This is a genomic window from Brevibacillus choshinensis (genome assembly GCF_001420695.1).
Classification (GTDB): Bacteria; Bacillota; Bacilli; order Brevibacillales; family Brevibacillaceae; genus Brevibacillus; species Brevibacillus choshinensis.
In genome coordinates this window covers 1,166,471-1,281,813 of record NZ_LJJB01000007.1, presented here as the reverse complement: position 1 = coordinate 1,281,813, position 115,343 = coordinate 1,166,471, and the positions used below count along the sequence as shown (strand labels likewise).

Sequence of the window (115,343 nt, the reverse complement as noted above, 5' to 3'; positions counted from 1 at the left end):
CCTTGGTACCTTGAACGATCGCCTCCGCCAAATTCATACCGCGACCGCGTAGTAGGTTGATTCGGTCGATCAGCAGGATAGCGTTTGATACCACGATACCGACCAGCATAATGATCCCGATCATCGCCATCTCACCAAACACACGCTGCGTTAGGACAAAACCAATCACTACCCCGACGAGGGCCATCGGAATCGTCAGCAAGATGATAAATGGCTGAGAGAGACGTCCGAACTGGGCAACCATCACCACGTAGATCAGGGCGAGCACTCCGGCAAAGACAAAGACTCCCTGAGTCATGTTCGCACTCTGTTCTTTCAGCTTCCCAGCAATATCAATGGAGTATCCCGCTGGAACTGCAAGCGTAGGCAGCTTCTCTGTGATTTGTCGTCCTACTGCTCCCAAATCACTTCCCTGCAATTCAGCTGAAACTGTAACGATGCGTTCCCCTTTCTCATGGGTGATGACGACAGGAGATTTACTGTACGTCCATTCTACCAATTCTGACAGCGGCACTTGTGCCCCACTCTTGCTGCTGATCATCATGCTATGCAGCTGATCTGGATGCTTCAGCCAGTTGTCCGGTAGCTTGGCGACGACATCTACCTCGATCCCGTCTTTTGTAACCGACGTAATCGGTTGATCTCCAATCATCGAACTGAGCTGCTGCAGCAAGGAACGCGGATCTACATTCAGACGCGACATGGCTTCCTGCTTCGGAACGAGGGTGACTTTTTCCTTTCCTTCCTTAAAATCATTACGGATGTTCTCGACGCCCGGAATGGTTGCAAGCATGCCTTCCACATCTGTGGCGATCAAACGCATTTGTTCCAAGTCGTCACCCACGATATCCAGTTGGATTGGGGCGTCTGTTCCTTGCCCACCGAAGTTTGTCGTGATCGATTCAATGCCCGGTATGGCTTTCAGGCGTTCATTGATATCTGCCGTCAACGCTTCCTTGTCACGCTGGCGTTCACTCTTAGGTCGCAAGGAGATAAATATTTCCGAGTTTTCTTTGGAAGAGAAGAAGAAAACATCTTTTACCTCGTGAATCTCACGTAATGTGGTTTCTCCTGCCAACGCGGCCTTTTGGGTTTTTTCCAGTGTCGACCCGGTAGGCATCTCAATCGAGGCAAACACCAGATTTTCGTTGGCATCGATCCCTTGCCCCATCTTCATGAGTGGCGTCATCACCCCAGCTACGACGAACGTAGCGACGGCAACGAGCAACGTTTTCACGCGATGACGCAAAGCCAATTGCAGAAGCTTGCTAAACCCACGAACAATCACATGTTCCTTTGCTTCACCTTCCAGTGACACCTTCTTATCTTTTTGCAGAAAGCGATCGGAGAACACAGGGACGAAGAAAAAAGCGGCAATCGTAGAAGCAACGATCGCGGAGGAAACGGTAAAGGCAATCGTTGCCAAAATCGGTTTCAGCCAGTCTTCGAAATCCGCGAAGATCAACGGTAAAAATACGATGATAATCGTCAATTGCGAGGTAAAAACAGGCGTCAATACTTCGCGTGTCCCTTTGACAATCGCATGTGTCAAAGGCTCTCCCTTTTCCCTGAAATGATAGATGCTCTCCAATACAACAATGGCTGCATCTACAATCAGACCGACAGACAAACTGAGAGAAAGCAAGCTCACCATGTCAATGTTGTAGCCACCCAGCTTCATCGCAATAAAAGTCATGAGTGCGGATAAAGGTAGGGTGGTAGCAATAACCAGCGTGACCCGCCAATTTCTCAGGAACACGAACAGAATGATGATAGCTAGTGCGCCCCCGATCATGACGTCACGGCTCAGGTTAGTTACCGCGTGCTGGATATAGGAGACCGCTTCTATCATGACTTTCAATTGGTACTGTCCGTTCGCCTCTGTATTAATCTCGCGGACGATCTGCTCTACCTTACCTTGCGTAGTGATTAAATCACTGCCATCTGCCCGTTTTACGCTCAAGTGTACAAAAACACTTCCATTCGTCAGCGCAACCGAGTCTTTGACTTTCCCTCTCAGATCTTCTATCGTCGCAAGCTGGCTCAACGGAACAGTTCCATTTGGCGTCTCTATGGGGAGTACCGTCATTTCCTGAACAGTACTGTACGTATCGTCCACCATGACAACCGTATCAAATCCGGAGTTTTCCAACGTTCCCACAGCTTGCTTCCAGTTGGTATCCTGCAGCTGTGCGATCACATCGGCTGGCGTCGTTCGGTAAGCATTGAGCTGATCCGGTCGCAAGGTCACGGCTATCTGATTTTCAAAGCTGCGATCGGAAATTTCTACTTCCTTCACGCCTGGCACTGCTTCAATTCGGTCTTTGATCGTTGTCTTTGCCAAGCTCAGCATTGATTGTGGATCCGCTCCGACCAACGCATAGTCGATCAGGGCATCATCCCCAAAACTCATCTGATTCACTTCCACTCGATCTACTGCTTTTGGGAAGCCGTTGCGGAGTCTGTTAACAGCGTTCTGCACGTCCTGTTTGACTTTTTCACCAGTGCCTTCTTTGGCAGTAATCGAGATTCGGACTGAGCCTGAACCTGTGGTGGACGTGTACTCTTTGATTTCGGTAATCGACTTTAGTTCTTGTTCAATCTTTTTGGTGACCTTGTCTTCCATCTCTTCCGGTGGTATGGAGCCTCCTGAAATGTTGACGGAAAGGACTGGGAAATCCGTTTTCGGTACCAGCTCCACATTGAAGCTCAACAAGGAGCCGATTCCCGCGATCACGAGCAAGAATGTAAAGAGGTAGACGATCAGTCGGCGTTTCAGCAAAAAGAGAATCATCTTATTCATGCAGCTATTCTCCCTTCGCCTCTACTTTTTGCCCCTCAACATAAAACGTAATGCCGGAACGCAGGAGCTGGTCTCCTTCTTTAATCCCAGATAAGATTTCAATCTGGTCGCCAGTCATTTGACCTACCTTGACTTCCTTGCGTACCGTCAAGCCGTTCTCCACGGCCATAACATAATGCTGAGATTGACTCACCCCTACACTCTCCAGCGGTACGAGAAAGCCATTTATTTTACGTGGCACTTCCACTGTCGCTGTCATACCACCACGCCAGTAGCTATCCGGGTTCGGGACCGTTACCTCGACACGATATTTGCCCGTCTGCTTGTCGACAACAGGAGAGACGAATGTAACTGTTCCATTGCTTTTCTTGCCATCACTGGAAACGATCTGTACCTTTGCTTTCTCGTGGAACTGACCGATTCCCTCATTCGTGATGTCCAACGTCACTTTTACCTCGGACAGATCGACTAAGTGAATGATTTGTTCACCGGGTGAAGCCTGTTCGCCCGATTGCTTGAAGACATCCACAATCGTACCTGCAAAAGGAGCTTCGATTTTGGCATCGTCTAGGCTCTTTTTCGCTCGGTCTACCTGTCCAGATGCTTGTTTGATTGAAGCATTGGCTACTGCTACATCCTCTGGCTGTGCTCCACGCTGAAGTTCATCTAATGCCAGTTGTGCGTCTCTTACAGAAATTTCTGCTTGGGACAGCACTCGCTTGCGATCATTTATTTCGCTTTGCGAAATAGCCCCGCCAGCTAACAGCTTTTCACCCACCGTGACATCCTGCCGAGCTTTTTCCAGCTGGTTCTGCGCGCTTTTTACTTGCAAGCGTTGCTGTTCGATCGCTTGTGCAGTCGCACCTTTGAGTGTCTGCGTCTTGCGAGCGGCTGCCTCAGCGACCTGACTCGCTGCCACTTCCACTTCTTTTTGATAGTACCGGGTGTCCAACGTTGCCAAGAGCTGACCTTGACCGATCTTGGCACCTTTGCTTACTTGTATGGCCGAGATCGTTCCGCCTGTTCCGAAAGGCAGTACGGCATCCCGTTTTGCCTCGACCATTCCCGTCACGCTCAGCACCACGGGATTTGCCGCCTTCGTCACTTTGACGACTTCAACTACTTTTGCCTTCGCTTCTGCTTGCTGTGGAGCTTCAGGAGCAGGCCCGCATCCAGTCGCAACAAGCAACAGGGAAGCCAGAATTATTGACGCTCGTTTTTTCACCTTGATTCCTCCAAGTAATTAGCAATCATTTCCTTGCATCATTGTGCCAGTTTTTCCCTCCTGTGCAAAACAGCCACCGGGTGGAATTTCTTCTCCGTCCGAGGTCGGAGGGACAATATTCCAGCAAGACATAAGTATATACGAATCGAATATGATCGGGTTACCTTTTTTTATCTTTTTTTACAAAAAGTACACAAAAAAAGCAGCCCAGGCATTCACCCTGGCTGCTTGATCTATCCTTCGCGTGCTTATGTGTACACTAGTTTTTTGATACCAGCTGCTCCATTTCCTCCAGCAGTTCTTTAAAGACTGCCAAGCCTTCGCGAATCGGCTCAGGAGACGTCATATCCACGCCTGCATTTTTCAGCAGATTCAGTGGATAGTCGGAGCTGCCGCCTTTCAGGAAATTGAGGTATCGATCGACAGCAGGTTGACCTTCCTCCAAAATCTGCTTGGAAAGAGAAGTCGCCGCTGAGAAACCGGTCGCGTACTTGTAGACGTAGAAATTACGATAGAAATGAGGAATTCGGGCCCATTCTAAATCGACTTGACTGTCTACAACCATATCTGGACCATGGTAAGCCACATTCAGTTCGCGATAGATTTCGCTGAGTGAATCTGCCGTTAGCGGCTCGCCCTTCTCTTCCTTATCGTGTACGATCTTTTCAAATTCAGCAAACATCGTCTGACGGAATACAGTTCCTCTAAACTGCTCTAGATAGTAATTGATCAGGAACATTCGTTGCTGTTTGTCGGTCGTGGTCTCGAGCAGATGGTCCATGAGTAGAGCTTCGTTGAGCGTGGAAGCCACTTCTGCTACGAAAATTTTGTAGTCCGCGTACGTATAAGGCTGAGCATGGTTCGAATGGTAGCTATGCAGAGCATGCCCCATTTCATGTGCCAGCGTAAACATGTTGTTCACGTTGTCCTGGTAGTTCATCAGCACATAAGGATGCGTCGAATACGCTCCCCATGAATACGCGCCGCTCGTCTTGCCTTCATTCTCGTGGACGTCGATCCATCCGTTGGAGAAGCCCTCCTCAAGCACACGGCCGTACTCTTCTCCCAGTGGATGAAGAGCTTCTTTGATCGTGGAAACAGCCTGATCATACGGGATTTTCATATCCACTTCTGGAACAATCGGGACGTACAAATCGTACATATGGAGCTCGTCGACCCCAAGCAATTTTTTCCGCAGAGCGATATAGCGATGCATCAACGGCAGATGCTCATGAATCGTTGCAATCAGGTTGTCATAGACCGACAGATCCACGTTGTCCGCGAACAAAGCAGCGTAGAGCGCAGACGGGTACTTCCGGGTGCGGGCGTAGAAGACATCACCTTTGATGGCAGACGTCAACGATGCCGCGATCGTATTGCGGAATTTGCCGTAGGTCTCATAGAGAGCCTCGAAGGCTTCTTTCCGTACACGTCTGTCCTTGCTTTCCATGAACTGCGTGTAGCGTCCTTTCGTCAGCTCCACCTCTTCCCCATTTTCATCCGTAATCATCGGGAATTTCATATCTGCATTGGCCAGCATGCCGTAGATTTTACTTGGGGCAGAAGCCAATTCACTCATATTCGCCAGTAGCGCTTCTTCATCGGAGGAGAGAGTATGCGGCTTGAATCGCATGATTTCCTCGAGCAAAATACGATAGTGCTCTAACCCTGAGACTTCTTTTAGCCATTTTTCCATTTCTTCGGTGGAAATGTCCAAAATCTCTGGCTGTATGTATGAAATCGCTCCATAGACTTGCGTACTCAAGCTAGTCGCTCGGTCGGTCAATCCTTGATAGGTGCTGTTTGCGTTGTCTTCATCACGCCGCATTCTTGCGTAGACATAGACTTGGTCGAGCGTCTGAAGTAATTCATCTTGCAGCGTCAGCGCAGCTAGCAATTCTTCTCCAGACTGTCCGAGCTTGCCTTTCATCCCTGCGATTTGATCCGCGAGCTGCTTTGCTTTCTGCACGTCTTTTTCCCAATCGGAATCGCTCGGGTAAATATCTTCGAGACGCCACTTGTATTCAGCAGGGACGTCATTGCGTTTAGGCAGTGTTTTGCTTTTGTTCACCGTGATCACTCCCTCGTAGTTTGCTGGTTGGTGAAATCATCCATATGATTATCCTATCTTATTATGCCTCTTGGTTCAAATTGTAAAAAAAAAGCTGACCGCTCCTGCTTGGAATAGTCAGCTTCTACCCACACCTGTATAATGAAAACCTGCATCCTTCAATTGCTTGGCTGGCCAAGCGTTGCGACCGTCAAACAACAATGGAGCTGCCATACTCGCCTTGATTTCTTCCCAATCCAGCTGCACGCATTCCTTCCACTCCGTGATCAGGAGTGCGGCGTCTGCTCCTATAAAAGCCTCTACCGGATTGTCTGTGTACTCGACCTTTGGAAATAGCGGACGGACGATGTCTACTGCGATCGGATCATAGGCAACAATGGATGCTCCGTCCTTTTGCAGAGCCTCCAATACTTTGAGAGAAGGAGCTTCTCGTATATCATCGGTTTCAGGCTTGAAGGCGAGTCCCAGCACCGCGATTCTCTTACCAGCCACATCATCCATCTGTTTTCGCAGCTGCTCCAAAAACCAGGTCGGCTGCTTGGTATTTACTTCGCGGACTTTATCAAGGATCGTCAGTGATATTCCATGCTGATTGGCGAGCTGGAGCAAGGCAATCGTGTCTTTGGGAAAGCACGAACCGCCATAACCCACACCGGCCCGCAAAAACTCTGGGCCGATTCGGCTGTCTAGCCCCATCCCGTGCGCAACCGTCACGATATCCGTCCCGAGCTCTCCACTCAATCTCGCCAACTCATTCATGAACGAAATTCGTGTAGCGAGAAAGGCGTTGGAAGCGTATTTGATCAATTCTGCGTTTGCCCTGGTCGTTGACACACGCGTCGCAGAGACTCCCTGATAGAGCTTTTCCATGGCGTCAGCTGCGTCCTGATGATCGGTCCCAATCACAATCCTAGTGGGCTGCAATGCATCCTTCAGGGCATTCCCCTCACGTAAAAACTCGGGATTAGAGACAACGTGCAGTCCGTCGATCTCACGCAATAGCTCAGCGATTCGGTCTCCAGTTCCTACGGGAACAGTACTTTTCATTACTACGGCACGATCCCGGGGAGCCTTGCGGTGCAACGATTCCACTGCGGAAACCGCAGCAAATACGTACCTCAGATCCGCTGTTCCGTCTGCAGATTCCGGCGTACCAACACAAATAAACAGGATCTCTGCTTCCCAAGCGTCAGCTATTTGGGTTGTAAATTTCAATGTGCCGCTCTTTAGCAGCTCCCCTAGTGCTTCTTCTAACCCCGGTTCGTAGATTGGTGATTTCCCTTGTTGTAACTGAACAATTTTGGCCTCAACGAGATCGATTCCAAGAACGTCATGACCTTTCATCGCTAGTGAGACCGCCGTCGTCAACCCAACATATCCGGTACCGATAACGGCAACCTTCATTCTTTCACCTCATCATTTTTTCATCACGCGCAAGTAGAGTTCTTCCAGCTTGGCGCGTTGTTTTTCGATGTTATGATTCCGTTCTACTTTCGCTCGTGCTCGCGCAACGACCTCTGCCCATTCTTCTCGAGAGTCCAGTACGTGGTTGATCATTCGTCCCATTTTCGTTGGCGAACGCTCTGGCACTAAGTACCCTGTCTCTTTGTGTTCGACTAACTCGGGAATACCCGAATGGTACGTGGAAATGACCGGACGGCCTGTCGCCATCGCTTCCATCAGTACGTTTGGAATGCCCTCCTGATCGCCATTTCGCGCCGTCTTACAGGCAATAGCAAACAAATGGCACCTTGCCAGCTCACGTTGTACTTCGTGATGGGTCAGCGCACCTTTTAGAACGACCTGACCCCCTAGCTTGTATTTTTTAATCAGGCGTCGCAGCTTGCGTTTTTCCTCCCCTTCCCCGACGATAATGAGCTTGGCACGAGGGTGGCTTTTCCGCACGCTTGCAAACGCCTTGACCAAGGTGTCCATGCCCTTTTTTTCTGTCAAGCGACCGACACTGAGTATACGATACTCCCCATTCGAAACGGGCAGGGCAGGTTGCATGGGGAATTTGCGCAAGTCGATGCCTGAACGGACGAGAGTTATCTTTTTCGAAGGACAGCCTAGCCGCACCAATCTTTTTTTCATGTGAGTACTAACTACTGTAAATGCCTTTCCCCTGCGGAATAGTCGCTTCAACGCCCGCCGATAGCCTAGATTTCCTTTGACACGTTTGGTCGCGTCAAAGCCATGAAAAGACGTAATAAGCGGCAGTTTCGTTTTCTTGGCATATGGGAGCAGCTCCAGGCCGGCAGGTCCGAAGCGAGCGTGCAAGCATTTGACCTTTTTTCTTCTCAACCATGTGGAGAGGCCGGCCATATGCTTGCGCACATAGACCGGCGAATAAGGAAACTGTTTGCGATTAAATGGACGCTGTCTCGTCAATACGATCGGTTTCACATGGGTGTGTCCATGCAACTGCTCGTAAATGAATGTTTCGCTTCTAGGAAGGAATTTTCTTCGATAGACGAGGACCCGATGCATGCAACTAGCCTCCAGTTTTTTGAAAGTTATCCCTTGGCTTGTGCGCGCATATCAACGAATTGCAGGCGTAGACCTTCTTCTAGAGGGACTTGCGGGCGGAATCCCAACCGATTCTGAGCCAGCTGAATATCCGCACAAGTGCGCAAAGAATCACCTGCTGGACCACTCTGGAAGGATAGATTCGGTGTGACATTCAACAGGCCACCCATGATGTTCAACACGTCGAGCAGCTTGATTTCCCGGTCTCCGCCTACATTAAAGATTTCTCCTGGTAAAGCGTGGCGCGCTGCAAGCAGATTCGCCTGAACGGCGTCAGCCACGTACGTAAAGTCTCGCGATTGCTGTCCATCGCCGTAGATCACAACCGGTTCGCCTTTCATCATCTGTCGAAAAAACCGATGAAACGCCATGTCCGGGCGTTGCCTAGGGCCGTAGACCGTAAAATACCGCAGCATGGTGACTGGCAATCCGTACGCTTTTACATAGACCTGGCAGATTTGCTCCATTGCCTCTTTTGTCACCCCATAGGGGGAAACCGGCCGTAATGGTGACGACTCATCTGTAAACGTACCTTGCATCGTCCCGTAGACTGATGAAGAGGAGGAAACGACGACGACCGGTGGTTTCGGAAGTTGCAAGCACGCTTCCAGTAGCATCTGCGTCGCCAGGATGTTATGGTTCACGTAATCGGTAAAGGCTTTGCCCCAGCTGTTTCGGACACCTGGAAGTGCAGCCAGATGGTAGACCACGTCTACACCATCCAGCCACTCCTTCCACCGCTGCGTCTGCAGCATCGTCGAATGAAAGGTAAAGGCGGGATGATTCCCGATTTCTGCTAAATTACGAAGCTTTGCTGCCACATCGTAATTATCGAGGAAACCATCTACTCCAATGACTGTCACTCCTTCATTCAACAGTCGTTGAGTCAAATGGGACCCTATAAAACCGGCACACCCGGTGACAAGCGCTTTTGTCATCGCCGTCGCCGCCTCACTTTCTTCAGTCGTTTGATGATCAAGTATCCATTTTTGTACGAAAAGACAGGCTTGTATTTATTACCCCACCGTTTTAAATAGTATTTAAACGTCTTTCTTCGAAGGTGATTGCGCCTTCGCTTCATCTTGCCGTCCGTGAGCTGTCCGCGATGCTTGGTACGGTTATACAGCTTTTTATTGATGAATCGGACTCGATAGCGCTCGATCAAGCGCAAGATGATACGGCGGTCTTCCATGATCCGTCCATCGTACTTGTCAGACGTATCCCATCCTCCTACCTCCCGAAGTGCAGCTACTCGATAGCAGCGTGGAGCCACCATCCAGCGGTTGTATTTCAGGAACTGATATTTGTTGCGGAAATGCTTGTGCTTGACGAGAAACGGGTTGTAGTACTTACCTCGTTTTACCCGCCAGATCTTTACATTCCCGTAATACAAGGCAGTACTCGGCTTGCTTTTGTGAATATACCTTTTCAGTACAGCTAACGTCCTTCTGGGCAACCAATCGTCCGAATCCAATTGTACGAGGTACGGTGTATCCACCATTGTCAGCGCTTGGTTCATCACTTTGGATATGCCTGAATTTTTCTCCATCCGGTAGTAGGCAATATTCGGATGGAACAAATATTTATCCACCTTGCCTCTCGTTTTGTCCGTAGACGCATCGTCCATAATCAGCAGCTTCCAATCTTTACAGGACTGCTTGATAACGCTATTGATCGCTTTTTGGATAAAATTAGCTCGATTGTACGTAGGGATCACAACGGTAAAGGTCGGATTCATGGCTCCTCCCTCTTAATGGCTGGAATGCGGATCGAGGATTTGTCACTCAAAATTATGACGCCACTGCTCTCCGTTGAATGTCCGGTTAACTGCGACGAGCGACCAAATACGCTATCTGACACCTTCCACGCGACATCTGACAAAGAGCTATTTTCTAAGAGAATGCTGTTTTCAATATGTGCACAATTTTCTAATTGGACGCCGTTCTGTATGGATACAAAGGGTCCCAGTCGGCTGTTCTTGATCTGACAACCGTCGCCGATCAAGACAGGTCCCACGATATCACAGTTTTCAACAATAGAGTCTTTTCCAATCTGATGCTGATCACCCAAATCGTTCGTCAACATCCACCGATTCGCCTCCAGCCAGCGATCAATCGTCCCCACATCCGAGTACTTCCCAGTCGTAACGGCATGGGAAATATGAAAACCACGATCTATCAAAGACTGGATCGCGTCCGTGATCTCGAGCTCACCACGGGCGGATGGCTGAAGTGTAGCAATCGACTCAAAAATGGGTTTGGTAAACAGGTAGGCGCCAATTACCGCCAGATTACTCTTCGGCTCGCGGGGTTTTTCCTCAACTGAGACCAGGCGCCCTTCCTGTACTTCGGCGATCCCATAATCCTGTGGTCTCTCCACTTCACTTAGCATCACAACGCCGTCGGATGTTGTACCTGAAAACGCACGCGTAAGCCCGTGCAGCGAATCCATCAACAAGTTGTCACCGAGTAACAAAATAAACGGTTCGTCAAGCAGGAACGGTTGCGCGAGTTGGACGGCATGGGCGATTCCCAAAGGGTCCTTCTGCTCAATAAACGTAATGGTAGCCCCGAATTGACTACCATCGCCTACGAGAGGTGGAATTTGCACTTGGGAAGGGTGAATGACGATCCCGATGTCATGGACACCCACTTCACGCAGTTTGCGGATGCAATAGTGTAAAACCGGATGATTGGCCACAGGGAGGAGGGTTTTTGGCTGCGAGTAGGAGAACGGGTGCAGTCGCGTACCCCGTCCAGCACACAAGATTAACCCTTTCACAAGTATCACTCCCCAAAGGTGCTCTGCGATACTTATAAAGTATGCGTCTCGTGCTTTCTGGACAGGGCAAACGTCTAAGGCGAGGAAAGAAAGGGCAGGCACCTATGCGAAATGGCGCCTGATTAGCCGGTTTTACGCAGAGTTTGTTTGGAGGGAGAAGGAGTCTTTTGTTTCTTGCAAACTTTCTCGAAAACATTCAAATAACCTTGAGCTGTCGCGTACCACGAAAACTGCTTGGCTCTCATCAATGCGTTTTTCCCCATTTCCGTCCGGATCGCAGGGACACCCCAGAGAAGATTCCATACAGCTGGAAGCTCTTTTTTCCACTTCTCTGGCGGGAGTAAAAATCCGCTACCTTGATGCGTGACCACCTCTCCTATTCCTCCCCGAGGGGTCGTAATGACGGGCTTCCCGGAAGCCATTGCCTCCAGATTGACGCGACAAAATGCTTCCTGCCAAACCGATGGGGTCGCCACGACATCGCCTAGCTGATAGTAAAGTGGCATTTGCGCACTGGGGACAAAATTGACAAACTTGACCTTGTCACCCAGCGGCTTTGCCAGCTTTTTCAGCTCTCGCACATACGGATTCAGACGGTTGCTGCCATAGCCCGTACCTCCAACGATGACGAGCCGAGCCAGTGGATCCTGCTCGCTAACCTCTCGAAATGCCTTTAACAAGACGTGTACACCCTTTGCCCGCATCAATCGACCCGCATAGAAAAGGACGCGATCTTCGGGTTGAAGACCGATTTGTTTTCTAATTTTTCGGATCGAAAAATGAATTTTCGCCACCTGATACGGACTGACGTCTACTCCCAAATGAACCGCGTGAATCTTATGGGCAGGAATTCGACAGGCCTTCATAAAATGACGCCGCAGGTATTCACTATTGGTGAAGAAACCGGCCGTAAGACGCACTACTTTTTTCATTTTTTCTTTACTGATCATGCCTTTGGAAGCATACACATGGGAGTGCATATTGACGAACATCGGGATCTTTGGAAAATGGCGCTTTAAGGCGAGAACGTAGATCGGCCTGTTCTCCACCATGATGACATCTGGCTTTCGTTTGCGAATGTGTCGAATAATTCGCTGTAAGTAAAGCTTCGGACCCTGATTATAGGAAAAGCGGATAAACTCTCGATTCTCCTCCACCGCTGATCGGGGATAGGTATCACAAGTTCTTGTATAAATCGTAACCTGATGCTCTGGATCGATCATCTTGGTCACTTCATCGATATCATGTTCAACAGAGCTGCCTTTGACGGGTGGAACGGAGAAAGGGCCAGGGCTAATGATGGCTATCTTCATTACGCTCGTTCTCCCACTCCTTTTTCAAGGCAAGAACCACCTGATACAAGTACTGAATCTCTTTGGTTTGCGTCTCCTCCAGCTCACGAAATCGTTTTTCCCACGAAGTCAGCTGTTCCTTCAAAGAGGTAATTTCCAGATCCAGCTTTTCCACTTGATCATGAATGACGGACTCTTTGTGCGTAAGAATGATTTCAATCGGTTGTTCGGGCAGCGGTGGCGATGCTTGTTCTACAGCTGTCTCGATGATCGTCTCCGCCGAATATCCGTTCGCTGGCTCCAATTCCTTTTCCGTAGGTTTTACGATGGATATACGCTCAACCGCTTCATCTACCACGTAGTTGCCAGAGAATACGCCTGGCATTACCCAATGAGGCAGATCCCATTTTTTCTTTTTTTCCACAAGCCATTCCCTCCAACTTTGTTGCCCCTGCAGAAAGAAGATCATGTATACAGGTGTAGCAACACGCATTTATGGTATAGGTTATGATGAAGTCGCAAAATGGGTACGTATACCGTGCCGAAGCAAAGAAAAAACCGCTTTGATTGTTGAACAATCAAAGCGGTTGACGATGGTCTTTAGAGGTGGATTGTCTGCGAAAATTCATGCTGTAGTGCCGAGCTTGCTCCACACTCGTAATTTGCTGCTTCTGCCATTCGAGCAAAATTCGGTCGATATAGCGAATGTGCAGCTTGCCTACGGTGGCTGCTTCGCGCAAGGCGGTCAAAACCAATTCTTCCGAGTAGCCGTCTTGTCCGGTCCACATGTGGATGCTTTCCAGTTCAAACGGGGAGAGCGGACGTCCAAATGCCTGTTCAAATCGTCCATATATCGCAACAGGCTCGTCATCCAGTGAGGCTGCAGCTTGTCGAAACGGTTCGTTGATTGATTCTATCAAATGCGGGTCCGTTTGCTGCTCTCGCCAGGTTTGGTATAGCTTCCGATACAAAGGCGTCAAATTGTATTGCTCATGCCGCATCCCGGTTTGTGGGTCGATAAATTCGTCAATGCTAATCCATTCTTCCTTCAGAAGCTTTTGCAGCGATTGTATCAGTCTCATATTCGACAAGGACATTCGCTCCTCCAGCTCGGTTAAAGTAGGGAAGCGATTCCCCTCTTGTTGAAAGGAAAGCAGATGGATGAGCAGCATCATCTCGTCATCAGCCAAAGACATGCGTTTGTACATTTTCAAGAGCAGGTTGGAGACGGATGTTGCACCTTCTTGCAACAGTTGCAATATTTGGGAATCCATAAAGCTTTTTTCACCTCTGTGTTGGAATGACAAGGGAGTGCAGAAACACGAAAATCGTGTCAAAACAATAGGAACACCCTGCTGCCCTTCAGCAACAGGGTGTACACTTGGCTACAAGAAATTAAGGGTAGAGACGGTACAGCATACGTGGGAATGGAATAGTCTCGCGTACGTGATCCAATCCGCAGATCCAGGCGATGGTACGCTCCAGACCCAGGCCAAAACCAGAGTGAGGGACGGTACCGTACTTGCGCAGATCCAGATACCAGCGATAAGCGTCTTCCGATAGCTCATGCTCAGCAAAGCGTTTTTCCAACAGCTCTGGATCGTCGATACGTTGACTTCCTCCGATGATCTCCCCATATCCTTCTGGGGCGATCAAGTCGGCACATAGCACCACTTCTGGACGCTCAGGATCTGGCTTCATATAGAACGCCTTGATCTCAGTAGGATAGTTTGTGATGAAGACAGGCTTGTCGAAGTGCTCGGCAATAGTCGTCTCATCTGGAGCACCAAAATCGTCGCCCCACTTGATTTCACTACCTTTTTCCTGGAGCAATTTGATCGCATCATCATAGCTGATACGAGGGAATGAACCAGTCACACCTTGGAGCTTGGTTGTGTCGCGTTCCAACGTTTTCAGTTCCATCTGACAGTTTTTCAGAACGGATTGAACGACATGAGACACGAACGCTTCCTGAATGCGCAGGTTTTCTTCTTGATCCACGAACGCCATCTCCGGCTCGATCATCCAAAACTCAATCAAATGGCGACGAGTCTTTGATTTTTCTGCCCGGAAAGTCGGTCCAAACGAGTAAACCCGACCCAATGCCATTGCAGCTGCTTCCATATACAGCTGACCCGATTGAGACAGGTAAGCATCTTCATCAAAGTACTTGGTGTGGAACAGATTTGTCGTCCCTTCCGCAGAAGTAGGAGTCAAAATCGGTGGATCGACTTTGAAGAATCCATTTTGCTGGAAGAACTCGTACATCGCACGAATCACTTCAGAACGAACAGCCATCACTGCACGCTGACGTGGGGTACGCAACCACAAATGACGGTGATCCATCAGGAAATCAACGCCATGCTCTTTTAAGGAAATCGGATAATTTTCTGCGATCTGGATAATCTCCACACCAGTCACATTCAATTCGTATCCACTTGGTGCGCGGTCATCTGCCCGAACAACACCCGTTATGTAAAGAGAGCTTTCTTGTGTCAGTTTAGACGCTTTTTCCCAAACGTCTTCAGCTACTTCTGCTTTTACCACGACCCCTTGGATAAAGCCGGAGCCATCACGCAATTGCAGAAATTGAATTTTTCCGCTGCCTCGCTTGTTATACAGCCAGCAACCCATACGTACTTCTTGTCCAACATGCTGCCCCACCTGGGCAATCGTCGTCAACATCGGATCATTTCCCTCCATTTACCGTCCCAGACAAATAGCAGACTGAGTATACCTAACAATTATACTATTGGGGTCTGGCAAATTCAATGAAAGACTCCTAACAATAAGTTTACCATAATATAATTATGAAAACAAAAAACCTCCCTGCAAATCACAGGAAGGTGTAACCATTTCACTGTTCTTCTGCTAATTCCTCTGGCAAATCAAGCGCTTCTTCCTCTAATTCCTCTAGCAAATCAAGCGTTTCTTCCTCTAATTCCTCTGGCAAATCAATCGTTTCTTCCTCGCTCGTCATCTCCAAAATGTCGAAATCGTCTTTGTCCTCTAGAGATCCCTTTTCTCCGATCGCGATCCATTGGAGAACTCCCCCCTTTTCCTCCAGGCCCACAAGGCGGAAAACAGTGAGAACTGCTGCCCATTTCGTTACCTTCTTGAGGGAAACAGACGTGCCGGACTGATTGGTCATGCCGACTATACAATAATTCGTATTTGCAAACGGCTGTTGCAGCGGCACCTTGACATCAACCGTCTTTTGTCCTGTTTCCATCCGAAACGGTGTAAATCCAAACAGCTGTAGAGTCGTCCCTGGTGTTCTGCTGGTTTCAACTGGATGAAAGGCTAGCTTTTCAGCTGGAATGGAGTGATCCTCAAGATGAGCGGGACTGATCGCACCGGGTACAATTTTTTGACTGGTCACGCTTCCATCAGCAAGTTGCTCTTCCATGATGATCGACTTATTCAGGTGTTTGGTTTCGATCACGTTTGCTTTGATTTTTTCACCCGTAATGCTTCCTTCCGCGAGATGCCGCCCTGTCAGGCTGTCAAATACAATATGCTCCCCCGTCACTGTTTTCAGCTCTAGCTTTGTGCCATCCACGACTCGATCAACCAGCTTCTCGCGTGTGACACTGCCTTCCTGCAATTTTTCCTTGGTGATAGATTTTGGCTGGATATGCTCATTTTGCACCGAAAGACTGGCGAGATGCACTGCTGTTACGCTTTTTTCAGCTAACTTTTCTCCTGTCACGGAGGCTTTGCCCAAATGACGGGTTTTAACTGCCTCGCTGCTCATTTTTTGCGCAGTTACAGCCGAATCCGCCAGTTTATTCGTGGTGACGCTCAATTCCGTAATTTTATCCGTTGAGACTGACTCTGGAGCCAGCTTGGATGTCGTGACGAGATGATCCAACAGGTGTTGGGTTTGCACGGAGTATTCACGCAGGTGTGATGGTCCAATCAATCGTTCGGTCAAATGCTGTTCTTCAATGACCTTTTTTGCCAGCTTTTCCGGGATGATTGCTCCATCAGCAAGATGCTTTGCTTCCACACTATCTTCGAGCAGGTGATGGCTCCACACGCTTCGATTCCCCAGTTTTTCGTGTGTGATCGACTTATCCGCGAGTTTCGACGTCGTCACTTGCGAATCTCCAAGCTTTTTCGTTGTGACCACCTGATCTTGCAAATGGGATGTTTGAATGCTTGCCGCTTGCAAGTGGACACTGCTAATGGATTCTTTGGCTACTTTTTCGGAGGTGACGCTGGAATGATCCAAATGCTCTGTCAACACGGCGTACGGGCTGATTTTATCACTCGTGACAGCTTCTGGATGCAAGTGCTGTGAATAGATTGTCTGGAACGCTATGTGCACATCATTGACCGCTCCTGGTGCTATATTGCTACCATCGATCGCTAACTCCGCCACGTGGTGATGAAGAATGGCACCTTCCCGAATGTGCTGGGATTCGATTGCGTCTTCGTCGAGTTTGACTGCAGTAACAGCCCCATCGCGGACCTTGTCGGTCGTAACAGCCCCATCCTCCAGTTTGACCGAATTGACGGCGTAATTGGCCAAATGTCTTGTTTGGACACCGCCTGTTTTGAGTTTATCTCCCGTAATGGCTTGGTCCTGGATCAATTCAGTGGTGATGGCTTGATCTTGAATATGCTTGCTCTGAATTGTTCCTTCGGCAAACTTCATAGAATCAATAACTTTATCCGCCAATTTTTCTGAAGTGATGCTGTTATTGATTAGCTTTTGACCCGAAATGGAACGATCCTGTATCATCTCACTATAGATGATCCCTCTGCCTAGATGCTCACTGTGAATGGCTTGAGGGGCAATTTTGTTTGAAGTCACGCTGGAATCCGCCAGCTTGCTGCTATCCACCGCGTAGTCCTTCAATAAGGAGTTGTCTATGCTCCCTGGCTTTACTTTGGACGTGTCAATAGCACGATTAGCGATCTTTTCATTCGTAACGGACTGATCTGTCAGATCGTCTGTGTATACAAACGATCTCACTCGGTCATCATTACGATCTTTTATCACTTTGGTAAAAGTTGTTTGATTAGAGGAAATACCCTGCTTGGGCATTCTGGGCATTGGTGGCGGAGTTTGGCTGCTCCTGGATACGATCGGGGCAGGCTGGGGCGGAGCATTGAGTTCCGCATCCAATAGATCTGCCTCCAAAGCGCTGAGCCAATCCACGTCTGTAGAGGTCTGCATGAGTGGTATCTCATTTTCCGGGCGGCTTTGTTTAAACGTTTTCCCCAAATTTTTGTTTAGCTTTCGCCGATTTACATTTGCCATAGAGTCTCCTTGCCTCCTGATGTCTATCCCGTATCTTATGTAGGTTATTCATCCACATAGGCGTTTGGTACCTAGGAGAAAAAAAGTTTCCACAGCAAACAACACTAACCGGAGCTCATGCTGCTACAACAGCGAGGGAAGCAGGTCTTCATCTTCAACTAGTGGGGTTCTTCTTGTATGTTCTCCTGTACCTAGGTTAATGAGTACATTCTATGTATGGGGCTATGCTCAGCATCGGATATGGATGTAGGTGCGCTTTGGAATTCCTGCGCCTAACAAAAACCCGCCGGCCAACAGGAACTCGAGTGGCTAGCGGGTTTCGTATTATACAGCGACATGTTCTTTCGATTGGTTTTTCTCTAGCAATGCGCGGAACTCGTCTCCTTGCAGCACTTCTGAGTCTAGCAAGGTTTGGAGACTGTTCTTGAATACGACATCACATTTGCTTAACATTTCACGCGTTTTCTCCAGCAGGTTTTCCAGCAAGTGTTCCACTTCATCGTGGATACGCGTTTTATCGACAAACTGCAAATGGACGATTCCTAGACGAGACATCCCACTCTGCACGATTTCCTGTGCCATTCCCAACGCTTGCTCGAAATCGTTCTTGGAGCCCGTACTGCGACCACCGTAGTAAATTTCTTCTGCGACGGCACCACCCAGGCTTACCATGATCTGCTTTTCCATCGAATCTTTCGTATACAAATAGCGGTCTTCTAGAGGATTTTGACGCACGTAGCCCAAAGCTTGACCACGTGGACTCAACGTGACCTGGGATACCGAGCCCGGACGTACCATTTCGCTCACAATCGCATGGCCCAATTCATGCAAGGCCACCCGTCTTTTTTCTTCCTCAGAGGCTTCCCGGTCCACTTTCTCACCGAGCATGACTTTATCTACGGCATAGGCAAAATGTCGAGATTCGATCTTACTGCTGCTGTCACGCATGGCGTAAATCGCTGCCTCATTGGCGACGCTTTCCAGCTGTGCTCCGGAAAAACCAAATGTCTCTTGCGCCACTTTTTCCAGAACAACATCAGAGCCCAACGGCTTGTTTGCCGTATGAATCGTCAAGATTTGCTCACGTGCAGGCTTGTCTGGCAAGTCGACATTGATGTGTCGGTCAAAACGCCCCGGACGCAACAGAGCCGAATCCAGCATGTCCTTCCGGTTGGTAGCTGCCATGACGAGAACACGTGGCTTGTCACTCGTAGCCACCCCATCCATTTCCGTCAGCAGCTGGTTCAAGGTCTGATCATACTCTTTTTGCTGCTGGCCATCCCGTTTTCCACCGATGACGTCAATCTCATCGATGAAGATGATCGCACTGTCTTGACCGTTTTTCTCAGCCATTGCTTTCACTTCTTTAAACATTTCGCGAACGCGCTGGGCACCTACACCCACGTACATCTCTACAAACTGGGAGCCAGAGGCAGCCACAAATGCCGAGTTGGTGTAATTCGCGGCGGCTTTTGCCATTAACGTCTTACCAGTTCCCGGAGGACCTGTCAGCAGTACCCCTTTAATCGGGCGAATGCCATATTGCTCAATCTTGTCCTTGTACACCAAAAAGTCCAATGCTTCTTTGAGCTCCTTCTTGGCACGTTCCTGACCACCGATGTCAGCAAATTGAATATCGCTTTTTGGAATGACGTGCTTGCTCTGTTTTCGCTTGCTGCCAAGCGCAAAGTTACCACCCTGCCCGCTTTGCTGACGATTAACCATAAATAAAATCGCCCCGATAACTACGGCAAACAGCACAAACGGCACGATGTTTACACCTAAAAACAACAGAAAGATCAAGACTCCGGGAATGACACCGATCAGTAGTTCTTTACCCACGAGCCGTCACCTCTTCTTCCATGGTACGGGGAACAATCGTGTAGAAATCCTCCGTTCCCTTTTTTAGATACACGTAGATGTTGTTGTCGTCCATCAAAGCGGATGCATCGTCGAGCTTATGCTCTGTTTTCCACTGCTCCACCAGCTGTGGAATACGGCTGTATTGATGAAGGTCAATCGCTTCCGTGAATACAAACTGACCGTTTTTCCAAATATCGTTCAAATCCTGCGATTGATTGTCCACAGAGATCACGACTTGCTTATTGGCAGAAAGCTTCGAGGTCATCTCCAGCAGATTGCGGTACTCTTGTGGAAACGCTTCAGGCTTTGTTACTTTCAAATCTATTTCAATCTTGTCTTTGCCTACATCGAGATGCGCCAACGACGCGGATTGTAGCTGTCCGATTTCTGTACGGATCGGTTCCTCGATCTCAATCTTTTGATACAAGAACCATCCACCGAACAGGAGAGCGAGTGTCGCTACCAAGGACATCCCAATCGTACCTTTTTTCATTTGCACAGCTTCTCCCCCCTGCAAATACGTTCTATTCTCTCTCTTCAACGCAATCAGTATATCACATGAGTATATCAAATTGTTATACAGTTCTTGGCTGGAGTGCCAAATCGGGTGAAAAAGAACCAAAAAAAGACCTTTCCAAATAGGAAAAGGTCTTTTCGTTACTTCTTTGTTCAGGAAGTCGGTGACAATACATACGAAGCTAACAAAGTGCCGTTAAACAAATCGTAATGAAGATAATGGAACCGACCGTCCTTATCTGTCAGTGTTACTTCCCAAAAACGTTTCTCATTTTCCAAGCCAGGAACAATGTGCGTGATCGTTGCTTGAGGAAATCCTTTTAACACGGCAGCCTCTACGTTTTTACGCGGTACGGCTAGATCCATGCGATCAAATGCTGCAGTCTTGTCCGTCAACCACGCAACGACAGGTGTCCCCGCATTGTTTTTCCCCAATACGACCGCGTAACTTTGTTTCCCTCTGTACTCATCAATTGAATCAACCTGGCTGATCGTCGTGCGTTCTTGAACCCACTGCATTACCTGGTCATCAAAGCTATTTCTTTCCCCTACGACGGAAGAGGTCAAATGGTAAGTAAATCCTGCTCCAATCAAAAGCAGAGCGGCGATTACCACCACGGTTATTCTTACAGCCACAGTCTAATAACTCCTTTTTCCTCATGACGTCACAGGCGGAATCGGAGTTCATCGCGTTTCTCACCTGCACTCGTCTTCATTTGCAACTCAATATCCATTTGCCGAATACTCCCTGAGGCAGGCTCGTACCACAGCTGATAGGTGACTTCAATCCCTTTTGCCAGTTCTGGTGTGATCTCGTCTATCGGAAAAGAAGGCCCTAACCAAAGTGTGAGCAGGGAAGTCACTTCTCGTGCCGGCATAGACAGTCGAAATCCCCTCCAGCCTTGACCGCTCGGGTCTTGTACAGACTGAGGAGTCACGGACTGCAGGACACTTTTAATCAATGCCGCATGTTCATGCGGGGTGTAGAGAGCGTAAGGCAACGAGGTATGCTCCTGAGTCTGCCCATCTATTACTACGTTTACTTTCTGTTCGGCGTTACGGGAAATTTCTAGCGTATGCCCAGCAATCTCACCGGATAGCTCAAAGCTATCGTGCTGATATCGGCCATTCAAGGCTTGATCTTGCATGTACACAACAAACGTTCGCTCTTCCTCTCTCGTCAGTTGATCCAAAAGCATAGACAGCGTCACTGAGTCATATCCTGCTCCTGCTCCCTGCTCCATGACTCGTCCACCTTTCATGTCGCTCTGGTTTCCGATTGTCCCTAAAGCGATGCCTACGAAGAAGAGACTCAGAAAGATGGGTACGAGCCACCAAAGCAGTTTGGGCCGGACATACATGTCCACACCCCCCTGTCCCGTTTTTGTCTAAGCCTATGCTATACGGGAAGGTTTTAGAACAGGACGGAAATGTTGCTAATCATAGCATGAGTCTCATCGGTCATACTACATGTACACCCCGAGGAGGTGAGCGCGTGAAGAGCTCTGGGCAAACGACATCTCCTGACGTACTAGGGTTTTTGTTACAGGAATACCGCGTCTCCTGGGCAGCCTTGTCTTCACCACTGCGTAACTCGTCACACACACCCAATCTTCATTTTCGCCATCATCCCCTGACCGAGTTGTGGCGAAAATGAACACGGCATGCTGATGTTGTTGTATCCAATTTCCCCTACCTACACCTAAACATCTCTTTACTCCTGTCCACACCTGACAGGAGCCTTTTATCGTTGTAAGGTCTGGAAGATGCGGTTGGCTTCAAAAATCGCACGCTCTTCATCCAGGGTCAACAACTGATGATTGCGCATCAAATACTTACCCGCTACGATCGTATCTTTCACATCACGACCATTAGCAGCGTAGACAACGTGTGAGATTGGCTCATGCGCCGGATGGAAATGCGCTTGATGACTGTCCAGTACTACAAGGTCAGCCTTTTTCCCTACTTCAATCGTACCCAGACTATCAGCCTGGAACACACCTTCTGCACCATAGCGAGTCGCCATACGCAATGCTTCCTCAGCAGGTACAGCCACAGGGTCGTTGTTAACCCCTTTATGAAGGATCGCTGCTAGCTTCAACTCTTCAAACAAGTTTAGGTTGTTGTTGCTTGCAGAGCTGTCTGTACCAAGCGAGACGCTCACACCTTTTGCCAGCATTTTCGGCACTGGTGCGACACCGCTCGCCAGTTTCAGGTTACTCACCACGTTATGGGAAACTTTCACTTGGTATTTTGCCAAAATGTCAATCTCTTCATCCGTCAGATGTACGGCATGAGCGACGAGCGTCGGGCGCGCAAACATTCCTAATTTTTCTAGGTGAGCTACTGGACGCAGACCGTAATCCCGTTCGTTTTGTCCCACTTCCCATGCAGTCTCTGACATGTGGATGTGCAGTGGCAGCGACAGCTCGTCCGCTTTTTCGATGATCTGAGTAATGAACTGCGGATCGCATGTGTATGGCGCATGAGGAGCCATCATGACAGTGATACGACCGTCGGCTTGATTGTGCCATTCCTTCGCAAATGCGGTCGCATCTTTTAATTTTACTTGGCGCTCTTCTTCCGAGCACAGGCCGATCATCCCACGGCATAGACGTGCACGCATGCCAGCTGCATCGACCGCTTTTGCCACTTCATCCATGTGGTCGTACATATCTACGAACGTAGTCGTACCAGTACGAATCATCTCGATTAAGGAAAGCTGTGTGCCCCATTTCACGTGATTGCCCGTAAATTGAGCTTCCAACGGCCACATTTTATCTTCCAGCCATTGCTGCAATGGCAAGTCATCCGCATATCCACGCAAGAGGGACATCCCTGCATGACCGTGTGTATTGATCAAACCAGGCAGGATGTAATCCCCTTTCTGATCGATTACTTCGTCGTAGCCAGCTTCAGAGAGATCTTCAGGTGTAGGTCCTACATACGTAATCGTGTCGCCTTCAAAAGCTACGGCGCCATCGTGGATGACTTCGTTGCTATCGTTTACGGTAATAACAGTTGCGTGGATCAGGATCGTTTTCTTCATGAATACACTCCGTTCTTTACGTTAAGTAATAAGCCAAGCTTTGCAGATTGGATGTCACATCCGCATAGTGGATTCGCACATCTTTGCCAGCACGAATGGTGGTTGGCGCAAAGTTCAAAATCCCTTTTATTCCCGCTTCAGTCAATTGATCACATACGGATTGCGCTGCTGGTGCAGGAACCGTGATAATCGCCAACTTGATCTGCTGATCAGCGATTGTCTGAGCCAGCTCTTCCAAAGGCTGAATCGGAATACCTGCCACATGTTTTCCCAGCTTATCGGGATCACAGTCAAAAATAGCTGCAATCCGCATGTTATCCTTCAAATAAGCGTTGTAATTACTGATCGCATGGCCCAAGTGTCCTGCCCCAACCAATGCAACCCGAATTTCATCGGTCAGTTTGAGGATCTGGCGAATTTTTTCCACCAGGTAATTGACATCATAGCCAATCCCTTTTTTGCCAAAATCCCCGAACGTGGCGAGATCTTTTCGGATTTGCGCTGGGTTGACGTCCAGATTCTTGCCCATTTGTTGGGAGGAGACAGTTGCCACCCCCACTTGTTGCAAATAACTGAGGTAGCGTAGATAAATCGGCAAACGGCGGACGACCGCTTCCGAAATCTTTTCGTGTTTGGCCACGTTCGGTCTCCCCTCTTTATTTCTTTTGCTTCAGTATCCGGTAGTCCTTTCCATTCGACAAGATCGTGATGCTCCCATCGTGACTGGTCATGTACGTCTCTGCCCATGATTCGCCCAATCGTTCCAGTACTTCGGAATGGCTTTCTTTCATATCGTCACGGAGCTTACCCGTTTGGATAATGGCCACCTGTGGGTCTACCTGAGTGAGAAAAGGCTGGGAAGAACCTTGATTGCTTCCCTGGTCCCCGACCTGCAGCACCTCGGCTTTTAACTGATCTGCATGACGTTCCAGCAACCGTTCTTCCGCTTTCTCATTGATTCCACTGGTAAACAAAAAACGCAAATGACCATGCTGCAAGCGAAAAACCAGCGAATTATTTTGAGGAGATAAAAACAGCGGCTCCTCCGGTAGCAACACCTGCATGCTCACTACGTCTCCCAGCTTCAGTTCAGACTGATTAATGAGTGCCATCCGCTTTTGGGGAGGATGCATGGGAAGAGCTTTGGTGATCGTTTGCAGGGTTAGTTTGGGGAGAATCACGGTGTCAATCAAAAACTGCTCTGTAAGCTGCGGATAGCCACCCACATACTCCGGTTGATCGTTCGTAATGACTACGTAATCCAACCTCGTCAATTTTCGCTCTGACAATCGTTCAAACAAAACAGGCCAATCCTCTGCACTTCCCGTATCGATCAGCATCGTCTTGCCACCGGGCAATCGGATGAGCGTGCTTTCGCCATGAGGAAGTGCAAAATAGGTAATGACAAGACCGAGGAAGTCTTGCTCATTCTCACTGGCATACGGATCTTCCACCTTCACAGCACTCTGCGACCTGCTATCGAGTGAGTATGCCAAGAAGAACGCCGCGCAAAACCCCAGCAGTAACCAGCGCCATTTTGTTTTCCATCCCATCTATTTTATCACCTAAATCCCTGGGAGACTATTGCTTCATTTTATGAGTCAAGCAGGGAGGGCAGACCGAGGAAAGTCGCAATTCTCTCGCGCAGCGTTGGCCACGGACCACTCTCTACCTGGTATGGCGGTAAGGATTGCAAGAAGGAGCGACCGTATCTGGCTTCCACCACTCGCGTATCCAAAACAATGACGACGCCGCGATCCAGATGATGGCGAATCAATCTCCCTACACCTTGCTTGAACATGATGACAGCCTGTGGCAGAGCCATCGACATGAAAGCATTTTTCCCTTCAGTCTTTAGCAATTCCGCACGCCCCTGGTAGACCGGATGATTCGGAGGAGTAAATGGCAGCCTGACAATCACCAGAGCGCTCAAGGCTTCCCCTGGGATATCCACTCCTTCCCAGAAGCTGCTCGTTCCAAGTAGCACGCTTTTCTCGACGGTTTGAAATAAACCTACCAGCTTGCTTCGGTTGTTGCTGTCGATGCCGTGTCCCAAAAGCGTATACGATTCTTCAGCATTCGCGAACCGTTCCTTCATCGCGTAATACACGAGGCGCAGCATAGAGTGTGAGGTGAACAAAATCATTGTCCTGCCTTTCGAAGCTTTCACGACATCTATACAGCCCTGCACCACAGCGTCCAGATACGTTTGATCGTTTTCCTTGGCCGGTGCCGGAAAATCTGCCGGTATAAGCAGCAACCCCTGTTGATCGTATGCGAAAGGAGAAGGTAGCGATAGCGTACGGACACGCGACTCCGGCAACTGATCTAGACCGAAACGGCTCATCACGTACGAAAAGCTGTTCTTCACCGTCAATGTCGCCGACGTGAGAATCAGACTCTGCTTTTGGGCAAACAGCGGTTCTGACAAGGAATCGGACACTTTCAACAGCGCTGCCCAGAGATGCACCTGCTTACGTGCTGTCCGAGACTCTACTTCCATCCAGTACACGTACCCTGGATCTTGCTCCAGCAGAAAGAAATGCAACAGCTCCACGACTTTTTGCCACTCATTCAATAACCCCAAGAGGTCCGTTCGCAAGCTTCTTAACGCAAATGGCGGTTTTTCTTCGCTCGGAATACCCTGAACAAGCCGCTCCAGAACTTCAGCAAAAGCCGTCATGCTCTCGATGAGCTTGCTCGTCGATTTTTTAATCCTCTCGTGTTTGCCAGAAAAGGATTCCATACGATAGCGGACCGTTTCTCGTCCTGCATCAGTCGTTTCTTCTGCCCGATCCGATGCCCATGCGTACAAGAGCTGTGTCCAATGCTGCGCCTTGTCTCGTAATTGGGAAGACAACTGCCTGAGCTCTGCCAACTGCTCCGAAACAAAAGGCTGCGGCGCTCCTAGCCAGCTCTCCCATTCTTCCGCTAAGCGGGACAATACGCCACCTTCTTCCACAGAAGCTCGATCGAACAAAAAGAGCAGCTGTGTCGTGGTAAATTGCTTGCCCATATGCTGAGTCGCAGCGTCTTCCAGATGATGTGCCTCATCGATAATCGCTACTTCATAGGGAGGGAGGATCCTGTTTTCTGCTTTCAAGTCACTGATCAGTAACGCATGGTTGACGATCAGAACATCTGCGTCTTTTGCACGATCCTTTGCCTGAAAGTAGTAGCATCGACTAAACCATGGACAAGCTCTGTTCAAGCAAGAACCGGTATCGCTTTTGACCTGCTGCCAAAACATCTGTCCAGTCGGAGGCATGCTCAGTTCTTCCACATCACCTGTCTGCGTCTGAGTCAGCCAGGTCAGCATTTGTCCTTTGACCAGACGCATTTCCTGACTGCTACCTTCGACTGGTTCCTCCAATGCCTGCTCGAATTTACGCAGACACAAGTAATTCCCTCTTCCCTTTAACGTCGAGGCTGTAAATTCGAAAGGGAGAGTCTGCTGCAAGGTCAAGATTTCTTTAGTAAACAACTGTTCTTGAAGTTGGATGGTATTCGTACTGACCACCAGTTGCTGTTGATTCTGCTTGGCCCAAATGATACCCGGTAGCAGATAGCCTAGCGACTTGCCCGTTCCAGTTCCCGCTTCTATGAGGAGATGAGAGCCATCCTCCATCGACTCGAATACAGCGTGCATCATGGCTTCTTGAGCGTTTCTACGCTGATAGCCTGGCACATGTACGGGCATGGTTCCCTGCTCGCCAATGACACCTTCTAACATCTCTGCAAAAGGTATCTCCGGCACTTCTTCGTGCTCGGGACGCTGGAAGGAAGCAGTCAGTTTTTCCTCCCGCTTGCGCAGAGCCAATTGCCGATAAATATCCCACATCCCTGAAGGTTCGTTCGGGCTAGTTTCTGCATCTAGTTGAGGGATCGTCGCCATCTTTTCCATTTCCACATATCTCAGAAGCGCGTCGATATCCGAACGAAAGGAAGAGACCAGCATTTGTAACCGCTGAATTGTCACTAATGGCATATTTTCCAAAATGTCCATCAGATGCAGAAACAGCTGGGCGGTTGCCATCGCGTCACTGTCTGCCTGATGGGGGTTTTCGTGCTCGATGTCCAATTCTGACGCCAATTCACCGAGACGATAGCTATTTTGCGTAGGCATCAATACTCGCGATAGCTCCACCGTATCCAGTACGTAGCCATCAAATGCATAATAGCCCTGACTCAGCAGGGCTTCTTGCAAAAATTGGAGATCAAAACTTGCATTATGGGCGACAAAGGCCCGTCCATCCAGCATTCGGAGTAACCGTGGAAAGACTTCTTCGAGGGACGGAGCGTCTGCTACCATTTCCTCCGTAATCCCCGTTAATTGCGTAATAAAAGGCGGGATAGGCTGTCCGGGATTCACCAAAGTGGAGAAGCTATCTGTCACTTGCCCATCATCGATCGCTACCGCTCCGATCTGAATGATGCTGTCCCCTTGGCGCGGATGGCTTCCCGTTGTTTCAAAGTCTACAACTAATAATCGATTCAAACGTTTGTCACCTCGTAACCTGGGCGGATCCTTGCATCCGCTCCCCTCCTCATTCTTCGGCAACGGCGGGGGTTTTTCCTGCTTTTTTGCACAGTTATGGCTGGAGCAGTTCTGTAATGGAAACTCGCTCTCCTAATTTGCTCGCGCATAGCTGCATATAAATCGGTACTTCCCGAAACTGATTGGCATGCGGGAGTGTCCTTTGAAAATACTGTTCCGCTATTCGCCAGTTCTCTTCGACCACTGCCAACCGTCCCAGATGAAAATATCCGAGTGAGCGAACATATGGCTCCTGATCTTCAGTGAACTCTTTGGCCAAACGTTTCGCAGCCTGTAGTTCCCCGATCTTTTCATAAGCGGAGATCATCCCGGACTGCCCCAGCCGATTGTCTTTGTCTTTCTCGAGCATATGACGGAATGTCCCCATCGCTTCGTCCACCTTACCATCGAACAGGAGCATCCAGCCGTAGCTAAAGGTAAAATCGTCATGAAGCGGTGCGAGACTAATTGCCTTTTTGAGTAAAGTCAATGCCCGCTTGGTCCCTGCGATCAGCCACGTGTTCCAGGCTAATCCATGCCAAGTCCAACCTTCTCTTGGCAGTCTTTCCGTCAAAAAGTGATAGCAAATTTGGGCACGATGATAATTCCCGACGGACTCGTACAAAGAAGCCATTTCCTGCAATGTATCGTTATCCAGATCGCGAGTCGGCAATTGCAACGAAGCGGGAGGCGAAAGCTCTGTGGATTCATCCATCGTTTGAAGCAGTTGAGCTGCACGCAACCAAAGCATTTGCGCTTCCCAATCGTCTTCGTCCTTTTGCAAGTACTTCTCGATCTCATCCATTGCTTCTTGGGCATCCCCGTCCTTGAGGTAGCAGAGCGCCAGATTATAGCGAGCTTCTTCTTGTTCGGACTTCACTTCGAGGGATGATTTAAAAGCTTGTACGGCTTCCAGCCAATGCTTTTCTTCAGCAAGAATGCAGCCCATCGCATTGAAACTGCTCGATACCACAGTAGGTGAACTGGCTGACCTACTCAGTAAGCGGAACTCACGAAAAGCATGCTCCTGCTCCTCGCAAAATAACAGGCTGTAGGCATAGTACAATCTGCCACTCTCCCAATCAGGAGATAGCTGGATCAATTCCTCAAAGCACTTTTTTGCATCCTGAAACATGCGCAGATGATAAAAGCCTTCTCCACGTCGAAACATGGGCTCGTACGGATTGGTATCTTTTGACGGACTCACGCTTTCATTCCCGCTTTTTTGCATAGCTGAACCGGGCTCTTTTTTCAGCGTATTCTTATTGGATGCTTCGTTGGCCACAGCTACTTGTGTATGGTTGTCCTCGGCAGGTAGCTGTCCTTCCATTTGCTTGATCTTCCGAATGGCATTGGACAAGCGCTCCTCAAACTGCAGCCACAAGTCGACGACGGTATCGCTTACTTGACGCAAATAAAACAATTGATCGGCAAACTGCAGCCTTTCCTGCTCAGATGCATCCGACCATTTCTCTTCGATCGTTTCCGCTTTTGATCGCAGCGTTTGGAACCAGTCTTCTATTTTCACGCAAAAGCCACCCCCTATGAGGCGTGAGTACTCTCATTGTCTCACAAGGTGGGTGGCTCTATGCAGATCAAAGACTACTTAGAGGATGGTCGCGTGGATTTCTTCTCCGAGCAATTCTTTGATTTGATTCTTTTCGTCCATGATGGCAACACGTGGTTTGTACGTGCGTGCTTCTTCGTCAGTCATCATAGCATAGGCGATGATAATGACAATGTCCCCCTCTTGTACGAGACGGGCAGCGGCACCGTTCAAGCAAATAACTCCACTTCCTGGTGCTCCTTCGATTACGTACGTCTCTAGTCTTGCGCCATTGTTGTTATTGACGATTTGTACTTTTTCATTTGGCAATATATCCAACGCATCCATCAGATTTTTATCAATCGTAATGCTACCGACGTAATTCAAATTCGCTTCGGTAACCGTTGCACGGTGGATTTTAGCCTTCATCATTGTGCGGAACACAGGTAATCCCTCCCCTTGTCTCTTGTACGTCTCAGACGTAGGTAATCAAGTTGTCAATCAGACGTGTCTTCCCGAAACGGACAGCCAACGCCACGATGATCGATTCTCCCGGAATGGGCTGCTCTACTGGCACTAGGTCAGGGTAACGCAGCACCTCCACGTATTCAATGGAAGCAAGCGGCATGGCTGAAATCATCTCAATCATGCGCTTTTGAATTTCAGGCAGCGCAACGCCTTCTGCTAGCCAAGCCTCCGCTTGCTTCAGACTACGGGAGAGAACGAGTGCTTCACTGCGCTCCTCCTGCGACAAGTACACATTGCGTGAACTCATTGCCAAGCCGTCCGCTTCACGAATAATTGGGCATGGTACGATCTGAACAGGCATCGACAAGTCAAATACCATTTGCGTAACCACTGCGACCTGTTGCGCGTCCTTTTGTCCAAAGAACGCAAAATCAGGCTGAACGATCTGGAAAAGCTTTGTCACTACAGTCGCGACACCATCAAAATGTCCAGGGCGCGATTTCCCGCAGAGCAGCTCCGTTACATTGGATACCGAAATATTGGTCAAGATCGGTTTTGGATACATCTCAGTTACTTCAGGCGTGAACAACAGATCGACGCCACCTGATTGGGCCAACTCCCGATCGCGCTCAATGTCGCGCGGATACCGTTCAAAGTCCTCATTTGGACCAAATTGCAGCGGATTGACAAAAATACTCATGACGACCAGATCGCATTTTTCTCTTGCTGCCTTCGCGAGGCTCATATGACCATCATGCAAGAATCCCATAGTCGGTACGATGCCGATTTTCTTCCCTTGACGTCGTGCTTCCTGTATATGAACGCGCATGTCTGCGATGGTTGAAATCTGCTGCAAGGTCTGTATCATGATTGGGCAACTCCTTCACCGTACAACTGTTTGATCGTATCTTCCGAAGCGTGGAACACGTGCTCAGGGGCAGGGAAACGCCGCTCCTCGACTTCCTTCACGTAACCGGCTACTGCTTCACGGATTGTGTCCCCGATTTCTGCATACCGTTTCACAAACTTAGGTGTAATTTGGGAAGCATAGCCTACCACGTCATGAAAGACGAGAACTTGTCCATCGCAAGTCACGCCCGCACCGATGCCGATTATCGGGATGTCCAATTTTTGGGAGATCATTCCCGTCACTTCCTCTGGTACGCACTCCAGCACGATCGCAAATGCTCCCGCTTCCTGCAAAGCGATGGCGTCTTCCAGCAGCCGCTGAGCTTGTGCCAGGTCACGCCCTTGCACTTTGTAGCCTCCGAGCTGGTGAACGGATTGTGGTGTCAAGCCGATATGTCCGACAACCGGAATTCCTGCCTGTACACAACGTGTAACGAGCTGGGCAAGTTCTCGACCACCTTCCATTTTGACGGCTTTTGCAAAGCCTTCCTGCATGAGTCGACCTGCATTTTTCACCGCTTCCTCCACCGTTCCGTGATAGCTCAAAAACGGTAGATCCGTTACGACGAAAGCTCGTTTTGCTGCGCGCGTCACTGCTTTTGTGTGATGTATCATGTCGTCCATCGTCACGGGGATCGTAGAATCATAACCGAGTACGACCATCCCCAACGAGTCCCCTACCAATATCATGTCCACTCCCGCTTCTTCAACCAATTTGGCAGATGGGAAGTCGTAAGCTGTCATCATCGTAATGGGAATGCTCGCTTCTTTCTTTTTTCGAATGTCGGAAGTTGTAATCTGTTTGCCATTTGCCATTCTTTTCACCTCTGTACGCACCTAACCTGTGGGCAAATGGAATCAAAAAACCTTCTCGCCGAATACGGGAGAAGGTTGTCCATGCCAAAGAGACATCATACGTCTTTACGGATTCCTTCTGTCTCGGTCCTCACAGGCTCTGAGCAGATTCTTGTCCATACATCATTCATTTATCTATACGCAATAAGACCAAAAAATACTCCGGGAGTACCGTTCACGTCGTGATACAGCCTCCACTTTATGGAGTATAGCAGAAGATTTATGGATTTGCACGATAATTGACGTCAGCAGAATACACTTTATGGATAGCTCCAGCCTGATCTTGCACCATCAATACACCTTCATCATCCAAAGCAATGGCTCGTCCTTCGAGCTTTTGTGAGATAGTCTGAACATTTACCCAACGTCCGATCGTATACGAATTCGCTTCCCATTCTGCTTTTACCCGTTCGAAGCCATTCTGCAAGAAGTAATCGTACTCTTCCTCGAAGAACCGGCAAAATTGCTGAATGAAGCGGACCCGTTTCACCTGCTCTCCAGATTCGATTCGCAGCGAAGTCGCAATCTCGGCTAATTCCTGTGGAAAGTCTTCCGCGACACTGTTTGCGTTCACGCCAATTCCAATGACCAAATAGTTGACCCGATCCGATTCCGCATTCAGCTCAGTTAAAATCCCACACACTTTTTTATCACCGATGAAAATGTCGTTCGGCCACTTGATCTTGACAGGCAGTCCGGTTTCTTCACGAATGGTACGGGCAACACTGACAGCTGTCAAGAGAGTCATTTGAGGCGTCTTTGGCAACGGAATGGCAGGACGAATGATCAGACTCATCCATATTCCCGTTCCTTTTGGAGAGTGCCACTGACGGCCTAGACGACCCTTCCCGCCTGTCTGCTGTTCAGCTAGGACCAATGTCCCTTCTTCCGCGCCTCTGGCTGCAGCTTCGTGGGCAAGTGGCTGCGTAGACTGTACTTCATCATGAGCCATCACCTGCTGACCGATACGCTGGGTATTCAAGCCTGCCGTAATTTCGGCCGCAGATAGTCGATCTGGAGCAACAAGGAGTCGATAGCCCGATTTACGGACGGCTTCAAATTCGTATCCGTCCTTTCGCAACTCCTCAATATGCTTCCAAACCGCTGTACGCGAGCAACCGCATGTCTGGCTTAATTCTTCTCCAGAAATGAATTGACCCGGATGATCGTGAAACGCTTGTAAAATGACCTGCTTAATGTTCATCTCTTGCAACCTCTTTCTTCGCTACCTCGATCAAGGCTTCCTGAGTATTCGGTAATCCATGCAGGGCCGTTTGAGACAACAAGCTATTCAACACTCGCCAAATCCATTCTCCTGGTTTTTTCTGCAGGGCTACCTGTAAATCTAAGCCGGTCACCGCAAGCTCTTTCACAGACTTGACCGGCATTTTTTCATACTCCATTTGGAGACTCTCGAAGAACTGTTCGTCATGTTTGGTCCACCAGCACGCCTGTATGATTTGAGCCAGCTCTCGACATGTATCCCAGCCCACTTCCAGCAGAATCGGTCCCCACTCCAATTCGTGAGGAGCATCCCATTCCGGATTGATTCTCTCCAAGATACCGACGAATGTGGAGATTGCTTCTGTCTCCCGTTTGGACATGCGCAGCTGAGCACACACCTGACGAGTAGCTTCTTCGTCAAAATCAGCCGCGTAAAACAGCATGGACCATTTCTGCGATAACGAACCCAGCTGGACTAGTCTCCACGCTTGAGCACCAGCTTGTTCAAACAGTCGCTCCAAAAGTGGTGAATAAGCGAAAAGCTTCGTTTCGATCAACAAGCGGCAGCCTGTTTGTGGCGCTTGACTGTCCAGAGTCTTGTTCAGCTCTTCTCTTACCCTTTCAACGGCAATGTGCGACAGGTACGGTGCTGTTACTTTCATCGCAGCCAGCGTCTTAGGCTCGATTGCAAAGCCGAGCTGCGCGGCAAAGCGGACTGCCCGAAGCAATCGCAAGGCATCCTCCTGAAACCTCTCAGCTGGGACGCCTACCGCACGTACGAGACGCTCTGACAAATCCCCTCGCCCATTAAATGGATCCTCTAGCTCATTTTGGAGGTCCATTGCCATCGCATTCATGGTAAAGTCTCGTCGTTCCAGGTCAAGCCTCAATTCGTTGACAAACTGGACATCGCTCGGACGGCGATAATCCTCATACTTTCCTTCCGTCCGATACGTCGTCACTTCGAATAAATAACCGTCTTTTTTCACAGAAACCGTCCCGTGTTTGATCCCTGTCGGAACATGGTCGGGAAAGAGACGAATCACGTCGCCAGGATGGGCATTCGTACATATATCTATATCGTGCACGGGTCTTCCGAGCAGCCAATCGCGGACGCAACCACCGACAAAATAGGCTTCAAAGCCATTTGTCTCCAATGTTTGCAGCACGGTGATCGCCAATTCTTTTCGCATGTTCTCTCCCTCCATTTCCGCCCCGTCCGCCTACTAAAGGAGGAATTTCTGATGAAATTTTTATACGGGTTGTTTATCTTACTTTCAAAATTGCATCAGATGGCAAAAAGCAGCTTGCATCGACCGTAAGAGGCTACCTGCGCTCTCCGTCTACTTTGAGAAGTTGTTCATAGAGTGCTTCGTATTGGGAAGCAATCGTTTCATGGCAAAATGTTTCGCAAGATCGTTCAATGCTGTTTTTGGAGAGTTTCTCGTACAGCGCTTTGTTTTGCAATAAACAAATGGTTTCCTCCGCCATTCCCTCTACATCACCAATGGGACGCAAATAGCCGGTAACACCATCCAGGACGACTTCCGGAATTCCACCCGCAACAGAAGCAACCACGGGGACTCCACAAGCCATTGCTTCCAGAGCTACCAGGCCAAAGCTTTCCTTTTCGGAAGGCAACAGCATGACATCTGCCAAAGATAGCACTTCCGCCACGTCCTCTTGCTTACCTAAGAAACAGACATCATCCGTCAATTCTTTCTCTGCGATCATCTTGCGTACGACACCCATCTCCGGTCCTTCTCCAATTAGAATCAATCGAGACGGAACCGCTTCGCGTACCTTGGCAAAGATCTCGATCACATCTGGCACTCGTTTGACTGGTCGGAAGTTGGAAATGTGCATGAGGATTTTTTCGCCGTTCGGAGCAAACTTTTTCTTCAACTCTCGTACATCTTTAGGATAATAACGTCTTTTATCTACAAAGTTGTATACCGGCACAATTTCTTTTTCCACATGGAGCAATTCTTTTGTTTGGCGAATCAAATCTTTGGATACGGCAGTCACGAGATCACTACGCTCAATGCCAAAGCGAATCATATCACTCAGATTGGAGTCATACCCCAGTACCGTGATGTCTGTTCCGTGCAGGGTCGTCATAATCTTGAGATGATCACCGACCATCTGCTTTGCCAGGAAGGCGCACAGCGCGTGTGGTACAGCATAATGGACGTGTAACAAATCCAGTTTTTCATTTTGAGCGACCTGAGCCATTCGGTTTGCCAGCGTCAGATCGTACGGTGCGTATTTAAATACATCATAGTTATTCACTTCTACTTCATGATAAAAGATGTTTGGATGAAATGCGCCTAGGCGAAACGGCATCCCTGAGGTGATAAAATGCACCTGGTGGCCTCGCTCCGCCAACAATTTGCCTAATTCAGTGGCAACGACGCCCGATCCTCCTAATGACGGGTAGCAGGTGATCCCGATGTTCATTCTCGGTGTCACTCCTTCTTACAGGTTGGCCAATACATAAGGCGTAGCACTCATAAAACCTTCTGCATAGGTGACTCCAGCTTGCTGGCCAAATAGACGCTCGCGATACTCGACACTTTCCAAATACCCGTTTGTAAGCGGCGTCGTTACACTGCCTTCTTCCAGTTCAAACTGGCTGCGATAACACCGCAAGACCTCCATTTTTTCTGTGTAAACGGAGGTGATATCAACTACTACTTGTGGAGTGACAGTAGAATTAATAAAGTAATAAAGAAATTGACTAGGGCGGTAAGCTGGATGAGACTCATCTGGTTGATACTTGCGAATGCCAGAATTAAAAATCGCTTCACGGACGATCCTGCTGACACTCTCATGATCGGGATGGCGGTCCTGATAGTAAGGAGCCAATACGATTTGCGGGCGGGTACGTCGAATCAGGTCAACTACCCGACTGATTGCCTCGCCTTTGACTGCTTCCAATCCACGATCGGGCAAGCCTAAATTAAAACGTTCTGCAACACCCATCACTTTGTCTGCAGCCGCTGCTTCTTGTTGGCGACGTTCTACATCTCCATTGGATGACAGCTCAGCATATGTCAGATCCAAGATGCCGACGCGCTTGCCTTGTTTGGCAGCCAGCAACAAGCTGCCAGCTGCTCCGATCTCTACATCATCCGGGTGTGCGCCAATCGCCAATATATCGAGTGCACTCATTACTCTTTCTCCTTATGTACCACGTCTCGCCAATCCAGCTCCCCACGCTCCAATGCTTTTAACAAGATTTCCGCTGTACCAAGGTTCGTGGCAAATGGAATTTTATGAACGTCGCACAGTCTGAGCAAAGCCATAATGTCCGGCTCATGGGGCTGGGACGTCAAAGGATCTCGCAAAAAGATGATGAGATCCATTTCATTACGGGCGATCATGGCACCGATCTGCTGATCACCGCCAAGTGGCCCGGAGAGAACACGGCTGACAGACAACGACGTCGCTTCCATGATTCGAAGGCCTGTCGTACCAGTGGCAAAAAGGACATGCTGGGACAAGATCGATTCGTAGGCCATCGCCAGTTGAACAATCTCTTCCTTTTTCCGATCGTGGGCTATTAAAGCAATTTTCACGCAAACCTCTCCCTCTGTGTTCACTCGAGATCGCTTATTTTAAACAATCGTTTAATCAATCAAATGTTCCAAACCGTAAATCAGACTATTCATGTTCACCACAGCTTTTACGGCCATGTTGACGCCAGGCATGAAGGATTCGCGATTGATGGAATCGTGGCGAATGGACAAGGTCTGCCCTACCGCGCCAAACAATACTTCCTGATGGGCAACCATTCCGGGAAGTCGAACACTGTGAATACGGAAGCCTTCGTACTCCGCTCCACGGGCACCAGGAATGGTTTCCTTTTCTTCGGGATGTCCTTGCTTGAGATCTTCCCGTACAGCTGCAATCATTTCCGCTGTTTTCAGGGCGGTCCCACTTGGCGCGTCAAGCTTGCGGTCGTGGTGCAGCTCAATAATTTCCACATGTGGCATGTACTTTGCTGCCATCGCGGAAAACTTCATACACAGAATGGCACCGATCGCAAAGTTAGGGGCAATGATTGCTCCCAGCCCGGCGTCCTGATAACGTTCTGTCATTTCCTGCAGCTGTTCTGGTGTCAAACCAGTCGTGCCCACTACTGGGCGTACTCCGTATTTCAAACAAATTTCCATGTGGCGATATACGCTATGCGGCGTCGTAAAATCCACGAGGACATCTGGCTTCATCACTTCTAGCTGCAGACGGATGGACTCGTCGTCTCCTCTGGTGTCCAGATTCCCCGTATAGACTGACTGAGTATCTTCCCCCAGCATTTTCACAACTTCCTGGCCCATTCGGCCGTTCGCGCCCGCTACTGCCACACGAATCTGTTTTTCCATCATGACTGACTCTCCTCTATTCTCGTCCAGCGATCTTTATCGCGTGTGTTAAATTTGTGCATAATACGATCAAACGCTTCTTGCATATCAATGCCGAGGGAATTGGCAAAACAGATCACAATGAAAAGCACATCTCCCAGCTCTTCTTCTACCGTTTTTTCGCCCTCGTCGCGTTTTTTCGGCTTTTCGCCATAGAAGTGGTTTATTTCTCTGGCTAGTTCACCTACTTCTTCGGTCATCCGTGCCATCATGGAGAGCGGTGAAAAATAGCCCTCTTTAAATTGCGATATGTATTTGTCCACTTCCTGCTGCATTTCCTGCATGGTCTTTTGCCGTTCCATCGACTCACTCCTTTACCTAGGCATGCTTCTCTCTTTCACTTATCGTAACCGAAAAGGCTTCGTTTGCCAAATCTCAATACTTCCGCTTTCCAGCATATGGACAATCAAATAAACGTTCCATTATAATGGCATTCGTATGGCTTTAGGTAACTTGCGATTTACCTGCATTTCATGTCGATCGGGATCGCAACCAAAAACCGATTGGCGAACAGGAGGACTTTATGAATGTACGTCTCAAGAGCATCATTGCCATCATCATCGGTTCTGCAGTCATGGGTTTCGGCATCAACTCGTTTAACATTCCCAATCACCTTGCAGAAGGCGGAATTACGGGTATCAGCATTCTAATCAAATTGCTGTTTCCGGTCGTGGATCAAGGGGTTGTGTTCTTAGTATTGAACATTCCATTGTTTATCTTAGGATGGAAAATCCTTGGTCGGACGTCCTTTTTCTATACCATTCTCGGTACCGTGTCGCTCTCCGTCTTTTTATCGGTCTTTGATAAGGTATTGCCATTACCGATGAATGATCGTCTGTTGGCTTCGCTGTATGCAGGCGTAGCCGTAGGTGTCGGCCTCGGTATCATTTTCCGCTATGGGGGCACAACTGGTGGGGTTGACATTATTGCCCGTCTGCTGCAAAAACACATGGGTGTCAGCATGGGCAGAACCTTGTTCCTGGGAGACATCCTGGTGATTGGAGCATCCTTGTTCTATTTGAATTTGGAGAGCGCGATGTACACTCTCGTCGTCGTCTTTATTGCTGCACGCGTAATCGACTTCTTCCAGGACGGAGCATACGCAGGGAAAGCCCTTACGATCATTTCCGAGCACACGGAAGAGATCTGCAAGCAAATCCTTGAGCTGGGCCGCGGTGTGACCTTACTTTCAGGCAAAGGCGCGTTTTCGGGAGCGGATAAGCAAGTGATTTATGTAGTCGTCAGCCGAAATGAAGTCATGCGCTTCAAAAATATCGTCCAGGAAGTAGACCCGCATGCCTTTGTCATCGTTAATGATGTGCATGAAGTGCTGGGAGAAGGCTTTACACTCGATGAAAATAAGCAGCCGATTCAAAACTAACTTCCCTTCCATAAAAAAAGACGTAGGCAGCAACACATATGCCCGCGTCTTTTTTCTTCGTTTTTCGTCCTTATGCCGAACGAATTTGCCCATCGTACTTCTTCCATGCTACATACGACAACGCAATCAAAAGCGCAATTCCGACAGATACAATCATGACCATCGGGGAATCCGGACGCATCATTAGCAGTGCAAATGTGCTCTTCTCTTCTCCGACGAACGCGGCCTGCATGGAGCCATTCAGGTCACGCAAAGCTTCCCTTACCAATTGCCAATCCATCTGTGAATTGCGCATTTCCTTGGAGATGACATTATAGGAGGCCGAGATAGACGACATCTGCCCTTCCGGAAGCTGAATGCTCATCGCCGGTTTGATTGCCAGATACAATCGATAGTTTTCATCAAACTGTTCGCGGAACTGTGTAAAATTGCGTTCGACGGCAGATTGCTGCAAATTTTGCACCTGTGTCGCAATCGAAGGATAGTAACTTCTCCACATTGGTTGATGCACGTGCGTCAGTGCGTCTATGGCTACTCGCACCTGTGTCGCGTGCCACAGAAGCTGCTGTTCGCTCACATTGGTTGAGGCAAAGCTTTGTTTTGCAGCGAGGATAGACTGGGTGACCGCATTTAGGCTTTCGATCCGAATAGGGATTGGCAAGTGCTGATTCGGGAACTGCTCCGCCAGCTGGACAATCCGTTTCTGTGCGTTCTCGATGTCCCCTTTTTTTACATTCGTCAAAAGTTCATGTGCGACCTGATCCAGTGCAGCCAGCTGCTTTTCTTCAATTGGCTGATCCAGCTTGGAATAGAGATTGTGAATCGGCCATGAAAGGAACAAACCAACGCCTAAGAAAAATAACAAATAGCGGATGTTTTTCTTCAACGCAAAAAACCTCCTTTCCCTTGTACAGACTATGGAAAGGAGGACAAGATTAGACCTTGTTTATCGTATACTTGCTATTTATAAACCAAATGACGGATATGGAAATCAAGCTGAGCAAGACAGTAAACAAACCAACAAACCCTTCGTATGGATCGAGTACACTCGGCAACCACGGATGGATGTTCATTACGTAATCAAGAAAGTCGTTATTCAGGGTCCACAATGCCGCGATTCCCACTGGTAGCAGACTCAGCTTGTAAAATCTTGCATACAAGACTGATTCCACAGCCATCCCTGAATGCGAGATGATCAACATTACGTCCGTCCAACGCACTTCATTCCCCATCATCCATCCAGCTAAGATAATGCAGACCGCCCATACACCATATTTAAAATTGGTTATGCCAGCCAAAGCTTCCAGTACAGGAATGTGGCGACCCAACAAATAGGTAAGAAGAACCAGCGTAAAGAGTCCGCTACCTGTCGGGCTATCCGGAACAAAAGGTGTTAAGAACGCAGGCGTCTCTGCTAATTGATTTCCATACCAGATAAATCCGTATATGGTACCGAGCAGATTGACGACAAATAGCGTCCATAGAAACCATCTTTTCTTCAACGAATGCCTGATCCACTCCCATATCCAGATCATGTTTATCGTCTCCCGCTGTGTACGCCGCTAAAGAAAAAGCTGACCTTTTCGTCAGCCAGCTTTTTCCCTATTAGCTTATTTCAAGCTTGCCATGTATTCAGCCAGCTTTTTGATTTCCGCTTCATCTTTAATCATACCGCCTGGCATTGCAGGTGGTTTTCCGTTATGGATGATGTCGGCAATCTGAGTGGCATCGTATTTGCTACCGATTTTTTGAAGGTTTGGCCCCATGCCGCCTTCCATGTTCTTGCCATGGCAACCCATGCAGCTTGATTGCGCTTTCCAAACAGCGTCAGCAGTGAAGCTGGAATCAGCAGGTGCAGGAGCAGTCGCACTGGATCCTCCACCTCCACCATGTTCTCCGCCAGCTTTACTCGCAGCATGATTGAGGGAATGCTCGTGGTCCGCAGCCCAAGTCAGATAGAATACGCCTACCAGTGCAGTCAGCATCAAGCCTGTTGCTACCGGGCGTCTGCTTGGACGGCGTTCTTTGCTGGTATCCAACCAAGGAGCCAGCATCAGTGCACCAAAAGCGATACCAGGAATGATGATGGTACCCAGGACTACCCAATCACCAGAAGCCCAAGGATATTTCAGCATTTGGTACAGGAACAGGAAGTACCAGTCAGGCAACGGAACGAATGACGTATCATTCGGGTTTGCCTTGTCAGTCAACGGCGACGGATGAGAAACCGTCAGCACGAGGAATCCAACCAGGCAAACAGCTGCCACCATCCACTCTTTCAACAGGAAGTTCGGCCAGAATGCTTCCGTCTTTCCTGGGAAGTCAGAGTACGATGGAGAAATGTTAGGGATGCGCTTCGCCGATACCCGTGAGTCTCCGACGAAGGTAGCATCTTTGTCTTGTTTAGCCATGCTATTTCCTCCTTAGTGAATCGAAGACTGTTTATAGTGGACCGGAAATACCTTGAGCGCGAATCATGACAAAGTGAGCTCCCAACAGGCCAAGCAGTGCACCTGGCAGGAAGAACACGTGGATCGCGAAGAAGCGGGAAAGCGTCTGTGCCCCTACGATGTCTCCACCTGTCAGCAACATTTTGACATAAGGACCAATGAACGGAACGGAGTTTGCGATCTCCAGACCTACTTTGGTTGCAAAGTATGCAGTGTTATCCCATGGTAACAGATATCCTGTGAAACCGAGACCAAGCATGGTGAAGAAAATCAACATCCCCACAACCCAGTTCAGCTCACGAGGTTTCTTGTAAGAACCTGTAAAGAATACACGCAACGTATGTAGGAACATCATCACAATGACCAAGCTGGCGCCCCAGTGATGCATACCGCGTACGATTACCCCGAAGGCAACTTCATTCTGCAGGTAATTAACGGACTCATACGCATTGATGATGTCTGGCACATAGTACATCGTCAAAAACATACCAGACAAGATTTGAATAACGGTAATAAAGAACGTTAGGCCCCCAAAGCAGTAAACGAAAGCGGAAAAATGATGCGCCGGGTTCACGTGCTCAGGTACTTCATGGTCTGCCAAATCACGCCACATTGGAGTAATGTTCAGGCGCTCATCGACCCAATCATACATTTTCTGTAACATCTTAGCCTGTCACCCCCGGACGAGGATTTCCTTTTACTTTCCCCAGATACAGCTTTCCATCTTTTACTTCCGTCTCGTACTCATCGAGGGATACTGTCGGAGGCGTTCCCAAGATGTGTTCACCGTTAATGGTATAACGGCCCATGTGGCACGGACAGAAATACTGATTTGGATGTTCAGGACTGGTGTTCCAGTCTACTGTACAACCCAAATGCTTACAGATCGGGGACAGAGCGAGGATCTCACCCTTGTCGTTTTTGGTTACCCATGCAGAAAGTGTAGATTCTGATTCATACCAACCGTCCTTGGTATGTACCTTAAATTCAACACGTTTCGGGTCGGCATTAAACTCATCCGGACTGCCAACTGCCACTTTATCTCCACCTGCATGTCCTTGTAGCAAGGGGTCAACCGCAAAGCGAATCATTGGAGTGATCATACCCGCTGCAAGGAACCCGCCAGTTCCCATCAGAGCGTAGTTCAAGAATGTACGTCTGGAAATTTCGCGTTTGTCGCCCATCTCTTTTTTTCCCTCCTTATCCTGTAAAATAGCGCAACGATGGCGTTTTCACACACATACACTAGGTCAATCCCAATCATAGCTAACGACTTTTCAGATGTCAAGAATGTCCAGTGGACATGTCTTATTCCAATCCCTGCTAGCGAAGTGATTGTTGCCATTTTGTCAAAAATAGCACCTTGCCCCTCCCATTTTTCTGTAGTATTACCGGAAACCTCTTTCTCTATTGCGTACTCCACTGCTGCCAATGACGAATTATTTCTTTATACAAGACATCGACAGTCACCTCAAATCGCAAGGAAGATTCCAGGTCTTCATCCCCTACAGGAAGCGTCAGGACACTTCCTTCCGTTCCTAGTTCCGCTACACGAACCCGATCACCACGGAAATGCAGCAAGACGTTGTGCACAAAACCAGAAGGAGTCTGTTGGGCGGGCTGCTCTTCAGCAAAATGATAGTTAACTGGATAGAGCAGCACTCTCCCTTTGAGTTTTTGTTCAATGGCGGCTGCCACATTCAACAAATAGTTCATTCGCAGGACATGCTCGCATACTTCTTTGCTGCCACGATACAAATAAATAGGGAGAAGTGCGGTATCTACAAAGCTCCGCAGCTCCTCCCAGTTTTCAGTTTCATTTACATTCCACTGCATTAGGTCGTCTCCTCTTCCATACGTAGTTTCTGGAAACTAGCGTACCATGAATCTGCGGAGACTGGCAATTGCCTGAACTGACCCGTTTTCTTACGCTTGCTCGTACGCCATGATTTCTTTTAATTCATCGGTCAGGCGCAAGAACACTTCTTTATTTTTCGTTGCCAAGGCTTCGTCAATTTCTTGATACAATGTACGCTTCCGATACTGGCGCATCTGCTCGTCTATCACCATTTCCGACAGCAAACCGGATACCATTTGATTGTTTGTTCCGTACGCGTTGGAATAGAAATTTGGCCACTCCATACCCATCCCTCACTTCAATAAAATAGTCGTTTCCGTAAAGCCATTGTATTTGCGAAGCCAGGTCTGGCTGGCATACGTCGCAGTGTACAACCACTGTCCGTTGTCGTCTTGGCCCACTCGCAGCAACCCGAGATGCACCATCATCTTGCAAACGCGATTCACCAAGATGTCTGTGGGTGCATCATAATAAAATTCCTTGATCCACGGTAAGAGCGTATCCATGAGCTTCTGCTGGCAGACCCACCCTCCTGCAGCGATCAATGGAATGAGCTGAACCAACATCGGCAAATTAGGAATAGCTCGCTTGTACAACCTCATCCAGAAGCGAATCAAATCGTGATAGTGCTGGTCTTCGTATGAGAGCTGCAGGCGTTCGTACCCCGCTTCAGTGAGCGCTACCTTCCCCCCAGACTCCTCAATCCATCTATGGTAATAACAGAAGTCATAGAGTAAGGAAAAACGGTCAGGATACAAATCAAAATGCAACCCGTAACCAAAGCGCCATTTTTGTGGTTGTAGCGTCTCTTCCTTGACGTGTAGAAATTGAAACAGCTGTTGCTGATGACGCTTGTACATCCCTCCTTCAGCCGTTAACGGTACCGGTTCTTGCTGAAGGAATTGTAAAAATTGCATGATATCGTCGCAAAGGGCAGTTCCCTCGTCACGATATGCGTCCGGTCCTGATGGGAGTAACTGATTTTCAGCTCTCCATTTTTCCAGCCAGCCGTGTAAATACGGCTCACGGATGTCCAAAGGGATCTGATACTGCCCCACCGTCTTGCTCTTGGCGGGAAAGATCCATCCACGTCGCATTGCGGCTGCAATATACCTCCGTGCTTCCTCTTGCCTCTTTTCCTTACTGCTTTCTAACACGATGCCTGCCTTGGCCAACAAATCCTCCAAGGACATGACTGTTCGTTTATCGAGGAACAGCAGCAAGAAAAAGTGCGTTTCTTCCTTGGTCAGTTGTTCGACTTCTTGCGAGATTGTCAACCTGTGCCTGAGACTAGACAAAAGCGACGTGATTAGTTCGTTTTTGGAATGAGGGTTGCATTCGCATCCGTAATGGTTGGCAATCTGATGGAGCTGCCGGATATCGGTATACACCAAGATCTCAGCCAAGTTCATCTTTGCATCCCTTCTTTACGATGACTTACTTGTATCCCTCATTCTTGCCAATATGCGGAAATATAAACAGGAAGCCACAAGTGTGACTTCCTGTTTTTCTCCCGTTATTTCTTACTCTTCTTCCGATTGCTCATCCCAAAGATCGTGCAACTGCTGGTATTCCTTGGCTTCGTCGTATCGCCCTGCTTGCGTCAGGAGAGCAATGAGACGGCGAATTTGATCAAGATCGAATCCCGACAGAGCAACGTATTGCATCAAGGAATCAATCGCTTTTTCTGTATGTCCCAAGGAAAGGTGAATGTCCGCTGCAAGTGGATACGCAGCCACGTACTCCTCATCCAACGCTTGTAGATTGTTTACCAGCTCCGCCGCTTCATCCAAACGCCCCAGATGGAATGCCATCATGCCACATCCATAGAGAACTTCAGGCGAGTGATCGAGGACGAGTGCCTGACGGAATACTTGGTAGGCTTGCTCGAATTGACCGCTCTGAGCCAAGGAACGCCCCTTGATCATCAAGAGGGACAGGCTCTCTTCTCCAGCTTGCTCGAGCACCTTCATTGCTTTATCATCTTCTCCGATACGGAAGTACAGATTGCCGAGTGCTGCAAGCAAATCCTGATTATCGGGTTCCTTTTGACGCGCTTGTTCCAAATATTTGACTGCTACTTCATCCAGGTCTTGCAGGGAGTAGAGATCAGCCAAAAGCAAGTCAAGCTGGATGCTTTCGTATCCAGACTCTTTGCACTCGTATAGCAAATGCTGTGCCGTCTCAAAATCGCTGGAATCGAGTGCGATTTCCGCCAACAGCATTTGGCATTCACGCCGCAAGGAAGGCTCCATTCCCGGATTTTTTTCCATGACGTCCGAAAGTAGCTCTCCTGCCTCTTCCAAATGTCCTAATCGATACCAGACTTCGGATAGATACATCATCACTTCCGGCAGATCTTTCCCGTGTTCCTGGACTTTTTGCAGAGCGGTCAGACCGAGCTCCAATTCGTCGTTCTCGATACGTTTGACTGCTTCGTCTATGACATAGAGCCATTTTTTAGGCATACGTAATCACCTCATATGTAAAATTGCGCGGGTATCACCCGATGTATAGTCACAAAAGACCGTCCGAGGACGGTCTTTTTCTTTACTTACGATCATATACCATTATGCCCGTGTAAGCCAGCTCATTGTAATAACAGTTATGAGAATACCAAAAACACTGAGCACGATGCTGTAGTTGGGTTTGGTCAATTCACTCGAAATTGGTTTTCCATCGAGTGGCACGATCGAAGCCGTAGCGTTAGCGAGAGTTTCCTCCTGAGAAGCAGGCGTCTGCGCTTCGACGACGTACGTACCGTCGTCAGATTGCATGGAGGAAGAAATCACCTGAGCCTTAGGGGTGTTCATCGCCATCACTTCACCGTTGATAACCAACGAGTTCGCTTCTTCCGTAGAACTCGTATTCAGGTACAAGGTAAAGGTGAACAACATCAGTAGAATCACGGCAACGCTTGCGCTCATGCGCCGCATTCTAGCTGTCACGCTAAAGATTTTTCGCCCAATAGGAATGGCCCACTTCTCCTCTGAAAGGATCCGTGCCATGACAGCATCCACAATCGAGCGAGAAGGCGTTACGGAATGATACTCTTCCTTGTCCATCTTCATCCACTCGCCGCTGTCCGTCCACATGTCATAATCGGCGCGACAGGCATAACAGCTTGCCATGTGATTGTCTACTCGTCGTTGCGTCACTTCTGGTAGCAGCTTTTCGGCGTATTCAGGTAAAATTTCCTGAACTTCTTCACATCTCATCATCGGTTCATCCCTTCAGCTTCATCCAAATGAGGGTCCAGGATGTAGGTTTCCAACTGTCCTCTAATACTTTGCCTTGCTCGGAAAAGCAATGACTTTACAGAGCTGACCGTCAAATCTAGGATAGTTGCGATCTCTGTATAATCCATTTGTTCATACTCACGTAAGATCAGAGCTGAACGCTGTTTTTCCGGCAGGCTGTTAATTGCCTGTCTGACCATAGACTCACGTTCATTGCGCAACAATACTTGCTCGGGTAATGATTTGGCAGATGCGACTGGCACTTGCAGCGTATCATCCAAATACACGTCCGAATTTCGGCTTTTGCGCAGTTCACTGAGCACGGAATTACGGGCAATCGTATAGAGCCAGGTAGAAAAGGTAGCTTCTACATCTCGGAAAGAATGAATGCTTTTATACGCCTTATAAAACGTCTCCTGACAGATATCCTCTGCGATATGTTCCAAATGTGCCTGACGCAGTAAATGTGTGACAAAGGAGAGGATCTTTTTCTCATATCGACGAATCAGTTCAGCATAGCATTCCAGATTACCTTCTTTAATCTCTCGGATAAGCTGGGAATCGGTCATGATCAGAGATTACCTCCTTGCGATTCCGATCCCTCAGCGGCCTTTTGCATAATTAGACTGCTGGGGATGTAAAAAGTTGCGCGTGCCTACGATTCTTTTTCTCGCTACACGGCTGGAATCCTTCACGAAAAAACCCCCATTTATGGGGTTATATGACAAATGTGTAGGGTCTGGTGTCGAATAGACACCTCCCCATGCCTACTGAAGAAATAAATCGCGTATCTCGATAAATCCATTTACCGTTCGACATAACAGATGCTGGAAGTTGCTTTTCACTAAAATTGAGAATAGTGGAAACATCATACTTTGTCAACCAGTTTTCCTTTTTTAGGAAGACAATATCTGCATCTGAGCCAGGTAGTAACGCACCTTTTCTCGGAAATAACCCTACAGCTTTGGCGACATTCGTCGAAGCTAGTCGAACCAACAAACAGAGGAGCTCTTCTTCCTGGCACCATCTCCGCCGATAATCGATCTGGACATCGTTCAGAGGTGCGATAAAAGGCATGGTCCGAAACCAATTCTGATACATAAGTCGCATAGCTCGGTCCGTCCATTCTTTCTTTAGGCGGAAGATATGGTAATAAGGATCGACCGTAATGGGATCTAGCTCAGCTGTCGATTCAGAAATCACAGTGCGGAGCTTCCAATACTGTGTCGCTTCCATCCAAGAGAGCCTGAGTCTTTCTCTTTGGTCCTTGGTAGATGAGCCTGACGGCATGTGTAAATGAAGAATCGTCTTATTTGACGTATGAAGCTGCGAAATCGTTTCCCAATTTATGCTGGAAATATCTTCTTGGGATCGTAAAGCGACGTGTAGCGCTGGATAGCCACGCTTGTTCCACTTGCTTACCTCTCCTTCGTTTAATTGGGAAACGTCGAGCCCGACATGCCATACGTAATCAATCGAGCTATTAAAATGAGGTGTCTGTTGATACTTCACTTGTTTAAGGTTCATCCAAGCATCGGGGTAAAAAGTATCGACGAAGCTTGTACAACCCATTTTAATCATACTGCGCAAACTTTCCATATATGTATTCCGGTCTCTGATCCGATATAACGGTAGCTGTGGCATTCCAATGAAACCCGGCAATAAATACATACCAGTCGCATCTACTTCGACAGGTGGAGGTGCCAAGGAGGACTTCTGCAAGGTGTCCTTGGCGATCCGCGTGATTTTTCCATCCACGATCCAAATATCTGCCTCTCTTACTCCATACGATGTTACGACCAATCCGCCACGAATAACCATCTCCTGTTGCGACACTGCTTGTCCTCCTCCCGATCCCTACACATCGAGATGCCGATTTGTACGAGCATATGCGCGAATCGGGCAAAAAGAACAAAAAAAAGACCGTCGTTGATTGTAAGCGCATTCAAACGACGGTAGCACGATTGTGCTTTTTATATTGGATAGGAGTGGAGAGAAACCATACTGTAGTTTTATATTAAACGGAATGTAAGCGCTTGTCAAATCATTTTTGCTAAAAAACAGGAGCTTCAGAAAGATTTTTTTACTGTGAAGATTCATTCTATCCTTGTAGGCTTCTCCTCCCCACAAAAAAACCCGCACGTATCCATGCGGGTTCGTTGTTTCACCTGTTTTATTGGCTGATTCGCTCCAGCAGCTCAGCGAAGCCTGGGAAGGATACATCAATCGCTTCTTCATTTTCGATGACGGTTTCTCCCGAAGCTGAGAGCCCGGCAATTGCCATCGCCATCCCGATCCTGTGGTCACCCATGCTGTCGATTACGGCACCCGACAATACGGACTCTCCTTCAATGATCATTCCATCATCTGTAGGCGTTACTTTCGCTCCGAATTTGGACAACTGACTGACGACTGTGGCGATCCGGTCAGTTTCCTTGACTTTCAACTCTTCTGCATCGCGAATCACTGTGCGACCTTTCGCTTGGGTAGCCATCACCGCAATCACAGGGATCTCATCGATCAGGCGTGGAATGATATCACCTGCAATCTCGATTCCCTGCAGCTGCGAGTGCTTGACTAATAGATCAGCAACCGGCTCTTCATTTACCACTCGCTCGTTTACCAGCTCCAGGTCTCCACCCATCGCCTGTACCACGTCAATGATGCCCGTACGGCTAGGATTGATTCCCACATTTTCGATCAGCAGAGAGCTTCCGGGCAGCATCATGACAGCCGCAATCAGGAAAGCCGCAGAGGAAATGTCTCCTGGCACCTGAATAGCACGTCCCTTTAAGGACTGTCCTCCCTCTACAGAGACCGTCAAGCCGTCACGCACGACGTTCACACCAAAGGCAGCCAGCATGCGTTCTGTATGATCACGAGACAAGTGCGGCTCTGTCACGCTCGTTACCCCTTTTGCCTGCAAGCCTGCAAGGAGTATCGCAGACTTGACTTGCGCACTGGCAACTGGTGATTGGTAGGAGATCCCTTGAAGATCGCCCCCGCGAATCGCGAGTGGTGTGAACTCACCATCTTTACGTCCATCGATTTTGGCTCCCATTTGACGCAGAGGGCCGATTACGCGACGCATCGGTCTTTTGGCAATAGACTCATCACCTTCCATGACCACATGAAACGGCTGTGTAGACATGATCCCGGACATCAAGCGGATCGTCGTACCGGAGTTACCTACATCCAATCGTTCAGATGGCTCCTGCAAGCCATACCATCCTTTTCCTTCAACCGTTACTTTATCTCCGTGCTGTTCAATTTGAATCCCCATACGGCGGAAGCAGCTAATCGTGCTGAGGCAGTCAGCGCCAGTGAGAAAACCTTCAATGGTTGTCGTTCCCTCGGCCAATGAGCCGAACATAACAGCTCGGTGTGAAATGGACTTATCTCCAGGAACTTTGACCGTTCCATTAATTTTATTAGCTTGTCTTACGCGAAGCACTGTTCCACTCCCCTTTTTCTAATAGCAGTCATGCTGTGAAGCGTCTTCGTTGTAAAGTCCGATTCCAGCAAAATGCTACATGCGTTTGTATACATTGTATTCGAAATAGCGAAGCAGCTCTTCCCCTTTTTCCATTTCAGACTGTGACTGAAACGTGATACGCAGCGCACCGTAAATGTCTTCACGAGTCTCCCGGATCTGCAAGTTGATAATGTTGATTTGTCTTGCACCCAAAAGAGTCGTAATCCGCCCAATTTCTCCGGGATGGTCAGGAATATCGATATACAAATCATACAACGGCGGCAATGCCCCTGCCTTCCGCTCGGGTAATCCATCGCGGAAATCGCGTGCAGTCTGAAAAAATTGCTCAATTCGGTCAGCATCCCCGGCTTGTACCAGGTCCATTACGTCTTCAAGTGCATTCGCCCAGTCCTTGGCGATCTTCAAGATCGGTTCTCGATTTTGCAGCAGGACATCTCGCCACATCCGTGGATTACTGGATGCGATCCGAGTAATATCGCGAAAGCCACCCGCAGCCAGGCGCGCGTGCCACGCATTTTCGTCATCGTAGCCAGCTACCAGGTTTACCAGTGCAGATGCTAATACGTGAGGAAAATGACTCACTGCCCCTACGACCTGATCGTGCGTATTCGGGTCCATCTGTACCACTTTGGCTCTCGTCAAGGATAAAAGGTCGACCAATCGATTGACCAAATGCTCTGGGGTGTCTGCATCAGGAGTCAAGACGTAATAAGCGTTTTCCAGTAGTCGATCCGATGCTGCTTCTACTCCGGACTTATGGGAGCCTGCCATCGGATGTCCTCCGATGAATGTCACGTGAGGCGGTACTACTCGGACTGCCTGACGTACAATCTCCGACTTGGTGCTACCTACATCGGTTACAATGACATCTGGTTGGAGATCCAGCTCAGACAATGTCCGTAATGTCGCGAATATCTGCTCCACTGGCGCGGCCAAAAAGATGACATTGGCTTCTCTCACGGCTGTCTGCAGGTCTGTCGTACCCGCATGGATGACACCGAGCGTCAATGCCTTGTCCAAACTATCTTGACGAACATCGTAGCCGACGACCCTGATCGCAGGATCGCGACGCATGGACAAGGCGATAGACCCACCAATGAGTCCGACGCCAATTATTGCTATGGTGGTTTTTTTCATTTCAACTTTCGATCCTTCCTTGTTGCGTGTAGACAAAGATGCCGGGAGTGTCCCGGCATCTTTTCATTTATTTCAATGCGCCTGTAACAATATCTTTCAGCACGGAAAGTACTTTCTCATTTTGCTCCGGTGTACCAATCGTGATGCGTTGGTAGCCCGGATGTCCGAGTGCGTTTCCGGAACGAATAATGATGCCTTGGCTCAAGAGCTTCTTGAACACCTCATCCGAATCACGATTCAGGTTGACGAGAATGAAGTTAGTCTGCGATGGATAGTAATCCAGACCCCATTCTTCAAAAGCGTCAGTGAATTGTTTCATGCCTTCACGGTTGCGCTCACGGCAGTTTTTCACGAAATCCTGATCGTGGAGAGCTGCACGAGCTGCTACCTGACCGAGGGTACCGGTATTAAACGGCTCACGCACATGTTCCAGCTGTGAGACGAGCTCTTCCGAAGCGATGCCGTATCCAACGCGCAGAGTCGCCAGTCCGTAGATTTTGGAGAACGTACGCAGGATGATCAGATTCGGGTAATCAGCCAGCATAGGAACGGTTTGCGGATATTCCGGATCCACTACGTATTCGTAATAAGCTTCATCCAAAACAACGAGCACGTTTTGCGGAACTTTTTTCAGGAAGGATTCCAGCTCTGCTGTTGTCACGATTGTGCCAGATGGGTTGTTCGGGTTGCATACCCACACGACGCGGGTCTGTTCATTAATCGCAGCAGCCATCGCATCCAGATCGTGCACACCATTTTTCAACGGTACTTCAATCAGCTCAGCGCCTTCAATGATTGCATTGGAGCGGTATTGAGAAAACGTCGGAGACGCCATTACCGTGTTGGTGCCCTCACTTAAATAGGCGCGGGAAATCATCAACAGATTTTCGTCTGAGCCATTTCCAAAGATCAACTGAGCCGGTTTTACTCCGAGAAACTCAGCCAGATCCCAACGCAAGCTCAGGCTCGCTCCATCCGGATAAATCGCCAAATTGTCCAGCTGAGCAGCAATAGCTTCTTTTGCTTTTGGCGATGATCCATATGGATTTTCGTTGGACGCCAGCTTGATTACTTCCGTCAAACCATATTCCCTTTTGACGTCATCAATAGGTTTCCCGGGTTGATATACCGGTGCATTCAGTATCCGCTGCTTCGGTTGCATCCACGATTCACTCCAGTCAGTTTTTTGACATTATTGTAGCGCACTCGCTAACTGATGTACAAACGTTTTTATTTTTTCGACAGCCTCTTTAGACTGGTTAGGATCTTTCAATTGTTCAACGTGTCGCTCGATTTCAAGCACGATTGCACTACCGACAATCACACCATCCGTATGTGGAGCAACTGCTTTTACCTGCTCCGGTGTAGAAATACCGAAGCCAACAGCAGTTGGAACGGTCGTACTGGCTTTCACTCTTCCCAGGAAGTCGGCTAAGTCTTCTCGCAGGCTGGCACGCGCGCCTGTAACCCCTAAAGATGATACACAATAGAGGAATCCTGTCGCTTGCTCCCCAATGGTTTGAATTCGTGACTCTGATGTCGGTGCCACCAGCGAGATGACATGGATGCCATACTTTTTGGCTGCTTCTACAGCAAGTCCATTTTCCTCGATCGGCAAGTCAGGAATGACGACTCCATCCGCACCAAACTTGGCAAGGTCTGCGAAAAAGCGATCGACACCGTACTGCAGCACCGGGTTGAAATAGGAAAACAAAACCAGCGAAGCCTCCATACCCGACTCACGCAGTCTTCCGACGAGCTGCAAAGCATCTGTAATGGAAACGCCGTTTTCCAGTGCTCGTTGTGAGGCACGCTGGATGGTTGGGCCATCCGCAAGTGGATCAGAGTATGGGATTCCCAACTCAAGAAGTTCTGCTCCCGCTTCTACCAGAGCATGTGCGATCTGATACGTTGCCTCCAAGGTAGGATCGCCTACCGTGATGAATGGAATAAAACGTTTACGACTGCGATCTTCAAACAAACGATCAATACGATTCACGGCTACCGTCATTACCGCTCGCCTCCTTTTTCACTCTCTAGTGCATCCTGGATGGTCAATACGTCTTTGTCTCCACGTCCTGATAGACATATCACCAATATTTCATCCTTGGACATTTGTGGCGCACGTTTGACAGCTTCGGCGATCGCATGGGCGCTCTCCAGAGCCGGGATAATGCCCTCTGTCCGGCAAAGTATTTGTACCGCCTCTAATGCTTCGGCATCCGTCACAGAAGTATAGGTCACTCGACCATTATCTTTTAAATAAGCATGCTCTGGTCCAACGCCTGGATAATCCAAGCCAGCGGAAATGGAGTGCGCTTCTTGTACCTGTCCATGCTCATCCTGCAGCAAATAGGTCAGGGAGCCGTGAATCACACCTGGACGACCGAGGCTCAGTGTGGCTGCATGCTTATCTGTATTCACACCTTGTCCAGCTGCCTCTACTCCTCGTAATGCGACCGTTTCATCCTGGATGAAAGGATAGAACATCCCGATTGCATTGCTTCCACCACCTACACAGGCGATTACTTCATCTGGCAGCTTGCCAAGCATTTGTAGGATTTGAGCGCGTGTTTCTTCACCGATGATTTTTTGAAACTCACGAACGATATAGGGATACGGATGAGGACCTACTACTGAGCCGATGACATAAAACGTCTCTTCCACATTGGAAACCCAGTAACGGATCGCTTCATTCGTTGCATCCTTCAACGTACGAGAACCGGAAACTGCCGGAATGACTTCAGCACCTAACAGCTTCATGCGGAAAACATTCAAGGATTGTCTGCGGATGTCTTCCTCTCCCATGAAAACCTTGCAGGAGAGTCCCAATTTCGCGGCGACTGTCGCACTGGCCACACCGTGCTGACCTGCCCCGGTTTCTGCGATAATCGATTTTTTCCCCATGCGCTTTGCCAAAAGTCCTTGACCAAGAGCATTGTTCAATTTGTGAGCCCCGGTGTGATTGAGGTCTTCCCGCTTGAGATAAATGCGCGCTCCACCCAGCTCCTCCGTCAATCGCTCTGCATAAGTGAGTGGCGTTGGTCTACCTGCGTATTCGCTCAACAGATGATTCAATTCTTGGCAAAAAGCCGGATTCTGTGTCGCTTCCGCAAATGAAGCTTCCAATTCAGTCAAAGCATTCATCAATGTTTCCGGTACAAATTTTCCTCCGAACACTCCAAAGCGACCTTTTTCATCAGGCACGATTCGCGTAGTTGTCGTTGCTTCCTTCATGCGCCTTCACCCTCTCCACCAACGTTTTTATTTTCTCGGCATCTTTTTCTCCGTCTGTTTCGACTCCACTCGATACATCGATGACGCCCGCCTGATATCGATTGACTAGTTCTGATACATTTCCAGCATTGATTCCACCAGCAATGATGCACGCTTTTTCCTTGCATGCTACCTGCAAGTGAGGGATATGCTCCCACGAAAAGCGTTTGCCCGTACCACCAGCTTGACTCGGATCGTACGTATCAAATAAGAAAGCGTCTACGTTGTCCGCATATCGTTCGATTTCTGCTGCTGCATCGTCTTCCCCGCCAACCGCGAGTGCTTTCCAGACTGGCAGCGAAAAGCGCTCTCTGACTTGTTGACAATACTCCGGGGTCTCCTGCCCGTGCAACTGAATCACCGCGAGAGGAACCTGTTCGATAACCTCATCCAATTCTGCGAGCGATGGATTAACGAACACACCAACGGCAGGTGGATGGTTTGGAACAGCGGAAAGAATCGACTTGGCTGTTGATGCATCTACTTTGCGCTTACTAGGTGCAAAAACGAAGCCTACGTAATCGACTGCGAGCTCCTTTAACAACGACAAGGTCTCTACCCGTTTGATCCCACAAATTTTGACGCGGGTCACAAGATCACCCCTGATTTCGAACCGACAGCCTCTCCTACTAACGAAATAACGGCTTGTGTCACATCGGACTGTCTCATGAAATGCTCCCCCACCAAGACCGCTCTCGCTCCAGCCTCTCGAACATTTTCAATATCACCAGGGACAGATATCCCGCTCTCACTCACTACCGTGATGGAGGTGGGTATGTCTGCAATCACTTCATGGGTAACCTTTAGATCTGTTTGGAACGTATTGAGATTCCGGTTATTAATACCGAGCAGTTTAGGCGTGATCGATTGAAACACCATCTCGCACTCTTTACGGTCGTGCACTTCTACCAAGACGTCCATCCCCAGCTCTTCGGCTGTTTGGTATAAGTGTCGCAGCTGATCACTTTCGAGGATCGCTGCGATGAGCAGGATCGCATCTGCACCGGCAGCCCTCGCTTCAACCACTTGCCGCTCATCGATGAGAAAATCTTTTCGTAACAACGGTCGTTTCACTGCCTCATGAATCATGCTGAGATACGCAAGACTTCCTTGGAAAAAGAATTCATCCGTTAGTACAGACATACATTCTACCTGCGCCGCGTCATAGGCTTTGGCGATCGCCACAGGGTCAAAATCTGGCCGAATCAAGCCTTTAGAAGGCGATGCTTTTTTTACCTCGGCAATCACACTGACAGGACGCACACTCGTCTCTAGTGCCTGGCGAAATCCTCGGGGTTTATCCATCGCTTTGGCATCCGCCAACAACGCGGACATTGATTTTTCTATGTGTAAACGGCCTACTTCTTCCCGTTTTTTCTCTACGATTTTACGAAGCATGAATCATTCCTCCTGCGATTTGACGGATGTGCTCCAGCTTTCTCATCACAAGTCCGTCATCGATCAGTTCAGCAGCGCGGATCACACCGGCTTCGATCGAGCTTACGCGATCAGCCAAATACAGAATAGCTCCTGCGTTCAGCAAGACGATATCGCGAGCTGCACCTCTTCTACCTGCAAAGACATCGTGGATGATCGCCGCATTTTCCGTCGCGTCTCCACCACGCAAGGCATCCTTTTCATGGCGACGCAGTCCGAATTGCTCTGGCTCTATGTGATAAGTCGTGATCTGGCCGTCACGTAATTCTGCGATGTGACTAACGCCTGTAACCGTTAGTTCATCTAAACCGTCTTCTCCTGCCACGACGAGCGCTCGCGAGACGTTTAGCTGACCGAGTACGGAAGCGACCGTCGTGAGCAGCTTGGCGTCATAGACACCCATCAACTGATGGCTGGCATTGGCTGGATTCGTCAATGGCCCTAGCAGATTAAACACGGTGCGGACAGCCAATTCTTTGCGAGGTCCGGCAGCATGCTTCATGGCTTGATGGTACAGAGGAGCGAACAAGAAGCACAGATTTGTCACACGCAAGCAGTCAGCCGCATCCTTTGGCGACAAATTAACGGGTACGCCCAGAGCCTCGAGTACGTCTGCACTGCCGCTTTTGCTCGATACGGCGCGGTTTCCATGCTTGGCGATACGAACACCGTCACTCGCTGCTACAAAGGCACTCGCCGTTGAAATGTTAAAGGTATGGCTTCCGTCTCCACCTGTTCCGCACGTATCGACTAATCCAGGAATGTCGATCGGGAAAGTCGTCGCTCTCGCTCTCATGGCACGGGCAAAACCGATGATTTCTTCTACCTGCTCCCCTTTTAATCGGAGGCTGGCCAGAAAAGCACCAATTTGAGCCGGGGTCGCTTTTCCGTCCATGATCTCACCCATCGCCTCTTCAGCAACCGTCGTGTCCAGATGGTTTCCTTGCAGGATCTGCTCAAGTGCCTGGGTTAGCATGATAATTCCTCCTTACGTGCGAAGAGCTGCTCCGCTTTTTCTAGTGCGGAAATCATCGCTGCAGCTTTGTTGATCGTCTCCTGATACTCATTAGCTGGTACGGAATCAGCTACGATCCCTGCCCCCGCCTGAACGTGAGCGTAACCGTCCTGGAAGAACAACGTCCGAATGGTAATGCAGCTGTCCAATGAGCCATCAAATGAAATGTACCCGATCGCACCTGCATACAAGTGACGTGCATCCGGTTCCAGCTCAGCGATGATCTCCATGGCACGAAGCTTGGGAGAGCCCGATACAGTACCAGCAGGAAACGCGGAGAGCAACGCATCGAAAGCATGGAGTCCATCGCGTAGCTTTCCAGTGACATGCGATACCATGTGCATCACGTGGGAGTAATTTTCGATCACCAGCGCCTCTTCTACTTTCACACTTCCGTAGGCGGACACTTTCCCTACATCGTTGCGACCGAGGTCTAGCAGCATGTAATGCTCTGCTCGTTCCTTGTTGTCCGCCAAAAGATCGGCTGCCAGCAACTCATCTTCCTGTGGAGTCGTTCCCCGTTTGCGCGTACCTGCAATCGGACGCATCTCCACTTTTTCATCTTCCACACGTACTAGCAGCTCTGGAGATGTACCTACAACCGTCTCCCCTTCATATTCGAGGTAGTACATATACGGAGAAGGATTCAAGGTACGCAGCAGTCGATACACTGCAAATGGATCGACGTCTGTTTTCACGGAGAATCGTTGGGAAAGTACCACTTGGAAAATATCGCCTGCTGCGATGTATTCTTTCGCTTGCTCAACCATACGTTCGTACTGCTCGCGTGTCATATTTGGCTCTACCGTCAGAGGTGTTGGCTCCTGGGTTGCTACCTGAATGCGGCGGTCGGCTTGGAAAGGAGCACTCACTTTGGCTGCCAGCTGTTCGAGTCGTTCACAGACTTGCTCGTATTTTCCGGCAATGTCAGATAGCTTATCACCATGCTCGACATGCAGGTTTACAATCAGTTGAATCTCTTGTTTCAAATGGTCAAAAGCAATCATCTCATCGACAAACAGAAAGCGCATATCGGGAACTCGCAGTGGCTCCTGACGATGTGCCGGAAGATTTTCAAAATAGCGAAGGGTATTATATCCGAAAAATCCAACTGCGCCTCCACTCAGTCGAGGGAATCGTGGCAGCTTTGGACTTTTGTAACGATCTGCTTGTTCTCGCAGAAAATGGACAGGATTTCCTTGATGAACCGAGCGTTCTCCATTGCGGCGCGTCACCGTGATGTCTTCGCCCTTTGCTTCGACGATCTGAAACGGGTTCATACCGATGAACGAAAAACGTGCCCATCTCGCTCCGCCTTCCACGCTTTCCAACAGGAACGAGTCATGCGTCCGCAGCTTTTGATACAGGCGGATCGGTGTTTCATGGTCTGCTAATAAGGTCATGCTTACAGGAATTAAGGAATACGAAGCCGAAAGGGATTGGACCTCGGCCAGTGAGGGGAAATACATGGACTCTCATCTCCTTTTTCAGAGGTTAGAAAAGAACGGTACGAACCGACTCTTTCCTACCCGCTGTCTAGAGCGAGAGGTAGGGGGAGAATTCTTATGCAAATAACGGCAGGACCGTTACTTGGTGACCACCTGGGCCACGATCAAGTTTTATGAAAAACATATATTGGTTTTTCATAAAAAAACCAGTGCGAGCACTGGAATGGGCGTACAACTATACCCAGCCTGCTCTTCTCTCCTCAACCTAACTCATCTCAACTCTGCTCTACTTGCTCTGCTCTCAGCCGGTGATTCATGTGACCTTTAAACGAGGCGCTCTCGTTTCACTTATCGTAAAAGAGAGCGCCCAGAATGTCAACTACCGATTTGTCAGGTCAGGACGGAGCTTGACTGCGTCCCGCAAGAATACGTGATGAATGTCTTTTGCTGTTTTCTCTGTGTTTACGTGCATCATGACCCGCACACAAAGAGGCAATCCGCCTGGTACCGGAATTTCTCTCGCACACATGAGAGGAACGTACTGCCAAGCCTCACCCTCTAGCATACGTGCTGCCTGCGCAGGAAACGTCGCGCTCAGATCCTCGGTCGTCGTAATTATGACGCTGCCGATATCCTCTGGATTCACTTCGTTACGACTAACCATTTCTTGCAACAGCAACTTGGTCGAGGACACGATTTCCTCGCGTGTGTCCGCCTCTACTGTAATTGCTCCTCTGATTCCTCTCATTCCCATTGTTAAGCCTCCACTTCTTCTCGCATCACTGTCAAAATAATCTCTTCATCGATGTCTTTTACAACTTCTACTTGCCCAATTGCACGTGGCAAAACAAGAGCGAGCTTGCCGCCTACCGTTTTTTTGTCTCTTTTCATCGCATCCAGCACGGCTTCGGGTGGCAAATCGCCTGGCCATTTCGTCGGGAGATGGTACAAACGAAGGACTTTCTCTGTCCGCTCATAAACACCCTTTTCCGCCAGTCCGACTCGTTCTGCAACCTTTGCAGCCAGGCACATCCCAATCGAGATGGCCTCACCGTGGTTGAGGACAGAATAGGCACTCAATGCTTCAAAGGCATGGCCAAACGTATGTCCTAGGTTGAGCAGGGCCCGTTGTCCTTGCTCTGTTTCATCCTCTGACACAATCGCTGCCTTGACAGCACAACCGCGTTGAATGGCTTTTGCCAACAATTCTGAATCCAGATCCCACAGACGATCAGCGTGCTCCTCCAACCAGTCTACAAACGCTTCGTCAGAGATCAATCCATGCTTGACCACCTCTGCGAAGCCCGCAGCCACTTCTCTTTTCGGGAGGGAGTGGAGTGCTGACGTGTCATAGATCACGACGCGCGGCTGATGGAAGGCACCAATCAAATTTTTCCCTAATGGGTGATTAATCGCGACCTTCCCGCCTACTGAGCTATCGTGAGCCAACAATGTCGTCGGGAGCTGCACAAAATCAATTCCACGCATATAGGTAGCAGCAACGAAGCCAGTCAAATCGCCAACTACGCCTCCACCCAGAGCCAAAATCGCTGATTTACGATCCAGCCCTGCCTGGATTGCTTCCGTCATGATCCGTTCGTATACTGCCAAGCTCTTGGATTGTTCCCCCGCAGCGACGACACTCGCTGTCGCTCGATAGCCAGCCACCGCTAAAACATCGAGTAGCTGCTGCAAGTAATGACCTGCCACATGCTCATCCGTTACAATAAGCAACTGACTCTTGGAGGAGACTCCTGCTTGTTGCAGCAGCTTCGGAGCCTGCTGCAACAAGCCTTCACCAATGACGATGGGATACGAACGCTCTCCTAATTCTACCGTCAGGGTCTCGTGTTTCATTAGAATTTCTCCGTGTATGCACGGTATTGGCGAACATTCTCCACCATATCATCCATCGAATCGGACGGGAACTTCTCACACATAGCATGGGCAATTTCCCAAGCTACGACGGCTTCTGCCACAACACTCGCTGCTGGAACAGCACAGCTGTCAGAACGTTCAATGCTCGCCGAAAACGCCTCTCTGGAGTCGATATCCACACTCATCAGCGGCTTGTACAAGGTCGGAATTGGCTTCATCACACCGCGAACAACAACCGGCATACCTGTTGTCATACCGCCTTCCAATCCACCCGCACGATTGGATTTACGGCTGTAGCCTGTTTCTTCGTTCCAAACGATTTCATCATGTACTTGAGAACCAGCAAGTCCAGCTGCTTCGAAACCGATGCCGATCTCTACCCCTTTGAACGCTTGGATGCTCATGATCGCTTGTGCCAGACGTCCGTCCAGCTTGCGGTCCCACTGGACATGTGATCCCAGCCCGATCGGTACTCCTTCGACGATGACTTCTACGATACCACCGAGAGAATCTCCGTCCTCTTTCGCTTTATCGATCGCTGCCATCATACGTTGTTCTGCTTCTTTATCCAAACAGCGAACTGGCGACTCTTCTGTACGAGCAATCAGTTCATCCAGGCTTACATTTTCCCGTTTTGCTACCACTTCGTTAATTTGCAGAACTTGTCCGCCCAAACGGATGCCGAACGCTACGAGCAACTGACGAGCAACCGCTCCAACGGCTACACGGATCGTTGTTTCACGTGCACTGGAACGTTCCAGAATATTTCGCATATCACGTTGATGATATTTGATCGCACCGTTCAAATCCGCATGACCAGGACGAGGGCGGGACACGCGACGTTTTTCTTCTGCCCCTTCAACTGGCTCTGCACTCATGATTCCTTGCCAATGCGTCCAGTCTTTATTTTCGACGACCAGTGTAATCGGTGCCCCAGTTGTATAGCCATGGCGTACACCCGATAGGATTTTCACTTGGTCCTTTTCAATTTGCATCCTTCTTCCGCGACCGTGACCCTTTTGGCGACGACCCAGTTGCTCGTTGATCGCCTCAACCGAAATCGGCAAATTGCTCGGCACGCCCTCAATGATCGCCGTCAACTGCGGCCCGTGAGACTCTCCTGCTGTCAAGTAACGCATTTCTCGCTTCCTCCATCCTCCAGGCAGCCCTATCCCCCAGTTCTTTCCATACACACTAACGGGACGCTGTCCTTTATCACTTTTAAGCGCTATAATATCATACCTATTACCCGGTGGAAATACCAAAGTCTCAAACTAATTGAATTCCTCGCCTTTTACAGGAAAAACGCCCCTCCGAGTGGGAGAAGCGCTACATTACGTCTTGGCGCTGATAAGAAAACCAAAGCATTCCTGCTTATCGATCTTACACGTTTAGAAATGATCCACGATTAAAAAGGGATTAGAGCCTAACGGTTTACGAGAATGGTCTACCCTCAACAGGTCGTCCAGCTGTGTTTTCTCTGCCCCCAGAATTTGTCCGCACTCTTGTAAAGTGATGAGACCGCGGCGATATGCTTCAATGACCTTGTGTTTATCCATCTGCTGCCCCCCTGAATGAACATCGGTATTTCTATTCTTGGGAAAAAAGGGCAGAGATATACCACTAAGCGCAAGGAATCATCCCATTTTTCGATAAAAGAAAGTATCTTCTGTCTCCAGCTGATATTGTTGCGGCTGGAAGATTTGCTCCGTGCTTCCTACGAACAACACACCGCCTGGTTTGAGTGCACGACTAAATTTATGGTACAGCTCATGCTTTGCCTCTTCCGTAAAGTAAATCATCACATTGCGGCAAATGATAAGATCGAATTGCGAATCAAAAGTATCCGCCAAAAGGTTATGCTTTTTGAAAGTCACACGATTTTTCACTTCGTCTGATATTCGGTAGCTGAGAGTGTCCTTTGCAAAGTACTTGGCAACCAAGTCTTTCGGACAGTCTTGTAAAGATCGATCCGTGTAGACCCCTTGCTTTGCCTTTGAAATGGCTCCTTCGTCGATATCCGATGCCAGTACACTTGCCTCTAACCGTTTGCGCAGCAAGATCAGCGAAAGCGTGTATGGCTCTTCTCCCGTAGAACAAGCAGCGCTCCAGCATTTGATCCGAGGCGATTGTTTCGCCAGTCGTGGCAAGATCTTATTTTCGAGTACTTCCCACCTGCCAGGATTGCGGAAAAATTCGGATACGTTTATCGTCATTCGATCCAAGAACTCGTAAAAGAGAACTTTGTCTTTCGAAATGGCATCGAAATACTGAGAAAACGATTGGAAGCCCCTTTTCACACGCAGGGAAGTCAACCTGCGCTTCATTTGTGCTTCCTTGTAGAGGGCAAGGTCAATTCCGGTCATTTTTTTAACGTTAGCGATAAATTGAAGAAAGTCCTTATCTTCCATTGGAATCTACCCCTTTAAACAACTTGACCCTATCTTGATTCGCTATTTTTCGTCAAATTCCTATCTCGCACTTGGGGTATTATGGCGAAAAAATGAAAAAACCCCGAGACCGGGGTTTTTCAAAGCACTGCTTAGATCCAGCGTTGGATTGTTTTTTCAAAAGAAAGAACTTCATCAGCAGAGAACCAGAGGCCGATTTCACGCTCAGCGCTTTCTGGGGAATCGGAACCGTGGATGATGTTCATGCCAACGGAAGTAGCGAAGTCGCCACGGATGGTTCCGGAAGCAGCGTCAACTGGGTTTGTTTTGCCCATCATTGCGCGTGCAGTTGTGATTACGTTGTTACCTTGCCATACCATTGCAAATACAGGACCGGAAGTGATGAAGTCTACCAGTTCTCCGAAGAAAGGACGCTCTTTGTGTTCAGCATAATGCTCTTCAGCCAGCTCGCGGCTAACAGTCATCAGCTTCGCGCCTACCAGTTGATATCCTTTTTTCTCAAAACGGGAAACGATTTCCCCGATCAAGTTACGTTGTACGCCATCTGGTTTTACCATAAGGAATGTTTTTTCCATTGTAAGTATGCCTCCATTAGAGCTATGTATTGGTGTATCCCACACCAACGAAAATTTTATCAAAAGAAAAGGGGTCAAGCAACAGTCACACGGTTAAAAAACCATTAAAATTTACGTTCGATGATAAAATCAGCGATACCGGTCAATGAAGTCTTCGCTTGATTGTTTGGTAAATCGGCCAAAATCGCATGCGCACGAGCAATATATCGTTCTGCCAGCTGTTGCGAGAATGCGATTCCTTCGTCCGAACGCACTAATTGAATGGCTTCATCGACATGATCCCAGAAAGTCTGGTCTGCAATCCAGCTCTGGAAACGATCACGCGACCGTCCAAAGTGAGCCGTGTAGAGCGCAGGCAATGTAATGTTTCCATGGACAAGATCACTTCCCGCTGGTTTGCCGAGCTGTTTCTCAGTCCCCGTGAAGTCGAGAATATCATCCGTAATCTGGAAAGCCATTCCTACATTATACCCATACCAGTACATTTTCCGAATGAGCTCTTCACTCGCCCCACTTGCCACTGCACCTAATTGGCAGCTAATCGCGATCAATAAGGCTGTTTTCCGTTTGATCCGGCGCAAATAGGTTCGGAAGTTTTGGTTCCAGTTGTTCAGATCCTTTACTTGTTCAATTTCACCCTTGCACAACTCTACCATCGCATTAGACAAAATTTGGTGCATCTGAGGGATCGGCAACTGTGCTGCGATCGCTAACGCACGTGCAAAGATGTAATCCCCTGCATACATCGCCACTTTATTGTCCCATTTCATCCGCACAGTATCTTTACCACGCCGCTTATCTGCATCGTCGATTACATCATCATGAACGAGTGATGCCATATGAATCAGCTCAAGCGGAACTGCCACATGCTTTAGCTTTTTCACATCATACTCGCCCCATTTTCCACCGAGCAGCACGAAAACAGGACGAATCCGTTTTCCCCCTGCCTTTAGAAGATGCGTAGAGGATTGGTTCAGCTCTCGCATGTCTGTATCAATCGATTTTTCCAGCTCATCTTCAATATACTGGACGTCCTTTTTCATCTTGAAGTAAATATCGACTAGGTTCATCCGTTCCACCTATCTCGTCAACGTAGTATTGGTCTGCCGCCCACCAGCCTGCCAGAGGTCGACGGTTGCTGGTGCTGGTAGAAGTCCCAGCTCCGCCGCGCATCGGTAGTAATACTCCAGTCCAATCCGCTGTTCGTCGCCGAAATCATGCTGCAAGCCTTGAAAATAACGGGTCCATTCCTGCATGTCTCCCCCATGATGGGTATGGACATACTCAATGAGCGGCCCTGTGTTTTGTCGCGTCTTTTCTTTGCTAGCCAAGAAGGAAGCATGGACATCCGCCAAGAGTCCACTGTGTTCGGCCAGCACTTCCTTGCGCACGGCCCAAACCGCAAAAGTCATGGAATAGCCCGTGAACTGATGCCATAACTCTCCAAGATCGTAAACGTGGAGGGGTCCACCATTTCTCACTGCCTGGATCGCATCGTCACCAATCAGCAGAGCCGCATCAGAATCCAGTAACATTTGTTCCAGCTCCGGCTCTTGTGTAACGTAAGAAATCTCATAACCGTAAAACTTATGGAGAATGATCTTCAGTAGATTGACTGTCGTAGCCGATGTATTGGTCATGGCAATTTTAGCACCATCCAACTGTTCAATCGGCTTTTTGCTGAATAAGAAAAGGGAGCCTACTCTCCCTTTCGCGCTGACGGACAAGTCCGCCAACGCTACATAGTGGGAGGCATGCTCTGCATAACTAAAGGAAGAGATGGGACCTACATCGATCTCACCACGTGCCATTGCTTGATTCAACTGGGCAGGTACTTGACGAATGAACTCGATACGGTCTTCGAAACGCTCCTGATCAAAATAGAAATAAACCGGAAGTACATTCGTATACAGGATCTGTCCAATTCGCAAGGACTTTTGCATGCTTCTACTCCCCCCAACGCCGAAACAGCGAGTGTGGTACATCGATTGCATCCAAAGCTTTTCCTACGACAAAGTTGATCAAGTCATCCATCGTCTGCGGCTTTTGATAATAGCCAGGCATCGCTGGCAGAATCTTGACTCCCAAACGACTTAGCTGAAGCATATTCTCCAAATGGATGGCATTCAGCGGGGTCTCTCTCGGAACAAGGACTAACCGGCGCCCTTCCTTGATCATCACATCAGCAACACGCTCCAGCAGGTTGCCAGAAGCACCGTGAGCGATCCCCGAGACCGTCCCCATCGAACAAGGAACAACGATCATGCCATCACAACGATAGGAACCGCTTGCTGCTGGACAATTGAAATCACGCAACCCCCAGTAATGCAGTTCTCCGGAAAAATCTTGTTTCAACTTCTCCTGAAGAAATGTTGGGCGGTCGTCTGTCTCCCAATCCAGCTCATCGTGAAAGACCTGCCAGCCTGCTTCCGTAATGATGAGATGTACGATATGTCCGGCGCGTAGCAGTTCCTGCACGAGCCGAACGCCATATATGGCTCCACTCGCCCCCGTAATTCCGACAGCCCACTTTTGCTGACTCATGAGATCACCAGATCAATCATGGTGAACGCAAACATGACCACACTCAAGATCCCATTCATACTAAAGAAAGCAACATCCAGTTTGGACAAATCTGTCGGTTTCACAAGGGTGTGCTCATAAATCAGTATCGCACCGGAGATCAATACTCCAAGCAAGAACCAGATGGACAAGTCTGCCACCACGTATAGGGACATGAGACCGACAAACGTGATAATGTGACAGATCCGAGCAACTACCAACGCATTGGCAACGCCAAATCGACTCGGCATCGAGAACAAGCCTTCATTTCGGTCAAACTCACTATCCTGACATGCGTAAATGATATCAAACCCTGCTGTCCAAAACAGAACAGATACAAACAATAAGAGTCCGATTCCATCGACTTGCCCTGTCGTTGCTACCCATCCACCCAGTGGGCCAAAACCGATGGCTACCCCTAAGACAAAGTGGCAAAGCCAGGTAAAGCGTTTTGTATAAGAATACAAGACCAGGACGAATACGGCGAGAGGCAACAGCTTCACAGCCAAATCATTTAATTGGAACGCGGCAATGAAAAGCACTGCGAAGGAAACAACGATAAACAAGATGACTTCCACAATCGAAATCAATCCTGCAGGTATCGCTCGATTCGCAGTCCGCGGGTTTTTCGCATCGATGACACGGTCGATCACTCGGTTCAAAGACATGGCAGCGCTGCGTGCTCCTACCATGGCGACCGTGACCCAAAAGATTTCCATCCAGGTGGGCCAAGCTTTCTCTATTACAATATTACCCAAAACCGCGCCCATGAAAGCAAATGGCAAAGCAAAAAGGGAATGTTCGAACTTAATCATTTCCAAAATAATTTTCAATTTACGAAGACTCATATAATACACTTCCTATCCACTGAAGAAATACCAGAAGCATCCTACCCGATCTTGGATGACAAAGCAATTATCTGCTGGTCGGAGGCTGCTGATACATTATGGTTTAATACCGATATGCAATGCTGATACTCCACCCATGAACAGCTTGACTTGGACAGGATCTAGGCCAGCCTCTTGAAACATACGAGCGAGCTCACGACTATCTGGAAAATTGGTCAGTGATTTCGGTAACCATGCATACTGCTCGTACTTGTTTACCGTCCATTTCGCCACCAGTGGCAAGATATTATAGAAGTAGAAGTAAAAGAGCTTGCGATAAGGAATAAAGGGCGGCTTGGACACTTCGAGCGACACGACCTTCCCACCAGGCTTCACCACGCGTGCCATTTCATTCAGCACGATTTGAATATCCGGCACATTCCGCAAAGCAAAACCAATCGTTGCAAAATCAAAAGTATTGTCCTCATAAGGAAGCTTCATCGCATCCCCATTTACGAGATCGACGATATGTCCGACACCTTTTTGGGACACCTTGTAAGCGCCTACGTCTAGCATGTTTTGGCTAAAATCAAGGCCGATCACACTTCCGTCTTTACCGACTGCCTGAGCGAGTGCGATGGACCAGTCAGCCGTACCACACGCTACATCAAGCGCTTTTTGACCTGGTTGGATGTTCATTTGCTTCATGGTGTAATTACGCCAAGCTACATGGCTGCCAAAGCTGATGACATTGTTCATCTTGTCGTATTCATCCGCGATGCTCTCAAATACGGAATGAACGTACTCTGCCTTCTCATTCATTTGGGTCTGGTTCACTTGGATTACATCTCCTCAATAACCCGTTTCAGGCGGTTAATCCGATGGGAGTAACGGGCTGTCATCGTAACGAGCATATTGCGCGTTTCCACCGGGTGAAGCGTGCGGACCATTTGCTCGCACAGCCCGATCATCTCCAACGCTTTCTGCTCAATCCCGGACATCACCTGCGTAAGCGTAGTTCCTGGTTTTTGCAGCAAAAAACGGGCAAAACCAAATGGAACTTGTTCTTGCCATTTCAACTGCTCCCATTCCCCAATAACGCTTTCTACTTTCGCTGTTTCCTTCATCAGGTTCGTCCAGAAGCGACGCTTTTCATCGGAATCAGCGTATGCCTCCACCACGGCGACGTACAGGCCTGTGTCGATCGTATTGCGCAGGTCCCAGTACTCTTCGTCAGTCGGGAGCTTTCCATCCTTACCTGCCAAGTACAGCTTCATTTTCGCCTCGTTTACGCTCTGAACCGCACCTGACAATACTTGAATGGCTTGAATCTCACTGGCCTCAGCCAGTAGCGAGTAGTAGCGAGCACTATAGTAATCTCCCGCCAAAACGGTCAATTGTCGATTTCGCTCAGCTGCTAATGTCCGTTCGTAATCATTTTTCACGTATTCATGAATGTCCAACCCCAATTGGACAAGTCCAGTCGCTGTGCAGAGTATTACAGAACGTTCTTTTGTCATCCCTTGTTCCTTTAAGAAAAGGTACAACAAGGCCAGACGATTCTCCGCCATGGAAGGAACGTCAACGTAATATTCTACATAGGAATGGGTACTTCGCTTGTAGATCTGTTCGATGATCAACCGAACTTCTTCTACATAGGGGGTATGTTCTTTGCTCATGCGTCCTCCTCCACAAGCTGTGCACAACCTGATGATGTCTGCCTGTTCCGTACACTGTCGGTCTTTCTGTACTGCCCGGTCAAATGGCCGTCCTTATCATCATACCATACTTCTATCATCAGGGACTAATTCTCTCATAAAAATACGGGTCGATTCGTACCGAGAACGCTCCTTTTACATAGCTGTCCACATCATTTAACTCATCGAGCGGCTTACCATGTGCAGCCTGATTTGTACTGCTGGATTCGATCGCAACTAACAGTCTTTGCTCTTTTGGCTGGTCCGTTTCCTCCAGCATGCGGAAGTACACCTGTTTGACGTTATCCGTGAACGTAAATAGATCGTGTGTCAAGCTATAAAAATCCCGGTAAACGTGAGTTAGCTCTACTTTTTCAGCAGGTTTTACTGCCAGATCGACATAAACCGACGAATTTTCCCATTTTATACGCTTAATATTATAATGTGTCGCCACCGTTGTAAACAAATCCAAAGCATTTTGCTCGCTCAGGTGGATTGGGCGGGAAGCTTGAAACGTTGGAACATCTGTTTGTTTCCAACCTGCGCTCGGGACAAGTGACAGCATCAGAGCCAAAAAGGCAGAAACGGTGATGGCCGCAAAGAGTCTACGTGGCATAGACATCCCTCCTCTCCATCATTGTACAAACAAAAAAAGCAGGCTATGCCTGCTTTTGCGTAAAAGGTCTTCCTTATTCGGTCGTGTCGATGGTCCCGTGGTGGGAGTAAATAACGGCTTTCCCACGTACTTTGATCGCAGAAGTATGCTCGGTAAATTGAAAAATCATGACTTCGCCTTTATCGAGTTTCTCCGTATGATGAAAGCGGGTATCGGAACCTCTGGTGAGGCCGATGACATGAACACCGTTTTCTTTTGCTTTCACCACGAAATAATCCTGGTTGAATCCAGATGGTTGTGACACTTGCTACTCCTCCTTGCCAATGCGTTATGTGTCATTGACTACTATGATGTCCGGTCAGATTGCAATCTGTTCATGATTTTTTCCACATAGCGCTGTGTTTCTAGTGGCAGTTGGTCATATTTTTCTTCTAACTCCATGTCACTGTCAATGCCCAGACGGCTGACCCGTCCTGGTCCTGCATTGTACGCAGCCAGAGCCACCTTAACATTGCCGTCGTAACGGTCCAACAGGCTCTTTAAATACTTGGTACCACCTGCGAGATTCTCATCGGGATTATAGACATTTCGCACATTCATTGCTCGTGCGGTTGGATCCATGAGCTGCATCAAGCCTTTTGCTCCTGCACGAGAAACAGCAGATGGATTAAAATTAGACTCTGCACGTACAACTTCTCGTACTAAATCTTTATCCACACCAATGGATCGAGCCATGCGATCAATTTTTTCTAGCACTGCGGAGGTAGACAATGAAGCTCGTCCACTCATCGCGCCATTCAAAGAGGTAGAGTCATCCACATGATTGTCATAGCTTCCTTGTGGAAAATTCCACTCAGGAGAGCCATCTAGCTCTGCGATGATTTCTTCAGCTGCAATGACTCGTTGACCCGCTGCGAGCTGGGCTTGCAGCACGTCGGAAAACATTCCTTCATCCACGGCAGGAAGAGCAGCCTGCGCCGTACTGGCACCATAAGATTGGGATAGTTGGTTCAAATATGGCTGAAGCGATACGGGTAGATTCATGGCTACTAACAACCTTTCCTCGCTTGTCTCTCCCTTATTATAGAAAAGAAAGAACAGGAAGCCAATAGCGAAATTGGAATCATATTGAAAAGACAAAAAAAGAAGCCTGACCATCTCAGGCTCCTGACTTTACTATGTAGATGGTCGGAATGCAGGGATTCGAACCCTGGACCTCACCCACCCCAAGGGTGCGCGCTACCGGGCTGCGCCACATCCCGACGTACATCTAGACTATACAATAATTTACCTGTAGCGTCAAGAAAATTTCCGTTTTTTTCAAACGATTTACGGTCGAATCAAGCTGAAAACTTCTGCTCTTGCAGCCGCATCTTTTTCAAACATACCACGTACTGCTGACGTAACCGTTTTGGAGCCTGGTTTTCTCACTCCACGCATCGTCATGCACATATGCTCGGCTTCCACTACGACGACAACACCATGAGGATCTAGCTTCTTCACGATGGCATCCGCGACAGTCGAAGTGATTCTTTCTTGCAATTGTGGTCGACGAGCTACCGTATCTACCGCACGAGCAAGTTTACTCAAACCGACTACACGCCCTCCACGGGGTACGTACGCCACATGGGCTTTCCCGAAGAATGGCACCAGATGATGCTCACACATCGAGTAAAACGGAATATCTTTTACGAGAACCATTTCTTCATGATCTTCGCTAAATACGGTTTCAAAATAATCTTGTTCGTTTATGTGCATGCCTTCAAAAACTTCGGCGTACATTTTCGCTACACGTTTAGGAGTATCTAGCAATCCTTCGCGATCCGGGTTTTCACCAACTGCTTCCAGGATCATCCGTACGGCCTGCTGTATTTTATCTAAATCGACGTTCATTATGGTACCTCCTACTTTGAGACTCATATTCTTCGCTATGAAGATGAAACCTGAGACAAACAAGCCCATCTTAACATACTGAATCAAAAAAAACAAAAAGATCTGACATAGTTTTCCTATGTAAAGTGCTTTTAGGCAGAAAAAAATCCACATCGATGAAATGTGGATTTTTTTATGTAAGTGTTTCGATCACGAATGTGACGATTACTTGATGGAATCTTTGAGTTGCTTACCTGGTTTAAACGCAGGTACTTTGCTGGAAGCGATCTCGATCTCTTCACCAGTTTGAGGGTTACGACCTTTACGAGCCGCACGCTCACGAACTTCGAAGTTACCAAAGCCGATCAGTTGGACTTTGTCACCTGTTTTCAATGCATCAGCAATTGCGTCGAGAACCGCATCAACTGCTTTGGTTGCATCTTTCTTGGTGAGTTCTGTGGTTTCTGCCACTTTTGCAATCAGTTCTGTTTTGTTCATTCTTGTTCACCTCCCCTCAAAGAACACCAAGTCCCCGTTACTATTTTTCTTAACCGAAACGAATCGTTTTATACACGATTGGTTGTTTTTACCGTTCTGACAAGCTTATAGTAATACACCGATTTCTTAAATTCAAGCCCCTCCTGTCGAAATTGAACGAAATACAAGAAAAAAAGGCATCCCGTCACATCGGATGCCTCATTTCTCAATTCTATTTATAGGACTTTACTCCTGATTTTTAGAGTATGATCGCAATCAGTCCGCCCGATCCTTCGTTGATAATTCGTCCCAGCGTTTCCTGCAATTTGTAGCGGGCATTGTCTGGCATCATCGTAATTTTCGCCTGGATTCCCTCGCGAACAATGGAATGGAGCGAACGTCCGAAGATATCAGAATTCCAGATAGAGAGCGGATCTTTATCGAAGTCTTGCATTAAGTAGCGGACAAGCTCCTCGCTCTGTTTTTCCGTGCCGATGATCGGAGCAAACTCAGATTCGACATCCACGCGAATCATATGGATTGAAGGTGCTGTCGCCTTCAATCTGACACCAAAACGAGGTCCTTGTCGGATAAGTTCAGGTTCGTCCAAGGTCATCTCATGCAGTGACGGAGCCGCGATTCCGTAACCTGTACTTCTGACCATGTGCAAGGCCTCGGCGACTTGATCATACTCGCGTTTGGCATGAGAAAATTCCTGCATAATCTTCAGCAAGTGATCCTTGCCGTTGATTTCGACTCCGACGATCTCCATCAGGATGCGATCGTACAACTCATCGGGAGCATAAAGGTCGATTTCTGCGATACCTTGGCCCATGTGCATACCTGCAAGGGACGCCCGTTCCACGAAGTCATAATCATTGAAAAAGCCGACGACACGGTCCACATCGCGTAACCGGCGAATGTCCTGCACGGTTTCACGTACGGCTTCTTCGTAGTTCTGACGGAGCCAGTGTCCATTCTCCAACACCATGACCCAGCTAGGCAGATTTACGTTTACTTCATGGACCGGGAACTCAAACAGCACTTCTCTCATGAGAAGCAGGATTTCTTGTTCCGTCATGTGGTCTACGGACAGTGCTACTACAGGAACATCGTATTTTTCCTGCAGCTGCACACGCAAGTTTTGCGCCTCATCTGAACGAGGGCGTGTGGAGTTGACCACAATGACGAATGGCTTTCCTACTTCCTTGAGTTCATTGACCACTCGTTCCTCGGCATCAATGTATCCCACTCGCGGAATTTCCGCGATGCTGCCGTCTGTTGTGACCACGATCCCGATCGTTGAGTGCTCTTGAATGACTTTGCGGGTCCCTACTTCAGCAGCTTCTTCAAATGGGACCGGCTCCTCGTACCATGGTGTATTTACCATGCGTGGCCCATTGTCGTCTTCAAATCCTTTTGCACCCTGTACCGTATAGCCGACGCAGTCAACGAGGCGGACGTTGATGCTGAGCCCTTCGGTTACATGTACATTGACGGCCTGATTGGGAACAAATTTTGGTTCTGTCGTCATGATCGTTCGGCCAGAAGCACTTTGCGGCAATTCATCCGTGGCACGGATTCGCTCTGCTTCTGATTGAATATTCGGGATGACGACCTGCTCCATAAACCGCTTGATAAAGGTCGATTTTCCCGTACGTACAGGCCCTACCACTCCCAGGTAGATATCTCCGCCCGTCCGTTCGGCAATGTCTTTAAAGATGTCGACTCGTTCCACCATCGATGACCTCCTTCTATTTGTCTATTTTTACACTATGACCGATTTTCCGAATTATCCCTGACCGCCAGTATTTTCCCCGGGAATCTCGTACTAGTTTTGTGGACAGTACAAATATATGTATTTTTGGGATAACTAGAACAAAAAAAACGACTCTGCTTCGAGTCGTTTTTTCTTTCTCACAGTTTTAAGAGTCTTGGCTCTCCATTCACCAATTCATATGGAAAAGATTTAGCCGGGACAAACATGGATTCACGGGAAAATACATAGCGAGGGTCCGTATTTTTCGGTACCTCCACCTTCGTATCTCGCAAAAGCTGAGCAATATCAGCGGCGTAATCAATCCCCACTTCTCCCTTTGCATTCATCACGAGCGGAAGCAAGGAATTTCCAAGAGTGGATGGCACTTGCCAGGTTTTTACGCCAATTTCCTTGTGATCAATGGAATAGTAGCCATTCCCCAAGTCATCCTGAACAGGTAGCTTGTTAAAATAATTGCGATAGCGATCTACCGCACTCTGCACATCGGCAACCGTACTGACCGCCCCTAGATGGAGCAATTTTACGGTCGGCTTTGTCTCCACATCGATCAAGACATATTTGAAAACGCCACCTTTTTCAAAGGCGTTACCAGGTACATCCGGCATGTATTTCGGAATCATTTTACGAAAATCAATCTCGTATTTTTCGAAAATAGGAGTATCCATTTGCTTGGTCACGATGGGCAAAACTGCCGTATCATGCTGGAATTGCTCAATCGCTTTTTGTGTTGCTTCGACGTAAAACGTACTTGGAACTTGATTCTCCGCTTTTCGTTCATCCGGATACAAACAACCGGATAAAAGGACGGATACGACGGTCAAGCTCACCATCAGCTTGAACGATTTGCGCCATGATTGCCACATTATGTATGTACACCTCTTACCTTAATCTTCGTTTTCCTCACGCTGCTGCCGTTCTAAAGCCGCCTGGACGACGGATTTCAAACGATTTTCAGGGATTCGCACGACGCAATCCTTTTGCGTTGCTTTTGCTTGACAGCCGAGGCGGATTCCCTGATCTAAATCCTTCTCCGGCATCTTCCTTTGCTCCAATGCTGAGGGTGCAGACAATTCGCCACTCTCCAGCACCACCCTGCACATAAGACAGGAGGCATGGCCTCCGCAGCGTTGAGGAATGACCACTCGTGCCGCAGCCGCAGCACTGACGAGCGTTTGTCCAGCCCGCGCCTTGATGCTTTTTCCACTCGGTACAAACGTTACTTTTCCCATTTCTTGTATCTCCTGTTAGTACGGCCGGTGAGCGAGCTTTACATCTCCCTCTTGGACGATCTGAATCTGGCAGCCAAGTCTGAACCCTTCTGCGCGCTCTGCCTTACGTAGTCGGAGCTTTTCTTCTTTGGTCGTTTCATTCAAGTATTCAGCACCTTCCAGAACAAGCGTACGGCACTGAGCACAAACCCCACGTTGGCAAGCATGTCCCCATACGACCTTGTGCTTTTTGGCGACTGCGACAACGGACTGGTTCAGCTCCACAGGCAATTCGTGGTCTCCAGCACGAGTCACTAGCGTTAATTGAGACATCATTCCCTCTCCTTACACAAAAATGACTATAAGGATCATGACAAATACCGCTATCAGCATCAAAAAAGCGCACGTTTTGAGTAAAAAACGCAGCAGAGCATTGTTCATTTTCCTAGCAAAAATCATGAGCAGGTTGCAGACGAACATCAGACCAATGGCAAGCAGAGAGATGTTCATCTTCGTCATAGGATCAATATACATCGGGAAAAACAGCATCCTTTGCATTTTTTGCTTCATTATACCATACTTCGCCAGTGTCCGTCTGACGGTTGCGAACCTCCATCTGGACATTCGCATAGACTATCGTGATGAATTCGCCCATTGGAGGGATAGCAATTGAGCAACAAAGTGAGCGGTAATCGAAAATGGCGCAATCCCTACGCACCCATCCCCAGCAAGAAGCTGAGTGAACAGCTGACAGACGTATCCTTAGCTGTCACACCAAAGAAAGTGGTGCCAGCGGTCGATCTGCGGACGTCTGTATCCAAAATGCGCAACAACATTAAAGGAATCAGCAGTACCATCCGTCAAGTCGAAGAGACGATGGATACGTTGTACGGGGCTATGGAGATCTTTGAAAACTTCGGAAAGCGCCCCGCTGAAAAAACAGAACCAGTCGCATCCGAGAAACCGACCTCGAAGCGAAAAGGAGCATCGGAAGCATCTAGAATGGTTGAAGAGGCCCCAGAACCGGAAACGTCGACTACAAACAGCAATCCTCTAGGCAATATCGACATCGGTCAATTGCTGGGTCTGCTGCAGTCCCCTCTGGTCCAGAATCTGCTGACACAAACGGTCGGCAACAGCAGTTCAAAGCAACGAAAAAAAGAGGGATGAGATCCCTCTTTTTTTCTTTGTTCTGTAGGTCAGCCATGTCCCTGTAGAGCCATGATTGTTCCTAGTGTTACTGTATGACGGTTTTCCCATCAGGTAACGGGCATAATCGCCCATTTCTCTTATTTCAGGAGCTTTGTCAGGCTCGACATGTCATGGATGTTGATTTCTTGATTGTAAAACATCTCGATGATCTTATCTTCCTTCTCAGCTGTCAGTTGCTTGCCGGAAAGCGTGGCTAGCGTTTTGATGATTTGACGGAGCTTTTCCTCATCTTCAAAATCGCTCTTTTTCATTTGGCTCGCCAAGGAACGCAGCTTCGATTCGTCGATATTTGCTCCCTTCCCTTTAAAGCGATCCAAAAAACCACCAGAAAACGGATTACTCATGATGGACCTCCTCCTGCTACCAATGTTTACATCCTATGGTATGTGCAGGAGCCTAAATGTGTGAGGCGTACACCTACTTATGATCCGGATTCAGGTACTCCATTTCATATGTTTTTAGTCTTCCCATCAGTTGCTCCACGCCTTGCCGCGGATCTTTACCTTCAAACAAAATTCCATAAAGGACATGGGTAATCGGCATTTCCACATCTTCACGCTTGGCGATCACATTAGCAGCTTGCGTCGTGCGAACTCCTTCTACGACCATCCCAATTTCGGCAAGAACATCGTCGAGCTTTTTCCCCTGTCCGAGCAGAAAACCTGCACGCCAATTGCGGCTGTGCTTGCTCGTGCAGGTCGCAACCAGGTCCCCAATCCCCGCCAGACCTGAGAATGTAGGCGGTAAAGCTCCGAGTTTCAGACCCAATCGGCTAATTTCCGCGAGGCCGCGTGTCAACAAAGCAGCCTTTGCGTTGTCCCCAAAACCGAGTCCATCAGACATACCGGCTCCGAGCGCAATGATATTTTTCAGAGCCCCCGCGATTTCTGCACCAACTAAATCAGGGTTGGTATAGACGCGGAAGTTGCCATTCATCAGCAAATCCTGCGCGTGCAGCATGCTATCTTCGGATTCAGAAGCCACGACAACCGTTGTTGGCTGGCGCCGCACGACTTCTTCAGCATGGCTCGGTCCAGATAACACTGCCAGCCTTGTAGCAATCGACTTAGGCAATTCTTCGTGCATGACCTCAGACATGCGTTTGAGGCTTTCAAGCTCAAAGCCCTTTACCGCGTGTAAGAGCAGGACATCCTGTGCCAGCATTGGAGCGAGATCACGACATACTTGTCGCATTGCATGGGAAGGAACGGCCAGGAGTACGACCGGTTTTCCCGAAACAGCTGCATTCAAATCCGAAGTCGCTACAATACTTGCAGAGAGCTTGGCATCAGGCAAATACTTTTCATTCATATGATTCGAATTAATGCTTTCAGCCTGTTCGGCATTTCGCACCCAGAGTGTGACTTGATGTCCGTTATCCGCCAAAACCGAAGCGAGTGCAGTTCCCCAACTGCCTGCGCCAATTACGGCAACATTTTGAATCAATCGATCTCCCTCCACTTTCCAACCGCTCGCTCTTAAAAGTACATCCCGATCAGAGCTAGCCTAGTTTGCGGTGTGATTTGTCTCCCAGTTTCCGTTCAGTCCCTGCAAAAAGATTTCGGATATTATTATAATGGCGAACATAGGCGAAGACTGCGAGTATCAAGCTTGTCCAGAAAAAAGCAATGGGCTTATCCAACACATAGACAGCAATGGGTAAAACGGTAACAAGCACTAATGAACCGAGCGATACATATCGAGTCACTGCGATCAGGATAACTGCCAGTACGGCACCTATAAGAAAAGCTAAGGGAGAGAAGCCCAGAGCTACACCAAGAGTGGTGGCAATGCCCTTCCCCCCGCGAAATCCGAAAAAAATCGGCCAGTTGTGACCAGCGATCGCAAATAAACCAGATACCGCATATGCCGTAGGATCCCCTGTAATGAGGTGAGTAATCCCCATAGCCGCGAGACCTTTTAGAGCATCCAGAATCAATACAGCAATTCCGGGCCCTTTCCCCAACACTCGCAACGTATTCGTAGCACCCGCATTGCCGCTCCCGTGTGAACGGATGTCAATTCCTGCAACTTTTTTGGCGATAAGATAACTAAAGCTGATCGAACCGATTAGGTAACTGATCACCCAGGATAATAACACCATGGCGGTTTCCTCTCCCTACGTTTTTTTCCTCGTCCAAATACGCACAGGCGTGCCTTCGAAAACAAATGCCTCACGTATTTTGTTCTCTATGTACCGTTCATAGGAAAAATGCATAAGTTCTGGATCGTTGACAAACAAAATGAACGTCGGCGGTTTCACAGTCGCCTGCGTTGCATAGTTGATTTTGAGTCGTTTTCCTCTGTCAGATGGCGGTGGTGTCCGAATGGTCGCATCGGTTACCAGATCGTTCAGGACAGACGTCGGTACTCGCATCGCATGTGCCTGGGAAATTTCATTCACTTTAGGCAAAATCGTGTGAACGCGTTGCTTGGATTTGGCGGACACGTACAGGATCGGTGCGTAATCCAGATACTTGAACTCTTCACGGATCAATTCCGTAAAGCGTTGCATGGTTTTGTCGTCCTTTTCCACCGCATCCCATTTGTTTACGACGATCATGATGCCACGGCCTGCCTCATGTGCGTAACCAGCGATCTTCTTGTCTTGCTCGATGATGCCCTCTTCTCCATTGATTACGACGAGTACCACATCGGAATCCTCGATGGCACGCATCGCACGCATCACGCTGTATTTCTCTGTGCTCTCGTAAACCTTTCCGCGTTTGCGCATCCCAGCCGTATCAACGAGAATATAGCTTTGACCATCACGTTCGAATGGCGTATCGATGGCATCCCTTGTCGTACCTGCCACTTCACTGACTATCACTCGCTCTTCTCCCAGAATGGCATTGGTCAAAGACGACTTCCCTACATTCGGGCGTCCGATGATCGATATACGGATGAGATCTTCCGCGTATGCCTCATCCTCTTGTGCCGGAAAATGCAGGACGACTTCTTCCAGCATGTCCCCCAGACCTAAACCATGAGATCCGGAAACAGGGAACGGTTCGCCCAATCCCAATGAATAAAAGTCATAAATATCTGCACGCATTTCCGGATTATCCGCTTTATTTACCGCTAGCACGACTGGTTTACCTGTACGGTTCAGCATACGTGCCAGTTCTACATCCGCGTCTGTAGCACCCGTTCGGCTATCTGCGATCATGATGATCACATCTGCTTCATCAATAGCCAACTCAGCCTGGTACCGCATTTGCGTGAGAATCTCGTCGGTCTCACCGAACTCAATTCCACCTGTATCGATTACATGAAAGGTATGGGTTAACCATTCTCCTTTTCCGTACAATCGGTCACGGGTAACTCCCGGCATGTCTTCCACGATGGCGATGCGCTCGCCGATCAGTCTGTTAAAAATCGTGGACTTGCCCACGTTGGGTCTCCCCACAATGGCTACCACTGGCAATCCCATAATCAACAACACTCTCTCTCATTTACTTTTTGAACGTACAAGATAAGCTTGTAAACTCCTATACGCATAAAAACCTTCCACTCAATCGCGGGTCGCTACTCACTGAATACGCGCCGTTAAGGTTTTCTCATTAGCTAATCATACCATAGACTACTTATGCCGAACAATGATAAGGGTATCCTCGCTCACTTCATGTACCATCGCATCTAAAATCTTCTCCAGCGTAAACGCTACTTGCTGCATTTTTTCTTTATCAGGCTCGATGAAGATAGGTGCTCCACCTGCTATCTTTTCCTTGTTCAGGGTGATCACGGCCAAGATCGTACTGGGCATGATCTACACCTCCTGCTTAGTTGCATTGGACTTTTGCGGCATTCGGAAGACACTTTCCAATATCGGTACGGCATAAATGACTGCCTGGGCACGATCGGGGTCTTTGACCTGTGGCAAAAGAAAGACGCCTAAACGTCCCGTATGGAGATCCCGTTTCACCAACGGAGTGAGGGAAGGCTCGCCCGTATCAGTGTAAACACCCAGCTGTGTCGCCACATCATGCAAAATCGCTTGTCGTTGGCCGGGATGGGCGATGGTGACCGTCGCATTTGCGTCCTTTGGCACGAGTATGTATCCCATACCTTGCTCCTGAATTACTTTTTGCGACTCCTGCAGCCCTACATTCATGATGTAGATGTCCCCTACGTATAAGTCCTTGCCTTCAACTCGCAAAGGGGCCGGTATCACATCTACGATCAGCTTTAAAGTCTTGCCTGACTTGAGCTTGTGTGAGATCGCTAGCGCTATCACCCCTGCAATGACACCGCCCCACCAATGAAAAAAGATCATCGCGGATGTCGTCACCAACGACGTAAACATCACCAAATAGTTTCGCCCCTCAAAGACCATCGCTATTCCTTCGATGTAAGGTCCGCCACGCGGGACGAGCTCTTGCTTGTCAATCTCATTGAGAGTGGTACGCTCCATGTTGCGGACATCACGAAATTGCTGGGCTGCGACTGTCAGGAACGTAACTGCCGTATAGTTTTCCTTGAGCAGAGCAGGAATGGCCAGTGCCCCCAGTGCCGATGCAATGACACCGAGTGAGACATGAATGATCTTCCCATGTGGATACGTAGGGTATTGCCGATAGTCTGTTCGCAGCAAGTTGATCCTGCAAAGAATCCCAAATACGAAGCCTAGCATCAGAGGAAACACATACTCATTGGCCAGCAACTCTTTAAACAAAGGGGCATCACCACTTTCGCTCATTGGGATCGGATGATACGGTTTTCCTCCATTTGAGGATTCGCACAACGGCGAAACGAATGACACTCACGAGAATCCACAAGGAGATCGTGCTCCAAAGCAGATCTTGGGCGTATTCGTTACCAAACACACATGAGCCGGACAGTTTCCAGAAGAAAAGCGAATGAAGGGCGTCAGCTAAAGGAAGAGCAAACATCACTTGAAACAGCTGCGCTACGCCGTTGCGACTCATGGCCAGTATGGAGAGGAATCCTGCAGTGGGCACAATCATTCCTTCCTCCCAGAACAACAAGACGGGGTCGGTAAAAAACAACCAGCGCAACCAAAACAGCAGCATGGCAGTCGCACAGGCTCCTAGAAAATACAACCGGCGCCGAACAAGTGGCAAGCGGCAATATAGCCAGCCACTAGCGAGTAATGGCAGCAAAGCACCACTAAGACTGATTTCAACCGGTGCAAAATACACCTTCCAGCTGACAAAGGTACAGATGAGAAACGCACAAATCACAGCGAGCATCCGCTTCGGTGCTATCCCTATTTCCTGCAACTGCGCATCCATACTTCCCATCCAAACCAAACAAAGCAAGCTCCACTGAGATAGGATCGCGATGGTTCCCTCGTTCATGATCAACTCCTCAAGATGTGGCGGTCTCCCCAAAGTATGCCTCAACTACCAGCCTTTCATGAGTCGATCCTCTCAGACTTACTTCTTTTGTGCCCATTCTTCTAACGAGATCCCACGCAAACGAGCTCTTTCTGCTGTTTTCCCTGTAATCAGTAGAGGCTGTTCCTGCAGCTGGTTGAGTTGCACCGTACCCAACGCAGTCATGGCCACTTGCAATTGATAATGCCAATTATCCACCGTGGCCAGACATTCCTCGATGGATTGCGTCTGCACGCATCGCAGCATGGCGCCCGCAATTCCTACTGCCGAAGCTCCGAGAGCCATTGCTTTTGCCGCATCGAGACCATGTCGAATTCCGCCCGTCGCCAGGATAGGAGCACTCGAAGCCCTAACACACGATGCTTCCAGCAAACTTTCCACCGTAGTGAATCCCCATTCCTCAAACATCGTGAGGGGCAGGGTTCTACGCATGTTTTCAACCTTGGCAAAATTGGTTCCTCCTCTTCCTCCGACGTCAATCATCGCGACTCCTGCCTGCATCAGCTCCAGAAGTGTATTTCTCGCCATCCCAAACCCGACTTCCTTGATCATGACTGGAACTTCCAATTGATCGGAAATGGCACGAATGTGATCCAGATATCCGTGAAAATCCCTGTCTCCTTCTGGCATTAGCAGCTCCTGCATCACATTCAAATGAATTTGTAGTCCATCTGCTTCCATCATTTCGACCGCTGCTTTTGCTTCGTCCACCGTCGCTTCCGCTCCTACATTGGCAAACACAATACCACGAGGATGTTCTTTCCTCACGACGCGGTAGCTCTCCTGGACACTCGGATCTCTCAAGGCTGCCATTTGCGAGCCCACGGCCATCGCCAGCCCTCGTTCTCTCGCAATCACGGCTAGCTTCCGATTAACTTCTGTCGTCGCTTCTGCTCCACCAGTCATCGCGTTGATGATAATCGGGGACGACAATCGAAAGTCCCCCAAATCACATTGTAATGACACGCTGTTCAGAGAAACTCCCGGTAAGCTATTCGGTACGAAGCTCACCTCGTCAAAAGCGTTGAAACCGTATTCGTTTGTCGTAAGAGCATGCTGAATATGCTCGATTTTTCGAACGGAACGATCCATGCTCGTCCCTCCTTTGCTCGATTTCAGGCAAAGAAAAAGGGATACGCCTCATGCGTATCCCCCCATCTATCTTTGCTTACTTGAATTTATCTTTCAGGTCAGCAAACAGTTCGCCCAGCGTTACACCCATTGGTTGGTTGTTTTCTTGCTGGAACTGCTGTTGTTCTTTTTTGCTTGCGCGCTCTGCTTGTTCTTCGCGGTCTTCTTCAACAGCGCGAATGCTCAAGCTGATGCGTTGCTCTTGTGGCACAACATCCAGGACTTTCACTTGTACTTCTTGGCCTTCTTTCAAGACCTCACCCGGAGTGTTCACACGGCGATTGGCGATTTGGGAGATATGAACCAAACCTTCAATGCCAGGAGCAACTTCTACGAAAGCACCAAAGGTAACCAAACGTTTTACGGTACCTTTCACAATGGAGCCAGTTTTGAACTCTTCGGCAACCTTCGCCCAAGGACCTGCTTGCGTTTCCTTGATGCTCAGACCAATTCGTTCATTCTCTTTGTCAACCTTGAGAACTTTTACGGTTACTTTGTCGCCTTCTTTAACCACGTCGGATGGTTTATCTACGCGGTTCCAAGCCAGCTCGGAAACGTGTACCAGTCCGTCAACCCCGCCGATATCTACGAATACGCCGAAGTCAGTCATGCGCTGTACAGTACCCTCCAGAACTTGACCTGGCTGGATTTTATCCAAAATGGTTTGTTTGTTCTGTTTCACTTCATCTTCCAGAACAGCTTTGTGGGAGAGGATAACCTTGTTCTTTTCTTTATCCATCTCAACTACTCTGAGCGTCAAAGACTTCCCTTTGTAATCAGCGAAATCTTCTACGAAGTGACGCTCCACCATAGAAGCTGGGATAAAGCCGCGCACGCCTACATCTACAACCAGCCCGCCCTTTACTACTTCCTTGACGACTGCTTCGATGATTTCGCCTGAATGCATTTTTTGCTCCAGGTCTGACCAAGAAGATTCCATTGCTACTGCCTTCTTGGAAACCACGAGTTCTTCTTTCTCATCGTTCAGCTTGATTACCTTCACTTCAAAGGTATCGCCGACTGCCACTACATCTGAGACTTTCTCAACATGCAGAGGGGAAAGTTCACTGATTGGAATGAGTCCATCGTATTTGTAACCTACATCAACCAATGCTTGCTTGTCTTCTACTTTCGTGACGGTTGCTTTTACGACGTCACCTACGGAAACAGTAGCTGCATCTGTTAGACTTACGTTTGTTTCTTCCATCATCAAAAAGACCTCCTTAATACCATCAGTCCCAGACCATCTATGTAGACGTTACGATCCATCACGTTACATGAAGCGGGAGCATGTATATTTTTAACTGCAGCCTTAAGGCTAACAGTTCCTACTGATGAAGCCAGTATGTTCCAGCAGAATTAGTATTCTACCCTTTGGTAATTCTATACCGACTGCTTAGGATCGATGCTGATTACGTAAATTCCTAATGTGATCCATGATCAAATCGCTTGTTTCTTTTAACGTATCCGCGCTCGATTTAGCCTCACGCAGTCTGGTGAGATCAATCGGCTCGCCGTATACGATCTTGATCGGTCGGAACAAACGGTACGGCCCAATAATCGCTACAGGAATTACCAGCGCTTGAGATTTGAGGGCAAACATGGCCACCCCAGGCATTCCTTCGCCCACTTCACCAGTCTTACTGCGCGTACCTTCTGGGAAGATTCCAAAGATTTTTCCTTCTTCCAGTAATTTCAGCGTCGTTCGGATTGCAGCCCGATCTCCAGCTCCCCGTTTGACCGGAAATGCACCGAACTTTGTAATGAGAAAACCAATTACTGGAATGCGGAAAAGCTCTTCTTTCGCCATAAAGTTGACCATCCGCTCGATTCCCGATCCGAGAAGCGGCGGATCCCACAAAGAGATGTGGTTGGCACACAGAATGACTGGGCCTTCCTTAGGTATATGTTCACGCCCGATCACTTGCCATCGAAAGACAAGCGAAAAAATAATCCGAAAAAAACCTCGAAACGTACGATAATAGCTCACTGGGTAGACTCTCCCATTCGCTCGCAGATTTGCAGGATCTTCTCCACTACCTGATCAATGGTCATCCCCGACGTGTCCACTAAAACGGCATCATCCGCCTGGCGCAAGGGAGCCACTTCCCTGTTCATATCGCGGTAGTCCCGCTCCTCAATTTCCTTTTCCAGATCAGCCAGCTGTGCTTGGCTACCTTTCGCGAGCAATTCTTTCCATCTTCTCTCTGCACGCTCCCGGATAGAAGCAGTAAGAAAAATTTTGACTTCGGCATCTGGCAGTACGTGTGTACCAATGTCTCTGCCATCCATGACGACATTGCCCTGCTTTGCCAAATTCCTCTGCAGCACCAGCATCTGTTCACGAACGGCACCGTAGCTGGCCACAATGGATGCGTACTGACTCACTTCAGCTGTCCGAATCCAGGCAGTCACATCGGTATCATTCCAGTACACATGCTGCTGTCCAGCCTTTCGAACCAGACGGATCTCATTATTTTGCAATAGTTCGGAAACAGTATGTTCATCGTCAATGGGGAGTTGTTGATGGTGCACAGCCCAAGCCAACGCTCGATACATAGAACCTGTATCGATATACACGTATTCCAACTGACCTGCGACCTTCCCTGCGACAGTACTTTTTCCTGCTCCTGCTGGTCCATCAATGGCAATGTTCATTTACATCTCACCTGCTATGTACAGTAGTTCTGAAAGGGAATAGAAACAAGAAAAGCTTCTGTCGAAGCCCCTAAAATCCTTGAGTCTGTTTCTATGTTATCTATAATAGTACCATAGTATGGAAGCATGCGCAAACCCTCAAGGGAGCTTAGAAACTCCTTCTAGCCGCTCTGTCTCGATTAACAGAACCCGTGCGGGCACGTACTGAATGAGCATTTCCCCAATAGTGAGCAGAATGGCACAAACTACAATTCCGATCATGATGCCTTTTTCCATCCGGTTCGCGAAACGTCGAAAGCGCTCGTTATACTGGCTCGTCATCGGGGTCTCTTCCTTTTGTCAGGCGCTATTCTGCAACGCCTTTTTTGCGAAGCTCCAGCTGTCTTTCATAGCATGCCCGTACCACTTTTGCCCGATCCTGCTCACTGATTTGAACGAACTTTCCTGAAATCCATTGATGCAATCCTTTTTTCTCTGCTCCCTTTTGTCTGACGATTTCCATCTCCGCATACGCATGTTGGACCTGTCCAGTCTTGTTTGGCATGGAAATCCATACGTGCAGCTTGTCATTTTCCTGTAGTCGATACGTCTCGTCACAGGTAAAGGAGAGTCCGCCGCCACTGATATCTACGGTTCGCGCCAAGAAATGATAACGTCGGATGGGATCATCCAGCTTGACAGCAATGTCTAAGGATGAATCAATGCGTAAATAATTGCGTCGTTGTGTCCGTTGTATTTCTTCCTTTGACGGGAACTGCAAAAACAACACCGGGATGTGTTCGCTCTGTCTGCCTACGATTGAGGAATGAAATTCGTAGCGGGAGCCATCTTCTCCCACATACCATACCTCACAAGCTGCTCCTGCGCCAAACAAGCCTGTCCGACCCGTCTCTTCATTCGTCGGCAATTCGATCGAAGCGACTTCGTCTTTGATGTCCACGACACGACTTTTGTATGTATGTAGACGTGGATCTTCAGAGGAACCCGCAAAAGTAAGTCTAATTGATTGTCCAATTCGTGGTAGCATCATATGAAAACGTTCCTCCTTTATCCCCTCTCACCGTTTCCATTATATACCCTTTGCGGCTTATACGGCAAATAGGGAAAGCCTCTCAGATTAGGCCTTCCCCTGCTCTTGTGACTTGCTTTACCGTGCCGCTTGATCCCCTTGGCCGGTATCCATTTTCACTATTTCTTCCTCGTCCCCATTCAAGGCATTGATATAAATCATATACGGGCTTCCTTCGAAGCTAGCGGCCATTTCCCACACCAGAACTTCTTTCCCGTCATTCTTCCCTTCAATCAATGCCAGTCTCTCGCTCGTCACTTTCACGCTCGGATTCACCTTTTTACGAGCTTCTTCCTTTGTGATGCGCGGTTTGGACAAGATCCTCTTCTTGTGATTGAACAGGTACTCTGTAGAGTTGAATGCCGTGACTTCGCCGTTATCGAGTGCGACTTCAACTGAGACAGCATCCGGGTAAATACGCACGCCATCTTGCATAGGAACAAACGTGAAAACGGCACTTCGTTCATAGCTATCCGTTTCCGCTACTTCCACACCATCGAACCCGTGTTGCTGCAAAAACTTGCGACCGTGTTCCTCGGCCTGCTTCATTTCCATTTTCTCTTCCCCAACCTGACGCTCGTTCATCATCCAAACGACTTTGCCTCCGCGTTTGGTCACATCCAGATTGATGGCTTGCTTTTTGTCAGGCGACGTGACTCGGACGCTATACGCGGAATACTCCTGACCTTTCCCATTCTCATCTACTTCGACATGAGCGCCTTTTGCTCTGTCTCCCAAGAAATCGAGTGCGATCTTCTGTGCTTCTTCCTTGGTTGTATTTTTCCCATCGATCCCCTTGATTCTCTGTTGTTTCTTTTTATCCAAGCTCTGAATGCCAACGCCCCAATCCAAGTCCGGATACTCTTCTACTTTCTTCTCGATCGTGTGGAAGCCATCGATAATCGTGTTGTCTGATTTCTTGTCATCCGAAGCAAGTGCTGACTCTACGTCCATCCAGCGCAGCTGTTTATCCAGGACGTTGGACTGTACCTTGCGTAATTCGTCTTGAATCTCCGCAGATTGCTTATGCAGATTTTTGAGTGTCCCGTATTCTTTTTCGCTCAATGGCTCCTTGTCCAGATCCCTTACAGCTACGCGGTAGGAGAAATCTGCTACGCGGGACAGCATTTCTTCTGTCTTATTAAAAGGCATCAAAGTGAGCGGCAATTGCCCAACGTCCGCCTGAGCAGCATAAGCGAGGCGCCATACACTAGTCAATGTCGGAGTCATTTGCCTACGAGAATTGATCACCAGTGCTTTTCCCAATTCATCATGCAATTTGTCTACGTGATAGGTCAATTCGTGAAAAGCCCGTTGATAGGAGTTTTCCGCCTTAATCAACACCGAGTTTTTTTCGTTGTGCTCCTGATAACCCCACATCCCTGCTCCCACCACTGCAACCAGGGCTACTGGAAACAAGATGCGTGCTGCAGCTCCATATACCATTTGTTGTCTTCCTCCTTTCAGCAGTCAACCGCATTACCGGCAAAAAATATGCTTTCCAATCTTTTTGACTTGAGGCCTTGTCCAAATCCATTGGGATGTGGCTGTGGCCGGATTGAAGTAGTAGGTGCAGCCACCGGATGGGTCCATTCCATTCAGCGCGTTTTGAACTGCTTTTCGGGCACTCTCATTCGGCTCCAGCCAAATTTGTCCGTCAGCGACAGCGGTGAATGCACGAGGCTCAAAAATGACACCAGACGGCGTGTCAGGGAAAGAGGGGCTTTTCACCCGATTGAGTATAACGGCGGCGATTGCCACCTGACCTTCGTACGGTTCTCCCCTAGCTTCTCCGTAGACTGCATTCGCCATCAGCTTTAGATCATTTGCGGAGATTCGAGAAGGATGAAAGTTTTGGTTGCCCTTGGGCTTTTGCTTCTTTTCAGCCGGAGCAGAAATCTCGGATCCTGATACGGTGGTGCTGCCTTCTTCAGCCGAGAACACCGTATATCCCGCAAAGCCTGTTGCTACCAGCACCAAAAGAACACCTGCGATCCAGATTGTTCGCACGGCTGAATCCTCCTTGGCATGAATTGAAATCTTTGCATAGTGTTAGTGGAGGAAGTATGGATTATGCATCAGATTCTGGGGGAGCCTAGTAAACAGAAAAAAGACCGATGCAATTTGCATCGGTCTTTCAGGGTCCGCAGGACTCAGGGTCCGCAGGACTCAGGGTCCTCTCAGGATTCATTGAAACTAAAATGTTTGTCATTGTCACATAGGCATTGTTTGAAGCCTGTTTCTACCTGCCCTCCCGGTTCTCGACGACCGCGCAGGGTAAACTTTTCTCCACAAATGTTGCAGCGAATGGTCACTTTAGCTCGTTGGGTTTTGAACACGTCTCGTCTCCTCCTCCCGTCTATTGTGGACGGGAAGAAAGCTTTTTAGAACCGAAATCATGCGCTCTTTGTACCTTTTTCAATCCTTGCCACCATAGTAGGAGCATGAAAGGCACAATCACCACGAGCCAGTTTTGGACTGACAAAAAGATAGCGTTGTAGAGCGCATGTAAAGCAATCGGCAGCACGACCGAAACCCAGAGAAAGATTCGCTCTTTTCGAACCCCCTTGGAAAATTTGGCCAAACCGAGATAATACCCCATCCACACTGCGAACAAAGCGTGACTCGACACAGGCAACAACGCACGCCAAAAGGCAATATCCAAACCATTGATAATCAAATAGAACAGATTTTCCAAAGTGGCAAAGCCAAGGGAGACTGCCACGGCATAAACTATTCCATCATACGGCTCATCGAATTCTACATGTTTGTACGCTGTAAAATAGATGACCATCCATTTAAAAAACTCTTCAATAACAGCGGACTGGAAAACCTCCGCAACAATGCCGTCCCGCCAGTTCCATTCAGTCTGCATGATGTACTGGATCACCATGATGGGGATCACGAGTAGTACCCCAAAGATAAATGACCGGATCACCATTGAAATCGGCTCCGGCTCCAGACTGTCACGCAGGTAAAAATAGCTCAAGATGGCAATGCCGGGGGCAACTGCCGCTCCGATCATAGCAATCATCTGTGTATTACTCCTTTACACAAGGCTGATATTCATCGTACCATGAATACTGGTTGATGAAAACCCGCTACAGGAGAGGAATCATGTTGAAAAAAATATTGGTACTCAACACAGGCGGCACCATCGCCATGTCCGTGGACGCCTCTGAGGGCGTGAAGCCACTTGACGATCAAGCCGTCAACAAAATTGTTCCATTCCTTGAACGTTACGCAGATATTACCATGAAAAATGTACTGAATTTACCAAGCCCACACATGACTCCCGCCATCATGAATCAGTTGCGACAGCACATTGAAGAAGAGCTAGCGGCCTACCCATACGAAGGCGTAGTTATCACGCATGGAACAGATACGTTGGAGGAAACAGCGTACTTCCTAGACTTAACCCTTTCTCTCACCGTACCCGTAGTCGTAACTGGCGCGATGCGCAGCAGCAACGAGCTTGGGGCAGATGGGCCCGTTAACCTGATTTCTTCTGTCCGGGCAGCGGCAGATCCAGACAGTGTCAGCAAAGGTGTACTCGTCGTCTTCAATGATGAAATACACGCAGCCTGCCACGTAACCAAGACGCATACCAGCAACGTTGCGACTTTTCAATCACCGCAGTACGGCCCAATCGGCACCATAGCCAAAAAGCAAGTCCATTATCACCATGCTCCACTGACCCGAGAGCACTATGTGATCTCCCATGCAGATGCCAATGTTCCGTTGATTAAGGCGGTAGCGGGTATGGACCCGTCGTGGCTCCAATTCTTGCTGGATCAGACAATCGACGGTTTGGTCATCGAAGCTTTTGGTCTCGGCAACTTGCCTCCCGCCATTCTTCCTACTTTAAAACAGATCTTGGCAAAAGGCGTCCCGATTGTATTAGTCTCTCGTTGCTACAACGGGCAAGTGCAGGATGTTTACGATTATGAAGGCGGCGGACGACAATTAAAAGAGCTCGGTATCATTTTCTCCAACGGCCTGAATGGACAAAAAGCTCGTTTGAAACTGATTGTCACTTTGCAGCAAACACGCGACTTTCAACAGCTTCAGCATTTGTTTGATCAATAAAGCATAAAATATCGCTGCAGCAAAAAGAAACCCCTCCTTGTTTTCATGCAAGGAGGGGTTTTTCGACTTACTGTATGTGGAGAACGGATGGGAAACGTTTATACCCAACCGCGGAAGCGTGAAGCTTCAGCCATTTTGCGCGCACCTACCATGTAGGCAGAGAGACGCATGTCTACGCGGCGTGTTTGGGACAGGGAGTAAACATTCTCAAACGAACGCACCATAACTTGCTCCAATTTCGATTCAACTTCTTCTTCTGTCCAGTAGTAGCCTTGGTTGTTTTGTACCCACTCAAAGTAAGATACAGTCACACCGCCCGCACTTGCCAGTACATCCGGAACAAGCAGGATGCCACGTTCTGTCAGAATTTTAGTCGCTTCCAAAGTGGTTGGACCGTTAGCTGCTTCAACTACGATTTGAGCTTTGATATTGTGAGCGTTTGCAGCAGTAATTTGGTTCTCAATCGCTGCAGGCACCAGAATATCGCAATCCAGTTCAAACAGTTCTTTGTTTGAAATCGTGTTGTTGAACAGTTTTGTTACCGTACCGAACGAATCACGACGGTCCAACAAATAATCGATATCCAGACCGTTTGGATCGTGCAGTGCACCGTAAGCGTCGGAAATACCAACTACTTTAGCACCTGCATCGTGCATGAATTTTGCCAGGTAGCTACCAGCGTTACCAAAGCCTTGAATGACCACGCGAGCACCTTTTACGTCGATGTTACGACGCTTCGCTGCTTCGCGAATGCAAATGGTTACACCTTTCGCCGTAGCTGTTTCACGGCCATGGGAACCACCCAAAGCAATTGGTTTACCCGTAATGAAACCAGGGGAGTCAAATTCACGGATACGGCTATATTCGTCCATCATCCATGCCATGATTTGTGAGTTCGTAAAGACGTCCGGAGCCGGAATATCTTTCGTTGGTCCCACAAGTTGGCTGATTGCGCGAACGTAACCGCGGCTCAGTCTCTCCAGTTCACGGAAGGACATTTCACGCGGGTCGCAAATGATACCGCCTTTACCACCGCCATAAGGCAGATCGACGATACCTGCTTTGAGGCTCATCCAGATAGAAAGTGCTTTAACTTCATCCTCAGTAACTTCCGGGTGGAAACGAATGCCCCCCTTGGTCGGACCTACAGCATCGTTGTGCTGTGCACGATAGCCCGTAAACACCTTTACTTCGCCGTTATCCATGCGAACCGGAATGCGTACGGTCAAAACGCGTAGCGGCTCCTTCAAGAGTTCAAACATCGATTCTTGGTAACCTAGTTTCTCCAGTGCTTCCTTGATCACCACTTGAGTAGAGTCGAGCAAGTTCAAGCTCTCTTGCTTTTCAGTCCCTTGGGTGCTTTCGGTTACCACGTCTTGATTACCCATTACTTACCACCTCAAAAATGTTATCGGTAAACGCAGCCTTTAGTATACATGTTTGTCTCCTGTATGAGAAGCTATAAAAAAACCTTTTTTCCATTTCGTAAGCGTTTTCTTAGTTTCGAAGGTATAATCATACAAAATTTTACCAATCAAGAAAATCGTTGATACAAGTAGTCTGAATTTGCTGTACAAACGTAAAAACGCGATAATAACCGTACGTATAGCCTCCCCAAATCCGTGCGTTTCATTACCAATCCGGTGGAACTGTGTCATAATGGATAGAGTAATTATGGAAGTTTATACATGGGGGTGTTTTTTATGAAAAAACACGGCATTTTATTTATTTTTGCCCATCCGGATGATGAGACGTTTACTTCCGGAATTACCATTTCCAAATATCGCCATGAACAAAAAGCAGATTGCTTCTTGATAAGTGCCACTCGCGGTCAAGCAGGCAAACCGGGTAACCCTCCCATTTGTTCTCAAGAAGATTTGCCACTCGTCCGTGAGCAAGAGCTCAAAGAAGCCGCCTCGATCCTGGGCGTAACAAGCCTTGAGATTTGGGACTATGAGGACAAAATGCTCAGTGATGTTCCTCTAGAGGAGCTAATTACCCGCATACACGAGGCCATATCGAGACTGCAGCCAGAGGTAGTCGTGACATTCGCGCCACACGGAATTTCCGGCCATCAGGACCACAAGACGATCTCAGAAGCCACCACGCAAGCGATACACCGCCTACCTGCGGATACGAGCGTTCGTAAGCTCTATTATGCGACGCGTGCCGCTAACGGCCAAGTCAGTGCACCACCACCCTTTACGGATTCGTATGAAACCATCACGACGATCGTCGATGCACCCGAGTACAGAGAACAGGTAGCCGCTGCCTTACGTGCTCATCGTACACAGCATTTATCTGTAGATCGGGTTTTTCCCGGCGTTAGCGCAGGCGATTATTCGAATGTCCCACCACGTAATCACTTTATTCTCTCGTGGACCAGCTTGCATGATTATGTCCTCCAGGGAAAAGAAAAAGACTTCCTCGCTGGGTTAGAAAGCTAATTGGTCCCCTATGCACAGCAAAAGCACCTAGTAGTAGACTAGGTGCTTTTTTATCGTCCCAGGCACTTCATTACTTAAAATGCCTGCATATTTCCTTGACTGCATCATCTTCCACGACAACTTTTCCGTATTCCTCTAATACGTAAATCGTCGTCGGCGTCGCTTCCCCGTACTCAGAGAGGATCGCAATCAGTTTATGATAGCGCTCCTGATCCAACTCCACTTCTTCCAATACCAGGTGATACTTGCCTTGGTAGAAATAAGCGGAACCTCCATTGGTCAAAAGAGCATTTATTCGATGGGCAGCTTCGACCATATGCTCAAAATCACGGAAGGCGTAGATGATAAGGTCGCTTTCTTCAAGCGTAACCTCTAGCTCATATACTTCTTCGTCGTCGAACTCCTCTTCTTCTTTCCCGTCCTTTGAGCCGCTTTTGCCGCGAGTTACGATCACGACCATCCCCTGAGCTGGCAAGGCGAACACTTCAACGGCAACAGGCCCTGACACTTCAAAACCTAATTCATGATACGCCTGTTCCATCATGTCGTTGAACAGTTCATGTACTTTAGGAATGTCACGCCACATGTCTTCTTTCTCTATCCCGCGCTCTGACAGGTCGTCAAACGTTAAAAAGATTCGTATTTTATCTTGACCAAGGCGTTCAACACGCATGACTGTCCCTCCTCGCCATCCAGTCGTACTACAAAATATGATTGTAAGCCTGTAAGAGTTCTCCGCATTTTCCGACGAATACCTGTTGGCATTCATCCATTTTTTTAAACACAAAGGAAAATCCGAGGTAGTCCTATCATATCACATTTGTCACCTGGAACATAGCCACGCGACACCTTACGCGATGCTCGAGCACATTCGCGTGCGCTGTCGATTAGGGCGAGTGAAAAGCAGACTTTGTTGATGGCTGTCAGTATTTGCGCTTTCCCAGGAAAAGTAATCGCTTGTTTGCTGCTCCGTAAACCACAACCCCCCCTGTGAAGATAGCAGTAGGTAATGGCATCTTTACAAACTGAATGACAAATAGAAAGAGAGCAAACAGAAGCATGGAAACATGCATCCAGGCATGTTCCACTTCCAACGCCTTGAGGTAACCATATTGATATAGATGAAATTGCATCAAGCTAATCAGGAGTAAGGATGCCCACACAAACAGAAACAGAGAAAGAAAAACTTCAGCCGGCTTGAACAGGAGCATCGCTATCCAATCTCCCACACTATCGATGCGGATCGTCCCCGAAGGAAATACGTGGATTGCTCCAATCCCCAAGACCCAGGCAAGCGCCCCTACCAGCAGGCTTCTTCCCATACTGCCATTCTGAAACGTTCCTCCTACGAGTCGTTCTTCCTCCTCATAGTATTGAGCGCTGCTAGTTCGGGTTCCTAGACGGCACATCCCTTTTTTCAACAAAAAAAAACGCCTTTTACCGGCGTTCTGACAGTTCCTCTTCACGTAATCGTTTTTGAATCCAGATCGCGGCCTGCGCTCCATCTCCCATCGCAATGGCCACTTGCTGTGAGTGCTCGACAATATCTCCAACTGCCCATAGGTTCGGATGATCGGTTTCTTTTGTCCGCGGATTAGTTAAGACATGTCCTTTTTCGTTGAGGCGGACTGCAAAAGGCTCCAATAAACTGGTCTGTACCTTGGCCCCTGGAAAAGATAAAAATGCCCTTGTTACATCCAATCGGTCTCCAGATGAGAGGATTAACCCCCGCAATATACCTTCCAGATGTAAGAAATTATTCACAGTTTCCTCTACGAAGGTATAGCCTTTTCTGGACATCTCCGTCCTTATTCCAGGATCAACAGGACTCTTTGCGTGATTGATGATGAAGAGATGAGGTGTGTAAAAAGAGAGCTCATCTGCCATTTCAATGGCTTGTGGCAGCGCTCCAATCACAGCCGTATTTTGATCGACCGTTTCATAGCCGTCACAATCCGGGCAGAGAAAGATCGAAGTACCCAAACATTCATGAATCCCGGGAATAACGGGAAATGGATCGCGAATTCCCGTAGCCATGACGAGTGTTCGCCCCTGTATGGGGGTATGCCCGTTTTTCGTGTGCACAATAAATCGATGATCGTCTTGACCTTCCAGACGCGTGACTTCGTCTTCAATAAAGATGACGCCATACTTTGCTGCCTGATCTTTACCGAGCTTTCGCAACCCTTCCCCACTGATCCCGTCCTGAAACCCCAGGATATTCCGGTAGGCTTTGGCTACTGTCGATCTCCCGCCTGGAACGTCAACCACAGCAACACGACGCAAGCTTCTCGCCAGCTGGATCGCCGTCTGCAGTCCGCCAATCCCACCACCAACGATGATTGTATCGTATGTCACACGCACTCTCCACCCGTCGTTTCCATTTCCATTTAGCATAACCCGGGAAACGAAAGACCATTACTGGAAGAGTGGTACCATGACTACTTTACCTTCTGTTAATTGTGCTTCCAGGGAAATGCCATTGTAATTAGCAATTCTCGCCACATTAGCGTTATTCCCGTAATATTTGCGCGATAGCATATAGAGCGTTTCGCCTTTTCTCACCACGTGCTTGACCGCCTTTGGTTTTTCAGCAACTGCTCCCGATGTTCCCTTCTTGCCTGCATCGGTAGCCGGCTTGGCGACAGAAGCAGTTTTCCCGGTCACTTCCGTCGTTCCCGCATGACTCGAGGTCGAGGAACCTGATTTTTGCGCGGTAGAAGGTCCCACAGGAGGAGGCGTCGGTTGTGCTTGAGCAGAGCTTGGAGCTGTCTGCGTCGGTTGCTCGACGATCGCGGGTAGAGTAGCAGATTCGCTAGCTGTAGCTTGCTCAGTAGTAGGTGTTGTTTGAACGTTCGTTGGTTCCTCAGTTTTTACCACTGGGCTACCCTCTGCCGCAGTCGGATGACTTACTTTTGCCTGGTACAACTCAATCCCGATTAATCCAAAAAATAGGGCGCCAAACACAACCAAACCAGATTGAATCAGTTTTTTCAGCGAAATCGTTCTACTAGTTCGCTGGTTGCGGGAACGCCGAGGCGGCAAACCTGTTTGTTCGATACTCACTGTTCCTCCCCCTTTCCTTTCTTTAACGTATACTGAAGGTAAAAAGCCAGCAGCAAATCAATCGCGATATGCGCGAAAATCGATGGCCAAAGCATCCCTTCTCGTTGAAACAAGTAGCCTAAGAGCATACTGGTGACAAATACGCTGACAAATAACAGTGGCTTCTTCAAATAGCGCACATGAATCAGCGTAAATAGGACACTCGTCCATATATTGCCTGCTACTGTTTGGATGACCCCGCGAAACAACCACTCTTCTCCCACTCCGACCGAAATACAAACGACTAGCGTCATAAATGGAGACATCCCGCCAAAGACCATTTCATTCACGCTTCCGTCGTCCTGCCAGCTACTCGGTAGGTATCTGTCCATGGTGATACTGGCTACTACAATCAATAGGGCAACGACCGACGCCATCCCCAAGCCCGACCAATCTGGAGCCACAAACAGCTCTCTCGTGCCGATCCATCCGTGAACAAAAAAACTGCTGCCTGCAGCGATCGCTAGTACCAAACCTTGTGTCAGCCAGAGATTTAACCGTAGATTAGCTTCATCCATCTCTTGCCCACTGTCACCCACTGGTATTTTCCTCCTTTATTTTTTCGGCAAAAGGATCTCCAACGCCTGCCTCAAATCCCAAGAGTTTTCGAGTTTCTTTCGATCGACTGTAGATATTTTCCCCTGAAATGCCTTTCTATCCAAGCCACAATGAGAGCAGCAGTACAACGAAAACTCTGCCTGCTCCTCCCCGAAATAGTGGTTCAACTTCTTCCGTAAACAACCCTCGGTGCCTTCTACATAGGAAAGCATTTCAAATAGTTTCTGTTTCTTCAGCCTTTTCCTCTTTTCCGTTTCTTGCCAAATCCGCAGTACATGATCCCGCTCAGCCTCTCCAGTGGCAGCTACTTCAGCCGTTAGGCCTGTCTGCTCTGCGTAAAAAGTGAGCAATTGAACCATTTCCTCCGTCATTTCTAGCGCAGCCCAGACTTCACTCGTTCTAGGCTGTCCGGAATGAGAATGAAACCAATGATAAAACTGCATGACCTGCATCTGTGTCGGGTACTCTTTTTCTACCATGTGCTGGTGAATGTGCCAGTCATCCTCCACGTGGAAAAGGACGGCATAACCTGGCTGTCCGTCTCGACCCACACGCCCTATTTCCTGGGCATACGCTTCCAAACTAGATGGCACCTGATAATGAATGACGTATCGGATGTTTGGCTTGTCGATCCCCATACCAAACGCATTTGTCGCGACAATGACATCCAGTTCATCCGCTATAAACTGCGACTGAATTAGCATCCGCTCCATACTCTCCATGCCACCGTGATACCCGTGAACCCGTTTTGTTCCCTCTAGTTGATAGGAAGCGACGAGGACTTCAACAGCGTTGCGCGTGCTACAGTATACAATACCCGGCCCCTGCAGCTCATCAATCATTCGGAGTACCTGCTCCCGGCGCTCTCCTTCGTCCGTCACCGCAATCAGATCCAGCGAAATGTTTGTACGATTCAGAGCCTGTACGATCATATCTTCTGGCAGGATATGGAGTAATTGACCAATTTCAGACCGAACTTCCGAAGTTGCAGTAGCCGTTACAGCCAGCACGGGGGGACTCCCTATTTGACGAATGGCATCCGGCAGTCGTAAATAGTCCGTTCGAAAATCATGCCCCCATTGAGAGATACAGTGTGCTTCATCGATGGCGACCAGCGATACTCCTACCCGTTTCAATACGGACTGAACGTACGGTTGCTGCAGTTTTTCCGGTGACACATATAAGAGCTTGTAAGCTCCGCTACTGAGCTCACGTAAGACATCTCGCGATTCCGTATAGTCTTGCGCACTGTTTAGATAGGTAGCAGGTATCTTCCTGCGCGTTCTCAATTGTTGTACCTGATCAAGCATCAAGGAGATCAACGGAGAAACAACCACTGTGATTCCCGGTAAAAGCAAGGCTGGCAGCTGATACGTGACAGATTTTCCTCCGCCTGTCGCGAGGATCGCCAACACGTTGCGACCATCCATAACACGGCGAATGACTTCTTCTTGACCTGGTCGAAAGGAAGCGTGGCCAAAATGGGTATGTAATTTTTCCAATAGCAGCTCGTTCATATCCCACTCTCCCCCTGCCTTCGCGCCAAGGCCAAACGAATTTGCAAATAAGAGACATCCGCCCCTAACTGATCCTTGATCAGACGAAGCCTGCTCGTCTGCAGCAGTTCACTCGTCTGAACGATCCTATCCCCCATTTCTGGGTCGAGATAGGCAGTATAGTCCCACTCTGGACAGCGCAGCGCAATTTCTGCTAAATGATCCTCTACAGTACTTTCCTTTACTTTTCTCGTAGAGGCTATTTGTTTGATTCCCAGCCCTCTTTGAATCAGCGTATACGTCCTTGCTGCGCTCTCAGTCAGACGCTGGTCCAGTTTATCTTTTTGAAAAACAAGGCGCGAAAGGTACGGAAAGCTCCCCGCTTCAGCCTGTAACCGTTGGATTGACTGCGCTAAACCATAGCGAAAGGTAAGGAGCAGATACGTCGACGCTTGATTTTGTTGCATGGATAACTGGCTCAAGGTTTTCCCCACTTGAGCTGCACCTGATAATTGCCCTACCAGCAAGGTCTGTACTTCCTGAGGTAATGGGGACCACAGATGATATAGTTCTTCTCCCAACTGCTGTTTCCACTGAGATCTATCTGTAGGGCTGCTGACTTGCGCCTTTACCCACTGCTGAATTTTCTTGTCCGACACCACAGGCATAAAGCCCATATCTTCGGCAAGGAGCTGCGAGATCGTTTGGACAACTAAATGAAGACGATGCCAAAACAGCTCGACTCTTTCAGCCATTCCAGAATCCGTAAATGGAGCCAGCCAAAAATCGAGTTGATATCGTGATGTCCATTCCCTAGCCTGCTCTTTGCCTTTTTTCGTTACCGAAAAAGACGGCTTACCATTCGTTGAAGTCACTTCAAGATACTCGACGAGTTCGTTTTGCAACAAAGTTGAAACAATTTTATTCCAATCCTCTTTTGAAAAACGTGGAAACATCCGATAATACGGATAAAGGTTGTACAAATGCACATCTTGCAGAGTCTGGTTGGCTTTTCTGCCTCGCAGAATGTAATAAGCGGCCTGAAGCGTTCGTTCGTTGGCAAGAGGAATCAAGGCGTTTAAGGCGACAGCGCAATTTACGTCCTGTGCCGTAATGCTCCGATTGTTCATTGGTACTCCTTTAGCTGATCTATCTTTTATTCATTCGCTGCAATTTTCATATGGAGGAGTTTTATGACAAAACGATTGAAAAAGTCAGAATTTATGATGGCGTATATGATCATCATATCACTTGCTTGCGCGGTTGGTGGATTTTTTTTCGGTGCACATTATATGAAGGCACAGATGGAATCCGAGCGAACCGCCGCACTGGAAGCAGAGCAAAAGGAAGCCGCGAAAGACAAGATGCTGAGAGAGCAAAAGCTCTATAATGAACAAGATTTCATCCGTTTTCATTACTCTGTCTACGCTCCGTTGCTGGAATTCCGTCAGGCTCATTTTGACGTGATGGCGAAATGGGCTGCGATGGACAAGCAGGAACAGTCCGATGCGTTGAAGCAATTGACAAAACAAGCTGAGCAGACGTTGAAAGCTTTGGAAAAAAACGTGCCATTGCCAACGTCCCCAATGTTGGTGCAGGCACACAGCAATTTTACGAACAGCGTACGGGCTTATTTGGATAGTATGGAGCAGATACGATCCGATCAGAATAGTAATGCCCTCACCCTGGCTGCCATCACGGCACGCCTGATTCTTTTCCAAAACAGCTGGCTGACGGCGCAAGAAATGATGTATCACTCCGTTGCCGCCTGGGAATCTGCCTATGTAGTGAAACAGCCGTTGCCGAAAGCATTGCCACAGACAGTCAGCACGGGTCAATGGAAGCAATATCCCTTCCATTATCGAACGTATTTAGCTGCTGCAGCCATGTCTGCTGATAAGCAATGGAAAAGCTACAACCCGGAAGACGTGACTGCAAGGATCGACAAATTGGTGGCTACCAATGAAGCTCAGACACTAGGAATCCAAGACGTAACCAGCGCTGTACGACTCTTAAACGCTACAGATGCCATTCATCCAGGTGACTTTAAACAAATGAGCGGAAGACTCTACTCCCAGTTGCAAGCTCCTGAAATCCCGCTTTACAAGTAGTCGAACATTTTTAGACTGATTCAATCTTGAAATCTTTTGAGCAAGAGCATACAATGGTCTATGATAGTGGACGTACCACTTCGTAATGGGAGGTGAAACCACGATGACAACATGGGTAGATAAAGATACTTGTATTGCATGCGGCGCTTGTGGAGCAACTGCTCCTGACGTCTTTGACTACGATGATGAAGGCTTGGCCTTCAACAAACTGGATGACAATGCAAACAGCGTTGAAATCCCGGATATCCTGCAAGACGACGTTCGCGACGCCGCAGAAGGATGCCCAACTGATTCTATTAAAGTGGAATAGTGAATTCCATCTTCATGGAAAGAAAACCTCTCTGCATTCGTGCTAGAGAGGTTTTTCAGTTTCTTCACAATCGGCAGTGAACGCTTGATCAGTATATTTTCATTTCAACTTTTCTTCATTTTCGATACAATAAATGTACCAGAAAAACCGAACATTAAAATGGCCTTTTCCCTTTTTTTGTGAGATGAATATCTTAACGTTCGTGTTTTGGTCGTATTTAATCTTGAGAACCTCCTAATTCGGTATTTATTTACGAACGATAAACATTTTTTTAAAAACAATGTTCTTATTTTCCGTTTTTTGTGCTTGACGTTACCCTTTTTGCCGTGATATCGTAAGTACAAATCTTACGAGACACATAATGCAAACAGCGATGACGAAGAAACGCTGTGTACCGGAGACCCTCAGAGAGCCGATGTTCGCTGCGAATCGGCGGTTCCACACACAGATAAGCACTTCCGAGTTGTTGCGTCGAACCTTATTTAAGTAGACGCGAACGGTAGATCCGTTATCTCTTTAGGTCATGTACCTAGCAAGGCTCTTCTTTGAGAAAAGAAGGGTAAATGAGGGTGGCACCGCGAAGCAAAGCCTCTCGTCCCTCACTGTTCTGTAATAGGAGCAGTGTGGGAACGGGAGGTTTTTTTGTTGCATTTATAACTAGGAGGAGAGAGAACATGTTTACTGACAAACAGATCTTAAGAATTCCAGGTCCTACCCCTATTCCACCACGCGTTCAACAAGCGATGAACCAACCGATGATGGGACACCGCAGCGGCAAGTTTTCTTCTCTGTTTGCTCGCACTGCTGAGCGCCTGAAGCCATACTTCGGTACCCAACAAGATGTGTACATTATCGCTGGTAGCGGAACCAGTACTCTGGAAATGGGCGTAGTTAATACGCTTCAACCCGGTGATGAAGCTGCCGTACTCGTCAGCGGTAATTTCGGTGAAAGATTTGCAAAAATATGCGAGCGTTACGGCGTAATTGCTCACCGCCTTGAGGTACCTTGGGGCGAAGCAGTGACTCCAGAGCTGCTCGATGCGTTCCTGAAAGAAAAACCACAAGTGAAAGCCGTGTTTGCTACTTACTGTGAGACATCTACCGGTGTTCAAAACCCGATTGCTGAACTTGCTCAAGTCATTCGCAAGCAGTCCGATGCCCTATTCATCGTCGACGCAGTAAGCTGCCTGGGAGCCGTACCGTGCGAAATGGATGCATGGGGTGTAGATATCGTCGTGACAGGTTCGCAAAAGGCATTCATGCTCCCTACCGGACTCGCTTTCCTGGCAGCTAGTGAACGGGCATGGTCGGTCATTGACAATAACAAATCTCTTGCGTTCTACCTCGATCTCAAAGCTTATCGCAAAAGCATGAAGGATCAAACAACACCATATACTCCTGCTGTATCGTTGATCTTTGGTCTTGCTGAAGTACTCGATATTTTGGAAGAAGAAGGCTTGCCTGCGATCGTCAAGCGCCATGAGCTGATGCGTGATATGACCCGTGCAGCCATGAGAGCTCTGAAGATCAAACTGATGGCTGAGGATGACTACGCAGCTACAACGGTTACTTCTTGCGACCCGCAAGGCGCTTTCGATGCGGAAGCGATGCGCAAAGCATTGACCAAGCATTACAACATTTCGATCGCTGGCGGACAGCAACACTTGAAAGGCAAGATCTTCCGTATTGGTCACATGGGATATTGCGAACCACTCGATGTTCTGCAAGTCATCGCTGCCATCGAAATGTCGCTTCACCAAATCGGTGCTCCAGTAGAACTGGGTGCCGGTGTAAAAGCTGCTCAGGAGGTGCTCATCGCACATGTATAAAGTACTGATTACTGACCCACTTAGCGAATTCGGAATTCAACAATTGCTGGACGCACCGGACGTAGAAGTCGTTCGTAAAACGGACCTCTCCCCTACTGATTTACTCGTAGAAATTGCCGATTACGATGCCCTGCTCGTTCGCAGCCAAACACAAGTAACGGCTGAAGTCCTGGCTGCTGGTAAAAAGCTGAGAGCTGTCGGTCGTGCCGGTGTAGGTGTCGATAACATCGATATCAACGCAGCTACCCAAGCGGGTATCCCAGTCATCAACGCTCCAGACGGGAATACGATCTCCACAGCAGAGCATTCGTTCGCGATGCTGATGGCAGTAGCCCGCAACATTCCTCAAGCTCACAAAAAACTGGTAGACGGCACATGGGATCGCAAAAGCTTCCAAGGTGTCGAGCTCAACAATAAAGTACTCGGTGTTCTTGGAATGGGGCGTATCGGCTCTGAAGTAGCCAAGCGAGCAAAAGCATTCGGTATGACTGTCATGGGTTATGACCCATTCCTGACCGAAGAACGCGCGCAAAAAATGGGAGTGACAAATGCGAGTGTGGATGAGATTTGCCGCAATGCGGATTTCATTACCGTTCATACACCTTTGACCAAAGAAACGCGTCACATCATCAGCTCCCGTGAATTCGCTAAAATGAAGGACGGCGTGCGTGTAATCAACTGCGCTCGTGGTGGAATCATCGACGAGAAAGCACTGTACGAAGCCATTACGACTGGAAAAGTAGCTGGGGCCGCTTTGGACGTTTATGAAGTAGAGCCGCCTGTCGATAACCCATTGGTCGGTCATCCGAAAGTCATCACTGCCCCTCACTTAGGTGCTTCCACGATAGAAGCGCAAGAAAACGTGGCTGTTGACGTATCGGAAGAAATTCTTAAAGTTCTGCGTGACCAACCATTTAAAAATGCAGTAAACCTGCCCTCCATTCCTGCTCATGTGATGGAAAAAGTGCAGCCTTACTTTACTCTTGGAGAAAAGCTGGGACATTTCCTCGCACAAGTAACCGTTGGTTCCATCTCCGAGGTAGAGATCAAATACAGCGGCGAATTGACCGATGTCGATACATCGCCATTGACTCGTACTGTGCTGAAAGGTGTTCTGTCCTTCCGCCTCGGCGAAGAAGTGAACTTTGTAAATGCACCTTTGCTCGCAAAAGTGCGTGACATTACCGTTACCGAGCAAAAAGCTGCTCAAAACAAAGGCTTTACAAACTTGCTGACCGTTTCCCTGAAAACAACGCAAGAAACGCGCTCGGTGGCAGGTACACGATTGAACGGATATGGTGCTCGCATCGTCAAAATTGACGATTATGCCATTGACGTAGCTCCAGAAGGCTACCTGCTCTATATTCACCACAATGACCGTCCCGGTGTTATCGGACGTGTCGGATCGATCCTGGGCGAAAATAACGTGAACATCGCTACCATGCAGGTGGGTCGCCGTGACGTAGGCGGAGATGCGATCATGATGCTTTCTGTCGATAAACCATTGACGGCTGAGCTGCTGGATACCATGGGAGAATTGGCAGAAGTAAAAAGCGTAACCCAAATTGAGCTGTAAGATAGCTTTTTATGAATGCTGGAAAAGACCTGGCCAAAAACCGGGTCTTTTCCTTTACCCCTTTTTTCCTTATGGATATAATAGGACAAGACAACAATGTAAAGAGAAAGGAGCTTACTATGACGAACCAGGCGTTATTCGCCATTGGCATCTTTTTAGTAACCTACGCATTCATTATTAGTGAAAAACTGCACCGTACCATCGTGGCAATGTCCGGCGGGATCTTGATGGTTCTGTTCGGGATTGTAACGCAAGAACAAGCTGTTCATCACATTGACTTCAACACATTGGGACTGCTTATCGGCATGATGATTTTAGTCGCCGTTACGGCTCAGACAGGCGTTTTCAAATATGTCGCGATTCGCGCAGCCAAAGCTGCAAAGGGTAAGCCTATTCGAATCCTTGTCTACCTAAGTATTATTACGGCGCTTGCATCTGCTTTTCTCGACAACGTGACGACCGTCCTGTTGATCGTACCTGTTACCTTCAGTATCGCTCGACAGCTGCAACTAAATCCAATCCCTCTATTAATTAGTGAGATTATTGCATCAAATGCAGGTGGTACCGCAACCTTGATCGGTGATCCTCCGAACATCATGATCGGTAGTGCTGTTCCTGAGCTTGATTTTATGGCGTTCATGGTGAATCTGGCCCCTGTAATTATCGTGATCATGGCTGTCACCATCGTTGGTCTCGTATTTATTTACCGCAAGCAGCTCGTCACCTCACCAGAACTGAGTGCCAAGATCATGCAGTTGAATGAACGCGACGAGATTACGGATACGGTTTTGCTCAAAAAATCCTTGACCGTCATGGCGTTGACTATTATCGGTTTTATGCTGCATGGCGCTCTCCATCTGGAATCAGCTACCATCGCATTGACTGGAGCTTTCCTCTTGCTCCTGTTGACCGGTGAGCATTATCTCGAAGACGCTATCAGCAAAGTCGAATGGAATACCATTTTCTTCTTTATCGGCTTGTTTGTCCTAGTCTCTGGACTCGTTGAAACCGGTGTCATCGCCAAGCTCGCAAATGAAGCGATCAAGCTGACAGGTGGGGATCCTTTACATACCTCTCTCCTTATTCTCTGGCTAAGTGCCATTGCTTCTGCTTTCGTGGATAACATCCCGTTCGTGGCAACTATGATCCCGATGATTAAGGAAATGGGTGCCCTCGGAATCACAAATCTAGAGCCTTTATGGTGGAGTCTGGCACTCGGAGCTTGTCTCGGTGGAAACGGTACCTTGATCGGTGCCAGCGCGAACGTCATCGTCGCCGGTCTTGCCTCGAAGGAGGGCTATAACATAAGCTTTGTCGGCTTTATGAAGGTTGCTTTTCCTCTAATGATTATCTCCATCTTGATTTCCCATCTGTATGTGTATCTGCGTTATTTTATCTGGTAAGGAGGAATACGAATGCTTCGCTATACATTTGATGAATCCCTAATCGACATAAAAGAGATTGTAAATCCTTCCGATAGTGCCTTTCAGATCGTCGTCAAATCGGAGGACATGCGCAAACGAATGAAGCAGGTTCGCACGTACTTTGATAATAATAAAGATTACACGGATGCTCTGTTCTACTCCCACGAAGACGGTACCTATGAGGTCATTGTCCGAAAAGATATGATTGATGCATTTTTGATTCACGCCTTTCGCTTTCAATGCCTGAAGTCGCTTCAATGGGATTAGACCTCCCAAATCGAAAAAGACTCCACCGAATAAATCATCGGCGGAGTCTTTTTTATGTCCATCTTCTATTCAAGAATCGACAGAATGTCTCTTACATCATCTAGAATGTAATCTGCTTTTACTTCTTCAAACTTGGCGCGCGCCTCCTGACCAGACAAACCAGTGAGCGTCGCAGCGAATTTACAACCGATCGAGCGTGCAGCTAGGAAGTCTGCCGGAGAGTCTCCGACAACCAGTACTTCATCCCCATTTGTGATCGGAAGTGAGAAGTTCACGACTTCACTGTTTGGCACTGACAAGCCGAGCAATCCTTTCACATAAGAGAATGGATGTGGCTTGGACATCGGCGCGTGTGCAGGATACTCTTCTTCTGCTTCCAGTACATGAGAAGCGGTCACGACACGATTTGGATCAAACCATTCCAAAACCTTCATCTCTGTGAGCGGTACATGTGTCTCGATCGTTGGACGACCCGTTCCAATTCCCAAGATGTATCCTTTTTCTTTTAGGGTGCGGAACAGCTCGATCATTTCAGCCGGCGGTACAATCGGAATTTCATCCGTCAAGAAACCTTTTTTGCCCGGTTGCATCGTTTCCCGTCCAATAGATGCCGCTACTCTCTCATCACCTAAATACCATTCCTGAAATGTTTTCTGGCATAGCTGCCACAGATCACTATTGCGGGAGAACATTTCTGTCTCTACGCCGCAACGTTCTTTGGCTACTTGATTCAAGTAAAGCAGCATTTCCGCCTTTTGAGCAGGGCCTTTTGCAAAATCAGGAGTGAATGCCGCGTAATCTACAGCAAAATCAGATGCGTAGGTCGCTCCCCACTCTCTCAGCTTCGCAAGCTCAGCTCGATCGACTTGTCCGCTGAGCAAGCTGGTGACTTCTGTACCCAGCTGTGGCTTTAACACCTCAACCAGTCGTATCAATTGATAGGAGAAGGTCAAAAACACCATATCCCAGTTGGAGTTAATTCCGCGTGCTTTAATGAAATTGAGGACGTCATCTTTTGCAAATACCTGCTCACGAACCCTACGAATTTCGGACTCCACTGGTGCAGGCGTAAAGGTATCTGCTTTCAGCCCTAAATACTGTGGGCTGTAAAGCATTTCCCATACGGTCAAAGCAGAAGCATCAAAGTAGCGTTCTTCACTGAGCATAACCCCATCAACATCAAATAAGATCGTCTTGATCATTTCTCTCTACACTCCTATTTGTTTTCGTTTGCAACATCAACGCAATGGTAAACGTCGTTCCCTCTCCCACTTTGCTCTGTACGCTTATCGTCCCGCCGTGCGCTTCGACGAGGTTCTTGGCTATTGCCAGACCAAGACCTGTGCCACCTACCCGACCACGCGTCCGCGCTTTGTCGGCTTTATAAAAGCGTTCAAAAACAAACGGCAGATCTTCCTGAGGGATACCACTGCCCGTATCGCTGATTTCAAGTAGCAAAGTTTTATCGCCGCGAGCACGTATCGTCACGCTTCCTTTGCTTGGCGTATGCCGTAGTGCATTGTCAATGAGATTGGTCAACACTTGTTCCATTCGATCCGGATCAATGTTTACCGTACTGTGAGAGGTCGATATTTCCAGAAGCAGTTGTATATCCCGCTCCCTCGCCAAATTCGTAAATTTCCGCTGAATCCTTTCCATGTACGGACGCAGCTCCAGCGTTTCTCGGAACAACTCCACATGCCCTGCTTCCATCCTCGCCAAACTCAATAATTCATTGACGAGCTTGGTCATCCGGACTGATTCGTCATAAATGATTTGGGCAAGCTCTTTATGTTCTTCCGGAGTTGTTACGATATCGTCCACGATCGCCTCGCTATAGCCTTGAAGCATAGAAAGCGGTGTTCGCAGTTCATGAGAAACATTGGCCACGAAGTCGTTACGCATTTTGTCCAGCTTGCGCTCCTGTGTCATATCACGCAAGGCTGCTACGGCTCCACGGATTTGTTCACGGTCGTTTACAGGTACCATAACGAGCGTCCATATCCGCCCTTGCAAAGGAATGTCTTCCGTGACTTCTTGACCCGTCTGCACGACCTGCTGATAGATCGAATACAGTGGTACAGCCTCATCGGAGTACTGAAACTTCCAATCTCGTAAAAATCGCTCTGCGGGAGGGTTCGTCAAGGCAATCTTGCCTTCCGCATCTAACATCACGACGCCGTCCACCATGCTTCGCAGTACAATCGCCAGCTGTTCCTTCTCTTTGGACAAAGCATCCACCAGTTGATTGAGTCTCGTGGCCATCGTATTAAACGAAGCCGCCAACTCCCCTGTTTCATCAGCCGTTCGGATCGGGATCTCGGCATGAAAATCCCCTTCTGCAATCCGATGAGCCGTTTCCTTCATCTGACGCAGAGGGATCGTGATTCTCGACGAGAGGAAGAATGCGAATACTGTTGTAGAGACAAAAGCAATTACGCCAACTACAAAAATAAGAAAGCGGACTTCGTTCACTGTATCATCAAAATCTTCGATCGCCTGGTACATGACGACCGACCCATGCTTTCCAACGGAATATTCCATTGGCACGGCTACTACTATAATTTGTACATTTGCACTCGGATTTTTTTGATCACCGGAGCCTACCGGCAAATAAAGTCGTTGGGGCGCAGGATGTTTGCCTGCTAAGGCGTCTTGCAGCTTCAACTCAGGTGTAGCTAGCAGCTCATTCACCGGAATGGCGGGAAGTCCTTTTCCTTCACTCTTTCCCACCACATTTTTCTGATCGTCCAAGACCACCATTCCGGTATGATGCACTACGCCAAAAGTAGCTGCCATCTCCAATGCACCTTGTATATTTTCACTTGCGGACAACCCACTCGACAAGCCTTCAGCTAGCTCCTGCAAGTTTTTGGTTTGTCGGTTGGAATAAAAGCTGTCGAAGGATTGCACAATGAGCAAGCTGAAAATCGTCAAGACCAGAGCGAACAAGGCAATAATGGTCATCCATAGCTTTCCTACAACACTGCGAAAAAAGACGTCCACTTTATTTTGGCACCTCTAGTTTGTAGCCGACGCCCCACACAGTGGCAATCATATTTGCAGCTTGTGGAGAGACGCGGTTTAATTTTTCACGCAAACGTTTGATGTGTGTATCTACCGTGCGCAAATCTCCGAAAAACTCGTAATGCCAAACATCCTTAAGCAGTTCTTCCCTCGTAAACACTTTATCAGGCGAGAGCGCCAGATAGTGCAGCAGCTCATATTCTTTTGGTGTGAGACTCACTTCTTGACCGCTTGCGATGACCTTATGCGCGTCATGATCAATCGTCAGCTCAGGGAAAACGAGTACGGAATGACTGTTAAAGGTCTCTGTTTTTAAGTAAGCTGTAGCCGAAGAACGGCGCAAGATTGCTTTTACGCGGTACATGACCTCTCTTGGGCTGAACGGTTTCACAACATAATCATCTACTCCTGCTTCAAAACCATGGACTCGGTTGGTTTCTTCCCCTTTTGCAGTCAACATTACAATTGGGGTAGCCTTGAATTCTCGGATGCGTTGACAGACTTCGATTCCGTCCATACCTGGTAGCATCAGGTCGAGCAAGATGATATCGTAATCGCTACCTACTGCCATTTCGACTGCCTGTTCTCCATTATCTGCCTCATCGATCAGGAAGTTCTCTCTTTCCAAATACATTTTCAGCAGACGGCGGATGCGTTCTTCGTCATCCACTACAAGGATACGTGCCAATTTCTCCATGCCCAACACCTCTTACCCATTTGATTTCTTATAACCGATGGATGATAGTCCAAAAAGCTGGTATCAAGACCAGCTTTTTTCTAGGATTTATTACACACCTGCGTAGGAATGCAAACCAGCAATAACCAGATTGACTACGACGAGTGTAATCAAGATGATAACAAAACCAATGACGGACATCCAAGCAGACTTGGCGCCGATCCATCCACGTGAAAGTCGCAAGTGCAAGTACGCACTATAGAACAGCCAGACAATCAGTGCCCACACTTCTTTTGGGTCCCAACCCCAGAAGCGGCCCCATGCCTCTTGCGCCCAGATCATGGCGAAAATCAGTGCACCCAGTGTGAATACCGGATAGCCAATACTGATTGCGCGGTAGCTGATCTCATCCAACAGCTCTGGATCAATCCCGTCAACGGACGGCTGAATGATCGCGCCCAGACGTTTGCGGAAAAGGAGACGCAAGACACCGTACAGCACCACACCCGTAATGACAGACCACAGCATCGTGTTCAATTTACGAGCTGCATCTTTCCCTTCCATCCAGGAAGGAGCGGTAAACAGCGGTGACATCGGCCCTTGCTTGATAATCGTAGAGTCAGCAGGAGCGACGATGGCTGGCATGGTGTATTCGGCTTGCAGCTTTTCCATCTGCCCCATTGCATTTTTCGTTTCTTTGTTCATTTCAAATACGGTCTTTTGATCCAAACGGGCAAATGTCGATTCCATCCCGATGAAGCCAACCAACATCAGTACTACAGCGAGTACAACCTCTAGCCATTTCGTGCTTCTGGTAGAAACATTTTGAGGCACGGTACGGATCAAATACATCAGTCCCGCAGCAAAGCCTACTGCCAAAATCCCCTCACCCAGTGCTGCTGTGGTCACATGAATATGCAACCAATAGCTTTGCAAGGACGGAATCAATGGTGTAACTTCTGCCGGGAATACATAGGAGTACGCCAGCATGATAACGCCTAGTGGTAAAACGAAAGCCCCGATAACTGTGAGCTTGTAAATCCGGTAAATAATTAGATAGGCAAGAATTATACAGAAGTCCAAGAATGCCATGAACTCAAACATATTGCTAGTCGGGCTGTGTCCGCCTCCGATCCAGCGAGTCACAACATAACCGGTCTGTGCGATAAAACCAATCACCGCCAGCCAGTAGGCGATTCGTCCAAAACGCGTTTCATGTTGCTTGGGGTCGCGCCCCGCCCAGTTCTTCCCCGTCATTGCTACGACGAATACGATGGACGAGAGCACGTAGAGCAGAAACGCAATATCCAATAACCAGTCACTCAATTGGATGTACTGCACGCATGTGTCCCTCCTTGAAGCTTTTACGCCTTTGTTTTTTCTTCGATAGTCAATGGCAATTTCGTATGTTCGATGAGCCCATCGACTTCTCTTCGCAAGCCAAACCAGTTTTTATTGGTATGTCCTGCCAGCAGCACGTTATCTTCCTGGAACTGGACCCAAATGCGTCTGTGTTGCCAGAATAAGCCCATCGCTACTCCGATCATGAAAATAAAAGAACCGAAGTAGATCAATGGTACGGCTTTATCCATTCGAACATTTAACCCAGTGATGTCGATCAAGTCCGGTTTTCTGATGACGAGGCCATATCGTGGATCTGTTTTCTGGGTGATGATCGTACCTTCCACGTACACCATTTTCTCAGTGAGATTTCCGTTCTCTCCCATGATCTCTATCGCTACCATCGGGTTCTTTGGCAGGTTCGTTTGAGTCGCCGGTTTGCCGTCTTTCCCCATAATAAAATCAGGGAAATAGTCCAACGTACGAACTTTGACTCCATTACCGAGATCCTGCTCCTTTGGCGGGTTGTACAGATCGATCTTGATTAGACCCAACTCTTTGTTTCCGTTCTTCAGATCAACCAAGTTGAAATTGAGAGCGCCTAGCTGCATTTCTTGTACACCTGATTGATAAAGATAGAGACTCTCGTGTTCCATCGGATGATTCACAACGATGGGACCGTTTTTGACTTCAACCAATTCTGGTTTCGCCCCAGGCAAGTCAGCGTTTTTGTTTAGGTACAAAATGGCATCTGTCTGAAAACTCTTTGGAATGACGCCACCTTTTAAATCAAGCTGTTCAGGCATTTCACTTTCCGACCAGTACTCCGTGTGATACGAAACGTTTTTGACGTAATACGGTGTATCTGGAATGGCGACGGTCTGTCCTTCCCGCACCCATACATATTCGTCCATAAAGAAACCTGGAATACTCCGCATCAGCACACCAATCAAGAAGAGAATAAGACCGATGTGGTTGATATAGGGTCCCCAACGGCTAAACCGACCTTTTTCAGCCATTAACGCACGATCGGTCGAGAAGATCCGATACCCCTTCTTCCGGAGGGTTTCCGCAGCCATTCTCAGCAGTTCTTCCTGACTAGAACCCTCAGGCATCGGTCCTTCAGCAAACAGCTTTTGTCCCTTCAAAAAGGATTTGTGCTGATTGAGTCGCGGTTTTGTAAGCGCTTTGTATAAAGGAATGACACGGTCGAGACTACAGATTACCAAAGATGTCCCAAGCATGACCAAAAGCGTCACAAACCACCAGGAAGAATACAAATTGTGAAAGCCTAAACCATAGTAAATCGTACCCAGCTGTCCGTATGTATCCGTATAGAAACGAGCGACATCGGGTTCAGTTGGTACAGGTACAGGTATGTACTGCTGTTGCGGGAAGATGGTTCCCACAGCAGATGCTATCAAAATAACAATAATGATACCGATTGCAATTTTGACAGAAGAAAACCAGTTCCAGACTCGGTCAATTACTTTTTTCGTGTAGGTCTGGGAACGGCGCGCCATCCCTTCATAGCGCATATCCGGAAAATCTGACTGCTCCACTACTTCAATGTCTAGCGGCTTGCCGCAAGATTCGCAGAGCAGCGTCCCAACGGGATTGGTATGTCCACATTCACATTTTCGCTGATCCATATTGATCCTCACTTACGGCAAGATTTTCTTCACTTTCTCTGTGATCATGGCTTCATTTAATTGACCAATGAAGATTTCTTCTACGTCCCCGTCTGGTGAAATAAAAAAAGTAGTCGGGATCGGTCCAATTCGATACAGCTTTGTAATTTGGGATTCACTGTCCAAGAGAATAGGAAAGTTGACGCCAAATTGTTTAACGAATGGTTCAACAGCTACAGGCGACTCGCCAATATTGACGCCAAGGACGACTAGTCCCTTATCTTTGAACTGGTTGTACTGCTGTTGCAAGGCCGGCATTTCCTTTTTACAGGGCTCACACCAAGTTCCCCAGAAGTTAAGGATGACTCCCTTCCCCTTCAAGTCACCTAGAGCCAATTCAGGTCCATTCAATTGCTGCAAGCTGAAATTCGGTGCAGATCTCCCTACTTTCACAGCGTTCGGATCCTTAACAAAGCTGGAATAGAGAGCAAAGACAAGTGCCACGAGCAAGAGACCTAGCACGGCCACTCGGATGTATGTACGATTGCTTTTGTTCATGTTGCCCTAACTCCCATCTACCACTAATAGAATTGCAACGTTTTTCCTTTCTATTATAGCGTTCCTAGTTTTTCCGGCAGCGCCTAACTTATGAACAGATTTTGAACGAATCAACGAGAGCGCGGTCTGCTCTTCCGATTCTGGACGAGTCCTTGCTTCAGTTTTTCTACTTCCGTGCTCGTCAGCGGACGGTACTGTCCCGGCTGTAATCCTTCTAATGTCAAAAAACCGAGTCGGATACGCTCCAGGGTAATGACCGGGTGACCGATTGCGTCACACATTCGTCGAACTTGCCTATTTCGGCCTTCGTGAATCGTTAGTTCTACCAAAGCCTTTTCCTTGGTCGGGGTAGACTTCAACAATTTGGCTTCTCCTGGTGAAGTCAACCCATCTTCCAGTTGAATTCCCGTTGCCAGCTTCTTCACCTTATCCTGACTAGGCACTCCCCTCACCCAGGCACGGTACACTTTATCAATCTCATAGCTAGGGTGTGCCAGTCGATTCGCCAGTTCGCCATCGTTGGTCAATAAAAGCAGGCCAGAAGTGTCATAGTCCAGTCGTCCCACCGGATACACCCGCTCTTTTATCCCTTTTAGCAAGTCAGTAACAACGCGCCGACCACGTGGATCTGAGACACTTGTGATAACGCCTGTAGGCTTGTATAGCATCAGATAGATCGGTTGCTCGGTACGAATCGGTCGACCATTTACTAAAATCTTGTCAACCTGCGGGTCAACCCTTGTCCCCAATTCTCGTACCACTTTGCCATTTACTTGGACGTTCCCTTGTACGATCAACTCTTCACAATGGCGACGAGAGGCGACTCCTGCGTGTGCTAGCACTTTTTGTAATCGTTCCATCCATGGATCACCTCTACAACATCATACCCATTCTTAACAGTGTGGACAAGAAAAAGGGAAAAACTTCCCCGCCTTGAGGAAGTTTTTCCGAGTCAATCTATTTGGGTGCCTCACGAAAAGACGTACGTCACGATGAGCAGGGAGAAAATGACTCCTGCCAGATCAGACCAGAGACCCACCTTTAGCGCATAGGCAGAATTGCGGATCCCAACCGCCCCAAAGTAGACGGTTAATACGTATAACGTCGTATCAGTACTTCCTTGCATTGTCGCTGCCAGTCTTCCCAGAAAAGAATCGGGTCCGTATTGAGCGATCAGGTCTGTCGCGATTGCCAGTGACCCTGTCCCCGTCAAAGGCCGTAACAAAGCGAGTGGAACCAGTTCTTCTGGAAAGTGTAGAAAATCAAGAACGGGTCTTATCATCCCAAGGAGAAGCTCGAGGGCACCTGATTCTCTGAACATGGTCACTGCTACCATCATGGCAATCAAGTGTGGCAGAATGCGGATTGTCGTCGTCAGTCCACCTTTTGCCCCGTCCACAAAGGTCTCATATACAGGAATCTGCTTTCGCCAACCATAGAGTAGCACAAAAGCAATCGTAATGGGAATGGCCCAAAGAGAAATCAGGGATACCCATTGGTACATGCGGTTTCCCCCTATCTGTGACGTCTTGTATGGCGGTAACGGTACCAGCGATCAATGAAAAGTGCGACAATCGTAGCTCCAAAGGATGAGAGTAAGGTCGTTCCAACGATTTCCACCGGATTGACGGAGCCGTATTGCATCCTGATCGCAATCATCGTTGTCGGAATAATGGTGATGCTCGCCGTGTTAATGGCGAGCAGTGTACACATCGCAGGTGACGCAACCTGTTTGTCTGCATTCAGTTTTTGCAGCTCTTCCATCGCCTTTAGTCCCATCGGCGTCGCTGCATTCCCCAGTCCCAGAAGGTTTGCACTCATATTCGACAGAATGTAGCCGATCGCAGGATGTCCTTTGGGGACATCCGGAAACAGCAATTGAATAATGGGTGATAGAGCACGTGCCAGCAGCTCCAGCAATCCCGATTTTTCAGCGATGCGCATGAGCCCCATCCAGAAGGCGAGAATGCTCAAGAGTCCAAAGCACACCGTCACCCCTGTCTTGGCCCCTTCAAAGGCAGCCTGGTTGATGACTTCCATCCTACCGTTGATGGCAGCCACTGCTATGCTGATGACGATCAATGCGAGCCAGATGGCGTTAAGCACTCCACATCCCTCCCGCCACGATCTCCCAAAAGTGATGCCAGAAAGTTCGGCCACTGGCTTGTGGTTGGGTCGATGCAGGCGAATCCACGTTTACCAATAGCGGTACCTGGCCGATCATGTTTTCTTTTAAGTATATCTGCATAAATCCGACCAGCTTGCCGTTCATTTTTCCATTAATGATAGATTCTCCTAATACAATTCGCTTGTGAACTTCATCCGCTTCTGATTGCTGCAACGGATAGCGAAACGCATTCATCGTAACGAGTTGAGTGCCCGCTTCCAATGTGATGGGTGTATCTGGCTTCACATTTTCCTTTTGACTCACGATTTCTTTCATGGGAAAGTTGGCAAAGCCCCAGTCCATTAGTTTGGCAGAGTCGCTCCAGTCATCCGAGGCATTCAAGGTGATCGTAGCCAATTGCCGCCCGTCACGTGTAGCTGAGGATGCCAGACAGCGCTTCGCTAGCTTGGTATAGCCCGTCTTTACGCCATCTGCTCCGTTGTATAGGTGAAGCATTTTATTTTTATTGAGCAGGCGTCTGTCCCATTGCTCACCTTCCCACGAAATGTCCTTTACCTTGGTAGAAACGATTTGCCGAAACACCGGATTTCGCAGGGCATAGGCGGAAAGTTTGACCATATCTTCCGCAGTGGAATAGTGCATATTGCTGTCATCGAGTCCATGCGGATTAGTAAAATTCGTATGATTCATTCCGATCAACGAGGCTTTTTCATTCATCATGTACACAAAACCAGGCAGTGACCCTCCTACATGCGTCGCAATCGTCACGGCTGCATCATTTCCAGAACGCAGCATCAACCCGTACAACAACTCTTCCAGCGTCAGTTTTTCATTTTTCTTCAAGTAAATAGAGGAGCCTTCGACACCGACTGCCTCTGGCGGCACCGTCACTACCTCATTCAATTTTCCACTCTCGATGGCCACGATCGCCGTCATCGTCTTGGTCAGACTGGCAATCCTCATTTTTTTCGTCCCATTCTTTGAGTACAGGATCCGTCCACTCGCCACATCGATCAACGCTGCACTTTCCGCAGACAATCCTGGAGCTGACGCAGCTGCTCGGGCATCAGTGGTGGGAAACAATAGGACCTGTATAAAAAGAAAAACGACGAGCACGCCGGACAGTAATTTTCGCACTTTCATAAACGTCCTCCCCATTACAAAATACAACGATGCACAGGTTTGTACCATGTATATGGGGACGAGTCGTCTGTTAGTACGAAAAACTGTCCCAACGTGTCTAGTCGTTGGTTGGTTCTTCTGACTTTCCGAAAAGAGCGGATGCTTCCATACGCGCTTCTTCGATGTCCAGATTGACGGGTGGTTCCGGCAGATC

General features: G+C 48.4%; 120 protein-coding genes, 1 tRNA gene, 1 pseudogene and 1 other annotated feature (2 of these 123 running past the window's edge). Of the genes and pseudogenes, 11 read left to right on the top strand and 111 right to left on the bottom strand.

Annotated features, from left to right (window positions below):
* The 17 genes from AN963_RS06205 to AN963_RS06125 form a co-directional block, all read right to left on the bottom strand.
* Window positions 1-2,803 carry the 5' portion of an efflux RND transporter permease subunit gene (locus AN963_RS06205; RefSeq protein ID WP_055743649.1) on the bottom strand. It extends 281 nt beyond the left edge of the window, so 2,803 of the gene's 3,084 nt are visible here — the first part of the coding sequence; its start codon is at window positions 2,801-2,803; its stop codon lies beyond the left edge, outside the window.
* 4 nt (window positions 2,804-2,807) lie between these two features.
* Window positions 2,808-4,028 (bottom strand): efflux RND transporter periplasmic adaptor subunit, encoded by a 1,221-nt coding sequence (locus AN963_RS06200; protein WP_055743648.1) that lies wholly within the window; start codon window positions 4,026-4,028, stop codon window positions 2,808-2,810.
* Between the two features lie 259 nt (window positions 4,029-4,287).
* Window positions 4,288-6,099 (bottom strand): oligoendopeptidase F, encoded by a 1,812-nt coding sequence (gene pepF / locus AN963_RS06195; RefSeq protein ID WP_055743647.1) that lies wholly within the window; start codon window positions 6,097-6,099, stop codon window positions 4,288-4,290.
* 117 nt (window positions 6,100-6,216) lie between these two features.
* Window positions 6,217-7,503 (bottom strand): UDP-glucose dehydrogenase family protein, encoded by a 1,287-nt coding sequence (locus AN963_RS06190; RefSeq protein ID WP_055743646.1) that lies wholly within the window; start codon window positions 7,501-7,503, stop codon window positions 6,217-6,219.
* Window positions 7,504-7,515: 12 nt separating this feature from the next.
* A complete protein-coding gene (locus tag AN963_RS06185; protein WP_055743645.1) occupies window positions 7,516-8,589 on the bottom strand; it encodes a glycosyltransferase in 1,074 nt (357 codons plus the stop codon).
* A 26-nt stretch (window positions 8,590-8,615) separates the two neighbouring features.
* Complete coding sequence (locus tag AN963_RS06180; RefSeq protein WP_055743644.1) at window positions 8,616-9,566, bottom strand: NAD-dependent epimerase/dehydratase family protein; 951 nt, start codon at window positions 9,564-9,566, stop codon at window positions 8,616-8,618.
* Window positions 9,563-10,366: a glycosyltransferase family 2 protein gene (locus AN963_RS06175; RefSeq protein ID WP_055743643.1), complete on the bottom strand. Its 804-nt coding sequence runs from the start codon at window positions 10,364-10,366 to the stop codon at window positions 9,563-9,565. Before AN963_RS06175 ends, AN963_RS06180 begins: the two co-directional genes overlap by 4 nt.
* Window positions 10,363-11,409 (bottom strand): glucose-1-phosphate thymidylyltransferase, encoded by a 1,047-nt coding sequence (locus AN963_RS06170; RefSeq protein ID WP_055743642.1) that lies wholly within the window; start codon window positions 11,407-11,409, stop codon window positions 10,363-10,365. Before AN963_RS06170 ends, AN963_RS06175 begins: the two co-directional genes overlap by 4 nt.
* 122 nt (window positions 11,410-11,531) lie before the next feature.
* Window positions 11,532-12,722, bottom strand: coding sequence for a glycosyltransferase family 4 protein (locus AN963_RS06165; protein WP_055743641.1), 1,191 nt, complete (start codon window positions 12,720-12,722; stop codon window positions 11,532-11,534).
* A complete protein-coding gene (locus AN963_RS06160) occupies window positions 12,703-13,125 on the bottom strand; it encodes a hypothetical protein (protein WP_055743640.1) in 423 nt (140 codons plus the stop codon). The genes AN963_RS06165 and AN963_RS06160 overlap by 20 nt, the downstream gene beginning before the upstream one ends.
* A gap of 154 nt (window positions 13,126-13,279) precedes the next feature.
* Window positions 13,280-13,975: a DnaD domain-containing protein gene (locus AN963_RS06155; protein ID WP_055743639.1), complete on the bottom strand. Its 696-nt coding sequence runs from the start codon at window positions 13,973-13,975 to the stop codon at window positions 13,280-13,282.
* A 121-nt stretch (window positions 13,976-14,096) separates the two neighbouring features.
* The gene (gene asnS, locus AN963_RS06150) at window positions 14,097-15,386 is read right to left on the bottom strand and encodes an asparagine--tRNA ligase (protein WP_055743638.1); all 1,290 of its coding nucleotides are present in this window, start codon (window positions 15,384-15,386) and stop codon (window positions 14,097-14,099) included.
* Between the two features lie 172 nt (window positions 15,387-15,558).
* Window positions 15,559-17,973: a WIAG-tail domain gene (locus tag AN963_RS06145; protein WP_152985607.1), complete on the bottom strand. Its 2,415-nt coding sequence runs from the start codon at window positions 17,971-17,973 to the stop codon at window positions 15,559-15,561.
* Window positions 17,974-18,297: 324 nt separating this feature from the next.
* Window positions 18,298-19,815, bottom strand: coding sequence for an AAA family ATPase (locus tag AN963_RS06140; protein WP_055743637.1), 1,518 nt, complete (start codon window positions 19,813-19,815; stop codon window positions 18,298-18,300).
* Entirely contained in the window at window positions 19,808-20,335 is a 528-nt protein-coding gene (locus AN963_RS06135) for a hypothetical protein (protein ID WP_055743636.1), read from the bottom strand. The genes AN963_RS06140 and AN963_RS06135 overlap by 8 nt, the downstream gene beginning before the upstream one ends.
* A gap of 170 nt (window positions 20,336-20,505) precedes the next feature.
* Window positions 20,506-20,988 carry a cell wall elongation regulator TseB-like domain-containing protein gene (locus AN963_RS06130; protein ID WP_055743635.1) on the bottom strand — a complete coding sequence of 161 codons (483 nt, stop codon included), beginning with the start codon at window positions 20,986-20,988 and terminating at the stop codon, window positions 20,506-20,508.
* 29 nt (window positions 20,989-21,017) lie between these two features.
* A complete protein-coding gene (locus AN963_RS06125) occupies window positions 21,018-21,713 on the bottom strand; it encodes a hypothetical protein (RefSeq protein WP_055743634.1) in 696 nt (231 codons plus the stop codon).
* Window positions 21,714-21,847: 134 nt separating this feature from the next.
* Here AN963_RS06125 and AN963_RS31095 point away from each other — a divergent pair, with 134 nt between their 5' ends.
* The gene (locus tag AN963_RS31095) at window positions 21,848-22,009 is read left to right on the top strand and encodes a hypothetical protein (RefSeq protein WP_161827251.1); all 162 of its coding nucleotides are present in this window, start codon (window positions 21,848-21,850) and stop codon (window positions 22,007-22,009) included.
* Between the two features lie 87 nt (window positions 22,010-22,096).
* On the opposite strand, the gene AN963_RS06120 is transcribed toward AN963_RS31095, so the two are convergent.
* The 15 genes from AN963_RS06120 to AN963_RS06050 all read right to left on the bottom strand — a co-directional run bounded on the left by AN963_RS06120 (window position 22,097) and on the right by AN963_RS06050 (window position 37,666).
* Window positions 22,097-23,401: an amidohydrolase gene (locus AN963_RS06120; protein WP_055743633.1), complete on the bottom strand. Its 1,305-nt coding sequence runs from the start codon at window positions 23,399-23,401 to the stop codon at window positions 22,097-22,099.
* A gap of 16 nt (window positions 23,402-23,417) precedes the next feature.
* Window positions 23,418-24,041 (bottom strand): redox-sensing transcriptional repressor Rex, encoded by a 624-nt coding sequence (locus AN963_RS06115; protein ID WP_055743632.1) that lies wholly within the window; start codon window positions 24,039-24,041, stop codon window positions 23,418-23,420.
* Between the two features lie 16 nt (window positions 24,042-24,057).
* Window positions 24,058-24,954 (bottom strand): ComEC/Rec2 family competence protein, encoded by an 897-nt coding sequence (locus AN963_RS06110; protein ID WP_055743631.1) that lies wholly within the window; start codon window positions 24,952-24,954, stop codon window positions 24,058-24,060.
* Between the two features lie 41 nt (window positions 24,955-24,995).
* Complete coding sequence (gene dinG / locus AN963_RS06105; RefSeq protein ID WP_055743630.1) at window positions 24,996-27,899, bottom strand: ATP-dependent DNA helicase DinG; 2,904 nt, start codon at window positions 27,897-27,899, stop codon at window positions 24,996-24,998.
* Between the two features lie 94 nt (window positions 27,900-27,993).
* On the bottom strand, window positions 27,994-29,466 hold the full coding sequence (locus AN963_RS06100; protein WP_055743629.1) for a tetratricopeptide repeat protein: 1,473 nt from the start codon (window positions 29,464-29,466) through the stop codon (window positions 27,994-27,996).
* A gap of 78 nt (window positions 29,467-29,544) precedes the next feature.
* The gene (gene panD / locus AN963_RS06095; protein ID WP_055743628.1) at window positions 29,545-29,928 is read right to left on the bottom strand and encodes an aspartate 1-decarboxylase; all 384 of its coding nucleotides are present in this window, start codon (window positions 29,926-29,928) and stop codon (window positions 29,545-29,547) included.
* Between the two features lie 31 nt (window positions 29,929-29,959).
* A complete protein-coding gene (gene panC / locus AN963_RS06090; RefSeq protein ID WP_055743627.1) occupies window positions 29,960-30,820 on the bottom strand; it encodes a pantoate--beta-alanine ligase in 861 nt (286 codons plus the stop codon).
* Window positions 30,817-31,677, bottom strand: coding sequence for a 3-methyl-2-oxobutanoate hydroxymethyltransferase (panB, locus tag AN963_RS06085; protein WP_055743626.1), 861 nt, complete (start codon window positions 31,675-31,677; stop codon window positions 30,817-30,819). Before panB ends, panC begins: the two co-directional genes overlap by 4 nt.
* A gap of 259 nt (window positions 31,678-31,936) precedes the next feature.
* Window positions 31,937-32,920, bottom strand: coding sequence for a biotin--[acetyl-CoA-carboxylase] ligase (locus AN963_RS06080; RefSeq protein WP_055743625.1), 984 nt, complete (start codon window positions 32,918-32,920; stop codon window positions 31,937-31,939).
* Window positions 32,910-34,133: a CCA tRNA nucleotidyltransferase gene (locus AN963_RS06075; RefSeq protein WP_055743624.1), complete on the bottom strand. Its 1,224-nt coding sequence runs from the start codon at window positions 34,131-34,133 to the stop codon at window positions 32,910-32,912. The genes AN963_RS06080 and AN963_RS06075 overlap by 11 nt, the downstream gene beginning before the upstream one ends.
* Before the next feature lie 133 nt (window positions 34,134-34,266).
* Window positions 34,267-35,400 (bottom strand): N-acetyl-alpha-D-glucosaminyl L-malate synthase BshA, encoded by a 1,134-nt coding sequence (bshA, locus tag AN963_RS06070; RefSeq protein WP_055743623.1) that lies wholly within the window; start codon window positions 35,398-35,400, stop codon window positions 34,267-34,269.
* A gap of 18 nt (window positions 35,401-35,418) precedes the next feature.
* Entirely contained in the window at window positions 35,419-36,114 is a 696-nt protein-coding gene (gene bshB1 / locus AN963_RS06065) for a bacillithiol biosynthesis deacetylase BshB1 (protein ID WP_055743622.1), read from the bottom strand.
* Complete coding sequence (gene mgsA, locus AN963_RS06060; protein WP_055743621.1) at window positions 36,114-36,521, bottom strand: methylglyoxal synthase; 408 nt, start codon at window positions 36,519-36,521, stop codon at window positions 36,114-36,116. The genes bshB1 and mgsA overlap by 1 nt, the downstream gene beginning before the upstream one ends.
* A 51-nt stretch (window positions 36,522-36,572) precedes the next feature.
* Window positions 36,573-37,325, bottom strand: a complete 753-nt coding sequence (gene dapB, locus AN963_RS06055) for a 4-hydroxy-tetrahydrodipicolinate reductase (protein ID WP_055744469.1) — start codon at window positions 37,323-37,325, stop codon at window positions 36,573-36,575.
* Window positions 37,325-37,666, bottom strand: coding sequence for a nucleotide pyrophosphohydrolase (locus AN963_RS06050; protein ID WP_055743620.1), 342 nt, complete (start codon window positions 37,664-37,666; stop codon window positions 37,325-37,327). The genes dapB and AN963_RS06050 overlap by 1 nt, the downstream gene beginning before the upstream one ends.
* Window positions 37,667-37,887: 221 nt before the next feature.
* Here AN963_RS06050 and AN963_RS06045 point away from each other — a divergent pair, with 221 nt between their 5' ends.
* Window positions 37,888-38,745, top strand: a complete 858-nt coding sequence (locus tag AN963_RS06045; protein ID WP_055743619.1) for a YitT family protein — start codon at window positions 37,888-37,890, stop codon at window positions 38,743-38,745.
* 70 nt (window positions 38,746-38,815) lie between these two features.
* Here AN963_RS06045 and AN963_RS06040 read toward each other — a convergent pair whose 3' ends face one another.
* The 44 genes from AN963_RS06040 to AN963_RS05830 form a co-directional block, all read right to left on the bottom strand.
* Window positions 38,816-39,631 (bottom strand): sporulation protein YpjB, encoded by an 816-nt coding sequence (locus AN963_RS06040; protein ID WP_055743618.1) that lies wholly within the window; start codon window positions 39,629-39,631, stop codon window positions 38,816-38,818.
* Between the two features lie 49 nt (window positions 39,632-39,680).
* The gene (locus AN963_RS06035) at window positions 39,681-40,280 is read right to left on the bottom strand and encodes a DUF1405 domain-containing protein (RefSeq protein ID WP_055743617.1); all 600 of its coding nucleotides are present in this window, start codon (window positions 40,278-40,280) and stop codon (window positions 39,681-39,683) included.
* 75 nt (window positions 40,281-40,355) lie between these two features.
* Complete coding sequence (locus AN963_RS06030) at window positions 40,356-41,156, bottom strand: menaquinol-cytochrome c reductase cytochrome b/c subunit (RefSeq protein WP_055743616.1); 801 nt, start codon at window positions 41,154-41,156, stop codon at window positions 40,356-40,358.
* 31 nt (window positions 41,157-41,187) lie between these two features.
* A complete protein-coding gene (gene qcrB, locus AN963_RS06025) occupies window positions 41,188-41,859 on the bottom strand; it encodes a menaquinol-cytochrome c reductase cytochrome b subunit (RefSeq protein ID WP_055743615.1) in 672 nt (223 codons plus the stop codon).
* 1 nt (window position 41,860) lies between these two features.
* Window positions 41,861-42,379 carry a ubiquinol-cytochrome c reductase iron-sulfur subunit gene (locus AN963_RS06020; RefSeq protein WP_055743614.1) on the bottom strand — a complete coding sequence of 173 codons (519 nt, stop codon included), beginning with the start codon at window positions 42,377-42,379 and terminating at the stop codon, window positions 41,861-41,863.
* A gap of 223 nt (window positions 42,380-42,602) precedes the next feature.
* Window positions 42,603-43,031, bottom strand: coding sequence for a DUF2487 family protein (locus tag AN963_RS06015; protein WP_055743613.1), 429 nt, complete (start codon window positions 43,029-43,031; stop codon window positions 42,603-42,605).
* 90 nt (window positions 43,032-43,121) lie between these two features.
* Complete coding sequence (locus AN963_RS06010; protein WP_055743612.1) at window positions 43,122-43,337, bottom strand: IDEAL domain-containing protein; 216 nt, start codon at window positions 43,335-43,337, stop codon at window positions 43,122-43,124.
* A gap of 9 nt (window positions 43,338-43,346) precedes the next feature.
* Window positions 43,347-44,465, bottom strand: coding sequence for a hypothetical protein (locus AN963_RS06005; protein ID WP_055743611.1), 1,119 nt, complete (start codon window positions 44,463-44,465; stop codon window positions 43,347-43,349).
* A 111-nt stretch (window positions 44,466-44,576) separates the two neighbouring features.
* A complete protein-coding gene (locus AN963_RS06000) occupies window positions 44,577-45,521 on the bottom strand; it encodes a tetratricopeptide repeat protein (RefSeq protein WP_055743610.1) in 945 nt (314 codons plus the stop codon).
* Between the two features lie 102 nt (window positions 45,522-45,623).
* Complete coding sequence (locus AN963_RS05995) at window positions 45,624-46,274, bottom strand: zf-HC2 domain-containing protein (protein WP_055743609.1); 651 nt, start codon at window positions 46,272-46,274, stop codon at window positions 45,624-45,626.
* Window positions 46,271-46,861, bottom strand: a complete 591-nt coding sequence (locus AN963_RS05990; protein WP_055743608.1) for an RNA polymerase sigma factor — start codon at window positions 46,859-46,861, stop codon at window positions 46,271-46,273. Before AN963_RS05990 ends, AN963_RS05995 begins: the two co-directional genes overlap by 4 nt.
* 148 nt (window positions 46,862-47,009) lie before the next feature.
* A complete protein-coding gene (locus tag AN963_RS05985) occupies window positions 47,010-48,128 on the bottom strand; it encodes an amidohydrolase family protein (RefSeq protein ID WP_055743607.1) in 1,119 nt (372 codons plus the stop codon).
* 337 nt (window positions 48,129-48,465) lie between these two features.
* Complete coding sequence (aroA, locus tag AN963_RS05980; protein WP_055743606.1) at window positions 48,466-49,746, bottom strand: 3-phosphoshikimate 1-carboxyvinyltransferase; 1,281 nt, start codon at window positions 49,744-49,746, stop codon at window positions 48,466-48,468.
* Window positions 49,747-49,821: 75 nt separating this feature from the next.
* The gene (locus AN963_RS05975; RefSeq protein WP_055743605.1) at window positions 49,822-50,925 is read right to left on the bottom strand and encodes a prephenate dehydrogenase; all 1,104 of its coding nucleotides are present in this window, start codon (window positions 50,923-50,925) and stop codon (window positions 49,822-49,824) included.
* A gap of 67 nt (window positions 50,926-50,992) precedes the next feature.
* Window positions 50,993-52,087: a histidinol-phosphate transaminase gene (gene hisC, locus AN963_RS05970; protein WP_055743604.1), complete on the bottom strand. Its 1,095-nt coding sequence runs from the start codon at window positions 52,085-52,087 to the stop codon at window positions 50,993-50,995.
* A gap of 30 nt (window positions 52,088-52,117) precedes the next feature.
* Entirely contained in the window at window positions 52,118-52,936 is an 819-nt protein-coding gene (gene trpA / locus AN963_RS05965) for a tryptophan synthase subunit alpha (RefSeq protein ID WP_055743603.1), read from the bottom strand.
* Complete coding sequence (gene trpB / locus AN963_RS05960) at window positions 52,936-54,162, bottom strand: tryptophan synthase subunit beta (RefSeq protein ID WP_055743602.1); 1,227 nt, start codon at window positions 54,160-54,162, stop codon at window positions 52,936-52,938. Before trpB ends, trpA begins: the two co-directional genes overlap by 1 nt.
* Complete coding sequence (locus AN963_RS05955) at window positions 54,125-54,793, bottom strand: phosphoribosylanthranilate isomerase (protein WP_055743601.1); 669 nt, start codon at window positions 54,791-54,793, stop codon at window positions 54,125-54,127. The genes trpB and AN963_RS05955 overlap by 38 nt, the downstream gene beginning before the upstream one ends.
* The gene (gene trpC / locus AN963_RS05950) at window positions 54,790-55,599 is read right to left on the bottom strand and encodes an indole-3-glycerol phosphate synthase TrpC (protein ID WP_055743600.1); all 810 of its coding nucleotides are present in this window, start codon (window positions 55,597-55,599) and stop codon (window positions 54,790-54,792) included. Before trpC ends, AN963_RS05955 begins: the two co-directional genes overlap by 4 nt.
* Entirely contained in the window at window positions 55,589-56,614 is a 1,026-nt protein-coding gene (gene trpD / locus AN963_RS05945; protein WP_055743599.1) for an anthranilate phosphoribosyltransferase, read from the bottom strand. Before trpD ends, trpC begins: the two co-directional genes overlap by 11 nt.
* Window positions 56,608-58,122: an anthranilate synthase component I gene (gene trpE / locus AN963_RS05940; RefSeq protein WP_055743598.1), complete on the bottom strand. Its 1,515-nt coding sequence runs from the start codon at window positions 58,120-58,122 to the stop codon at window positions 56,608-56,610. The genes trpD and trpE overlap by 7 nt, the downstream gene beginning before the upstream one ends.
* Window positions 58,123-58,480: 358 nt before the next feature.
* On the bottom strand, window positions 58,481-58,855 hold the full coding sequence (gene aroH, locus AN963_RS05935) for a chorismate mutase (protein WP_055743597.1): 375 nt from the start codon (window positions 58,853-58,855) through the stop codon (window positions 58,481-58,483).
* Between the two features lie 2 nt (window positions 58,856-58,857).
* Window positions 58,858-59,958: a 3-dehydroquinate synthase gene (gene aroB, locus AN963_RS05930; RefSeq protein WP_055743596.1), complete on the bottom strand. Its 1,101-nt coding sequence runs from the start codon at window positions 59,956-59,958 to the stop codon at window positions 58,858-58,860.
* Window positions 59,958-61,118 carry a chorismate synthase gene (gene aroC, locus AN963_RS05925; protein ID WP_055743595.1) on the bottom strand — a complete coding sequence of 387 codons (1,161 nt, stop codon included), beginning with the start codon at window positions 61,116-61,118 and terminating at the stop codon, window positions 59,958-59,960. The genes aroB and aroC overlap by 1 nt, the downstream gene beginning before the upstream one ends.
* A 252-nt stretch (window positions 61,119-61,370) precedes the next feature.
* Entirely contained in the window at window positions 61,371-61,538 is a 168-nt protein-coding gene (locus AN963_RS31440) for a hypothetical protein (RefSeq protein ID WP_169791909.1), read from the bottom strand.
* A 78-nt stretch (window positions 61,539-61,616) separates the two neighbouring features.
* Window positions 61,617-62,390: a CheR family methyltransferase gene (locus tag AN963_RS05920; RefSeq protein ID WP_055743594.1), complete on the bottom strand. Its 774-nt coding sequence runs from the start codon at window positions 62,388-62,390 to the stop codon at window positions 61,617-61,619.
* A gap of 131 nt (window positions 62,391-62,521) precedes the next feature.
* A complete protein-coding gene (ndk, locus tag AN963_RS05915; RefSeq protein ID WP_055743593.1) occupies window positions 62,522-62,965 on the bottom strand; it encodes a nucleoside-diphosphate kinase in 444 nt (147 codons plus the stop codon).
* Between the two features lie 104 nt (window positions 62,966-63,069).
* Window positions 63,070-64,035 (bottom strand): polyprenyl synthetase family protein, encoded by a 966-nt coding sequence (locus AN963_RS05910; protein WP_055743592.1) that lies wholly within the window; start codon window positions 64,033-64,035, stop codon window positions 63,070-63,072.
* Window positions 64,036-64,044: 9 nt separating this feature from the next.
* Window positions 64,045-64,908 (bottom strand): menaquinone biosynthetic enzyme MqnA/MqnD family protein, encoded by an 864-nt coding sequence (locus AN963_RS05905; RefSeq protein WP_055743591.1) that lies wholly within the window; start codon window positions 64,906-64,908, stop codon window positions 64,045-64,047.
* Window positions 64,909-64,912: 4 nt separating this feature from the next.
* On the bottom strand, window positions 64,913-65,509 hold the full coding sequence (locus AN963_RS05900; RefSeq protein ID WP_055743590.1) for a UbiX family flavin prenyltransferase: 597 nt from the start codon (window positions 65,507-65,509) through the stop codon (window positions 64,913-64,915).
* Window positions 65,506-66,375 (bottom strand): UbiA-like polyprenyltransferase, encoded by an 870-nt coding sequence (locus tag AN963_RS05895; RefSeq protein WP_055743589.1) that lies wholly within the window; start codon window positions 66,373-66,375, stop codon window positions 65,506-65,508. Before AN963_RS05895 ends, AN963_RS05900 begins: the two co-directional genes overlap by 4 nt.
* A 96-nt stretch (window positions 66,376-66,471) precedes the next feature.
* On the bottom strand, window positions 66,472-67,191 hold the full coding sequence (locus AN963_RS05890) for a demethylmenaquinone methyltransferase (RefSeq protein WP_055743588.1): 720 nt from the start codon (window positions 67,189-67,191) through the stop codon (window positions 66,472-66,474).
* Between the two features lie 5 nt (window positions 67,192-67,196).
* Window positions 67,197-68,033 carry a heptaprenyl diphosphate synthase component 1 gene (locus AN963_RS05885; protein ID WP_055743587.1) on the bottom strand — a complete coding sequence of 279 codons (837 nt, stop codon included), beginning with the start codon at window positions 68,031-68,033 and terminating at the stop codon, window positions 67,197-67,199.
* A gap of 118 nt (window positions 68,034-68,151) precedes the next feature.
* A complete protein-coding gene (locus AN963_RS05880; protein WP_055743586.1) occupies window positions 68,152-68,667 on the bottom strand; it encodes a hypothetical protein in 516 nt (171 codons plus the stop codon).
* Between the two features lie 73 nt (window positions 68,668-68,740).
* The gene (mtrB, locus tag AN963_RS05875; protein WP_055743585.1) at window positions 68,741-68,971 is read right to left on the bottom strand and encodes a trp RNA-binding attenuation protein MtrB; all 231 of its coding nucleotides are present in this window, start codon (window positions 68,969-68,971) and stop codon (window positions 68,741-68,743) included.
* Between the two features lie 41 nt (window positions 68,972-69,012).
* Window positions 69,013-69,711, bottom strand: a complete 699-nt coding sequence (locus AN963_RS05870; protein ID WP_055744468.1) for a lytic transglycosylase domain-containing protein — start codon at window positions 69,709-69,711, stop codon at window positions 69,013-69,015.
* A gap of 141 nt (window positions 69,712-69,852) precedes the next feature.
* A tRNA-Pro gene (locus AN963_RS05865) sits at window positions 69,853-69,929 on the bottom strand.
* A 67-nt stretch (window positions 69,930-69,996) separates the two neighbouring features.
* Window positions 69,997-70,563 carry a GTP cyclohydrolase I FolE gene (gene folE / locus AN963_RS05860; protein WP_201783738.1) on the bottom strand — a complete coding sequence of 189 codons (567 nt, stop codon included), beginning with the start codon at window positions 70,561-70,563 and terminating at the stop codon, window positions 69,997-69,999.
* A gap of 201 nt (window positions 70,564-70,764) precedes the next feature.
* Entirely contained in the window at window positions 70,765-71,037 is a 273-nt protein-coding gene (locus AN963_RS05855; protein ID WP_005831316.1) for an HU family DNA-binding protein, read from the bottom strand.
* A 238-nt stretch (window positions 71,038-71,275) separates the two neighbouring features.
* Window positions 71,276-72,754, bottom strand: coding sequence for a stage IV sporulation protein A (spoIVA, locus tag AN963_RS05850; protein ID WP_055744467.1), 1,479 nt, complete (start codon window positions 72,752-72,754; stop codon window positions 71,276-71,278).
* A 179-nt stretch (window positions 72,755-72,933) separates the two neighbouring features.
* Window positions 72,934-73,659 carry a hypothetical protein gene (locus AN963_RS05845; RefSeq protein WP_055743583.1) on the bottom strand — a complete coding sequence of 242 codons (726 nt, stop codon included), beginning with the start codon at window positions 73,657-73,659 and terminating at the stop codon, window positions 72,934-72,936.
* A 21-nt stretch (window positions 73,660-73,680) separates the two neighbouring features.
* Window positions 73,681-74,025, bottom strand: coding sequence for a 2Fe-2S iron-sulfur cluster-binding protein (locus AN963_RS05840; protein ID WP_055743582.1), 345 nt, complete (start codon window positions 74,023-74,025; stop codon window positions 73,681-73,683).
* 15 nt (window positions 74,026-74,040) lie between these two features.
* A complete protein-coding gene (locus AN963_RS05835; RefSeq protein WP_055743581.1) occupies window positions 74,041-74,337 on the bottom strand; it encodes a 2Fe-2S iron-sulfur cluster-binding protein in 297 nt (98 codons plus the stop codon).
* A gap of 12 nt (window positions 74,338-74,349) precedes the next feature.
* Window positions 74,350-74,538 (bottom strand): DUF2768 family protein, encoded by a 189-nt coding sequence (locus AN963_RS05830; RefSeq protein ID WP_055744466.1) that lies wholly within the window; start codon window positions 74,536-74,538, stop codon window positions 74,350-74,352.
* A gap of 135 nt (window positions 74,539-74,673) precedes the next feature.
* Here AN963_RS05830 and AN963_RS05825 point away from each other — a divergent pair, with 135 nt between their 5' ends.
* Window positions 74,674-75,174 (top strand): hypothetical protein, encoded by a 501-nt coding sequence (locus AN963_RS05825; RefSeq protein WP_055743580.1) that lies wholly within the window; start codon window positions 74,674-74,676, stop codon window positions 75,172-75,174.
* A gap of 119 nt (window positions 75,175-75,293) precedes the next feature.
* Here the strand turns inward: AN963_RS05825 and AN963_RS05820 are convergent, their stop codons facing one another.
* From AN963_RS05820 to prsW, 16 genes and pseudogenes are all read right to left on the bottom strand, one after another.
* Window positions 75,294-75,560 (bottom strand): stage VI sporulation protein F, encoded by a 267-nt coding sequence (locus AN963_RS05820; protein ID WP_055743579.1) that lies wholly within the window; start codon window positions 75,558-75,560, stop codon window positions 75,294-75,296.
* 73 nt (window positions 75,561-75,633) lie between these two features.
* Window positions 75,634-76,662: an NAD(P)H-dependent glycerol-3-phosphate dehydrogenase gene (locus AN963_RS05815; protein ID WP_055743578.1), complete on the bottom strand. Its 1,029-nt coding sequence runs from the start codon at window positions 76,660-76,662 to the stop codon at window positions 75,634-75,636.
* Between the two features lie 55 nt (window positions 76,663-76,717).
* Complete coding sequence (gene plsY, locus AN963_RS05810) at window positions 76,718-77,320, bottom strand: glycerol-3-phosphate 1-O-acyltransferase PlsY (protein ID WP_055743577.1); 603 nt, start codon at window positions 77,318-77,320, stop codon at window positions 76,718-76,720.
* A gap of 15 nt (window positions 77,321-77,335) precedes the next feature.
* Entirely contained in the window at window positions 77,336-78,649 is a 1,314-nt protein-coding gene (gene der / locus AN963_RS05805) for a ribosome biogenesis GTPase Der (RefSeq protein WP_055744465.1), read from the bottom strand.
* A gap of 150 nt (window positions 78,650-78,799) precedes the next feature.
* Entirely contained in the window at window positions 78,800-78,982 is a 183-nt protein-coding gene (locus AN963_RS05800) for a capping complex subunit for YIEGIA (protein ID WP_055743576.1), read from the bottom strand.
* Window positions 78,983-78,985: 3 nt separating this feature from the next.
* A complete protein-coding gene (locus tag AN963_RS05795; protein ID WP_055744464.1) occupies window positions 78,986-79,891 on the bottom strand; it encodes a YIEGIA family protein in 906 nt (301 codons plus the stop codon).
* A gap of 7 nt (window positions 79,892-79,898) precedes the next feature.
* Window positions 79,899-80,537, bottom strand: a complete 639-nt coding sequence (locus tag AN963_RS05790) for a YphA family membrane protein (protein ID WP_055743575.1) — start codon at window positions 80,535-80,537, stop codon at window positions 79,899-79,901.
* 78 nt (window positions 80,538-80,615) lie between these two features.
* On the bottom strand, window positions 80,616-81,668 hold the full coding sequence (gene fni, locus AN963_RS05785) for a type 2 isopentenyl-diphosphate Delta-isomerase (protein ID WP_055743574.1): 1,053 nt from the start codon (window positions 81,666-81,668) through the stop codon (window positions 80,616-80,618).
* Between the two features lie 76 nt (window positions 81,669-81,744).
* Window positions 81,745-82,917 (bottom strand): 30S ribosomal protein S1, encoded by a 1,173-nt coding sequence (gene rpsA, locus AN963_RS05780; RefSeq protein WP_055743573.1) that lies wholly within the window; start codon window positions 82,915-82,917, stop codon window positions 81,745-81,747.
* A 186-nt stretch (window positions 82,918-83,103) separates the two neighbouring features.
* Window positions 83,104-83,697: a lysophospholipid acyltransferase family protein gene (locus tag AN963_RS05775; protein ID WP_055743572.1), complete on the bottom strand. Its 594-nt coding sequence runs from the start codon at window positions 83,695-83,697 to the stop codon at window positions 83,104-83,106.
* Window positions 83,694-84,365: a (d)CMP kinase gene (gene cmk / locus AN963_RS05770; RefSeq protein WP_055743571.1), complete on the bottom strand. Its 672-nt coding sequence runs from the start codon at window positions 84,363-84,365 to the stop codon at window positions 83,694-83,696. Before cmk ends, AN963_RS05775 begins: the two co-directional genes overlap by 4 nt.
* A 138-nt stretch (window positions 84,366-84,503) precedes the next feature.
* Window positions 84,504-84,686, bottom strand: a complete 183-nt coding sequence (locus AN963_RS05765) for a hypothetical protein (RefSeq protein WP_055743570.1) — start codon at window positions 84,684-84,686, stop codon at window positions 84,504-84,506.
* A 25-nt stretch (window positions 84,687-84,711) separates the two neighbouring features.
* On the bottom strand, window positions 84,712-85,395 hold the full coding sequence (locus AN963_RS05760; RefSeq protein ID WP_055743569.1) for a flagellar brake protein: 684 nt from the start codon (window positions 85,393-85,395) through the stop codon (window positions 84,712-84,714).
* Window positions 85,396-85,512: 117 nt separating this feature from the next.
* Window positions 85,513-86,880, bottom strand: coding sequence for a germination protein YpeB (gene ypeB / locus AN963_RS05755; RefSeq protein ID WP_055743568.1), 1,368 nt, complete (start codon window positions 86,878-86,880; stop codon window positions 85,513-85,515).
* 33 nt (window positions 86,881-86,913) lie between these two features.
* Window positions 86,914-87,270 (bottom strand): annotated as a pseudogene (locus AN963_RS05750) (cell wall hydrolase); the annotation flags it as partial.
* A 523-nt stretch (window positions 87,271-87,793) separates the two neighbouring features.
* Window positions 87,794-88,468 (bottom strand): glutamic-type intramembrane protease PrsW, encoded by a 675-nt coding sequence (gene prsW / locus AN963_RS05745; RefSeq protein ID WP_055743566.1) that lies wholly within the window; start codon window positions 88,466-88,468, stop codon window positions 87,794-87,796.
* 83 nt (window positions 88,469-88,551) lie between these two features.
* On the opposite strand from prsW, the gene AN963_RS05740 reads away from it, so the two are divergent.
* Window positions 88,552-89,523 carry an asparaginase gene (locus AN963_RS05740; protein WP_055743565.1) on the top strand — a complete coding sequence of 324 codons (972 nt, stop codon included), beginning with the start codon at window positions 88,552-88,554 and terminating at the stop codon, window positions 89,521-89,523.
* Between the two features lie 98 nt (window positions 89,524-89,621).
* On the opposite strand, the gene AN963_RS05735 is transcribed toward AN963_RS05740, so the two are convergent.
* Entirely contained in the window at window positions 89,622-90,911 is a 1,290-nt protein-coding gene (locus AN963_RS05735) for a Glu/Leu/Phe/Val family dehydrogenase (RefSeq protein ID WP_055743564.1), read from the bottom strand.
* Window positions 90,912-91,226: 315 nt separating this feature from the next.
* Between AN963_RS05735 and AN963_RS05730 the strand changes: the two genes are divergently transcribed.
* Window positions 91,227-91,970 (top strand): PIG-L deacetylase family protein, encoded by a 744-nt coding sequence (locus AN963_RS05730; protein ID WP_055743563.1) that lies wholly within the window; start codon window positions 91,227-91,229, stop codon window positions 91,968-91,970.
* A 70-nt stretch (window positions 91,971-92,040) separates the two neighbouring features.
* On the opposite strand, the gene AN963_RS05725 is transcribed toward AN963_RS05730, so the two are convergent.
* From AN963_RS05725 to AN963_RS05695, 7 genes are all read right to left on the bottom strand, one after another.
* The gene (locus AN963_RS05725) at window positions 92,041-92,643 is read right to left on the bottom strand and encodes a genetic competence negative regulator (protein WP_055743562.1); all 603 of its coding nucleotides are present in this window, start codon (window positions 92,641-92,643) and stop codon (window positions 92,041-92,043) included.
* Window positions 92,644-92,893: 250 nt separating this feature from the next.
* Window positions 92,894-93,391 carry a hypothetical protein gene (locus tag AN963_RS05720; protein WP_152985606.1) on the bottom strand — a complete coding sequence of 166 codons (498 nt, stop codon included), beginning with the start codon at window positions 93,389-93,391 and terminating at the stop codon, window positions 92,894-92,896.
* A 16-nt stretch (window positions 93,392-93,407) separates the two neighbouring features.
* A complete protein-coding gene (locus AN963_RS05715) occupies window positions 93,408-94,328 on the bottom strand; it encodes an NAD(P)/FAD-dependent oxidoreductase (RefSeq protein WP_330218817.1) in 921 nt (306 codons plus the stop codon).
* 60 nt (window positions 94,329-94,388) lie between these two features.
* Window positions 94,389-95,036, bottom strand: a complete 648-nt coding sequence (locus AN963_RS05710; protein ID WP_055743559.1) for a LysM peptidoglycan-binding domain-containing protein — start codon at window positions 95,034-95,036, stop codon at window positions 94,389-94,391.
* Window positions 95,033-95,614: a CPBP family intramembrane glutamic endopeptidase gene (locus AN963_RS05705; protein ID WP_236707877.1), complete on the bottom strand. Its 582-nt coding sequence runs from the start codon at window positions 95,612-95,614 to the stop codon at window positions 95,033-95,035. The genes AN963_RS05710 and AN963_RS05705 overlap by 4 nt, the downstream gene beginning before the upstream one ends.
* Window positions 95,615-95,629: 15 nt before the next feature.
* A complete protein-coding gene (locus tag AN963_RS05700; RefSeq protein WP_055743558.1) occupies window positions 95,630-97,150 on the bottom strand; it encodes a RecQ family ATP-dependent DNA helicase in 1,521 nt (506 codons plus the stop codon).
* Window positions 97,147-98,259, bottom strand: a complete 1,113-nt coding sequence (locus tag AN963_RS05695) for a helix-turn-helix domain-containing protein (RefSeq protein ID WP_055743557.1) — start codon at window positions 98,257-98,259, stop codon at window positions 97,147-97,149. The genes AN963_RS05700 and AN963_RS05695 overlap by 4 nt, the downstream gene beginning before the upstream one ends.
* Before the next feature lie 63 nt (window positions 98,260-98,322).
* Between AN963_RS05695 and AN963_RS05690 the strand changes: the two genes are divergently transcribed.
* From AN963_RS05690 to AN963_RS05665, 6 genes are all read left to right on the top strand, one after another.
* Window positions 98,323-99,240 (top strand): hypothetical protein, encoded by a 918-nt coding sequence (locus AN963_RS05690; RefSeq protein ID WP_055743556.1) that lies wholly within the window; start codon window positions 98,323-98,325, stop codon window positions 99,238-99,240.
* A gap of 103 nt (window positions 99,241-99,343) precedes the next feature.
* On the top strand, window positions 99,344-99,550 hold the full coding sequence (locus tag AN963_RS05685; RefSeq protein ID WP_031305339.1) for a ferredoxin: 207 nt from the start codon (window positions 99,344-99,346) through the stop codon (window positions 99,548-99,550).
* Between the two features lie 364 nt (window positions 99,551-99,914).
* Window positions 99,915-100,153, top strand: a binding site (T-box leader).
* 71 nt (window positions 100,154-100,224) lie between these two features.
* Complete coding sequence (locus tag AN963_RS05680; RefSeq protein ID WP_055743555.1) at window positions 100,225-101,379, top strand: pyridoxal-phosphate-dependent aminotransferase family protein; 1,155 nt, start codon at window positions 100,225-100,227, stop codon at window positions 101,377-101,379.
* Window positions 101,372-102,955 carry a phosphoglycerate dehydrogenase gene (gene serA / locus AN963_RS05675; RefSeq protein WP_055743554.1) on the top strand — a complete coding sequence of 528 codons (1,584 nt, stop codon included), beginning with the start codon at window positions 101,372-101,374 and terminating at the stop codon, window positions 102,953-102,955. Before AN963_RS05680 ends, serA begins: the two co-directional genes overlap by 8 nt.
* Window positions 102,956-103,074: 119 nt before the next feature.
* Window positions 103,075-104,358: an ArsB/NhaD family transporter gene (locus AN963_RS05670; protein ID WP_055744462.1), complete on the top strand. Its 1,284-nt coding sequence runs from the start codon at window positions 103,075-103,077 to the stop codon at window positions 104,356-104,358.
* Between the two features lie 12 nt (window positions 104,359-104,370).
* Window positions 104,371-104,646, top strand: coding sequence for a hypothetical protein (locus AN963_RS05665; RefSeq protein ID WP_055743553.1), 276 nt, complete (start codon window positions 104,371-104,373; stop codon window positions 104,644-104,646).
* Between the two features lie 65 nt (window positions 104,647-104,711).
* Here AN963_RS05665 and AN963_RS05660 read toward each other — a convergent pair whose 3' ends face one another.
* The 11 genes from AN963_RS05660 to scpB form a co-directional block, all read right to left on the bottom strand.
* The gene (locus tag AN963_RS05660) at window positions 104,712-105,848 is read right to left on the bottom strand and encodes an HAD family hydrolase (RefSeq protein WP_055743552.1); all 1,137 of its coding nucleotides are present in this window, start codon (window positions 105,846-105,848) and stop codon (window positions 104,712-104,714) included.
* A complete protein-coding gene (locus AN963_RS05655; protein WP_055743551.1) occupies window positions 105,826-107,652 on the bottom strand; it encodes an ATP-binding protein in 1,827 nt (608 codons plus the stop codon). Before AN963_RS05655 ends, AN963_RS05660 begins: the two co-directional genes overlap by 23 nt.
* A 1-nt stretch (window position 107,653) precedes the next feature.
* On the bottom strand, window positions 107,654-108,370 hold the full coding sequence (locus tag AN963_RS05650; RefSeq protein ID WP_055743550.1) for a response regulator transcription factor: 717 nt from the start codon (window positions 108,368-108,370) through the stop codon (window positions 107,654-107,656).
* Window positions 108,371-108,460: 90 nt separating this feature from the next.
* Window positions 108,461-109,690, bottom strand: a complete 1,230-nt coding sequence (gene ccsA / locus AN963_RS05645; RefSeq protein ID WP_055743549.1) for a cytochrome c biogenesis protein CcsA — start codon at window positions 109,688-109,690, stop codon at window positions 108,461-108,463.
* Window positions 109,691-109,713: 23 nt separating this feature from the next.
* Window positions 109,714-111,342 (bottom strand): cytochrome c biogenesis protein ResB, encoded by a 1,629-nt coding sequence (gene resB / locus AN963_RS05640; RefSeq protein ID WP_055743548.1) that lies wholly within the window; start codon window positions 111,340-111,342, stop codon window positions 109,714-109,716.
* 12 nt (window positions 111,343-111,354) lie between these two features.
* Window positions 111,355-111,879, bottom strand: coding sequence for a thiol-disulfide oxidoreductase ResA (resA, locus tag AN963_RS05635; RefSeq protein ID WP_055743547.1), 525 nt, complete (start codon window positions 111,877-111,879; stop codon window positions 111,355-111,357).
* Window positions 111,880-111,989: 110 nt separating this feature from the next.
* On the bottom strand, window positions 111,990-112,739 hold the full coding sequence (locus AN963_RS05630; RefSeq protein ID WP_055743546.1) for a pseudouridine synthase: 750 nt from the start codon (window positions 112,737-112,739) through the stop codon (window positions 111,990-111,992).
* A 110-nt stretch (window positions 112,740-112,849) separates the two neighbouring features.
* The gene (locus AN963_RS05625) at window positions 112,850-113,383 is read right to left on the bottom strand and encodes a spore maturation protein (protein ID WP_055743545.1); all 534 of its coding nucleotides are present in this window, start codon (window positions 113,381-113,383) and stop codon (window positions 112,850-112,852) included.
* 11 nt (window positions 113,384-113,394) lie between these two features.
* Window positions 113,395-113,985: a nucleoside recognition domain-containing protein gene (locus tag AN963_RS05620; RefSeq protein ID WP_055743544.1), complete on the bottom strand. Its 591-nt coding sequence runs from the start codon at window positions 113,983-113,985 to the stop codon at window positions 113,395-113,397.
* On the bottom strand, window positions 113,978-115,150 hold the full coding sequence (locus tag AN963_RS05615; protein ID WP_055743543.1) for a D-alanyl-D-alanine carboxypeptidase family protein: 1,173 nt from the start codon (window positions 115,148-115,150) through the stop codon (window positions 113,978-113,980). Before AN963_RS05615 ends, AN963_RS05620 begins: the two co-directional genes overlap by 8 nt.
* A 97-nt stretch (window positions 115,151-115,247) precedes the next feature.
* On the bottom strand, window positions 115,248-115,343 hold the final stretch of the coding sequence (gene scpB / locus AN963_RS05610; protein WP_055743542.1) for an SMC-Scp complex subunit ScpB. The gene runs 489 nt beyond the window's last position; only the last 96 of its 585 coding nucleotides appear in the window; its start codon lies beyond the right edge, outside the window; its stop codon occupies window positions 115,248-115,250.

Coding starts and splice junctions, on each gene's coding strand:
- AN963_RS06190 (WP_055743646.1), bottom strand. CDS start 7,503: ATGAAGGTTGCCGTTATCGGTACCGGATATGTTGGGTTGACGACGGCG.
- AN963_RS06185 (WP_055743645.1), bottom strand. CDS start 8,589: ATGCATCGGGTCCTCGTCTATCGAAGAAAATTCCTTCCTAGAAGCGAA.
- AN963_RS06180 (WP_055743644.1), bottom strand. CDS start 9,566: ATGACAAAAGCGCTTGTCACCGGGTGTGCCGGTTTTATAGGGTCCCAT.
- AN963_RS06175 (WP_055743643.1), bottom strand. CDS start 10,366: ATGAATCCGACCTTTACCGTTGTGATCCCTACGTACAATCGAGCTAAT.
- AN963_RS06165 (WP_055743641.1), bottom strand. CDS start 12,722: ATGAAGATAGCCATCATTAGCCCTGGCCCTTTCTCCGTTCCACCCGTC.
- AN963_RS06155 (WP_055743639.1), bottom strand. CDS start 13,975: ATGGATTCCCAAATATTGCAACTGTTGCAAGAAGGTGCAACATCCGTC.
- asnS (WP_055743638.1), bottom strand. CDS start 15,386: ATGTTGACGACGATTGCCCAGGTGGGGCAGCATGTTGGACAAGAAGTA.
- AN963_RS06145 (WP_152985607.1), bottom strand. CDS start 17,973: ATGGCAAATGTAAATCGGCGAAAGCTAAACAAAAATTTGGGGAAAACG.
- AN963_RS06125 (WP_055743634.1), bottom strand. CDS start 21,713: ATGTATGTCCGGCCCAAACTGCTTTGGTGGCTCGTACCCATCTTTCTG.
- AN963_RS06120 (WP_055743633.1), bottom strand. CDS start 23,401: ATGAAGAAAACGATCCTGATCCACGCAACTGTTATTACCGTAAACGAT.
- AN963_RS06110 (WP_055743631.1), bottom strand. CDS start 24,954: ATGGGATGGAAAACAAAATGGCGCTGGTTACTGCTGGGGTTTTGCGCG.
- panC (WP_055743627.1), bottom strand. CDS start 30,820: ATGATACAGACCTTGCAGCAGATTTCAACCATCGCAGACATGCGCGTT.
- panB (WP_055743626.1), bottom strand. CDS start 31,677: ATGGCAAATGGCAAACAGATTACAACTTCCGACATTCGAAAAAAGAAA.
- AN963_RS06080 (WP_055743625.1), bottom strand. CDS start 32,920: ATGAACATTAAGCAGGTCATTTTACAAGCGTTTCACGATCATCCGGGT.
- AN963_RS06075 (WP_055743624.1), bottom strand. CDS start 34,133: ATGCGAAAAGAATTGGCGATCACCGTGCTGCAAACATTGGAGACAAAT.
- bshA (WP_055743623.1), bottom strand. CDS start 35,400: ATGAACATCGGGATCACCTGCTACCCGTCATTAGGAGGATCGGGCGTC.
- bshB1 (WP_055743622.1), bottom strand. CDS start 36,114: ATGAGTGCACTCGATATATTGGCGATTGGCGCACACCCGGATGATGTA.
- dapB (WP_055744469.1), bottom strand. CDS start 37,325: ATGGAAAAACAGATTCGTGTGGCAGTAGCGGGCGCGAACGGCCGAATG.
- AN963_RS06050 (WP_055743620.1), bottom strand. CDS start 37,666: ATGGAACGGCAAAAGACCATGCAGGAAATGCAGCAGGAAGTGGACAAA.
- AN963_RS06045 (WP_055743619.1), top strand. CDS start 37,888: ATGAATGTACGTCTCAAGAGCATCATTGCCATCATCATCGGTTCTGCA.
- AN963_RS06035 (WP_055743617.1), bottom strand. CDS start 40,280: ATGATCTGGATATGGGAGTGGATCAGGCATTCGTTGAAGAAAAGATGG.
- AN963_RS06030 (WP_055743616.1), bottom strand. CDS start 41,156: ATGGCTAAACAAGACAAAGATGCTACCTTCGTCGGAGACTCACGGGTA.
- qcrB (WP_055743615.1), bottom strand. CDS start 41,859: ATGTTACAGAAAATGTATGATTGGGTCGATGAGCGCCTGAACATTACT.
- AN963_RS06020 (WP_055743614.1), bottom strand. CDS start 42,379: ATGGGCGACAAACGCGAAATTTCCAGACGTACATTCTTGAACTACGCT.
- AN963_RS06015 (WP_055743613.1), bottom strand. CDS start 43,031: ATGCAGTGGAATGTAAATGAAACTGAAAACTGGGAGGAGCTGCGGAGC.
- AN963_RS06010 (WP_055743612.1), bottom strand. CDS start 43,337: ATGGAGTGGCCAAATTTCTATTCCAACGCGTACGGAACAAACAATCAA.
- AN963_RS06005 (WP_055743611.1), bottom strand. CDS start 44,465: ATGAACTTGGCTGAGATCTTGGTGTATACCGATATCCGGCAGCTCCAT.
- AN963_RS06000 (WP_055743610.1), bottom strand. CDS start 45,521: ATGCCTAAAAAATGGCTCTATGTCATAGACGAAGCAGTCAAACGTATC.
- AN963_RS05995 (WP_055743609.1), bottom strand. CDS start 46,274: ATGATGAGATGTGAAGAAGTTCAGGAAATTTTACCTGAATACGCCGAA.
- AN963_RS05990 (WP_055743608.1), bottom strand. CDS start 46,861: ATGACCGATTCCCAGCTTATCCGAGAGATTAAAGAAGGTAATCTGGAA.
- AN963_RS05975 (WP_055743605.1), bottom strand. CDS start 50,925: ATGAAAAAAACCACCATAGCAATAATTGGCGTCGGACTCATTGGTGGG.
- hisC (WP_055743604.1), bottom strand. CDS start 52,087: ATGCAACCGAAGCAGCGGATACTGAATGCACCGGTATATCAACCCGGG.
- trpA (WP_055743603.1), bottom strand. CDS start 52,936: ATGACGGTAGCCGTGAATCGTATTGATCGTTTGTTTGAAGATCGCAGT.
- trpB (WP_055743602.1), bottom strand. CDS start 54,162: ATGAAGGAAGCAACGACAACTACGCGAATCGTGCCTGATGAAAAAGGT.
- trpC (WP_055743600.1), bottom strand. CDS start 55,599: ATGCTTCGTAAAATCGTAGAGAAAAAACGGGAAGAAGTAGGCCGTTTA.
- trpD (WP_055743599.1), bottom strand. CDS start 56,614: ATGCTAACCCAGGCACTTGAGCAGATCCTGCAAGGAAACCATCTGGAC.
- trpE (WP_055743598.1), bottom strand. CDS start 58,122: ATGTATTTCCCCTCACTGGCCGAGGTCCAATCCCTTTCGGCTTCGTAT.
- aroH (WP_055743597.1), bottom strand. CDS start 58,855: ATGGGAATGAGAGGAATCAGAGGAGCAATTACAGTAGAGGCGGACACA.
- aroB (WP_055743596.1), bottom strand. CDS start 59,958: ATGAAACACGAGACCCTGACGGTAGAATTAGGAGAGCGTTCGTATCCC.
- aroC (WP_055743595.1), bottom strand. CDS start 61,118: ATGCGTTACTTGACAGCAGGAGAGTCTCACGGGCCGCAGTTGACGGCG.
- AN963_RS31440 (WP_169791909.1), bottom strand. CDS start 61,538: ATGGATAAACACAAGGTCATTGAAGCATATCGCCGCGGTCTCATCACT.
- AN963_RS05920 (WP_055743594.1), bottom strand. CDS start 62,390: ATGGAAGATAAGGACTTTCTTCAATTTATCGCTAACGTTAAAAAAATG.
- ndk (WP_055743593.1), bottom strand. CDS start 62,965: ATGGAAAAAACATTCCTTATGGTAAAACCAGATGGCGTACAACGTAAC.
- AN963_RS05910 (WP_055743592.1), bottom strand. CDS start 64,035: ATGAACCTAGTCGATATTTACTTCAAGATGAAAAAGGACGTCCAGTAT.
- AN963_RS05905 (WP_055743591.1), bottom strand. CDS start 64,908: ATGCAAAAGTCCTTGCGAATTGGACAGATCCTGTATACGAATGTACTT.
- AN963_RS05900 (WP_055743590.1), bottom strand. CDS start 65,509: ATGAGTCAGCAAAAGTGGGCTGTCGGAATTACGGGGGCGAGTGGAGCC.
- AN963_RS05895 (WP_055743589.1), bottom strand. CDS start 66,375: ATGAGTCTTCGTAAATTGAAAATTATTTTGGAAATGATTAAGTTCGAA.
- AN963_RS05885 (WP_055743587.1), bottom strand. CDS start 68,033: ATGAGCAAAGAACATACCCCCTATGTAGAAGAAGTTCGGTTGATCATC.
- AN963_RS05880 (WP_055743586.1), bottom strand. CDS start 68,667: ATGCCACGTAGACTCTTTGCGGCCATCACCGTTTCTGCCTTTTTGGCT.
- AN963_RS05870 (WP_055744468.1), bottom strand. CDS start 69,711: ATGAATCTACCCGTATCGCTTCAGCCATATTTGAACCAACTATCCCAA.
- AN963_RS05855 (WP_005831316.1), bottom strand. CDS start 71,037: ATGAACAAAACAGAACTGATTGCAAAAGTGGCAGAAACCACAGAACTC.
- AN963_RS05845 (WP_055743583.1), bottom strand. CDS start 73,659: ATGTGGCAATCATGGCGCAAATCGTTCAAGCTGATGGTGAGCTTGACC.
- AN963_RS05840 (WP_055743582.1), bottom strand. CDS start 74,025: ATGGGAAAAGTAACGTTTGTACCGAGTGGAAAAAGCATCAAGGCGCGG.
- AN963_RS05835 (WP_055743581.1), bottom strand. CDS start 74,337: ATGTCTCAATTAACGCTAGTGACTCGTGCTGGAGACCACGAATTGCCT.
- AN963_RS05830 (WP_055744466.1), bottom strand. CDS start 74,538: ATGTATATTGATCCTATGACGAAGATGAACATCTCTCTGCTTGCCATT.
- AN963_RS05820 (WP_055743579.1), bottom strand. CDS start 75,560: ATGAGTAATCCGTTTTCTGGTGGTTTTTTGGATCGCTTTAAAGGGAAG.
- plsY (WP_055743577.1), bottom strand. CDS start 77,320: ATGGTGTTATTATCCTGGGTGATCAGTTACCTAATCGGTTCGATCAGC.
- der (WP_055744465.1), bottom strand. CDS start 78,649: ATGGGATTGCCAGTGGTAGCCATTGTGGGGAGACCCAACGTGGGCAAG.
- AN963_RS05800 (WP_055743576.1), bottom strand. CDS start 78,982: ATGCCCAGTACGATCTTGGCCGTGATCACCCTGAACAAGGAAAAGATA.
- AN963_RS05790 (WP_055743575.1), bottom strand. CDS start 80,537: ATGAACGAGGGAACCATCGCGATCCTATCTCAGTGGAGCTTGCTTTGT.
- fni (WP_055743574.1), bottom strand. CDS start 81,668: ATGGATCGTTCCGTTCGAAAAATCGAGCATATTCAGCATGCTCTTACG.
- rpsA (WP_055743573.1), bottom strand. CDS start 82,917: ATGATGGAAGAAACAAACGTAAGTCTAACAGATGCAGCTACTGTTTCC.
- cmk (WP_055743571.1), bottom strand. CDS start 84,365: ATGAACATTGCCATTGATGGACCAGCAGGAGCAGGAAAAAGTACTGTC.
- AN963_RS05765 (WP_055743570.1), bottom strand. CDS start 84,686: ATGACGAGCCAGTATAACGAGCGCTTTCGACGTTTCGCGAACCGGATG.
- AN963_RS05760 (WP_055743569.1), bottom strand. CDS start 85,395: ATGATGCTACCACGAATTGGACAATCAATTAGACTTACTTTTGCGGGT.
- ypeB (WP_055743568.1), bottom strand. CDS start 86,880: ATGGTATATGGAGCTGCAGCACGCATCTTGTTTCCAGTAGCCCTGGTT.
- prsW (WP_055743566.1), bottom strand. CDS start 88,468: ATGATTGCTATGATCGGAGCGGCAGTTGCCCCCGGCATTGCCATCTTG.
- AN963_RS05740 (WP_055743565.1), top strand. CDS start 88,552: ATGTTGAAAAAAATATTGGTACTCAACACAGGCGGCACCATCGCCATG.
- AN963_RS05735 (WP_055743564.1), bottom strand. CDS start 90,911: ATGGGTAATCAAGACGTGGTAACCGAAAGCACCCAAGGGACTGAAAAG.
- AN963_RS05730 (WP_055743563.1), top strand. CDS start 91,227: ATGAAAAAACACGGCATTTTATTTATTTTTGCCCATCCGGATGATGAG.
- AN963_RS05725 (WP_055743562.1), bottom strand. CDS start 92,643: ATGCGTGTTGAACGCCTTGGTCAAGATAAAATACGAATCTTTTTAACG.
- AN963_RS05700 (WP_055743558.1), bottom strand. CDS start 97,150: ATGAACGAGCTGCTATTGGAAAAATTACATACCCATTTTGGCCACGCT.
- AN963_RS05695 (WP_055743557.1), bottom strand. CDS start 98,259: ATGAACAATCGGAGCATTACGGCACAGGACGTAAATTGCGCTGTCGCC.
- AN963_RS05690 (WP_055743556.1), top strand. CDS start 98,323: ATGACAAAACGATTGAAAAAGTCAGAATTTATGATGGCGTATATGATC.
- AN963_RS05685 (WP_031305339.1), top strand. CDS start 99,344: ATGACAACATGGGTAGATAAAGATACTTGTATTGCATGCGGCGCTTGT.
- AN963_RS05680 (WP_055743555.1), top strand. CDS start 100,225: ATGTTTACTGACAAACAGATCTTAAGAATTCCAGGTCCTACCCCTATT.
- serA (WP_055743554.1), top strand. CDS start 101,372: ATGTATAAAGTACTGATTACTGACCCACTTAGCGAATTCGGAATTCAA.
- AN963_RS05670 (WP_055744462.1), top strand. CDS start 103,075: ATGACGAACCAGGCGTTATTCGCCATTGGCATCTTTTTAGTAACCTAC.
- AN963_RS05665 (WP_055743553.1), top strand. CDS start 104,371: ATGCTTCGCTATACATTTGATGAATCCCTAATCGACATAAAAGAGATT.
- AN963_RS05660 (WP_055743552.1), bottom strand. CDS start 105,848: ATGATCAAGACGATCTTATTTGATGTTGATGGGGTTATGCTCAGTGAA.
- AN963_RS05650 (WP_055743550.1), bottom strand. CDS start 108,370: ATGGAGAAATTGGCACGTATCCTTGTAGTGGATGACGAAGAACGCATC.
- resB (WP_055743548.1), bottom strand. CDS start 111,342: ATGGATCAGCGAAAATGTGAATGTGGACATACCAATCCCGTTGGGACG.
- resA (WP_055743547.1), bottom strand. CDS start 111,879: ATGAACAAAAGCAATCGTACATACATCCGAGTGGCCGTGCTAGGTCTC.
- AN963_RS05630 (WP_055743546.1), bottom strand. CDS start 112,739: ATGGAACGATTACAAAAAGTGCTAGCACACGCAGGAGTCGCCTCTCGT.
- AN963_RS05625 (WP_055743545.1), bottom strand. CDS start 113,383: ATGTACCAATGGGTATCCCTGATTTCTCTTTGGGCCATTCCCATTACG.
- AN963_RS05615 (WP_055743543.1), bottom strand. CDS start 115,150: ATGAAAGTGCGAAAATTACTGTCCGGCGTGCTCGTCGTTTTTCTTTTT.